General features: G+C 35.7%; 91 protein-coding genes and 3 tRNA genes (1 of these 94 cut by a window edge). 32 read left to right on the forward strand and 62 right to left on the reverse strand.

The window, feature by feature from the left end; genetic code table 11:
• The 5 genes from DLJ74_RS00595 to DLJ74_RS00615 all read right to left on the reverse strand — a co-directional run.
• Positions 1-326 carry the start of a C40 family peptidase gene (locus DLJ74_RS00595; protein WP_109982911.1) on the reverse strand. Its footprint begins 748 nt before the window's first position, so 326 of the gene's 1,074 nt are visible here — the first part of the coding sequence; its start codon is at positions 324-326; the stop codon falls past the left edge of the window.
• Positions 327-805: 479 nt separating this feature from the next.
• Positions 806-2,080: a group II intron reverse transcriptase/maturase gene (gene ltrA / locus DLJ74_RS00600; protein ID WP_109982985.1), complete on the reverse strand. Its 1,275-nt coding sequence runs from the start codon at positions 2,078-2,080 to the stop codon at positions 806-808.
• 558 nt (positions 2,081-2,638) lie between these two features.
• Positions 2,639-3,997, reverse strand: a complete 1,359-nt coding sequence (locus tag DLJ74_RS00605) for an MATE family efflux transporter (protein ID WP_109982912.1) — start codon at positions 3,995-3,997, stop codon at positions 2,639-2,641.
• A gap of 11 nt (positions 3,998-4,008) precedes the next feature.
• Positions 4,009-4,602: a TetR/AcrR family transcriptional regulator gene (locus DLJ74_RS00610; RefSeq protein WP_054860460.1), complete on the reverse strand. Its 594-nt coding sequence runs from the start codon at positions 4,600-4,602 to the stop codon at positions 4,009-4,011.
• A gap of 121 nt (positions 4,603-4,723) precedes the next feature.
• Entirely contained in the window at positions 4,724-4,909 is a 186-nt protein-coding gene (locus DLJ74_RS00615) for a PspC domain-containing protein (RefSeq protein WP_109982913.1), read from the reverse strand.
• A 322-nt stretch (positions 4,910-5,231) separates the two neighbouring features.
• Here DLJ74_RS00615 and DLJ74_RS00620 point away from each other — a divergent pair, with 322 nt between their 5' ends.
• Positions 5,232-6,497 (forward strand): MFS transporter, encoded by a 1,266-nt coding sequence (locus tag DLJ74_RS00620; protein WP_109982914.1) that lies wholly within the window; start codon positions 5,232-5,234, stop codon positions 6,495-6,497.
• A 38-nt stretch (positions 6,498-6,535) separates the two neighbouring features.
• Here the strand turns inward: DLJ74_RS00620 and DLJ74_RS00625 are convergent, their stop codons facing one another.
• Positions 6,536-7,405 carry a LysR family transcriptional regulator gene (locus DLJ74_RS00625; protein WP_109982915.1) on the reverse strand — a complete coding sequence of 290 codons (870 nt, stop codon included), beginning with the start codon at positions 7,403-7,405 and terminating at the stop codon, positions 6,536-6,538.
• A 172-nt stretch (positions 7,406-7,577) separates the two neighbouring features.
• On the opposite strand from DLJ74_RS00625, the gene DLJ74_RS00630 reads away from it, so the two are divergent.
• From DLJ74_RS00630 to DLJ74_RS00640, 3 genes are all read left to right on the forward strand, one after another.
• Positions 7,578-8,663, forward strand: a complete 1,086-nt coding sequence (locus DLJ74_RS00630; RefSeq protein WP_109982916.1) for an NAD(P)H-dependent flavin oxidoreductase — start codon at positions 7,578-7,580, stop codon at positions 8,661-8,663.
• Positions 8,664-8,956: 293 nt separating this feature from the next.
• Entirely contained in the window at positions 8,957-10,420 is a 1,464-nt protein-coding gene (locus DLJ74_RS00635) for a SulP family inorganic anion transporter (RefSeq protein WP_109982917.1), read from the forward strand.
• 21 nt (positions 10,421-10,441) lie between these two features.
• The gene (locus DLJ74_RS00640) at positions 10,442-10,858 is read left to right on the forward strand and encodes a universal stress protein (RefSeq protein WP_054860462.1); all 417 of its coding nucleotides are present in this window, start codon (positions 10,442-10,444) and stop codon (positions 10,856-10,858) included.
• A gap of 92 nt (positions 10,859-10,950) precedes the next feature.
• Here the strand turns inward: DLJ74_RS00640 and DLJ74_RS00645 are convergent, their stop codons facing one another.
• Complete coding sequence (locus DLJ74_RS00645; protein ID WP_109982918.1) at positions 10,951-11,517, reverse strand: LOG family protein; 567 nt, start codon at positions 11,515-11,517, stop codon at positions 10,951-10,953.
• Positions 11,518-11,607: 90 nt separating this feature from the next.
• Here DLJ74_RS00645 and DLJ74_RS00650 point away from each other — a divergent pair, with 90 nt between their 5' ends.
• Positions 11,608-11,925 (forward strand): MazG nucleotide pyrophosphohydrolase domain-containing protein, encoded by a 318-nt coding sequence (locus DLJ74_RS00650; RefSeq protein WP_054788723.1) that lies wholly within the window; start codon positions 11,608-11,610, stop codon positions 11,923-11,925.
• Positions 11,926-12,272: 347 nt separating this feature from the next.
• Here DLJ74_RS00650 and DLJ74_RS00655 read toward each other — a convergent pair whose 3' ends face one another.
• The 9 genes from DLJ74_RS00655 to DLJ74_RS00695 all read right to left on the reverse strand — a co-directional run bounded on the left by DLJ74_RS00655 (position 12,273) and on the right by DLJ74_RS00695 (position 22,955).
• A complete protein-coding gene (locus DLJ74_RS00655) occupies positions 12,273-12,704 on the reverse strand; it encodes an N-acetyltransferase (RefSeq protein WP_245902225.1) in 432 nt (143 codons plus the stop codon).
• Between the two features lie 346 nt (positions 12,705-13,050).
• Positions 13,051-13,125, reverse strand: a complete 75-nt coding sequence (locus DLJ74_RS20995; protein ID WP_109982987.1) for a MerR family DNA-binding transcriptional regulator — start codon at positions 13,123-13,125, stop codon at positions 13,051-13,053.
• Between the two features lie 110 nt (positions 13,126-13,235).
• On the reverse strand, positions 13,236-15,155 hold the full coding sequence (locus DLJ74_RS00665; RefSeq protein WP_109982988.1) for an FtsX-like permease family protein: 1,920 nt from the start codon (positions 15,153-15,155) through the stop codon (positions 13,236-13,238).
• Positions 15,152-15,928, reverse strand: coding sequence for an ABC transporter ATP-binding protein (locus DLJ74_RS00670; protein ID WP_109982919.1), 777 nt, complete (start codon positions 15,926-15,928; stop codon positions 15,152-15,154). Before DLJ74_RS00670 ends, DLJ74_RS00665 begins: the two co-directional genes overlap by 4 nt.
• A 168-nt stretch (positions 15,929-16,096) precedes the next feature.
• Positions 16,097-17,131 (reverse strand): sensor histidine kinase, encoded by a 1,035-nt coding sequence (locus tag DLJ74_RS00675; protein WP_109982920.1) that lies wholly within the window; start codon positions 17,129-17,131, stop codon positions 16,097-16,099.
• 37 nt (positions 17,132-17,168) lie between these two features.
• Complete coding sequence (locus DLJ74_RS00680) at positions 17,169-17,852, reverse strand: response regulator transcription factor (RefSeq protein ID WP_181397403.1); 684 nt, start codon at positions 17,850-17,852, stop codon at positions 17,169-17,171.
• 487 nt (positions 17,853-18,339) lie between these two features.
• Positions 18,340-20,421 (reverse strand): heavy metal translocating P-type ATPase, encoded by a 2,082-nt coding sequence (locus DLJ74_RS00685; RefSeq protein ID WP_219987211.1) that lies wholly within the window; start codon positions 20,419-20,421, stop codon positions 18,340-18,342.
• A gap of 429 nt (positions 20,422-20,850) precedes the next feature.
• Complete coding sequence (locus DLJ74_RS00690; RefSeq protein ID WP_054860466.1) at positions 20,851-21,153, reverse strand: metal-sensing transcriptional repressor; 303 nt, start codon at positions 21,151-21,153, stop codon at positions 20,851-20,853.
• 593 nt (positions 21,154-21,746) lie between these two features.
• The gene (locus DLJ74_RS00695) at positions 21,747-22,955 is read right to left on the reverse strand and encodes a helix-turn-helix domain-containing protein (protein WP_109982921.1); all 1,209 of its coding nucleotides are present in this window, start codon (positions 22,953-22,955) and stop codon (positions 21,747-21,749) included.
• A gap of 164 nt (positions 22,956-23,119) precedes the next feature.
• On the opposite strand from DLJ74_RS00695, the gene DLJ74_RS00700 reads away from it, so the two are divergent.
• The 4 genes from DLJ74_RS00700 to DLJ74_RS00715 all read left to right on the forward strand — a co-directional run bounded on the left by DLJ74_RS00700 (position 23,120) and on the right by DLJ74_RS00715 (position 28,311).
• Positions 23,120-24,442 carry an ABC transporter substrate-binding protein gene (locus DLJ74_RS00700; RefSeq protein ID WP_109982922.1) on the forward strand — a complete coding sequence of 441 codons (1,323 nt, stop codon included), beginning with the start codon at positions 23,120-23,122 and terminating at the stop codon, positions 24,440-24,442.
• A 76-nt stretch (positions 24,443-24,518) separates the two neighbouring features.
• Entirely contained in the window at positions 24,519-25,421 is a 903-nt protein-coding gene (locus tag DLJ74_RS00705) for a carbohydrate ABC transporter permease (RefSeq protein ID WP_181397404.1), read from the forward strand.
• A complete protein-coding gene (locus DLJ74_RS00710; protein ID WP_181397405.1) occupies positions 25,421-26,245 on the forward strand; it encodes a carbohydrate ABC transporter permease in 825 nt (274 codons plus the stop codon). The genes DLJ74_RS00705 and DLJ74_RS00710 overlap by 1 nt, the downstream gene beginning before the upstream one ends.
• A 23-nt stretch (positions 26,246-26,268) precedes the next feature.
• Complete coding sequence (locus DLJ74_RS00715) at positions 26,269-28,311, forward strand: beta-galactosidase (protein WP_109982923.1); 2,043 nt, start codon at positions 26,269-26,271, stop codon at positions 28,309-28,311.
• A 70-nt stretch (positions 28,312-28,381) separates the two neighbouring features.
• On the opposite strand, the gene DLJ74_RS00720 is transcribed toward DLJ74_RS00715, so the two are convergent.
• The 17 genes from DLJ74_RS00720 to DLJ74_RS00805 all read right to left on the reverse strand — a co-directional run bounded on the left by DLJ74_RS00720 (position 28,382) and on the right by DLJ74_RS00805 (position 43,328).
• Entirely contained in the window at positions 28,382-28,777 is a 396-nt protein-coding gene (locus DLJ74_RS00720; RefSeq protein ID WP_109982924.1) for a DUF2178 domain-containing protein, read from the reverse strand.
• The gene (locus DLJ74_RS00725) at positions 28,770-28,982 is read right to left on the reverse strand and encodes a helix-turn-helix transcriptional regulator (protein WP_109982925.1); all 213 of its coding nucleotides are present in this window, start codon (positions 28,980-28,982) and stop codon (positions 28,770-28,772) included. Before DLJ74_RS00725 ends, DLJ74_RS00720 begins: the two co-directional genes overlap by 8 nt.
• A 114-nt stretch (positions 28,983-29,096) precedes the next feature.
• Positions 29,097-29,705: a lysozyme inhibitor LprI family protein gene (locus tag DLJ74_RS00730; RefSeq protein WP_054860470.1), complete on the reverse strand. Its 609-nt coding sequence runs from the start codon at positions 29,703-29,705 to the stop codon at positions 29,097-29,099.
• Positions 29,706-29,733: 28 nt separating this feature from the next.
• Positions 29,734-30,435, reverse strand: coding sequence for an FAD-dependent oxidoreductase (locus DLJ74_RS00735; RefSeq protein WP_109982926.1), 702 nt, complete (start codon positions 30,433-30,435; stop codon positions 29,734-29,736).
• 19 nt (positions 30,436-30,454) lie between these two features.
• A complete protein-coding gene (locus DLJ74_RS00740; RefSeq protein ID WP_109982927.1) occupies positions 30,455-30,826 on the reverse strand; it encodes an iron chaperone in 372 nt (123 codons plus the stop codon).
• 20 nt (positions 30,827-30,846) lie between these two features.
• The gene (locus tag DLJ74_RS00745; RefSeq protein WP_109982928.1) at positions 30,847-31,236 is read right to left on the reverse strand and encodes an SRPBCC family protein; all 390 of its coding nucleotides are present in this window, start codon (positions 31,234-31,236) and stop codon (positions 30,847-30,849) included.
• 3 nt (positions 31,237-31,239) lie between these two features.
• Positions 31,240-31,560, reverse strand: a complete 321-nt coding sequence (locus DLJ74_RS00750) for an ArsR/SmtB family transcription factor (protein WP_109982929.1) — start codon at positions 31,558-31,560, stop codon at positions 31,240-31,242.
• Positions 31,561-31,709: 149 nt separating this feature from the next.
• Positions 31,710-32,354: a methyltransferase family protein gene (locus tag DLJ74_RS00755; RefSeq protein WP_109982930.1), complete on the reverse strand. Its 645-nt coding sequence runs from the start codon at positions 32,352-32,354 to the stop codon at positions 31,710-31,712.
• Between the two features lie 62 nt (positions 32,355-32,416).
• Positions 32,417-32,806 (reverse strand): hypothetical protein, encoded by a 390-nt coding sequence (locus DLJ74_RS00760; protein WP_054789226.1) that lies wholly within the window; start codon positions 32,804-32,806, stop codon positions 32,417-32,419.
• 289 nt (positions 32,807-33,095) lie between these two features.
• Positions 33,096-34,997: an endonuclease MutS2 gene (locus tag DLJ74_RS00765; RefSeq protein WP_109982931.1), complete on the reverse strand. Its 1,902-nt coding sequence runs from the start codon at positions 34,995-34,997 to the stop codon at positions 33,096-33,098.
• 866 nt (positions 34,998-35,863) lie between these two features.
• Positions 35,864-36,721 (reverse strand): PhzF family phenazine biosynthesis protein, encoded by an 858-nt coding sequence (locus DLJ74_RS00775; RefSeq protein WP_109982932.1) that lies wholly within the window; start codon positions 36,719-36,721, stop codon positions 35,864-35,866.
• Positions 36,722-36,810: 89 nt separating this feature from the next.
• Complete coding sequence (locus DLJ74_RS00780) at positions 36,811-37,404, reverse strand: YdeI/OmpD-associated family protein (protein ID WP_109982933.1); 594 nt, start codon at positions 37,402-37,404, stop codon at positions 36,811-36,813.
• A gap of 269 nt (positions 37,405-37,673) precedes the next feature.
• On the reverse strand, positions 37,674-38,444 hold the full coding sequence (locus DLJ74_RS00785) for an SDR family NAD(P)-dependent oxidoreductase (RefSeq protein WP_109982934.1): 771 nt from the start codon (positions 38,442-38,444) through the stop codon (positions 37,674-37,676).
• A 154-nt stretch (positions 38,445-38,598) separates the two neighbouring features.
• Positions 38,599-39,333, reverse strand: a complete 735-nt coding sequence (gene cobA, locus DLJ74_RS00790; protein ID WP_109982935.1) for a uroporphyrinogen-III C-methyltransferase — start codon at positions 39,331-39,333, stop codon at positions 38,599-38,601.
• A gap of 52 nt (positions 39,334-39,385) precedes the next feature.
• Positions 39,386-39,712: a nitrite reductase small subunit NirD gene (nirD, locus tag DLJ74_RS00795; protein WP_054860479.1), complete on the reverse strand. Its 327-nt coding sequence runs from the start codon at positions 39,710-39,712 to the stop codon at positions 39,386-39,388.
• 17 nt (positions 39,713-39,729) lie between these two features.
• Complete coding sequence (gene nirB / locus DLJ74_RS00800) at positions 39,730-42,123, reverse strand: nitrite reductase large subunit NirB (RefSeq protein ID WP_109982936.1); 2,394 nt, start codon at positions 42,121-42,123, stop codon at positions 39,730-39,732.
• Positions 42,124-42,473: 350 nt separating this feature from the next.
• A complete protein-coding gene (locus DLJ74_RS00805; RefSeq protein ID WP_109982937.1) occupies positions 42,474-43,328 on the reverse strand; it encodes a MurR/RpiR family transcriptional regulator in 855 nt (284 codons plus the stop codon).
• A 144-nt stretch (positions 43,329-43,472) separates the two neighbouring features.
• Between DLJ74_RS00805 and gnd the strand changes: the two genes are divergently transcribed.
• From gnd to gntK, 3 genes are all read left to right on the forward strand, one after another.
• Positions 43,473-44,369 carry a phosphogluconate dehydrogenase (NAD(+)-dependent, decarboxylating) gene (gnd, locus tag DLJ74_RS00810; protein ID WP_109982938.1) on the forward strand — a complete coding sequence of 299 codons (897 nt, stop codon included), beginning with the start codon at positions 43,473-43,475 and terminating at the stop codon, positions 44,367-44,369.
• Between the two features lie 62 nt (positions 44,370-44,431).
• Positions 44,432-45,775, forward strand: coding sequence for a GntP family permease (locus DLJ74_RS00815; protein ID WP_109982939.1), 1,344 nt, complete (start codon positions 44,432-44,434; stop codon positions 45,773-45,775).
• A 49-nt stretch (positions 45,776-45,824) separates the two neighbouring features.
• Complete coding sequence (gene gntK / locus DLJ74_RS00820) at positions 45,825-47,372, forward strand: gluconokinase (RefSeq protein WP_425454555.1); 1,548 nt, start codon at positions 45,825-45,827, stop codon at positions 47,370-47,372.
• 193 nt (positions 47,373-47,565) lie between these two features.
• Here the strand turns inward: gntK and DLJ74_RS00825 are convergent, their stop codons facing one another.
• Positions 47,566-47,907, reverse strand: coding sequence for a winged helix-turn-helix transcriptional regulator (locus DLJ74_RS00825; RefSeq protein ID WP_109982941.1), 342 nt, complete (start codon positions 47,905-47,907; stop codon positions 47,566-47,568).
• Between the two features lie 206 nt (positions 47,908-48,113).
• Here DLJ74_RS00825 and DLJ74_RS00830 point away from each other — a divergent pair, with 206 nt between their 5' ends.
• Positions 48,114-48,896, forward strand: a complete 783-nt coding sequence (locus DLJ74_RS00830) for an SDR family NAD(P)-dependent oxidoreductase (protein ID WP_109982942.1) — start codon at positions 48,114-48,116, stop codon at positions 48,894-48,896.
• Between the two features lie 369 nt (positions 48,897-49,265).
• Here DLJ74_RS00830 and DLJ74_RS00835 read toward each other — a convergent pair whose 3' ends face one another.
• From DLJ74_RS00835 to DLJ74_RS00850, 4 genes are all read right to left on the reverse strand, one after another.
• Positions 49,266-51,173, reverse strand: coding sequence for a PTS fructose transporter subunit IIABC (locus tag DLJ74_RS00835; protein ID WP_109982943.1), 1,908 nt, complete (start codon positions 51,171-51,173; stop codon positions 49,266-49,268).
• Positions 51,174-51,203: 30 nt separating this feature from the next.
• Positions 51,204-52,073, reverse strand: a complete 870-nt coding sequence (locus DLJ74_RS00840) for a ketose-bisphosphate aldolase (protein ID WP_109982944.1) — start codon at positions 52,071-52,073, stop codon at positions 51,204-51,206.
• A gap of 20 nt (positions 52,074-52,093) precedes the next feature.
• The gene (locus tag DLJ74_RS00845) at positions 52,094-53,950 is read right to left on the reverse strand and encodes a BglG family transcription antiterminator (protein WP_109982945.1); all 1,857 of its coding nucleotides are present in this window, start codon (positions 53,948-53,950) and stop codon (positions 52,094-52,096) included.
• A gap of 896 nt (positions 53,951-54,846) precedes the next feature.
• Positions 54,847-56,523 carry a glycoside hydrolase family 2 protein gene (locus DLJ74_RS00850; protein ID WP_109982946.1) on the reverse strand — a complete coding sequence of 559 codons (1,677 nt, stop codon included), beginning with the start codon at positions 56,521-56,523 and terminating at the stop codon, positions 54,847-54,849.
• 172 nt (positions 56,524-56,695) lie between these two features.
• Here DLJ74_RS00850 and DLJ74_RS00855 point away from each other — a divergent pair, with 172 nt between their 5' ends.
• From DLJ74_RS00855 to DLJ74_RS21000, 3 genes are all read left to right on the forward strand, one after another.
• Positions 56,696-57,532 carry an AraC family transcriptional regulator gene (locus DLJ74_RS00855; RefSeq protein ID WP_245902226.1) on the forward strand — a complete coding sequence of 279 codons (837 nt, stop codon included), beginning with the start codon at positions 56,696-56,698 and terminating at the stop codon, positions 57,530-57,532.
• 453 nt (positions 57,533-57,985) lie between these two features.
• Positions 57,986-58,834 carry a CvfB family protein gene (locus DLJ74_RS00860; RefSeq protein ID WP_109982947.1) on the forward strand — a complete coding sequence of 283 codons (849 nt, stop codon included), beginning with the start codon at positions 57,986-57,988 and terminating at the stop codon, positions 58,832-58,834.
• A gap of 337 nt (positions 58,835-59,171) precedes the next feature.
• A complete protein-coding gene (locus DLJ74_RS21000; RefSeq protein WP_425454556.1) occupies positions 59,172-59,255 on the forward strand; it encodes a putative holin-like toxin in 84 nt (27 codons plus the stop codon).
• A 477-nt stretch (positions 59,256-59,732) separates the two neighbouring features.
• Here DLJ74_RS21000 and DLJ74_RS00865 read toward each other — a convergent pair whose 3' ends face one another.
• Positions 59,733-60,746, reverse strand: a complete 1,014-nt coding sequence (locus DLJ74_RS00865) for a S66 family peptidase (RefSeq protein WP_109982948.1) — start codon at positions 60,744-60,746, stop codon at positions 59,733-59,735.
• Positions 60,747-60,949: 203 nt separating this feature from the next.
• On the reverse strand, positions 60,950-61,522 hold the full coding sequence (locus DLJ74_RS00870) for a TetR/AcrR family transcriptional regulator (protein ID WP_054860489.1): 573 nt from the start codon (positions 61,520-61,522) through the stop codon (positions 60,950-60,952).
• 188 nt (positions 61,523-61,710) lie between these two features.
• Here DLJ74_RS00870 and DLJ74_RS00875 point away from each other — a divergent pair, with 188 nt between their 5' ends.
• Positions 61,711-62,421, forward strand: coding sequence for an SDR family oxidoreductase (locus DLJ74_RS00875; RefSeq protein WP_109982949.1), 711 nt, complete (start codon positions 61,711-61,713; stop codon positions 62,419-62,421).
• A 748-nt stretch (positions 62,422-63,169) separates the two neighbouring features.
• The gene (locus tag DLJ74_RS00880; RefSeq protein WP_109982950.1) at positions 63,170-63,388 is read left to right on the forward strand and encodes a hypothetical protein; all 219 of its coding nucleotides are present in this window, start codon (positions 63,170-63,172) and stop codon (positions 63,386-63,388) included.
• Positions 63,389-63,852: 464 nt separating this feature from the next.
• On the opposite strand, the gene DLJ74_RS00890 is transcribed toward DLJ74_RS00880, so the two are convergent.
• Positions 63,853-64,245: a MerR family transcriptional regulator gene (locus tag DLJ74_RS00890; RefSeq protein WP_054860491.1), complete on the reverse strand. Its 393-nt coding sequence runs from the start codon at positions 64,243-64,245 to the stop codon at positions 63,853-63,855.
• Positions 64,246-64,541: 296 nt separating this feature from the next.
• Here DLJ74_RS00890 and DLJ74_RS00895 point away from each other — a divergent pair, with 296 nt between their 5' ends.
• On the forward strand, positions 64,542-64,859 hold the full coding sequence (locus DLJ74_RS00895) for a hypothetical protein (protein WP_054860492.1): 318 nt from the start codon (positions 64,542-64,544) through the stop codon (positions 64,857-64,859).
• Positions 64,860-65,057: 198 nt separating this feature from the next.
• Here DLJ74_RS00895 and DLJ74_RS00900 read toward each other — a convergent pair whose 3' ends face one another.
• Genes DLJ74_RS00900 through DLJ74_RS00910 form a run of 3 tightly spaced genes read right to left on the reverse strand, consistent with a single transcriptional unit; the run spans position 65,058 to position 67,959 of the window.
• Positions 65,058-65,615 (reverse strand): NADPH-dependent FMN reductase, encoded by a 558-nt coding sequence (locus DLJ74_RS00900; RefSeq protein ID WP_109982951.1) that lies wholly within the window; start codon positions 65,613-65,615, stop codon positions 65,058-65,060.
• Between the two features lie 25 nt (positions 65,616-65,640).
• Positions 65,641-66,564, reverse strand: coding sequence for an NADP-dependent oxidoreductase (locus DLJ74_RS00905; RefSeq protein WP_245902227.1), 924 nt, complete (start codon positions 66,562-66,564; stop codon positions 65,641-65,643).
• Positions 66,565-66,579: 15 nt separating this feature from the next.
• Positions 66,580-67,959, reverse strand: a complete 1,380-nt coding sequence (locus DLJ74_RS00910) for an MFS transporter (RefSeq protein WP_245902232.1) — start codon at positions 67,957-67,959, stop codon at positions 66,580-66,582.
• Positions 67,960-68,089: 130 nt separating this feature from the next.
• Between DLJ74_RS00910 and DLJ74_RS00915 the strand changes: the two genes are divergently transcribed.
• Positions 68,090-68,986 (forward strand): LysR family transcriptional regulator, encoded by an 897-nt coding sequence (locus DLJ74_RS00915; RefSeq protein ID WP_109982953.1) that lies wholly within the window; start codon positions 68,090-68,092, stop codon positions 68,984-68,986.
• A 199-nt stretch (positions 68,987-69,185) separates the two neighbouring features.
• Here the strand turns inward: DLJ74_RS00915 and sigJ are convergent, their stop codons facing one another.
• The 3 genes from sigJ to DLJ74_RS00930 all read right to left on the reverse strand — a co-directional run bounded on the left by sigJ (position 69,186) and on the right by DLJ74_RS00930 (position 71,877).
• Complete coding sequence (sigJ, locus tag DLJ74_RS00920) at positions 69,186-70,049, reverse strand: RNA polymerase sigma factor SigJ (RefSeq protein ID WP_109982954.1); 864 nt, start codon at positions 70,047-70,049, stop codon at positions 69,186-69,188.
• 46 nt (positions 70,050-70,095) lie between these two features.
• Positions 70,096-71,277, reverse strand: a complete 1,182-nt coding sequence (locus DLJ74_RS00925) for an NAD(P)/FAD-dependent oxidoreductase (protein ID WP_109982955.1) — start codon at positions 71,275-71,277, stop codon at positions 70,096-70,098.
• Between the two features lie 195 nt (positions 71,278-71,472).
• On the reverse strand, positions 71,473-71,877 hold the full coding sequence (locus DLJ74_RS00930) for a DoxX family protein (protein ID WP_219987210.1): 405 nt from the start codon (positions 71,875-71,877) through the stop codon (positions 71,473-71,475).
• Between the two features lie 405 nt (positions 71,878-72,282).
• On the opposite strand from DLJ74_RS00930, the gene DLJ74_RS00935 reads away from it, so the two are divergent.
• The 9 genes from DLJ74_RS00935 (at position 72,283) to DLJ74_RS00980 (ending at position 89,164) form a co-directional block, all read left to right on the forward strand.
• Positions 72,283-72,756 carry a MarR family winged helix-turn-helix transcriptional regulator gene (locus DLJ74_RS00935; protein WP_181397406.1) on the forward strand — a complete coding sequence of 158 codons (474 nt, stop codon included), beginning with the start codon at positions 72,283-72,285 and terminating at the stop codon, positions 72,754-72,756.
• 77 nt (positions 72,757-72,833) lie between these two features.
• Entirely contained in the window at positions 72,834-73,715 is an 882-nt protein-coding gene (locus DLJ74_RS00940; protein ID WP_109982957.1) for a permease, read from the forward strand.
• A gap of 31 nt (positions 73,716-73,746) precedes the next feature.
• Positions 73,747-73,875: a hypothetical protein gene (locus tag DLJ74_RS20860; protein WP_281269885.1), complete on the forward strand. Its 129-nt coding sequence runs from the start codon at positions 73,747-73,749 to the stop codon at positions 73,873-73,875.
• 77 nt (positions 73,876-73,952) lie between these two features.
• Complete coding sequence (locus DLJ74_RS00945) at positions 73,953-75,014, forward strand: flavin-containing monooxygenase (RefSeq protein ID WP_109982958.1); 1,062 nt, start codon at positions 73,953-73,955, stop codon at positions 75,012-75,014.
• 1,112 nt (positions 75,015-76,126) lie between these two features.
• Entirely contained in the window at positions 76,127-77,032 is a 906-nt protein-coding gene (locus tag DLJ74_RS00955) for a LysR family transcriptional regulator (RefSeq protein WP_054789146.1), read from the forward strand.
• Between the two features lie 123 nt (positions 77,033-77,155).
• Positions 77,156-78,172 (forward strand): NAD(P)H-dependent amine dehydrogenase family protein, encoded by a 1,017-nt coding sequence (locus tag DLJ74_RS00960; RefSeq protein WP_109982960.1) that lies wholly within the window; start codon positions 77,156-77,158, stop codon positions 78,170-78,172.
• A 1,092-nt stretch (positions 78,173-79,264) separates the two neighbouring features.
• Positions 79,265-81,139, forward strand: coding sequence for an ATP-dependent nuclease (locus DLJ74_RS00965; protein ID WP_109982961.1), 1,875 nt, complete (start codon positions 79,265-79,267; stop codon positions 81,137-81,139).
• A 10-nt stretch (positions 81,140-81,149) separates the two neighbouring features.
• Positions 81,150-82,877: a UvrD-helicase domain-containing protein gene (locus DLJ74_RS00970; RefSeq protein ID WP_109982962.1), complete on the forward strand. Its 1,728-nt coding sequence runs from the start codon at positions 81,150-81,152 to the stop codon at positions 82,875-82,877.
• Between the two features lie 1,376 nt (positions 82,878-84,253).
• Positions 84,254-89,164 carry an ATP-binding protein gene (locus tag DLJ74_RS00980; protein WP_109982964.1) on the forward strand — a complete coding sequence of 1,637 codons (4,911 nt, stop codon included), beginning with the start codon at positions 84,254-84,256 and terminating at the stop codon, positions 89,162-89,164.
• A 312-nt stretch (positions 89,165-89,476) separates the two neighbouring features.
• Here DLJ74_RS00980 and DLJ74_RS00985 read toward each other — a convergent pair whose 3' ends face one another.
• The 12 genes from DLJ74_RS00985 to sigW form a co-directional block, all read right to left on the reverse strand.
• A complete protein-coding gene (locus DLJ74_RS00985) occupies positions 89,477-90,868 on the reverse strand; it encodes a TnsD family Tn7-like transposition protein (RefSeq protein WP_109982965.1) in 1,392 nt (463 codons plus the stop codon).
• Between the two features lie 42 nt (positions 90,869-90,910).
• Complete coding sequence (locus DLJ74_RS00990; protein WP_109982966.1) at positions 90,911-91,318, reverse strand: TniQ family protein; 408 nt, start codon at positions 91,316-91,318, stop codon at positions 90,911-90,913.
• 71 nt (positions 91,319-91,389) lie between these two features.
• Complete coding sequence (locus DLJ74_RS00995; protein WP_181397407.1) at positions 91,390-92,850, reverse strand: TnsD family Tn7-like transposition protein; 1,461 nt, start codon at positions 92,848-92,850, stop codon at positions 91,390-91,392.
• A 10-nt stretch (positions 92,851-92,860) separates the two neighbouring features.
• Positions 92,861-94,570: an ATP-binding protein gene (locus DLJ74_RS01000; RefSeq protein ID WP_109982968.1), complete on the reverse strand. Its 1,710-nt coding sequence runs from the start codon at positions 94,568-94,570 to the stop codon at positions 92,861-92,863.
• Positions 94,554-96,728: a Mu transposase C-terminal domain-containing protein gene (locus DLJ74_RS01005; RefSeq protein ID WP_245902228.1), complete on the reverse strand. Its 2,175-nt coding sequence runs from the start codon at positions 96,726-96,728 to the stop codon at positions 94,554-94,556. Before DLJ74_RS01005 ends, DLJ74_RS01000 begins: the two co-directional genes overlap by 17 nt.
• A gap of 24 nt (positions 96,729-96,752) precedes the next feature.
• Positions 96,753-97,589 carry a TnsA endonuclease N-terminal domain-containing protein gene (locus tag DLJ74_RS01010; RefSeq protein WP_109982970.1) on the reverse strand — a complete coding sequence of 279 codons (837 nt, stop codon included), beginning with the start codon at positions 97,587-97,589 and terminating at the stop codon, positions 96,753-96,755.
• 317 nt (positions 97,590-97,906) lie between these two features.
• Entirely contained in the window at positions 97,907-99,709 is a 1,803-nt protein-coding gene (gene glmS / locus DLJ74_RS01015) for a glutamine--fructose-6-phosphate transaminase (isomerizing) (RefSeq protein WP_109982971.1), read from the reverse strand.
• Between the two features lie 442 nt (positions 99,710-100,151).
• On the reverse strand, positions 100,152-101,498 hold the full coding sequence (gene glmM, locus DLJ74_RS01020) for a phosphoglucosamine mutase (RefSeq protein WP_109982972.1): 1,347 nt from the start codon (positions 101,496-101,498) through the stop codon (positions 100,152-100,154).
• Positions 101,499-101,547: 49 nt separating this feature from the next.
• On the reverse strand, positions 101,548-102,801 hold the full coding sequence (locus tag DLJ74_RS01025) for a CdaR family protein (protein ID WP_109982973.1): 1,254 nt from the start codon (positions 102,799-102,801) through the stop codon (positions 101,548-101,550).
• Positions 102,794-103,615 (reverse strand): diadenylate cyclase CdaA, encoded by an 822-nt coding sequence (cdaA, locus tag DLJ74_RS01030; RefSeq protein ID WP_109982974.1) that lies wholly within the window; start codon positions 103,613-103,615, stop codon positions 102,794-102,796. Before cdaA ends, DLJ74_RS01025 begins: the two co-directional genes overlap by 8 nt.
• A 207-nt stretch (positions 103,616-103,822) precedes the next feature.
• Positions 103,823-104,434 (reverse strand): anti-sigma factor family protein, encoded by a 612-nt coding sequence (locus DLJ74_RS01035; protein ID WP_054860501.1) that lies wholly within the window; start codon positions 104,432-104,434, stop codon positions 103,823-103,825.
• A gap of 13 nt (positions 104,435-104,447) precedes the next feature.
• The gene (sigW, locus tag DLJ74_RS01040) at positions 104,448-105,011 is read right to left on the reverse strand and encodes an RNA polymerase sigma factor SigW (protein WP_054789150.1); all 564 of its coding nucleotides are present in this window, start codon (positions 105,009-105,011) and stop codon (positions 104,448-104,450) included.
• 297 nt (positions 105,012-105,308) lie between these two features.
• Here sigW and DLJ74_RS01045 point away from each other — a divergent pair, with 297 nt between their 5' ends.
• From DLJ74_RS01045 to DLJ74_RS01055, 3 genes are all read left to right on the forward strand, one after another.
• On the forward strand, positions 105,309-106,436 hold the full coding sequence (locus tag DLJ74_RS01045; RefSeq protein ID WP_109982975.1) for a conserved virulence factor C family protein: 1,128 nt from the start codon (positions 105,309-105,311) through the stop codon (positions 106,434-106,436).
• Between the two features lie 146 nt (positions 106,437-106,582).
• Positions 106,583-107,107, forward strand: coding sequence for a hypothetical protein (locus tag DLJ74_RS01050; RefSeq protein ID WP_109982976.1), 525 nt, complete (start codon positions 106,583-106,585; stop codon positions 107,105-107,107).
• A gap of 29 nt (positions 107,108-107,136) precedes the next feature.
• Positions 107,137-108,114: an alpha/beta fold hydrolase gene (locus tag DLJ74_RS01055; protein WP_109982977.1), complete on the forward strand. Its 978-nt coding sequence runs from the start codon at positions 107,137-107,139 to the stop codon at positions 108,112-108,114.
• Between the two features lie 77 nt (positions 108,115-108,191).
• On the opposite strand, the gene DLJ74_RS01060 is transcribed toward DLJ74_RS01055, so the two are convergent.
• The 3 genes from DLJ74_RS01060 to DLJ74_RS01070 all read right to left on the reverse strand — a co-directional run bounded on the left by DLJ74_RS01060 (position 108,192) and on the right by DLJ74_RS01070 (position 108,876).
• Positions 108,192-108,264: transfer RNA gene (locus DLJ74_RS01060), tRNA-Ala, on the reverse strand.
• A 6-nt stretch (positions 108,265-108,270) separates the two neighbouring features.
• A tRNA-Lys gene (locus tag DLJ74_RS01065) sits at positions 108,271-108,346 on the reverse strand.
• Positions 108,347-108,801: 455 nt separating this feature from the next.
• Positions 108,802-108,876 (reverse strand) — tRNA-Gln (locus DLJ74_RS01070).

Here is a 108,876-nt window from a genome sequence, read left to right on the forward strand (position 1 = left end):
ATACCACTTAGAGTATCTCCACTTTTCACTGTATATTTATTTGTCTTACTGGTGCTTTGATTCGCATTTTTATTTTGCGTTTGGTTATTTTTATTAGAAGAAGATGCATCTGTTTTGATAATTTGATTTGGATAAATAATATCAGAGCGAAGCTTATTAATATCGATCAGTGCTTGTACACTTGTATTATACTTCTGAGCTATCTTCCATAATGAATCACCACTTTGGACTTTATACGACGCCGCTTCTGCTTCATCTGCTCCTATCATTGTTGATGCGATAGCTGCACCTAAGGTAACAGACATAATCATTTTCTTTTTTACCATTTAAACTACATCCTCCTGTTTATTAATAATAAATAATTCTTCTCTTTAGGAAAAACAAAGCTCGTACTACTAGAATTGATGTATGTATGAAATGTGATAAACACGCAAGTTTTATGTAAGGAGCTTTTACGAAATCAAATATAGTCCTATTATACTCCCTTTTAGCGAAAAATGATAGATTTTATTGAAATATGTTTTTTAATTTTTTGTATCAAATTATAGGTTGTTTGACCTATAATTTATTCAATTACATAGAAATTCTTATAATTGTATTACCAATAGTAATTATATTACTTACCGACCAATACTAAATGACTATTAATAACATGGCATTTATGTAATTCTAATAGTTACCTTTAATCACATTTTCGTTCTAACTATACAACCAAAACTTGTTAATCGAGTAGAGGGGGAAAGTTAAATAACTATCCGCCCCTCTCACACCACCGTACGTACGGTTCCGTATACGGCGGTTCAATTTATATCACAGTGTGTACTTTTAAGTAGTAGTCTAAGACAAAGGGTATACCCCTTTGCTTGAGACGTTTGTTAGATAAAGCTCTTTGAACCACCTTCGATAGCCCAATGAAACGATACCCTCTTCGACAGTAAGTTAAGCCTTTTGCTTCCTCTTCGGGAATGCCAAGCTGGATAAGAGATTTTATTCTCTTCTTGTTGTTCTTCCATTGCTTCCAGATGATTACTCGAAGTCGGGAGCGAAGTTTTGCGTCTACCGCTCCAAGTGCTTTCTTCATGTTGGCTATCTTGAAGTAGTTGACCCAACCTAGAATGACCTGTTTTAACTTGACGATTCTGTCATCTAGTGAGATGCCCAGATTTCGTTTCGTTAGTTTTCGCAGTTTCCTTTGAAATTTCTGAATCGATTTTTCATGTGGTCTTGGTTGGAACTTTTCCTTATTAAAATCATAGTAGAAACCGAATCCTAGAAATTTTGTTTCACCAGGACGGGAGATTCTACTCTTTTCCACATTTACCTTTAATCCCAATTTCTTCTCGATAAATTTTGTAATGGAAGTGAGCACTCTATTCGCTGCTTTTTCGCTTCTTATGAAAATGAGACTATCATCTGCGTATCTGACGAAACGCAGTCCTCTTGCTTCTAGTTCCTTATCCAACTCGTTCAACATAATGTTGCTTAGGAGTGGGCTAAGATTGCCTCCCTGTGGTGTTCCAACTGGCGTATCTTCATATTTACCATGGACCATTACTCCACTTACGAGATATTTCCGGATAAGGGAAATCACATCTCCATCTTTTATCGTATGGGAGATGATTCTCATCAGCTTGTCGTGATGAACCGTATCAAAGAATCGCTCTAAGTCAATATCTACTAACCATTCATATCCATCATTTATATATTCTAGTGCTTGAATAATTGCCATTTCACAGCTTCTTCTAGGTCGGAAACCATAGCTGTATTCACTGAATTGTTTTTCAAATATGGGGTTAAGTTTTTGACTGATTGCTTGTTGTACCACTCTGTCGACAACCGTTGGGATACCTAGTTTGCGCATTTTTCCATTTTCTTTTGGAATCTCGACTCGCAATGCTGGCGAAGGTTGGTATTTTCTTTTCCGGATTTGAGCACGAAGTTCATCCTTTTGTTCTTTCAGATATTCCTTTAATTCTTCTACACTCACTCCGTCTACTCCACTTGCACCTTTATTGCGATACACGCGCTTATAAGCTTGATTCATATTTTGATTGCTTAAGATTTCTTCTAAAAGCTCCACACTCGTTTCTTCCTTTCCGTTAACGTGACGATCAGACACTTCTCTTTTGAGTATCCTCTGAGATACGCTCATACTTTCCTCATTAACACATTCTGAAATATATCTGCCGTGCATTCATGGCGTAGAAACACTATAAATTGTTCAGCCCTTCATGATTTCATCACTACTATGGCTTCGGCTGACTTCTCACGGTAAACCTTTTTCGACCAGCTTTCTTTATAGGGGAATCCTCAGCTGTCCGTGAGACCTCCCAGGGTAAGGCAACTATCTTTCCTCTTTTACTCGTCTGATTTACTCTATAGGATTACGCACATCTTTTGGACTTTGACTTGTTATGGAGCCTTATCCGCCTATAAAGCCTTGGTATCAGATTTCTGTTCGTCGAGCCAAGATTTTGATACACGCTTCCTTCAGCCCTTACCTCACGATAAGTACCTTGCGCTTCTCTAGTGGTTGGTTGATGTGTACCCCCACAGTGGACTTTCACCACCTAGATAGTCGCCATGCCTGGCGCACATAAAAAAACTCGCAGTCAACTGCGAGTTAAATTTCCTATCCCTAATCTAATTTAGCTTTTTCCTTTCGATAAATTACCCGTAAACGAAGAAAGAATCCAATTGCAGCCCCTGTTAATCCAAGTGTAATTCCAACCCAAAAACCAGAGGGTCCAAGATTCGTAAAGGCTGCTAATAAATATCCAGAAGGGATACCAATTAACCAATAAGAAACAAAGGCGATATAAAATGGTACTTTTACATCCTTGTAGCCCCGTAAAACACCCTGTAGACTAGCTTGTGAAGCATCAGATAATTGATAAATAATGGCAATGATGAATAACTGTCCCGCTATTTGTACAACAATCGGATCTGTAGTGTAAAGGTAGGCAATTGGCTCTCGGAAAAAGAACATAAAGACAGATCCTGAAGCAAGAAAACCGATGGCTCCAAGTACTCCAATAAAGGCATACTGTTTAGCTGCATCTAATTTTTTACCGCCAATTGAATAGCCTACCACAATCGTTATAGCCATTGATATACTAAGTGGTATCATAAATAGTAATGTCGTAAAGCTAATCACAATTTGATTTGCCGCAATAACCGTAGTGGAAAACATATTGCCAATTAGTAAGGTAACAACGGAAAAAATGCTTGCTTCAAAGAAAATGGAAAGTCCGATTGGTATTCCTATGGATAATTGCTCTTTCCATGCTTTAAACGATGGCTTCACCCAATGGACAAATAATTTGTACTTTTTCACTGCTTCAATTCTAAATGTCATAATAATGCTAATAATTAATATGATCCAGAAGGTGATACCTGTTGCGTATCCAGCACCAATCCCGCCTAACTTAGGCATTCCAAAATTACCAAAAATTAAACTATAATTTAAAAGTACATTAAAGGGAACAGCTAAAACCGTAATAATCATGGTGATTCGTGTGAATCCTTGTCCATCGAAGAAATTACGAATAACATTGGAAAGGAATAATGGGATAATCCCAATCGACAGACCAGCTAAATAATGAAAAGCGATATGTTGTACATTTTCTTCTAAATCCATTAGATTTAAAATCGGATGGAGGGCAAACGCCCCTACTAGAATAATCATCAAACCAAGCATAATAGCTAAAAATATAGCTTGTGTTACGGTATGATGAATTTTATGACGTTGGTTTGCTCCCATAAATTGCGCAATAATCGGTGTAATGGCGAGCATAACACCATTCATTCCTGTAAAAACTGGTGACCATAAACTAGATCCAATAGCGACTCCAGCAAGATCATCTGTTCCAACACGACCAGACATCATCGTGTCAACAAGGTTCATTGCTGATAAACTGATCTGTGTAATCATTATCGGCCACAAAATAACTAGGAATAAACGAATTTTTTCCTTCCATGTTTCGGCATGATACATGTGAACCCTCCTTACTTCTGAGATGTACGATCTGGATAGGTAATACCTAACCAGAATATTTTCCAAGCTGCATGTAATTTTCGGTTGGTACGAGCTTCTCCTCCGTAAATTAATTCGACACCAATGGAATCTAACAAAGCCGAAAATGACATGACTGCAATATTAGGATCTTGACTTATTTCTTCCTTTTCATACGCATATTGAAATCGATCAAAATATAATAAGTCTACTTGATCAATGTATTGATAGAGCTCCCTAGTGACTTCATCGTATAAATGACGTGGAGGAAGAAAGGTGTTACGAAGCCAGAACTTTAATTGATTATCATGATGAAATCGATGGATAAAATGTTGCAGATCTGCCCATAAAAATTCCTTTAGTGTTTTATCGAAATATCTTTTTATATAATCTTGTTCCTTTTTTAACTCATCTGCGAAGGTTTCCTTTAGTATTTGCATAAACAGGGCATCTTTTCCTTTAAAATGAGTATAGATGGATTGTTTCTTGATCCCTACTTGCTTCGCAATATCAGCAAGGGACGTCCCTTCATAACCATGTATGGCGAATAAATTCAATGCTTCCTGTTTAATTAATTGATAAGACATCCTACCACCCCTTACGAACGGTCGTCAGTATAGCTTAGCAAAGGATGATAGGAGTGTCAATAGACGGAATACAACAAAAAAAAAATCACAAGTGATTGCTTGTGATTTTGAGGAAGGAGCATTATTTCAGTGATGGTTTATTATCTAATGCTATCGATAGAAATATATATACCCAAACAGAAACAGAAGAAGTGAAGAAGAAAATTAATCTGACAATGAAAGAAGATATGCCAAAAAACTCCGCGATCCCTCCACACACACCATAGAATGCCTTATCCGTTGATGATCTTGTTAACTTCTGATTCATTCCATTTCCTCCTTCATATGTTAAGTCACTTGCCTTTTTACCAATTATAACACGCTTTTTGTAAAATAAAGGATATAGCTAATACTTTAAAGTGCTAGCGCGCTCCTCCAAGAAGCAAACACATGGATTCCGTTGATAAAAAAATAAACACTAGGAAGCACCCAATATTAGGGTGTTTCTTCTTTTACGAGTACTATGCACATTACTTGCAACTTTTCATGAAAGCGTTTATAGTAGTTAACTGTTCATACCTCTCCATCCTCATTCGTCCTCTTTACTCTTTCCGCTTATAAATTCACCGATCATCGAGAAGGAGGTAACTATGTTACATCGATTAAAAATATTTGATAATTTTTATTATGGATGGGTTATCTTAGTTATTGGTGGTTTAGGGGTGTTTTTCTCTGGACCTGGTCAAACATTTTCAAATTCTCAGTTTATAGATGAATATATACATGATTTCGGATGGTCGAGATCACAAGTCTCCGGTGTCTATTCTGTTGCTACACTATTAGCAGGTGTACTAATGATGATCGTAGGACGTTTCATCGATCGATTTGGACCAAGGATGATGATGGTAACAGTAGGAACTTTATTTTCCTTAGCATGTTTCTATAATAGTTTTATATCTAGTATTTGGATGCTTGCATTAGGATTTTTCATGGTACGTTTATTAGGGCAAGGGAGTATGACATTAATTCCAAATACACTCGTTGCCCAGTGGTTTGTGAAAAAAAGAGGTCGAGCCTTTAGTTTAAAAGCACTTTTTAGCTTTGCTGGTGCCATGTTATTTCCTATTATTAATACTTGGCTCATTCAAACATGGAGCTGGCAAGTAGCATGGCAATTTTGGGGAATAGTACTTCTATTTTTATTTGTACCTATTGCTTTCCTTGGAGTAAGAAATAGCCCAGAATCTATTGGATTAGAGCCAGATGGAAACGTAGAACCAGAGGCCGACCAACAAAATAAATTAGTGACACCCGTCATAGAGGCTGAAGAAGATTGGACATTAAATGAAGCAATGAGAACGAGAGCTTTTTGGGCTGTATTAATCTGTGTTGGTATACCTGCGTTAGTTAATACAGGTATTACGTTCCATATCACCTCTATCTTTAAAACGAATGGATTATCGCTTGAAATGGCCGCAATGGTTTTAAGCTTAATGGCATTTGTCGGAATTCCGATTTCCTTAGTCTCGGGTGTAATTTTAGACAAAGTAAAAACAAACTATGTCCTATTCGTTATCTTTATCATCGAATTTTTTGTTCTTTTATTGTTACTAATTACAGATAGTTTCCTTATGGCAATACTATTTGGTATATTATGGGGATTGGCAGGTGGATTAGAACGTATTGCTATCGGTGTTATTTGGCCTAATTACTTTGGTAGAAAATATATTGGGAGTATTAATGGTGTTGGAGCCACGATAATGGTTATCGGTTCATCCCTAGGCCCGTTACCATTTGGTATAGGCTTTGACCTATTTGGTGGCTATACTATCGTTATTCTATTAGCATTAATCTTTCCTATAATCGGCGTTATCTGTTCCCTGTTAGCAAAAAAACCAGTGAAGGTTACTATTTGACTACATGTAATTCTAAAGTATGTAGTCTTTTTTTATACTTAACCATCTAAATCACTTAACATATTTATAAATTTTAGTAAAGACGGAGGTATATACTTATCTTTCCGATAAATGAACACTGTTTTGACTTTACCGTATAAATTTGGAATGGAATGCTGTCTAAGCATTCCATCTTGTACATGCTTTGTAACGACAACTTGTGGAAGCATACTTATACCTAGACCAGCTACTACACAACCGATTATCGCATCTAAAGTACCAAATTCCATTATTTTATTCGGAACTATCCTCTCTTGACGTAACCATTGTTCAAGTTTTTCTCGATAAGAACATCCAGCATGAAATACAAGCAACGTTCTTGTTTGAATATCTTTAAATGAAGAAATAGGAGGATGAATTGTATCGGTAATGAGTACTAATTCCTCATTAATTACTTCCTTTTGAATGAGCTCGGGATGTTCAATAGGTCCAGCCACAAATGCTCCATCAAGTTCATACTTTAAAACTCCTTGGATATTTTGTTCAGAAGAGCCTGTTTTTAAAGTTACATCAACATCTGGAAAGTCTTTATGATACTTTGCGAGTAGGGTTGGTAAGCGAACTGCAGCGGTTGTTTCCATTGAACCAATAATTAACGGACCACTTGGTGTTTGATCATCATTCATCACACTTTTTGCTTCCTCTATAAGATGAAATATTTTTTCAGTGTATGATAGCAACATGCTTCCCTTGGCTGTTAAGTCAGTCCCACGATTATGTCTATAAAAAAGGGTTGTTTTAAGATCTGATTCCAATTGCTGTATTTTCATAGTGATATTAGATTGTGCATATTGAAGTTCTCTTGCTGCTTGTGAAATACTTCCCAGCCTTGCAACAGTCTGAAAAATTTTTAATGTATGCAAATCCATAAAAATCCTCACACCTTTTTGCCATCTAAATAACTGATGGCTAATATCAATATAATGTATTATTCAATATATCAAAAAAAAGATATGATTTAAATATAATTTTTATCTTTAGAAAAAATCGAAGGAAAGACTAACTTAATCAATAAGTAAAAATAAAAAAGAGGTGAGAAATATGTTAAAGAATAAGATGACAGAACTTTTGAAAATTAAGCATCCGATTATCCAGGCTCCTATGGCTGGTGGAGTAACAACCTCAACATTAATCGCTGAGGTTTCAAATGCTGGTGGGCTAGGGATGCTTGGAGCAGGATACTTGCCCCCTGCTCAAATAAGGGAAGAAATTAGGGAAATAAAGCAATTAACTTCAAATCCGTTTGGAATAAATCTCTTTGTTCCTAATGAGTTTGATATTACAGAGAATGAGATTAAATCGGCTAACCAGTTCTTAAACCCGATTCGTAAGCAATTAAATTTACCCCAAAGGGATGACCTTGATTTTCCAAACTTTAAAGATGTTTCTGATACATTTACTGAACAAATTAAGGTTATTATGGAAGAAAAAGTTCCTATTTGTTCATTTACATTTGGCATCCCTTCTAGAGAAGTGATTGCTGAATTAAAACAATCAAACATTATCCTGATTGGCACAGCTACCACTGTGACAGAAACAATGAAAAATCAAAAAGCTGGAATGGATATGGTTGTTGTTCAAGGAAGTGAAGCTGGTGGACATCGTGGGAGCTTTATTAATGGAGCACAAGAAAATTTGGTTGGGTTAATGTCTCTGATCCCACAAGTTGTAGACAATATAAGCATTCCTATTGTTGCTGCAGGAGGAATTATGGATGGGAGAGGATTAATGGCTTCGATTTGTTTAGGAGCAATGGGTGTACAAATGGGTACAGCTTTCCTTACTTGTATTGAAAGTGGAGCGAATAAGGTTCATAAAGAAGCAATTCTTAAAGCTAAAGAAGACCAAACTGTTTTAACTCGTTCATTTTCAGGTAAGTGGGCAAGAGGAATTAAAAATAATTTTATTTCAAAAATGCAGAACTATGAAACACTGTTACCCAATTTTCCTGTTCAAAATAGACTAACACAAGATATTAGAAAAACTGCTGCTACAGAATATAATCAAGATTTCATGTCCCTTTGGGCTGGTCAAAGCCCTAGATTAGCCACAATTCAAAAAGCCGAAATATTAATTAAAAATATTATTGCAGAAGCCAACAAACTAAGTTCTATGGATACAAAGTAAATTCTTGTACTAAAAACCTAGCAAAAAAAGCTAGGTTTTTCTATACCTTAAATAATTATATCAACACTTACAAGCACTATATCGGTACTAAAAAATACTATTCATTTAACAGTATTTGATAAATATAATAGAAAACTGTAGAAAATGGCTGTAATTCAAAGAAAAATACCATTGTTTACGTTTCTATAGCGGTTTGACGTTTTTGTAAATTGTGATATAGTTCACTTTGTTCACGCCGGAAATTTTCTCTGAAACGCTCAGAGAACTATAAAATAATACGAAAGAGGTGCTTCATGAACAGAGCAGAAAAAATTAAATATGAATGGTTTGGGAATATACGAGGAGATATATTAGCGGGAATAGTGGTAGCTTTAGCGTTAATTCCAGAAGCCATTGCGTTTTCGATTATTGCAGGGGTTGATCCAATGGTTGGGCTATATGCCTCCTTCTGTATTGCTGTTATCATTTCCTTTGTGGGTGGAAGACCCGGGATGATTTCAGCTGCAACAGGGGCTATGGCGCTATTGATGATCACGTTAGTAGCAGATCACGGGTTGCAATATTTATTTGCGGCTACTATTTTAACTGGAATAATACAAATTCTATTTGGGGTATTTAAATTAGCTAGGTTTATAAAATTTGTTCCTCGTTCCGTAATGGTCGGATTTGTTAACGCACTAGCTATTATGATCTTCACATCACAATTACAGCATTTCGAAGGTGAAAGCTGGATTATGTACAGTATGGTAGCTTTAACATTGGCAATTATTTATCTTTTTCCTAGGATCACAAAAGCGGTTCCCTCCACTTTAGTGGCCATTATCGTTGTAACTTTAATCACCGTATTTTCCGGATTTGGTATTCGTACAGTAGGAGACCTTGGTAATATCTCTTCCCAATTACCAATTTTTATGATTCCTGACATCCCAATATCTTTTGAAACATTGGCGATTATTTTCCCTTATTCACTAGCACTCGCCATTGTTGGGTTATTAGAGTCATTGTTAACCGCTAATATCGTGGATGACATGACAGATACAGAAAGCAATAAAAACAAAGAATGTCGCGGACAAGGGATAGCTAATATTGCGTCAGGTTTCTTTGGCGGAATGGCTGGTTGTGCAATGATAGGACAATCCGTTATTAATGTTAAATCTGGCGGAAAAGGTCGATTGTCTGCCTTTGTTGCAGGTCTTTTCCTTATGTTTTTAATTATTGTATTAGGTGATGTCGTCGTCCAAATTCCTATGGCAGCACTTGCTGGTGTAATGATTATGGTATCTATCAGTACCTTTGATTGGTCTTCCCTACGAAATATTCATAAGATTCCTAGAACCGATGCAATTGTTATGGTAGCAACCGTTATTACCGTAGTAGTAACACATGACTTATCAAAAGGTGTTTTACTTGGTGTATTACTAAGTGCCATCTTCTTTGCGGCAAAAATATCTAAGGTCAAGGTTACGAGTATTTCATCTGTAGATAATAGTAAGAAAATTTATAAAGTCGATGGACAAATTTTCTTTGCTTCAGTAAGTGATTTAGTAGAACAATTTGCTTTCAACGAACCGATTAAACAAGTGGATATTGATCTTACCAATGCTCACCTCTGGGATGATTCAGCAATTGGTGCATTAGACAAAATCGAAATGAAATTTGAACAAAATCATGTTAAGGTACAATATATAGGTCTAAATGCGGAGAGTAGATTATTAAAAAGAAAAATCGGTGGTCTATCAAAAGCATCGGGTCATTAATCGTAGAAGAGGTGAAGGGGCTTGTATAAAAAAATATTACTTGCAACAGATGGATCAGAGCACTCCGTTCGAGCAGCGGAACACGCAATCGAAATTGCTCAACTCAAGAATGGAACCATCGACATTGTCTATGTAGTAGATGGGAATACGTCCAAAACAGATGTCCTTCATGGTGTGGACAAATATGAAGTTAAAAAAGAAAGAGAAGAAAAGATAAAACCGGTAAAAGATAAAATTACATCTGTAGGTATTCCTTGTGAAACAAACATCTTACATGGTGAACCTGGTCCTTCGATTGTTGAATTTGCTAATGACAATAATTATGATCTTGTGGTGGTAGGTAGTAGAGGATTAAATAAACTACAAACCATGATCCTCGGAAGTGTAAGTCACAAAATACTCAAACGCGTACAATGTCCTGTTTTAGTCGTAAAATAATGTGACCGTTAGTGATGTTGGAAGGCCTGAACCTTTTTCTAAAGATAAGGTTCAGGCTTTTGTTTCGGTAAAAATATTTAATAATAGAGCCTTTAACTGTAAGTTTTTACAGAGATCGGTTCAAAAGTAGTAAATTTTTCTATTAGAGATGAAGGATTGGAGTCAACCATAGCTAAGGATCGGTACTTCTCCTGCAAAAATTGTTGCTCCACCATATGATCAAATAAACTAACTAAAGGATTAAAATATTGATGAATATTCAGCAGGCCAAATGGTTTTTGATGTAAGCCAATTTGTGCCCATGTAAATATTTCGAAAAATTCCTCCATGGTTCCAGGACCTCCTGGAAGGGCAATAAATGCATCTGCCAGTTCAGCCATCTTTGCTTTTCTTTCATGCATAGTATGAACCGTATACAGTTCGGATAGATGGGGATGGGCTATTTCCCTTTCTTCTAATAGTGTTGGTATCACTCCAATTACCTCTCCACCTTCGGCTAACACGGTATTAGCTAATTCCCCCATTATCCCGACACTTGCTCCACCGTAAACTAGTGTGATATCTCGCTTCACTAATTCTTTTCCTAATTGGATGGCACCTTCTTTATAAATATTTGAAGCACCATAACTAGAACCACAAAAAACCGCTATTCGTTTCAAAATAATTCCCCCTATCGATCTATATAGATATCGATTATCATTATATAGATTATTCTGTTAATCTAAAAGAAAAAAATATGGAGGATTTATATGAATTTAAATGATTTTCAACAATGGGTAAAGTCTTATTATGAGAAAAGAGGGTGGTCAGATTTAGATATTTTTATTCGAATTGGTTTTCTAGCAGAAGAAACAGGTGAGGTTGCAAGAGCCATCAGAGCACTGGAAATTGGTAGAGATAGACCAGATGAAGGTACCGGAACATTAGATCAACAAAAACAAGAATTAGTAGAGGAACTAGGTGACGTTTTGGGAAATCTTATTGTCATTGCGAATAAATATGATATTCCACTTGAAGATATCTTTCAATCCCACCGAGATAAATTAGATAAACGATATTCTTCCTAACTTGTACAGAAGGATTTGCTTTTCCACGGCGCCTATAAAGTCCTAGGGCGGTAACAAAGACGGTTTACGAAGCAATCGTTCTAATGATCAGTATTACTAGTTCTTATAGTGCTGATTATGAAAGAAAAAGAATAAGCCACCCTACTAAGCTTTATAGTTATAGCAAGGTGGCAAAACCAGATTATATGGTGACCGCCACTATAAAGGAAATCTATTGCATGACCGGTAGGTGTTACCGCACCTATCGGTCTTTTTACTGTATGAACTTATTATACCTAACGTTTTGAAAAAATAGACTATTTTTGTTAGGTTATAGAAAAAATTCTCATTCTTCTTTTAAAAGCATGCTAAGCTTTTTTCCATTCCATTAAATACTCCGCTTTACCTGTCTGCTCATCCCTAAGTTCATCCTTCAAAACAAAGCCATTTTTCAAATAAAAGTTTATAGCTAATGCATTTTCCTGATATACTCTCAGCTGCATGATATTCCGTCGCCTTTTTTCAAAGTTCAACAACTCTCTTCCAGCCCCATTATTTTGGTTGCGTACATCTATAAAAAGTGCTGCTAAATAGTTGCCTACCATAGAAATAAATCCGATAATCTCGGATTGGTCTGTAATGACATGAGTCTCTGACATTGGAATATACTTATCTTTCATTTCTTGCATTTTTGATTCCCAATAGCTAGCATCTATGAAATGATGAGCCTGTACTGAACCTTTATACCAAATATCTATTATTTTTTGAATATCTTCATTTTTATATGGTCTTATCATCATCTTTATTTCCCTTCTTTATAAAAACCCTTTGGATAAATCATATCCAAAGGATTAGATGATAGCAAGACAAAATGCGATAGCTAACAACAAATACCCTCATAAGGTATTCTAAAAACATTTCATATATAGTAAAAGGCCGATTTAACGGGAAAGTAAAAGAAAGCTTTTCAAAGAAGGCTATTTATCTAACGAAATGGATATTATTTTCACCTGCATGGATGACCAAATGAGACTGGAGCTATTCCAATCACCGTCCATGGGTTCGAGGGAACCATAGGCTATAACAGGCTGTATTTGTCTTGCTCTTCATAAACCCGATAACCATTTTCTTTACGAGAAGGTTGGATTAACCTTTTTTCTCGTAATAACGAATAGAACGGGGGCTAACTCCTGTTTGATTAGAAAGTTTACTGATCTTCATTTCCCTGTACGATAAGGAATCGATTTTTTTAGGTTGGAGATATGCTTAGCGTACAAAATATCCGAAATGTTGCCGGCACCCCATATAGCTTATCCCACTTTAAGTGATGGTTATGACATAGCGTTTTTTACAATGTTGCGGTAGTAGCCTATGGTAAACAGAGCGAATACAAAATAGATAACCGTGTAACTCGCCATGGCGATGGATGCTGGAAACATGGTGTCCGACCGGATCATAAATGAAGCCGCCTTGATAGCAAAGATCGAATGCAGCATACCAATCGATAGAGGGAGAAGGAACACGATGGCCTGCTTTCGTATAATGCCTTTCATGATCATATCCACGTCAAATCCGAGCTGACGCAATGTCTTAAAGCTTTGCTTTTCCTGCTCAGCTTCAGTCATTTGCTTAAAGTACAAGATGCTGCCGGTTGAGATCAAAAAGACAAGTCCAAGGAAAGCTGCGATGAAAATGAGCAAGCCTGTCAGCTCCAGCACTTTTTTGTACTGCGCATAGTAATCATACTTTAATGGTTCGTCATTGTCATATTTTTCGTATATTGAGGAAGCTATTGCGAGCTCTTTCTTGTCCGAAACTTGATACGTATCAAAGTGAATTTTTTTATAATCAGGCGTACCGGCCATTTGTTCTGCGATTTTGTTCATCGTCGCTTCTGACACTAGCAGCTGACTGCCGGGAGCATTTAAATTCATGATGTTTGTTTCCCTCAATGTCCTCAATGTATACATAACGGTCTGTCCATGCTGCTCCAGCTCTATTTCGGTTGGATATCGCTTCGACTGCTCATCTAATTCCCCGGCAAGTGAGGCCCCAGCATCGTACAATATGGCTTCACCATCTGGCGGCACGTTGAGGTCTGCGCCTGTTTGTTTAAGCTGTTCGGCCGGAAGCCATAACAAACTTTCTTCAACCTTGTAGGATTGGTCATTCGGATCAAGGATGATGCCCATCGTCAGAACCGCTTGAACGACGTGGTGATTAACATCGATGCCTTCCTTCTCCAGCTCCATTTTGAACGACAGCGCCTCCTTCGGATCGTTTTCAAACATAAAATCATAAGGGAGGTCGCGACGGGTCTCATGCTCTACGGAGTAGTAGAAGGAGTAAGCCATGGAAATCAGCGTGATGGTCATGGCCGACAACAACGTAATCAAGGCAAGTGAGTTGGCATTTGCTTTCGTATGGTGCATCAGCGGAGCTATCGACAGGCTGTTTGTTAAGCCTAGGTGTCCATCTTTACGTTTGCGCAGCCGGTAAAAGCACCATTTGATCGTAACGTGAAACAATAAGTAAGTCCCTGTAACGATAGATCCGAGCATCAATAGTGCGTTGGGGAATAACTCTTTATCGATATGACCCGATAATTTATAGCCGTATCCAATCAGCGCCAGACCGAGCAGGGCAAAAATAGCAGATGCCACCGCTTTAGGCGGCTTAGTGAGATCAGGCCGCTTGTCAGCTTGAAACAGATTCAGAAGGCTGCTGCGATAAACCGTCAACATCATCTGAATGGAAGTGATGACGATGATGAAAAGATAGACCATCGCCGTTTTAAAAGCCGCTGGTACGGAGAAGCTGATGCCGACAATCCCTTCTAAGCCGAGCAGATTCAGCAAAATCAGGACGAACAGCCTTGAAATCAACGCACCAAAAATGATCGCAGCAAGTAGTGCACCTAAGCCAAGCAGTATATTCTCGATTATTAGATATCGGGCTACCCAGCCTTTGGAAAGACCAATCAGCTGATATAGTCCGATTTCTCGACTGCGCCGACGCAGGAAAATGCCGTTGGCTGAGACGGTAAAGATCCCAACGATCACAATCAGCGTGACTCCCGCAATTTGAAAGAAGACAACGCTCGTATTTGTCATATTCTGAACAGACTGATCGTGCTGTAGTGAGGTGAAGACAAAATACAGGCTCAAACTAAAGATCAGCGCAAAGAAGTACAAATAATAATGCTTCACATTTTGCCGCATGCTGCGAAGCGCTAATTCAAAAACCGTCAACATGGTTGCCCCCCTAGCACAGCTTGCACGTCCATAATTTCATTAAAGAACGCATGTCTTGTTTTATCGCCGCGGTAGAGCTCGGAATAAATCTTCCCGTCTTTTAAAAACACAACACGGCTGCAATAGCTGGAGGCTACCGGATCATGCGTCACCATGACAATGGCGACCCCTCGCTGCTGATTCACTTTCTCCATCACGTCCAGTAACGAGGAAGCGGATTTGGAATCCAGTGCACCAGTCGGTTCGTCCGCAAACACGATCGAAGGCTGGTGGATCAGAGCGCGCCCGGCAGCTGTCCGTTGTTTCTGGCCTCCTGATATTTCATGCGGATATTTGTACGACAGTGCTTTAATGTCAAGCACATCAGCGATGGCTGTGAACTCGCTTTCCGCTTTCCGCTTGCTCATTTTGCTAAGGGAGATGGGCAGCAGTATATTTTCCTTCACTGTTAACGTGTCCAGTAGATTGTAATCCTGGAAGATGAATCCCAGCTTGTTGCGCCGAAAGGCAGAAAGTGCGGTATTACTCAGCTTCGAGATATCTTCGTCATCAATTAAAACCGTTCCGTCCGTAGTATGATCAATCGTGGCTAAGACGTTAAGCAATGTCGTCTTGCCTGATCCGGAAGGGCCCATAATGCCAACAAATTCACTGCGGGTGACGCGTAAATCTATTCCTTTTAATACATGCTGTGCATTCCCTTTATTACCATATGTTTTGTGGATATTTCGTGCTTGTAAAATGGTTTCTCCTACATTCAACTGATCCATAACGTACCTCCAAATCATAATTTGATAGCTTTATTATACGGTTGGATTTTCCGCTTGTCGTACGTTTTACATGACAATTTGGCAGGACAACGTGACAATATTGTCACGTTCACTATTCCACACCAAAAAAACAGCCAGGAGCAATCCTGACTGCTTCATAGTTGGATATTACTCGCCCGCCCCTCTCCGGACAGCTTCGAAGGAGTTAGGTTCGACAAAGATCATTCGCATTACCGTTCCTTTCTTTTGACCGGGTTGCGCTTTGAGGGTAATTCCTAATTTATCTGCAACGGTTTTTGCAAGATAGAGCCCGAGTCCGGTCGCTGCGTTTTGAATCCTGCCGTTTTCGCCCGTGAAGCCTTTGTCAAAGATACGCGGCAATTCATGTGGCTGTATTCCCGGTCCTTCATCGATGACATCCAAAAAGACTTGGCCTGTCTCCGTTACATCCGTCACGATCATAAGTGCCGTATTCGCAGGATTATATTTCACGGCATTCGTCAACAGTTGCCGAAGGATGAAACGGCACCATTTTTGGTCTGTAATGGCCTTTACATCCGTTCCTTCGATACTGACCGCCAGATTTTTTTCCATACACCACGGCGCCAGCTCCCGTACTTCTTCCACAGCAAGGCGCTGTATAGAGGCCAATTCAAGAACATAGTCTGATTCGATCGCGGGCAGACGTGTCATATGCAGCTGCCGGTCAACCAACAAATACACCCGCAACCATTCCGCTTCAATTTTACGTATTTCCGGATCACTTGGCTGGGCGTCCAAGATCAGCTTCATGGCGGTGAGAGGAGTCTTCACCTCATGGATCCATGAGGCCGTAAATTCATTCTCGATCAGTTGAGATTCTTTATAGTCAGAAAGCTTTCGTTTGAACTGAAGGGAGGCCTCCCGTAAGATGTCGTTGGTCATCTGATCTAGGCCGTTCCCAGGTTCAGGAAGTGTCTCCATCCAGTCTAAGGCCATGTCTTCCTGCAGAGCAGCCAACGCGGCGGCATATTTTGTCTCTTTTTTGAAGCGCCATATAAAAAACAGGAGAAAGGACAGAATAAATGAGGCGTTAAAATAAAAAAGAGAAGTAGATGTGACCTGGATGCCTTGATCAAGCAGGATCAGAGCATTGGCTAAGCCGAGCAAGCCGGCAAACAGTAAAATCCAGCTTTTCCTTGCATCAACGTAACGGATAAACATGGCTCGGTTCCCCCCTATTAATACATGTTCATAATCTCTATAAAGTGATGGCCATATAACCCAGCCCTTTTTTTGTCACAATAGCGTCTGCCAAATCGATTGTCTCTAGCTTATGCCGCAAACGAGTTACATTCGCCGTGAGGGTATTGTCGTTCACGAACTGCTCATCCTCCCACAGTTTTCGTATCAAGTCATGGCGCGAGATAATGACATTGTTGGTTCTCACAAGCGTGATCAGTATAAAAAATTCGTTTTTTGTTAAATCCACTTCTTTCCCAGCTTTTCGAATTATACCTCGATTCAAATCAATCAAGGCGCCATTCCATTCAAGAATATTCGATTGCTCTTCGCCATAAGCATATGTCCTCCGGAGAACGGCTTGAATTTTGGCATAAAGCACATCTGTATGAAACGGCTTCTGGATGAAGTCGTCCGCTCCCATGCTCAGTGCCATGACCATATCCATTGGGTGATCGCGAGAGGAAAGGAAAACAATGGGTACTTTGGATACAGCGCGAATCTCGCGACACCAATGAAAACCGTCAAATTTCGGGAGTATGACATCCATGATGACGAGCTGAGGCTGTTGTTCAAGAAATGAACGCATCACACCTTCAAAATCATCTGGTCTCGTGACCCGGAACGACCAAGCCTCTAGACCTTTCTTCAATGCAGCAAACAAAGCATCATCATCTTCAACAACAAATATGTTTATCTTCATCGAGCCAGCCTCCTAGTGTCGCAAATTTGACTCTTGTAAATAAAATAATATGAGGTAACAAAGAATTACTCCTCTTTATTGTATCACAATTAATGTTTCACCTATGGTGGGGGTACGGAAACGATTCGAGGATTGAGGGGCACTATGAAAACAAACCGTTTGGTTAGATCGATCTCTCTCGATCATCAATAGCACGCGCAACGTGTTTGTGTCTGGCGATATCTATGCAACAGTGATTGTGTTTTCCGTTATTTGCATTAATCGAGTAAAATTTATTTTGACTCCTCCTTCGGTATTTTCGAGGTCATTATTTCGTGACGTGACACTCTCTATACACCAAGGAAGGCTTTTTTGTGTAATTCCAAAAACCTTATTTCGGGTCAAATTTATTTCTACAGGAAGGCTTTTTTATAAAAAACCCTTTGGACAAATCATTTCCAAAGGGTAGATTTTAACAATTTAAATAAGAGGGACTTACAGACGTAATCTAAGCTTTCAACAATTTTGCATTAATAGCTACGATAATCGTACTCAAACTCATTAGAACTGCTCCAACTGCTGGGCTTAACACAATACCAATAGGTGCTAATATACCAGCTGCTAGCGGGATAGCCAATATATTGTACCCTGCAGCCCACCATAAATTCTGAGTCATTTTACGATAGGTTTTCTTCGACAAACTAATTAAGGAGACAACATCCTTTGGGTTACTTTTCACAAGCACTACATCAGCTGTTTCCATTGCTACATCTGTTCCAGCTCCTATGGCAATTCCTAAATCAGCTGTTGCAAGAGCAGGAGCATCATTAATTCCGTCTCCTGTCATTGCCACCCTCCAGCCTTTTTCCTTAATTTTCTTAACTTGATCCGCTTTTTTGTCTGGTAAAACTTCGGCATATACCTCATCAATATTCAATTGTTCGGCAACCCAATTAGCCACCTTTTTGTTATCACCAGTTAGCATAATCGAATGTATATCAATTTCCTTTAGCTTAGCAATGGCTTCTTTTGCGGTTTCTCTTACCATATCTGCTAAAGCAATCATACCAACTAGTGCATCATCTATTAAAACAAATACGACTGTTTTCCCTTTCTCCGACATCTGATTAAACTGTTGCTTATCATAGGTAAGATGATTGTCATCGACATAACCAGGACTGACCACATTAATTTTTTGACCATTAATGGTTCCTTGAATTCCCTTTCCAGTAATTGATTCGAAATTCGTTATTTTTTGTAGATGCATTCCTTTTTCTTTTGCTGAAGTAACGATACCTGTTGCAAGGGGATGCTCTGAATTCTGCTCCAAGCTTGCTGCTATATTTAGAACTTCCTCCTCTTGATATCCTTCATTTGGAATAATATTGGTTACACCAAATTCTCCTTTTGTCAGCGTACCTGTTTTATCAAAAACAACGGCATTTAAATTTCTCGCACCTTCAAAATTGGCACGATTACGGATAAGTAAGCCTTGTTTTGCAGAAATAGCTGTAGATACTGCTACAACAAGAGGTGCAGCTAAACCAAGTGCATGTGGACAAGTGATGACCATAACCGTCACCATTCGTTCCAGTGATGTATCAAATGGGTATCCAAGCCCAAGCCAAACGAATAAGGTAATAAATCCAGCAGCAAGCGCAATATAAAATAACCATTTTGCTGCCCGATTGGTAACATCCTGTGTTCGTGATCTTGAATCTTGTGCCTCTTTGACCAGTGTAATGACTTGTGAAAGATAAGAAGCTGCACCGGTTTTTTCAACCTGTATCGTAAGTGAACCTTCCTTATTCACCGAACCGCCGATAACTTCATCACCTTTATTCTTTTCCACAGGTACGGATTCTCCTGTAAGCATCGACTCATCTATTGCTGAATTTCCATCTAGGATTGTTCCATCCACTGGGACTTTTTCTCCAGGTTTGACCAAAACACGATCGGCATTCTTTAACTCAGAAACTGGTATGTCTTCCACTTCGTCTTGTTCGTCGAGTTTATGAGCCTCACTAGGCATGAGCTTGACAAGCTCCTCTAGCGCATTGGACGCTCCCATCACGGAACGCATTTCGATCCAATGTCCTAATAGCATAATGTCAATCAATGTGGCTAGCTCCCAGAAAAAATCCTTCCCTTCTAAGCCAAACACAGTGAGCGAACTATAGGCATAAGCAACAAAGATTGCTAAGCCAATGAGTGTCATCATTCCAGGGTTTTTATCTTTTAATTCACTAATTGCCCCGGTAATAAATGGCCAACCACCATAGAAAAAGATAAAGGTAGCAAGTAGGAATAAGATATAGGAATTGTATAGAGGTTGCCAATTTACCCCGAAAAAGCTTTGAATCATCGGAGATAAAATAAGAATTGGAATGGTAACCATTAAGGAAATGTAGAACCTTTTTTTAAAGTCTTTCACCATATGCTCATGATGATGGCTATGGTCATGTCCGTTATGATTTTCATACTCACTATGATGATGTTCTTCATGACTATGATGCTTTGAATGGTCATGATGAGCATGGCTTTCAGAATAGTTTTCTTCATGATTAGAACGTCCTTGAACATGATTCATATGTTTAGAATCATGCATTGCTTCTTTCTTTGTATCTCCCTCTCTTACCAAGCTAATCACTTCCTTTTTTTATCTAATATTCCTTTCTAATTAAACTTCTATCCATTTGAAGCTCTGTATTTTTACTGATAATACAATACCCTTGTAAGGTATTAGACAAACATTTCATATTAAGTAAAAGAGCCGACCCAATAAAAAAAAAACGGATCAGCTCTTATATATTTATGCTACGACATCGTAGCCTTGATCTTCTACTGCTTCGCTTAAATCAGTAATCGTAACCTTAGTCTCATCAAACGGCAACACTCACTTTTTCAGTAAAATTAACCTCTGCACGGACTCCATCCATTTTATTTAGAGCAAGCTGCACAAGTCATTCCTGTAATTCCAAACGTAACATGCCTTTCATCACTCATGTTCTAAGCCCACTTATTTGGAAAATTGTTTCATCACTTCGAGTAATTCATCAATAACTTCGTCTCCGTCTCCAGATTTAACCGCATGGCTAACACAATGCTTAGCATGCCTTTCCGCTACCGTGAATCCTACTTTTTTTAGTGCTGCATTAATCGCACTAATTTGCACGAGTATATCAGGACAATACCGGTCCTCCTCCACCATTTTCTGAATACCACGCACCTGACCTTCTATTCGTTTAAGGCGATTGATAACCTTCTCTTTCTCATCTTTTGTTCTAGGTGTAATGGGATGATCATGAAGAAATTCTCCCATTCGCTTCACTTCCTTTCTTTTCATAAAAATACTATACCATTAATCGTATTTATGTGAATAAAGAAAACTCGGCAACTGCCGAGCATTACATGAACATTATTTGATGCATTAAGTTTATCCATTTATAAAGTTTGTATTCTTTTAGATAATATGGATATAGACACAAATAACCACCCTTGAGCCTGACAAGCAACTAAGGTGTGGTTATAAAAAATACCTATAGTGTGTCGCTCCCTTGAAGGGCTATTGCACTACTGTTCGGTGAACCACCACCAAGACGAACTATATTATTATACGACTTTCTATTTATATTATACTGGATAAGAAATTTTAACAAATAACTTATTTTGTTGAAATACCCAATACAAAAAAGTCAGTAAATGAAAATATGTAATCTATTTTCGTTAGACAATCTTAACCATTTACAAAAAAATAACGCATGATCTCTAACTAGAATCATGCGTCCATGGACTTTTACCATGATCAACAGGGAAATAGCTTACATTGATATTATACAAAAAACAAAATCAACCTTTTATCAATAACATCACTATTTTTGATATAAACAAAGATAAAGTGAATTCCATTTTTTATTAGTATGGATCAAATCTGTTTTTTTTTATGTATTCTCCCGGTGTCATTTTAGTATGTCTTTTAAATACTTTAATGAAATAACTTTGGTCGGAAAAATGAAGGGTATTGCAAATTTCTGTAATAGAACGATTAAAATAAAGCATCATATTTTTTGCTTCTTTCACTTTCACCTTTTGGGTGTATTCGGAAATAGACATACCTGTCTCCTTCTTAAATAGATTAGAAAGATACTTCGGATTTAATCCAAGTTTTTCAGCAACCCAACTAACCGATAAATCAGATTCATAGATATGTTTGTAAATATATTCTTGGCATTGTGTAATTTTTCTAGAATATCTTTGTTGATGATGTCTCTTAACCAATTCCGCAAAATCATATAGGATCTTCTCACGAAACCAATCCACTTTGGAAATGGAATTTAACTCTTCTAAGTCCTGAATCATTACATCGCCAAGAGAATACGCATCTTCTGGGTGAAGCCCTCCTCTAATTGCAGCTCTTGTTGCTAGAGTTATAGTAGCAATGGCAATATTTTTTTGGCTTCTTAATTCACTTTTTCTAGATAAGATCCCATACTCAAAATCATCTCTTTTTCTAAACGCTTGGTGATAAGGAATGATCTCCTGCACTTTTCCTTCTTCAATGAATTGATAAATTCGACGTTCTAATAAAGGGTCATGGTGATAATAGCTATTTTCGCGAACATTTGCAATATAACTAGATTGTTTCCATTCTATCTCCGTGTCTTGTTGTTGATGTATGAACTTCAATTCCTCTCGGATATTCAATTCAGTACCTGATGTTAGGTAGTAAGCTATTTGTCCAATTTCTATTAGCTGATTACTAGTTTCTATACTCAAACTCATTAGATATGATTCAAATTCCTCCTTTAAATAGCCTCTATTAATACTGGTCAGTAATTGTACGACACCTTCTTTTGTTGGTAGATTATATACGGTTGGACCTATAATTAACCAATGTCTCTTATTTTGTTGAATAAAAGGAATACTTAGAAAACTTTCGTAATAATTAGTATTCGTTAATTGAATCTCCTTACCTAGTAAACCACAATTGATGACATGCTCCTGAAAAGTGTCGAACAAAGGATTAATGATTTTATCAGAAGAAAAGAAGGTCATATTTGCATCATAATAAATACTAATCGGAACTTTTGTTACCTCTATTAATGAACTAAGTATATTATCCATTCTAAATCCCCCTTATTTGTAAGCGTATACAATTAAAATGAATAAATTCTATATATCTAACCTTTTTTCTATATTTAACCTTATTTGTTCGCTAAAATTTTGACAAGTTAACGATGGCTATCTCGTTAACAGGGATCTAATAAAAAAACAAAGGGGTGAAGCAAATGAAAAAAATTTTAGAAAGGTTGCTCGTTGCATTTATTCTGTTAGTTTTATTAGTAGCATGTGGCGTTAATTCCTCCAGCGAACAGGATATTGAAGAATTAACTATACCTGAAAATCCCGAAGATATTAATGGAGATATTACCGTTTGGGCATGGGCATTAGAAGCAAACTATTTGGAAAAAGACGTTTTACCAGCTTTCAAGAAAATATATCCAAATATCGATGTCACTGTCGAGCACATTGGTGTGGATCAAGTATATCAAAAAGTTAGCGCTGGACTTTCAAGTGGTGGTAGTGGCTTACCTGATGTTGTACAGGTAGAGAATAACCGTATCCAATCATTTACAACTGAATTCCCGGATGCCTTTACTAACTTAAGTGCAATCGGTTACGACAAACACGAAGATAAATTTGCAAAGGCCAAGATTGAAGGTTTAAAAGATAAGAATGGAAATGTGATTGCTGCTCCACGTGATCTAGGGCCAGTTGGTGTCATTTACCGTGTTGATATTTTTGAAGAAGCAGGTGTTGATCCTTCTAAAATTGAAACATGGGATGATTACATCGAAGCAGGAAAAAAAGTTGTTGCACATACTGGAAACTATTTTCTTGGAACAGACGGTGATGGGCTATTACGGATTATGATGCAACAACAAGGGAGTTATTATTTCGATAATGAAGGTAAATTAGATATTACATCAGAGGAAGGCGAAAATGCTGCTCGAATTCTTCAAGAAATGAAAGACAATAATTTAATTACGTTTACAAATAATTGGGATGGGCAAGTTGCTGCTATGAAAAATGGAGAAGTCGCTACAAATCCGGGTGCTGTATGGTGGAGCGGTACGATGCTAGAACAAATGCCTGAACTATCTGGTAAATGGGATATGTTTATGTTACCAGCATTTGAAAAAGGTAGTACTAGGGCATCAAATGATGGTGGATCTGCATTAGCAATTCCTTCAGAGTCTGATAATAAAGTGGCAGCTTATGTCTTTACAGAGTTCGCGACAACTGACATAGATTCTCAGATTAAAGCACTCACTAATAGAGGTTTATTTCCTGCATTAACTGCAGCATATGAAGAACCTATTTTCTCTGAAAATCAAGAATATTTTAACAATGAACCATTTTTTCAAAAATTTGCCGACACAGTCGAAAACATACCAGCAGTAAATCATGATGGTGCAGAACTTGAAGTGCGTTCTGTAATGGGAAGCGAAATCGAAGCATTTCTATTAGAAGATAAAAAAGCAATGGATATGCTCCAAGACGGGGAGGAACAAGCTATACAACAAACAGGCAAAGAAACAACAGAATAAAGACCATATATCCTGAGGTTAGGCTGGTTGAAGTTTTAAACTTACCAGCCTACTTCACCACAAGGAGGGGACATTCATGGAAAATGTATCAAAAAAGGAGCAATCCACACTTTTCAAAAATGGCTTGATTACACCAAAAACTGCACCATACTTTTTTATACTACCAGCATTATTATTGTTTTTAGCTTTTACGGTATATCCAATTATTGCATCGTTCTTACTTAGTTTCCAAACACGAACAGGTGGTGTCTATACTTTTTCTGGTCTTGATAACTATATTCGGTTATTTAGTGATCCTATTTTTTACAAAGCATTAGGTAATACATTTATTCTATTAATTATCCAAGTACCTATTATGTTATTCCTCGCATTACTATTAGCAGTTTTTTTAAACTCGAAGTTATTAAATATACGTGGATTTTATAGAGTTTCCTATTTTACACCAGCTGTGACATCGTTAGTTGCTGCCTCCATTATTTTTATTCTGCTATTAAATTCAGACTATGGCCTAGTCAATTACATCTTGTCTTCTATTGGTATAGAAAAAATAAATTGGTTAACAAATGGCTTTTGGGCAAAGGTATCCTTAATTATCGTAACCACCTGGAGATGGACGGGATATAACATGGTTATTCTATTAGCAGGACTTCAGAACATTCCGAATGATCTTTATGAAGCAGCTAGTATGGATGGTGCATCACCAATTCGACAATTTTTTCATATTACCATCCCACAATTAAAACCTGTGTTATTATTTTGTTTTGTATTATCTACAATAGGAACATTTCAATTATTTGATGAACCTTATAACTTAACGAATGGTGGTCCTAATAATGCAACTTTAACCATTACGTATTATTTATATAATCAAGGTTTTAATTTCTTTGACTTCGGATATGCTTCTGCCATTGCATATGTAATCGTAGTATTTATCGCTATCCTTTCTTGGCTACAATTTAAGGTGGTGAAAGATGACTAATGAAAAACTTCTATATTAAAAAATCACTTCTACATTTTGTTTTAATTATCGGTGTTATTGTCTCATTAGGGCCATTTTATTGGATGATTGTTGGAGCAACAAACCCTTCAGGAGACGTGTTAAGTTTCCCACCCAAAATTATTCCAGGTAACTATTTCATGGAAAACTTAACTAATTTAAGTGAATCTATTCCCATCATGAAAGCACTAATCAATTCAGCCATAATAGCTATCGTTTTTGTATTAGCTAGTCTATTAGTTTGTTCAATGGCTGGTTATGCATTTGCAAAATTTAAGTTTAAAGGTAGTAATCTTATCTTTTCTAGCTTTTTGTTAGCGATGATGATACCTTATCAAGCAACCATTATTCCGTTATTCCAAATCTTTGGTGCACTTGAGTGGCTCAACACCTATCATGCTGTTATCCTGCCACAAATTTGTTATCCATTTGCTATATTCTTAATTCGTCAAAATATGAAAGGAATTCCAGATTCAATGATAGAAGCTGCCAGAATAGATGGTGCTGGTGAAATTAGCATCTTTTTCAAATTAGCATTACCAACAATGAAACCAGCTCTAGCAGCTGTAGGAATTTTCTTATTTACTCATCAATGGAACAATTTTATGTGGCCATTAATTATCATGACATCCAGTGATATGTATACATTACCAGTTGCATTATCCACATTAGCTGGATTAAATTCAGTAGATTATGGACAGCTAATGCTCGGAACTGCTATATCGGTTCTTCCGATCATGATAGTTTTCTTGATTTTACAAAAACATTTTATATCAGGAATTTTAGGAGGTTCTGTCAAAGAATAAAAGATTATGAAGGAGCATAAAGAATGAAAGATTTCCTAAACGAATCAACCATACAACTAGGTGTTTGTTATTATCCCGAACATTGGCCAGAAGAAATGTGGGAAGAAGATTTTCGTAGAATAAAAGATATGGGGTTCTTATATGTCAGAATGGCTGAATTTGCCTGGTCTATCTTTGAACCAATAGAAGGGACTTTTGAATTCGATTTATTTGACCGTGCTATTCAACTAGCAAAAAAGTATGATCTAAAAGTAATTATAGGAACACCTACCGCTACACCACCAGCATGGTTAACAGATAAATACCCTGAGGTTTTAAATGTCTCAAGAGAAGGGGTGCGCTATAACCACGGTTCTAGAAGGCACTATAATTATAATTCAGAAATTTATCGAACGTTTTCTAAAAGAATTGTTTTAGAAATGGTAGAACACTATAAGAGTAATTCAACAGTGGTTGGTTGGCAAATTGATAACGAAATCAATTGTGAAATGAATGTATTCTATTCAAACGCAGATCATGATAGCTTTCGTCAATGGGTCAAGAATAAATATCAAACATTAGAAGGACTGAATGATGCATGGGGTACTGTCTTTTGGAATCAAACCTATACGGATTGGAAACAAATTTATTTAACACGACCGACTGTTACTCATTCTTACAATCCTCACCAACTTTTAGATGAAAAGCGTTTTATCTCAGATAGCGCCATTAGCTTTGTACAAATGCAAGCAAACATTATTCGTTCTATCACAGATAAGCAGTGGGTGACCACGAATGGAATGTTCGGTCACTTGGATAATCACCGTATGACAAAAGAAGTATTAGATTTCTATGCCTATGATTCTTATCCAAACTTTAACAAGGTTATAGAGGATAAATCAATGATGCCTTTACATGACAGAAAATGGAGCATGAATTTAAGCACTGTTCGTAGTTTTGGGGGAAACTTTGCGATATTTGAACAACAAGCTGGTCCAGGGGGATGGGTAAACCGACTTGAACAACCTACACCTCGTCCAGGCCAACTGCGATTATGGACATATCAGTCGATTGCCCACGGTGCTGATTTAGTTCTTTATTTTCGATGGCGTACAGCTACCAAAGGTTCTGAAATCTACTGGCATGGCATTAATGACTATCATAATTTACCAAACCGAAGAATCACAGAACTGAAACAAACAAGTGAAGAAATTCATAAGATCGGCAATACTATCTTCCATTCAGAATACATTTCAGATGCCGCTATTTTGACCGATTACCCGAATGAATGGGATGGTGAAGAAGATAATTGGTATGGGCATTTTATTAAGGAGAGTAAAGAAGCATGGTTTAAAGCCTTTCAATATCATCATATCCCTGTCGACTTTGTCAATATCACACAAGAAATGTCCCTAGAGACGTTAGCTAAATATAGAATTCTAGTTTACCCCCACCCAGCCATTTTAACAGAGACTACAGCCCATCTATTAACACGTTATGTAGAACAAGGCGGGACCATTATTTTCGGTGCAAGAACGGGATACAAAGATTTAACAGGACAGACCTATATGAAAGCTTTCCCAGGATATATAAAGGATTTAGTAGGTGTTACAGTGGAGGAGTATACGTTATTAAATGGATGGCAGGAAAATCCAGATGTTAACCTATTAAACAAGCAATTTAAAACTACTGGTTTTAACGAAGTGCTACAGCCTGAAGTGGAGAATGTTGAAGTAATGGGAACATATCTGAATGCTCACTATGAAGGTAAACCTGCGTTGACAAAAAGAAGCGTCTCGACAGGAACTGCATACTACTACGGAAGTGTCTTTAACTACCAAACAGCATCGATCCTATTAGAAGATATGGAAGCAACCAACTATCAACATCTATTTATACTGACACCAGATATAGAGCTAGCTGTCCGGAAAAAGGATGGTGTGAGCATCTATCTTTTGCTTAATTATTCCTACCAATCACAGCATATTCAATTAAAAGCAGAAATGGAAAATCTATTAGATAACCAAACTTGTTCAGGGAGTATCACTTTGACGGGTTATGATGTATTAGTCTTAAAAGAAAAGTAATAGAAAAAAGATTTCTTGGAGGTGGACATCTATTTCTTAAAAAAGATGTCCACCAATAGCCTAATCCTTCTTATCCCTTATATCTCTTGGAATAAATAAATTCAGTGACCGGAACCGTAATAAATGTCAGACATACAACTAACAATAAAGGATAATTATCCACATTATTAAGATTACCTGTACCTTCTGAAACAAATAGTATGATGCCTGACAATACCATTAATACATAGTAACCAATTTTGGCGCTTTGTGTTTGAATATGTCTATCTAATTCATCCTTTTCACCGCCGCCTTCGTGTTGCCCCCAAGTAATCCAGTTAAAAAAGTAAGTTAATGCAAGAAAGCTAAAGAAGATAGAACCTCCATCAACCGTTCCAAATTTAAACCATTTGTATAAGGAATACCCTGCAACTAATATGAAGACCATAAACGCGATAATTGCGATAATTTTTTTAGTCTTATCCATTTCTCTTTCCCCCGTTCTTAGGTATAAATAATTGTTCCATGGGAACCGCTAAAGTTTTTGCAATATCAAAGGCTAACTGTAGACTAGGGTCATACTTATTGTTTTCAATCGCATTGATGGTTTGTCTACTTACATGGCATAATTCTGCTAATTGCCCTTGAGAAAACCCGCTTTTTTCTCGATATTCTTTTATTTTATTTTCCATTCTGAACCACCTTTTAATCTGATAAGGTGTAAAATACTTTTGACACCTTGATTATAAAATAAGACAGACATGGTGTCAAATATATTTGACATATTGTCTGTCCAGATTTAAAAGTTACTTCATGTAGTTTTCCACTAATTCGAAGCATCTCTCTTGTGTAAGATTGTTCTCAACCCTTACATATTCATATTGTTCCATTGTACCACCTTTATATTGTAGAGATGCCTCTTTTGCTGTATTATCCCGGTAATCTAACCATTCACGCTGTTCTATTCTTAGTTGTTCCATTTCTTCTGTCGGTAAAGTTTCTTCTAAAACTCCATAAATTTCATTTAACATGCCATCCAAAATATCGAAAGCATCACCTTCTATTTTTTTTAAAGCAAATGTTGTCTCATCCATAGGATTTTCTCGCATTTCTTCCACTTTCTTTTTCGTCTCATTTAATTTGTTGAGATATTCTTCCTTTAAGTCCACAGATTCTTCTTCGTTCGATGTATGTACATTCTCGCTTTGACCGTTATCCTCAACGATTTTTACGTTCGAATTATCCATATTGGAGTCATTCTCTTTAGAATCTGACTGGTCCGATTTTTCACTTGGATTTGTTGAGGTAGGTTGATCTTCTGTCTGTTTAACAGTTGACTCGTTCGTCGTGCTGCTACAAGCTGCTAGCAATAGTAATACTGCCGCTAATATTCCTAATAAAAAGTGACGTTTCATAAAATACTACCTTTCTTAAAAATTTTGTCTAATAGCCAATTAACACATCTTTTTTAATGTTTCGTTTGGAAATTTCATTATCTCGTAAATAAGTAGATGTATCCTCTACCATTGACTTCGGACCTGCAATATAGTATTTAGCATTATTCTTATAAGTACTGATGCTTTTGTCCAATGCTTGCTGTAAGTGATTCGATGAATCGAGATAAGTTAAGCCGATAGAGGTATTACTCGCTATTCTATCAAGCTCATCTTTAAAAATATAAGTTTTGTTACTGTCCAAATAGAGTAGATGCACAGGTATTTCTTTTTTCTCAGCCTCTAGTTGCTTTACGATGGAACGAAAAGGGGTAATTCCAATTCCACCCGCTATTAGTACTGTAGGGTGTTCCTCTCTTAAATAAAATGCCCCGACAGGTCCAGCCATCGTTATCTTCGTTCCTTTTGTTAATTCTAGCATTGCTTTCTTAAATTCACTAGGTTGATCACTGATTTTGGTCGTAATTTGAATCGTATTTTCCTGAGGTACAGATGCTACACTAAATGGTCGCGTATTGTTTTTTATTTTCTTGTGGGTAATTGTAAACAAGCCATATTGTCCTGCATTCCAGGTTATATCCTTTTCTTTTTCGAACAGAAAGGTATAGTAGTCTTCTGATTCTTTGTAGCTTTTTAGAAATGATAATTCTTTCTTATTGAACATGGAAAGCATATCTTTTACAAAACTCATTTCCATAGCTCCTTTCTAATTATTTTCTCCAAAAAGTAGGACAATTAGCCTTGTCCCAAATATTAAAGTCTATCATTTTCTCAAGTAATGAATAGTTAACAGGTTTATTCCACGGGAGACGAATTAATTCCTTTGTGTAATCATAGCCAGCCTTCTTAATATCCTCCTCTACATGAGAAATGGTAACACCTTCAGGGGCAACCGCTAGATGCTTTTTCGATACACTAAAACCAATAATAAAGGTACCATGATCTGTAAACATCGGTTGATTCCATTTCAATTCTGTTTCTAAACGTGGATATTTATTACTTACCCAATGCAACACTTCTTCTGTTCTTTCACGCAGGGATGGATCATCTATCCCTGCTACAAATGCCTCAAATATCGCCATGTCTTCCTACCTCCTTATCTTTACGCTTCACCTAACACTTTCTTAAGATTTTCCACCTTATACATCCAGCCATACTTCGCACCATTAAATGCTTGTCCCTCTTGATCAAATCCGGTATGTTCCAGATGCAAGTAAGTTGTCTCACCTTCTTGCTTTAAGGTCCACGTAACAATGGTGTCAATCGGTCCGCCAATCCATGTATAAGATAATTTATGAGGCTTATCTACCACCAACACTTCGCTATCTACAATTAAATCTATCTCTTCATTCCGAAACTGACATTTGTGCCCCACAATCGGTTGAAAATTATTTTCCATGACCCATTGTGCAAGAGTAGCTGAATCGGTTAAAGCCTCCCATACTTTATCGATGGAGCTCCTAAACTGAAAATCTAATGATAGATCTGCCATGATTTAATCCTCCAATATATTTTTTAATAAGGACACTCGCTCATTCCAAAACTGTTCATAATAAGAAAGCCAGTCTTTGACCTCCTGTAAAGGTGCTGGATTTAGTCTATATCTAGTTTCTCTACCTGATTTTCGATTGGTTACGAGGTCAGCCTCTTTCAGGATAGTCAAATGCTTCGAAACCGCCGTCCGCCCCATTTGGAACTGGTCTGTTAATTCATGTAAAGGTAGCTCATCTGCTTCTGCCAATAAACGGATCAATTGACGTCTTGTTGGATCTGCAATGGCAACAAAAACATCCCGTTTTTCGCAAACTTTCTTCATCATTCTATCCTCCAAATTCGATACCAATTAGTGTCCTTATTATACGACACCAATTAGTGCCGCGTCAACGAAAAAAATTGAAGCTCAGGAAGAGCTTCATTTATAAGCAAAATTATTTCAAGTGATGCTATATTATTTTCCATTTACATCTACCAAATAAAAGGGATTAACTTCTTTGTGCTCTTCTTATATTCTATGAATTGGTCTCCATATTTGTCTTGTAGATATTTATCATGATTTGGTATGTAGCTAGTAACAAATAATAAAAGTAAACCGAGGGGAATAAATAAACTAAAAAAATTATTCGTTAAGATAGCTAAGCCCAATACCCAAAGACAATCTCCGAAATAATTAATATGAATGGCGTAATGGAATAGTCCACCAGTATATAATTTCCCTTTGTTTTCTGGATTATCTTTAAAAGTCTTTCTCAACAACTCTGATCCAGTGTTGATAAAACTACCTAGTAAAAATATTATCCAGCCAACCATAAAAAGTGTCATACTAGCATCGTTATCATTAGCGATAGCTAGTAGAGGAAAACCCAGGTAGTATAAAGCAAAAGCTAAACTATTTCCGATAGCCTCCATCCACCCAATTCCTCTAGGTAACCAAAGGAACATCATGGCATTTAACCTCAGAGACGTTATAAATAGAGCCGTGAACAACCCTATCGAAAGGAAGTTTTCTTCATTCAAACTAAACAGTACATAATAGGCAATAATCAAATATACAATCTGTGCAATCAAAATAAAGCTCTTTTGTTTGGTTGATTGTTTTTGAATTCCGTACATAACGCTGGCTCCTTTTTAATGGATTGTAAGGTAGGTCTAGTTAAAGGATTTCACTTCACAAATCAAGAAGACTTCGGTTTTCTCTCCAAGATAGCTATAAAATTATCTTTATAATAGTACAACAAATAACCATGACATAGGACAAGTACTATCGCTAATGCTAGCAATGATGGATCAAGGAACAAATGGAGCAGAAAAATATTGGCAGTAATAGGTGATAATATGGTTAAGACTAAGGGGATAAATTGATGAATTAGAAGTAGAACACCACAAATAACTTCTAACGATTTTTCTATGATTAATAGATATTCAAATTCGAATAATGCCATTGCATCGGGGCTCGTTGCGATAAATGGGTCAAGCCCAAGAATAACAAAATAACCGTTAACACCAGCAACTAAAAACATCACTCCTAAAAATATTCTGCAAATTTGCATCCATAATTTTGTCAAAATAGTTACCCCCTTTCTTTTTTGGCTACTTGAGTGAAAAGCCACATTATTTTCACGCCTTAAGTGTTTTAAAGATATGCATAGGCTCTTTGCTGTAGAAACGATTTGTAGATGAAATAAAATCACATCTGATCTCTTATGTTTTATCATCCTAAACTATGGGAGATTCGTCAATGGATTTCACCCACAAAGGTTTTGGTTATGTTTTGAAAAATGAAGGGCATACCTTCCCTAAGATATGCCCTCCGTTTATTCGTTATTCTGAGATGTGATAATCGTGTTAAATTTCCTAACCTTTGTTCTTCCTTATTTCCTTCTGAATCTTGCGAAGTGCTTTTTTCGAACCCCTCTCTAAATCATGCTGCATTTTTCGTGTGTTATGATCTACAAATAATGTTTCTAAATCGTATCCTTCTGGATATAGTTCCTGCGCCTGTATATCTAAGGAGAGACGTTTCACATTTACCTCCATAAACGCTTCGTTATAGAACACAATAAGGTTACCATAATTGTTTATCCCTTTATAAACAATGGCAATGTCATCATGGTCTAATAGCTTCACACGATCGCCTTTCTTATATTCATACCTGTTTTGGGTTTCCTCTTTAACGATCTTTGGCTTTCTTTTTTTGGCTTCATTCATTATTTCTAAACGATACGCTTTATTGTTCATATATTCCTTTGCTCTTTTTAGTACGTTTTCCTTTATATTCATTTTTTCAGAGATCCATAGAGCATTACTTTCACCGGATTTCCCTATGATTAATTTATACTTTGGTTCTAATGTTTCGCTATTAAATTGCATTGCTGCATTCATAAAGTCGTTATGCATTTCAGAAAAGCGTTTAATTTCACCATAGTGTGTTGTTGCAACTGTCATACACCCCATATGATAAAATTCTTCTAAAATGGAAATCGCTAGAGCAGAGCCTTCATTCGGTTCCGTTCCACTACCTATCTCATCAAATAGTAAAAGTGTATGGTTGTTGGATACTCTCATTATTTCAGATAGGTTTTTCATGTGAGAGGAAAAGGTACTTAAGGCGTTTTCGATACTTTGATTATCTCCAATATCTACGAAGATGTTTTCAAAAACAGATATTACCGTAGCTCTATCCGCATTAATGTGAAAGCCTGACATTGTTGCTAAAGTTAATAATCCAATTGTTTTGAGAACAATCGTTTTTCCACCAGCATTTGGCCCTGTAATAATTAAGCTACGATAATTTCTTCCGATTTCAAAATCAAGTGGGACAACTTCTCCTGATAAAAGTGGATGTTTGCCCTTTACTAATTTTATATGTCCATAATCATTCAATTTGGGCTCTATCCCATCAATGTGCTTGCTGAATTTCGCTTTTGCAAACACCATATCATATTGGCTAATTAGATCAAGATTAATCTTAATGTCATCCATGTTCTCTAAGATCATGCCTGATAATGTAGCTAAAATTTGATATTCTTCAATGGCTTCTTCTGCCTTTAAACTTGCGAGTTCTTCGTTTAATTTTGTAACAGTATTCAGTTCGATAAACACCGTCGATCCTTTTGAAGATGCTTCAATAACGGTTCCTGCAACTTGGTTCTTATAGGAAGCCTTAATTGGGATCGTGTATCTATCGTTCTTCTTACTAATGAAGAATTCTTGAATATACTTCTTATTCGCATTGCTATTTATAAATTTATTTAGGCGCTCTTTCACTCTCTCTTCTACTGCTTCGATGTTTCTTCGGATCTGTCTTAATGTTTTGCTTGCAGCGGAATCGACACTATTTCCTTTGATCGAAAAATCAATCTCTTCTTCCATTTTTTCAAATTCAGACATAGAATTCGCATAAGATGCTAGTACTGGTGCAAAAAACTCTTTATCAAGCATAAACCTTTTTATTTTCCTACATCCTCTTAAAAAATCCGACACCCTGACCAATTCACTAGGATCTAGAATGATGCCTTTTTCTAAGTTTTGAAGTAGGCTTTCAATGTTAGAAACACCTAGAAATGGAACATGCCCTACGACATCTAATATGGATCGCGCCTCTGTCGTTTCATTCAAACGATTCTTCACTACCTTCATACTTGAGCTTGGTTTCAAATTATCTATCATTTTTTTCCCTAAACCACTTACACAATAAGATTTTACTATTTCTTTTAACTCGTTATATTGTAGTTTCTCAAATGTCATCTTATTCATTTTTCATACTCCTCACTATGATGATCATAATGAAGGTACCTACCGAATAGATCCCAATGAAGTGTTATTGGCCATTGAGTAAGCACAAAAAAAGCTGCGGGATACCGCAGCTTTCTTCACATTTACAAGGCTTGTGTAAATTGAAATAAGCTATCTAAAGAGTATAGCTATTTCCTCCACTTACACGCTTTATAATGTACTGTAGGTATCTTCATAGGTTTTGAAATAAATACATGGGAAAACAAGGTGACATCCTAAAAAAATCCCCTTTTTTCATCCATATTTATTTCGTTTAAAATTTATCCTATTTAGAACCTACCGCACTCACAAAAAGCACCCTTTTTTTAATTTATAGTTTCATTCATTGAAATCTAATTCTTATCGATAATTATACTATCCTGACATAACAAAGTAAAGTTGATTTATCCTATGCATTGTACAAAATTAGTATCGTTTGCCTCAACATGCTATTTTTCTTTTTCATTATCATCTAGACCGCTATTTCAAAAAATTATACGTTATTTCTTGTATATGTGTCGGAAGCTTTCCTCCACTCTTCGTCGTAACTGTTAAAGAGTACGCTGTGTCAACCACGTAGGTTGCACTCTTGACTGAATCCATCGGTTGATTTCTTGCTATATCAACAAACTGTACCAAGCTATTGTGTTGAATACTCGCTTCAAACGAAGAAAGAGGAAAAGATAACCCTCTACCATTCGCACTATACAAAGCTCTCTTTGACCGTCCAAATTTGATAAAATCTATCTAATCGAAACAACTATCGCACCCGATTGCGTAATACGAAAAATATTCAAAAAATGACTTATTAGTAATCTATTAAGAAGCCATTCAAGAAAAAACAATGTTTAGAGTAAAATACCCTTCGTTAATATTACTGCGTTTCCTCCAACCATAACCCTTAGATCATTTTTATTAATTAACTTAGTCATGATATGAGAAGGTCTGCCCATACTATACCCTTGAAGGAAAGAGTAATTTTGATTAAAATTACTTAATACTTTGTTCTTAAATAGATAATATGTTAAAGCCCCATTTGAAGTACCTGTTGCTGCTTCCTCCTCAATACCATAGAGTGGACAAAAGTTTCTGCATAATGCTATCCCCTCCTCAGTATCAAGCGTAAATGCATGAACTCCTGCTACGTCGTGAATTTTTGTGTATTCTACCAGTGATTTAAAATTGGGTTTAAGAGCATTCACAGCATCCTTTGAATTTAGTGGAAGCATTATATCCCAAAGTCCAGTGCTTGCAGCTTGAGGAACTAGTTTAAAACTTATATCGCCTATTTGATTTTTGTTAATTTTAAATATGTCAGACAAATCATCATAATCGTTAAAAACTTTTCCAAGTTTTGGTTCAGCTTGCTCCATCATTATAAAGGAATGATTTACATCAACCGGAAGTGTACCTGCAAGTGTTTGCATAAAATATGTATTGTTATCTTCAATAAAATTGCAGTCCAATAATGCTTTGAAGGATGCAATGGAAGCATGTCCACAAAGGTTCACCTGTGAAGTCGGTGTGAAAAATTTAATTTCAAAATTTTTATTGTCTATTTTTTTAATAAATGCTGTTTCTGAAAACCTAACTTCTGCAGCAAATTTTTGCATGAACTCTTCGTCTAAATTTTCATGGATTACTACGCCTGCTGGATTCCCGCCAAATCTTGTTTCTGTAAACGCATCAATTACATAATATAACAATTCTTTTTCTCCCTTATGTTAAGTTCGGTTTTTTCTATAACTTGTTCAGTTTTTACTCGAATTAGTTTCCTTAAGTAAATGCGTGTAATCTAATCATTTAATCCTTTTCCATCTAAAATTTTTTGCGTATATTTTTCCACTCTTGACTGTCTAGTTTTAGATTGTTTCGCATTAGAAAAATGAAGAAGATAAGCTCTTTGGCGCCCCGGGGTCAGTGACTTGAAGGCAGTCTTCAAGTCAGGCATTTCATCGAATTTCGTTTGCAATTCATCAGGAATCGTGTATTCGGAGGTCTTTTTTAACTCGACTTCCAAACCCGCCTTCTCTACTTCCATGGCGTTATGAATGTAGGCTTTTAAAATGTCTTCCATATCGATTATTTCTTGAACATTGGTAAATCGAATCTGACGTGCCGACTGCGAATTCTTGGTTTGCTGAATAAGTATATGATTAGGATCTTTTAGCAGGACACCCTTTTGAAACATTAAGGCACAGTATTCTTTAAAGCCATGAATAATAACCACATTTTTCCCATCATATGTGTAACACGGATGCATCCATTTAAAATCTTCGGTCAACCCACAATCGAGTACGATTTGTCTTAACTTCTCAAATTCACTCTTCCACTTTTTCTCTTTTCTTAAAAAACCATCCACTCTGCGACTTCCTACATTGTCTGCCATTTAAGAACCCCTCTCTATAAAGTTTTGAAATTAGTTAACTTTAATTTACAACATTTAGGCTTACAGGGCAATCCGCTCGATTTTATTGACAGTATGTAGACAATAATGTTAGAAAAACTCGCATTCGCTCGTCCTTTGGCGAATGCCTAGTTTTGCTTATACTTGGTACCTTAAAATTCCAGCTACGTCGAAAAGCTACTGTGTAGAAATTTTATACTTTCCTAACGTAAAAAAAAGGAGTGAACAGTTCACTCCTTCCACATCATCTATTATACAGAGGTTGCACCTTGTCCACCATCAATTCGATAGTATGCCCCAGAAATAAAAGAAGCTTTGTCAGAAGCTAAAAACACCATTAAATCGGCTATTTCTTCCGGTGTAGAATATCGTTTCATAGGAACACTATTTTCAAAACTATTACGGGCATCCTCTTCATTTCCTGGCATGGCATTTGATTCAATGGATCTCATCATTTGAGTATCTACACCTGATGGAGCCACTGCGTTTACCCGAATACCAAAATCCGCTAATTCCAAAGCTGCTGTTTTGTTTAGACCAATCACGGCATGCTTGGAAGCAACATAAATCCCCATCCCAGGTGCACCTAATAATCCACCATTGGATGCAGTGTTGACAATCGCACCACTTTTTTGTTCTTTCATAATCGGTGCTACGTGTTTCAATCCTAAAAATGCACCAAGTACATTCACACCAAATACAGCTTGATAATTATCGACTGTCTGTTCATCAAGTGTTGCAAATGCTCCATTAATACCTGCATTATTAATAAAAACATCTATTGTTCCAAAGGCCTTTTTCGTTTCATCGACATAATTTTTAACTTGTTCTTCGTCTGATACATCTGCAGCTACTAATAACTTGTCTTTGGTATTAATGTCTTTTGTTTTTTCTTCTAAAGCCTCCTTTGAAATATCTACGAGAGATAATTTTGCTCCTTCTTCCGCAAATACTTTCGCTACTGCAAGACCAATTCCACCAGCAGCACCTGTAATTAATACTACTTTGTCTTCAAAACTCATTTATATCACCTCTGGATCATAGTTTATACTAAATGATGACATCGTATTCTTCCGCTATTTTACCTCCTGAGATGTATGGAAAGCATTCTATATGGCAACATTTTCGAATAAGGAAACCGACTATCACAATTGGAAATGAGCCATTTCATAAAAGCTAAGTCTCTCTCCACTCTGCTAATTTCTCCCCTATTTTCACTACTTCCCCAACAATAATAATCGCTGGATTGTGGATCTTGTGTTTTTCAACTAATGCGACAATAGTAAGCAAATTACCTATCATAACTTTTTGGCTTTCCGTTGTACCTTCTTGAATGATAGCTACAGGTGTTTCTAACGCTTTACCCCCTTCTATTAAATTATCAACAATAAAAGGTAAATTGCTTACTCCCATATAAATGGCGAGCGTATCAACTGCTGTAGCTAATTGTTTCCATTTTATTTCCTCATTGTTTGAATGACCTGTAATCATAGCAAGTGACCTACCTATTTCTCGATGTGTGACGGGAATACCAGCATATGCCGGTGTAGCAATCCCTGAAGTAATGCCTGGCACCACTTCATAAGCAATCCCATTCTCAGCTAAAATCAATGCTTCTTCTGCTCCTCGCCCATATACAAACGGATCTCCACCTTTTAACCGAACCACCATTTTGTTCTCTTTTCCGTATTGAACTAACAATTGATTGATTGTCTCTTGTTTCATGAGGTGTAAGGAAGGAAACTTGCCACAAAAAATAAGTTCTGCCTCCGGTTTTGCTTCCTGGAGAAGCTGTTTGTTCACTAGTCGATCATATAAAATAACATCTGCTGCTTGAATTGCTTTTAAGCCTTTGACCGTGATTAAGTCTGGGTCTCCTGGACCTGCACCGATTAAGAATACTTTTCCCACGACCTCGCTCCTTCCTCTCCTTAAAGCGAAGAGGAGCTGAAGCTCCCCCTCTTTATGAAATAGGTACTTCAATATATACCTGTTGATCTTTTATAAGTGTTTGAAAAGTCTGAACGCATCCTTTATCAGGTGCTTGCACTTGACCATCAGAAACATTTATTTTCCAATCGTGTAATGGGCAGAAAACGAATTCGCTTGATACTATACCTTCCGACAGGACACCTCCGCGATGAGGACATTTATTTTCAATCGCTTTTATTTGCCCATTGGACAAGTGAAAAACAGCTAAATCTCTATTCTCAATCTTCACTGCTTTTCCAAGGCTGACAGGGAAATCTTCTATCTTTCCAATCCAAATTTTTTTAACTATTCGCTCCATCGTTCGACCACCCTTTCTTATTTCATTGTGATGTTCTGGTATAAATCTTTTAATGTTTTCTGATTCTCAATTGCTTCATCCCATGGCTCTTTGTATACAGATAATGCTTGGTCCATTCGTTGATTTAAATCATGGCGTAATGCTTCATTCATTACTACCTTCTGAACTTGTTCAATACCAACTCGCTCAACAAACTTGGATGTTCTTTCTAAATAACTTGCATTTTCACGGTAATATTGTAAAAATGCTGCTGTGTATGAAAGCACTTCTTCTTCTGTTTTTACCCTCACTAACAGATCTGCCTGTCTTAGATCGGTACCTCCATTACCACCTACATAGATTTCCCAAACGCCATCTAACCCAACAACACCAACATCCTTCACACTTCCCTCCGAACAATTACGTGGACAAGCCGATACACCCATCTTTACTTTATGTGGGGTGTTTAATCCTTCAAACTTTTTCTCTAATTGAATCCCCATACCAACAGAGTCCTGTGTACCGAAGCGGCAAAACTGTGCACCAACACATGTCTTTACCGTACGCACAGATTTACCATAGGCATATCCTGATGGCATCCCTAATTCCTTCCAAACATTAGGTAGATCCTCTTTTTTAATTCCTAATAAATCAATCCGCTGTCCACCTGTCATTTTAATCATACCAACATTATATTTCTCTGCGACATCGGCTATTTTCCGTAAATCCTTAGCGTTTGTCACACCACCATACATTCTTGGAACAACAGAATAGGTTCCATCCTTTTGAATATTGGCATGAAGACGTTCATTGACAAATCGCGACTCTCGTTCATCCTTATAATCTACTGGATGGATCATCCCTAAATAATAATTTAGTGCTGGTCTACATTTTGAACAGCCTTCCTCCGTTTTCCAATCTAGAACATTCATTACTTCTTTCGTAAGTGTTAAACCTTTTTGGCGGATTTCAGCAACAACTTCCTCGTGTGATAAATCGGTACAGCCACAAATCGTTTCTTTGCTATTGTCACTATAATCATCACCTAAGGTTAATTCTAATAAATCTGTTACCATTCCTTTGCATTGACCACAGGAACGTGCGGCATTGGTAGAATTCTTTACTTCTTCAAGTGATGTCAAACCATCTTCCTTAATTGCTTTAACTATGGCACCTTTAGACACCCCATTACAACCACAAATGATTTCATCATCACTCATGGTTGCCACAATGCTTTCTTCCTCATCAGTATTTTGCCAACTTGCTAAGTAGTCCTCCACACTTGCTTGTTTCTTGATGTAACTGAATAGTTTCGTTCCTTCTTTTGTATCTCCATATAAAACAGCACCAATTAGCCTCCCATTATGAATGACGATTTTTTTATACGTTTTCTGCCATTCATCAAATACCTTCATCACTTTTGTTTCCGGTGTTTCTTTAATGACACCAGCTGAAAACACATCCACTCCAGACACTTTTAACTGGGTAGAAACGATAGATCCTTTATAGCCTTGGTGATTCATTCCACAAATTTGCTTGGCCAAGACTTGACCTTGTTCATATAAAGGAGCAACAAGCCCATACGTCCTTTCATTATGCTCCACACACTCTCCTACAGCATAAATATTGGCTGAGCTTGTTTCCATATAATCATTAACCACTATTCCTCGATTAACTACTAGTCCTGCTTCTTGAGCAAGTGTTACATTTGGTCTAATACCCACTGCCATAACTACTAGATCTGTCGCTATTGTATTGCCATTCTTAAATTTTACACCTGTTACACGCTCGTTTCCTAACACTTCCACTGTTTGTGTATTTAAATGAAATTGCATCCCTTGTCTTTCTAGCTCTTCCTGCAATAATTCTCCCGCTGTTCGGTCTAATTGGGCCTCCATCAAATAATCGGACAATTCCACCACATCGACGTCCATCCCTAAATTCAATAAACCACGCGCCGCTTCTAATCCTAAAATGCCTCCACCAATAACCGTTGCATGTCGATATTTGTCTGATTCTTTGATCATTCTTTCACAATCTGATATATCACGAAATCCTGTGACCCCCTCTTTATCTGCACCAGGAATCGGTAAGATAAATGGGGTCGACCCAGTTGCGATAATTAAATGATCAAATGGGGCTTCTTTCCCTTTATCGGTATAGACAAGTTGCCTCTTCTTATCAATTTTCACCACCGTTTCTCCGGGATACAGTAAAATGTTGTGATCCTCATACCACTGCCATTCATTCAATGTAATGTCCTTTAGTTCTGTATTTCCTTGTAGAACCTTAGATAATTGAATTCGGTTATAGTTAGGATAAGGCTCTTTTCCAAATACCGTTATATCAAAATAATCAGGTAACAGCTTTAAAATTTCCTCTATTGTTCGAATTCCCGCCATTCCATTTCCTATCAACACAAGCTTTTTCATTTTTTAATCCTCCATTCTTCCTTTTTTTGAAGCTTGATAAAATGAGCCTTGCATCAACTGAAGAAGGCAATCTATCATGCTCAATTATTCACATAAACTTCTATAATCATCGAATGTTTACTTCCATTATATTCTAATTCAGATGATCTTTCTGTGACTTTGATCACTATTTCACATATTTTTTAATGTATTTCAACAGTAATTTTCTACAAAAAAATAGTGCCTGCCCACTTTCTAACTTTTCGAAAGTAACAGACACTTTAACTATAGGGTAAATTTTCGCGATATTCATATGTATTCTAAGTCTCTCTTTTACACCACCATTAGATTTTCTCAGCAATTGTTATAAGCTATATTCTTTTCACCGTAATCGCTTCTCGCATCTTATTTAACGCCTCTTGCCCTCTTTCTCCCCTATTCATCAAAACATTCACATATAATAAATCAAGTAATGTCAACTGAGCAATCCGGGAAGAAAATGCCTCCGTTCTAAAATCAGTTTCCCCAGAGCTTGTGTATAATGGAATATGTACCGCTTCACTTAACGTTGATTTAGCTAAGTTTGTAATAGCTATTGTTTTTACTTGATTTTTTTTCAACACATTTAAAATATGCAATATGTCCTTTGAGGACCCTGAGTGGGAAATTAGCACAGCACAGTCATTCTCATCCAGCTGTGAAGCAGCCATTAACTGAAAGTGCGTATCTACTACAGCTTGTACTTGCAATCCCGTTCGAATAAATTTATGATATGCATCTAACGCTACTGTGTTAGATCCTCCACTACCAAAAAAGTGAATTTGTCGAGCTGATAATAGGATATTAACTGCCTCTTGTAACTGTTCTTCATCCATAATTTTTAACGTTTCTTCCAAAGATTGAATATTTGTTCGAAAAACCTTCGCAGCTACTGTATTGATCGCATCATTACTATCGACTTCTTCATGAATATGTTGCATGGAAGATACTACCTCAGAAGCTAATGCAATCTTCATCGCTTGGTAACCTTTATAACCTATCCGCTTACAAAATCGAAAAACAGTGGAATCTGCAACATCTAAATCCTCAGCCAACTGATTAATTGAAGAATGAATAATTTGATTCGGATTTTCTAAAATATAATCAGCAATTTTTCTTTCCGTAACACTGAATTTTGGATAATTTCTTCGCACCTTCTCTAAGCACGTTTGCTCTCTTTTTCTCATTAGCATTCTCCTGTAAAACCTTTAGTTCTCATTATACAGGAATAGTGTACGAAAAAAAATATTTTCTGTAAACGGTTGAAAAAAGAATTTTTTTTCGTATAATGGTTGAAGAACGAAAATTTTTTCGAAAGAGGATTGGTCATCATGCAAATAGGAATGATAGGTTTAGGGAAGATGGGTTATTCATTATCACTAAATTTACTAGATAAAAACTATACGGTCATAGCTCACGATATGAATAAAGAAGCACTACAGCAGTTTATTTCAGATGGTGGCGAGTCCGTTTCCACGATAAAAGAACTTGTGCATCGTTTAGAACCACCACGCACTGTTTGGATGATGGTTCCAGCAGGAGATGCTACAGAATCCGTATTTCAAGCTTTATTAAATTGCCTTGAAAGCGGTGACCGATTGATTGATGGTGGCAATGCTCATTATAAAGATTCGATTAAGCGTGGGGATGCATGTAAAGAAAAGAGCATTTATTTCTTTGATTGCGGGACAAGCGGTGGAGTGGAAGGTGCACGGAACGGTGCCTGTATGATGATCGGTGGAGATCAGCAGGAGTTCGATAAGATAAAGTCACTTTTTCAAGACCTTACCGTTAAGGATGGTTACTTATATACTGGACCTATTGGAAGCGGTCACTTTTTGAAAATGGTTCATAATGGGATGGAATACGGTATGATGCAAGCCATTGCAGAAGGATTTGACATACTGGAGAAAAGTCCTTTTTCATACAATTATGAAAAGGTTGCCAAGGTTTGGAATAATGGCTCTGTCATCCGTTCTTGGTTAATGGAACTAACAGAAAAGGCTTTTGAAAAAGATCCAAACCTCGAACAAATAAAAGGAATCATGCATTCATCTGGAGAAGGCAAATGGACAGTGGAGACAGCACTCGATTATGAGATGGCGGCACCTGTCATTACACTTGCTCTGATGATGCGCTATCGCTCACAAGAAGAGGACACATTTACTGGAAAAGTTGTCGCTGCACTCCGAAATGAATTTGGCGGCCATGCTGTCATAGACGCATAAAGGAGTTTTCCTCGAAAAAAGATCTATGGTGATAAAAATATTAAATAAAGGGTGGTAACCATATGTCAGATCAGATGTTAATACTTATTGCATTAGCAGGAATTTTTCTATTATTATTTCTAGTTATTCGTACGAAATTACACGCTTTCGTTGCCTTATTAGTAGTCAGTTTAATTGTCGGCATCTTGGCAGGAATGCCTCTTGGTGATGTAGTGGACACGATGGAAAAAGGAATGGGAGGAACCTTAGGCTTTGTTGCTGTTGTTGTCGGTTTAGGTGCTATGTTCGGGCAAATGCTGGAGGTTTCAGGTGGTGCCGATCGTCTAGCGCGAACAATGATTAATAGGCTTGGAGAAGATAAAGCACAATGGTCTTTAGGAATTACAGGCTTTCTTGTCGCAATTCCTGTCTTTTTTGATGTTGGATTTATCATTCTTGTTCCCATTGTATACGGTTTAGCAAAGAAAACAGGGAAATCATTATTATACTATGGTATTCCTTTACTCGCTGGTTTAGCGGTTACACATAGTTTTATACCGCCAACCCCTGGACCAATTGCGGTTGCAGATTTAGTCGGAGCCGATTTAGGATGGGTTATTTTGTTCGGTGCACTTGCCGGTATCCCTTCCATGATTATTGCTGGTCCACTATTCGCACGATATATTTCAAAACGACTGCATGTTGTTGTTCCAGAGTATATGAATATGGAAGAAGTAGAGTATGATCGAGAGTTGCCTAGTTTTCCTTTAATAGCTTCGATCATCTTAACACCGTTATTATTAATTTTATGTAATACATTTTCCGATTTCTTTCTAGACGAAGGGAATATTGCGCGTGATATCTTTACATTCTTAGGACACCCTTTTGTCGCTTTAACCATTGCAACAATTCTTACCTTTATCTTCTTAGGAACAAAACGTGGTTTCACACGTCAAGAAGTGCAAGATATTGCGAACAAAGGATTAGAGCCTGCAGGGATTATTATATTAGTAACAGGGGCTGGTGGTGTATTTAAAGAAGTTTTAATTCAATCTGGTGTTGGTGATGTAATTGGAAATATGATGGCTGGTTCTAATCTGCCACCTATCCTACTAGCATTTTTAATCGCAGCTGCTGTTCGTGTGGCTCAAGGATCTGCAACCGTATCGATGGTAACTGCAGCAGGACTTGTCGCACCATTAATTGATATCCTAAATCTCGAAGGTCCAATTTTAGGCTTAATCGTTATTGCAATTGCATCAGGTGCAACAGTATTATCACATGTTAATGACTCTGGTTTTTGGCTAGTTGGACGATATTTTGGTTTAGATGTTAAGGATACACTAAAATCCTGGACCGTTATGGAAACATTAATCGGTCTTGTCGGTTTATCTGTTGCACTGTTACTAGGTATTTTTATTTCATAATTTTCAGATGGGCATAGCTTTTTATGCCCATTTTACATAGGAGGGATCTATCAGTATGAGCGATGTTATGATTGGTGTTGATATCGGCACGACAAGTACGAAAGCAGTAGTTTTTGATAAAAACGGAAAGGCATTAAGCAGAGCAGGAGTGGAGTACCCATTATATACTCCAAGACCAGAAGTTGCAGAGCAAGACCCTGAAGAAATCTTCCAGGCTGTCATAACTGTCATTAAAGATAGTATGAAGCAAGCAAATATTACTGGAGAAAAGGTCCAGTTTATTTCTTTTAGTTCGGCCATGCATAGTTTAATGGTCGTGAATCAAGATGGTAAGCCATTAACTAACTCTATTACATGGGCAGATAATCGGAGTTCTTCCTACATGGAGAAAGTAAAGCAAACACTTAATGGGCATCAAATATACTTACGTACTGGAACACCTATTCACCCAATGTCACCTTTTCTGAAATTAATATGGTTAAAAGCTGAACAGCCTGAATTATTCCAGCCTAGTCATAAATTTATCTCGATAAAAGAGTATATTTTTTATCGGTTATTTGGGCAATATCTTATTGATTATTCAATTGCTTCTGCAACAGGAATGTTTCATTTAGAGCAATTGGACTGGGATCAAGAAGTGCTGCAATTACTGCAAATAAAGAAGGAACAATTAAGTACTCCAGTTGCCACCACCCATTCGGTCACAGGACTATATCCACAATATGCAGAAGAACTCGGGATACCTGCTAATCTCCCTTTTATAATTGGTGCAAGTGATGGGGTATTGTCTAATTTAGGAGTAAATGCGATTGAACCCGGGGTCGTCGCTCTAACCATTGGAACAAGTGGTGCCATTCGTACGGTTACCAATAAGCCTGTTACCGATCCAAAAGGAAGAATTTTCTGTTATGCCTTAACAGATAAGCACTGGGTTATTGGTGGCCCTGTCAATAATGGTGGGATGATTTTTCGTTGGTTGAAGGATGAATTCGGCCATGTAGAAGTAGAAAAGGAAAAACAGACTGGTGAGAGCTCATACGATTTACTTACGTCACTAGCGGAATCCGTTCCACCTGGGTCAGAAGGGTTGCTTTTCCATCCCTATCTAACAGGAGAACGTGCTCCATTATGGGATGCCAATGCGAGAGGCTCCTTTTTTGGTCTTTCCATGCATCACAAAAAAGCACATATGGTACGAGCGGTGTTAGAAGGAATTACGATGAATTTATATAGTGTGTTATTAGCATTAGAAGAATTAATTGGGGAACCAAAACGCATTCAGGCTACTGGGGGGTTTGCACGCTCTCGGTTCTGGCGTCAAATGCTTGCTGACATATTCGGTCAACAAGTGACGGTACCTGAAAGCTTTGAAAGTTCTTGCTTAGGAGCTGTTGTGTTAGGCATGTACGCACAAAGTGAAATTAATTCATTGGAGGAAGTTGGGAGGATGGTGGGCTCGGTTCATAGCCATCAACCTAACCCAGATGCAGCAAAAGCTTATCAAGAATTAATGCCGATCTTTATTCGCATCCCTCGTTTATTGGAAAAGGAATATGAAGCAATTTCTCGTGTTCAAAAAAAGGCTCATGAAACTTAAGTCAGTCGAGAAGAGTGAAATTTATAAAAGACTGAAAGATTAGAAATGTTTCAGTCTTTTACCACAATTTTGATGTAACTTTGACTGTTTCATACTCTCTATTGAGCGCAAGCTTATCTGTCCATCATTTCATTCAAATAAGTCATGAACGACAGACCAAATACTGCGCGTAATGAGAGTATGCTAACTTCATTTATCTTGCAACTCCCTTGCAATTATCAATATACTCGCTCCCCCATTCCGTCAACTCATTCATTGTTGGATAGAGCTTCTTCCCTAAATCCGTTAAAGAATATTCTACTTTTGGAGGAACTTGATTATAAACCTCACGGTGAATAATTCGAAAGTTTTCCAGTTGCCTAAGTTGCTTAGTCAGTGAGGAGTGCGTTAAGCCATCAAATCTTCTTAATAGTTCGTTGAATCTTACAGGACCGTCTTTTAGATGAAAAATAATCATGAGAGTCCACTTACCTGACAATACCTTCTGTGCTGTAGTGATCGGGCAAGTTAAATCAGCACTTGTTAATTCAATCATCAAACTCCACCTCTTCCTTTGCTCTAAATTTCTCATATTATCTCTATTAATAATCTTTTTAAAAAAATGTCTGCGTTGGAACGGTTGTGCTCTCTTATTAATATACCATTTTATCGTAACGATACAAAAATATCGTACTATTCAGAATGCTTATTACCCTTTAATATGGGTTATGCATTAAACCTATTGAAAAAGGAGTAGATAATATGTCGACGAACGAAGGAAGATTCAATGGTAAAGTTGCTTTGGTCACAGGGGCAAGTCGTGGGATAGGAGCTGAAATAGCCAAAAAGTTAGCAGCTGGAGGAGCGGAGTTTATAGGCATTCATTACGCCAATAATACAGATACTGCATTGAAAGTTGTTGATGATATTAAGGCATTGGGTGCAAAGGCTGTGGCTCTACAAGCTGACTTAACCTCTGGTATTTCTGGTGCAAAAAAGCTTTGGGCTGGATTTGAAGATGCGGCCCGTATGGAATTAGGGACTGTGCACTTGGACATCTTAATTAATAACGCAGGTATTTCACCAGTCATGTCGTTTGAAGAAACGCCAACGGAAACGGTGGACGATACGATTAATGTTAACTTTAAGGCTCCTTACTTTATTACTCAAGCAGCTAGCCCGTTTTTGCGGAATGGTGGACGAATCATTAACATTTCTACTGGCTTTACACGTGTTGCTGCACCAATGAATACCATTTATGCGGCTTCCAAAGGAGCTATTGACACACTTACTTTGGCATTAGCTCCACATTTTGCTTCAAAGGGTGTTACGGTTAATGCAGTGGCACCGGGAATTACGGCTACTGATATGAACAAGGAGATGCGCTCCACACCAGAAGGACTTGCTCAAGCAGCGGCATTTTCTGCATTCTCTAGAGTAGGTACCACGGACGATGTTGCTGATATCGTTGCTTTTATAGCATCTGAGGAAGCACGATGGATCACTGGCCAAGTTATTGATGCCTCTGGAGGAAGCAGGCTTTAATAACAAAATGGCCTATCAAAAAAAGCATATGGCGAGATCATGCGTATTAGTTTAGACTAGCATGTGTGGTCTCTATTTTTTACATATTGCGATTCAAGATTCGAGTGGAAAGTGGTGAGACCTGCTTAGATTAAATTAAGCAATTCACTTGGTACTCCCGATGATGGTGCAGTAACTCTTATAGTCATAGAGCATTTTAAACAAGAATTTGAAAGATACATGGAATACAATAATAAAAACGGATGAAGTTGAAATTAAAAATGAGTCCGGTACAAGACCGAACTCATTTTGAGCAAGTTGCCTGACGAAATTACCTTGTCTAACATTTTAGGAGTTATTTCCATAAGGAAGCTTTTCTAGTTTAATAGGTTAAATAATAGAACCCATTTGCTTTGCGTTGTTCCTGTCTTTATCAGATAAAGGTTTTTTCATAAATCCTATTATGAAGCAGGTTATTAAAGAACCTAAAAGTATACAACCAATGTATAACAATGGTTTATTACATGCGATTGGGATAACAAAAATACCACCATGGGGTGCCTTTAATGAAATATCCAATGCCATACACGCTGCACCACCTACAGCACCACCGATTATATTCGCAGGAATTATCCTTAGTGGATCCGCTGCAGCAAAAGGAATCGCACCCTCGGTAATAAAACTTGCTCCTAATACATAACTAGCTTTTCCAGCTTCTACTTCTTGAATGGTAAATCTATTTTTAAAGATTGATGTCGCCAGTGCAATACCAATTGGAGGTACCATTCCTCCGACCATCAAGGCAGCAGATGGCTCAAAAATATTTGCAGCAAACATTGCTAGACCAAATGCCGAAGCCGTCTTATTAATTGGCCCACCCATATCAGAAGCCATCATACCAGCTAACAAAGCGCCTAAAATAGCCGCATTAATTCCAGTGAGACCTTTTAACCAGCCTTCCAAAAATTCATTTAGCATGGACATTGGCGTATTTAATATAAAGAACATAAAGACGCCAACAATTAATGTACTTAATAATGGAACAATTAATACTGAAACTAAACCTTGGAAAGACTTCGGTATCTTAGCCATAGACTTTTTAATAAACTTGGCCGCAAAACCACCTACGAATCCAGCAACCATTCCTCCAAGAAACCCTGACCCACCTATGCTGGCCATCATCCCACCAATCATCGCAGGGGCAAGACCTTGTTTGTCTGCAATACTGTACCCAATAAATCCGGCTAAAATGGGAACCATTAATGCAAATGCTGCATCCCCGCCAGCCTGACTAAAGAAAGCGGCGATTACATTATATTGATCACTCTCGGGATTTGAAGCATTAATACCGAACATGAAAGAAATAGCGATAAATATCCCACCAACAACCACGAAGGGAATCATGTATGAAACCCCACTCATAATATGCTTATAAAAATTCAACCCCGATTTTTCCTCTGGTTCTGATTGCATCTCTTCTTCCACTACGTTTTTCTCAACAGTATTTTCTTTTATATCATAGGACAAGGCTTGCTCAATTAATTGATCAGCTTGATTGATTGCTTTTTTTACAGGCACATCTACAAATTGCTTACCTTGTAAAACAGAAGTATCAACCCGCACATCGTGTGCTACCACGATGGCATCTGCGTTTTGAATATCAGCTGCAGTAAGTCGATTCTCTGGACCATTAGAACCATTTGTTTGAATTTTAACTTTCATACCACGACTTTTTGCAGCATCTTTCAATGACTCCGCAGCCATATACGTATGGGCAATCCCTGTCATACATGCCGTAATCCCAATTAAATATTTTCCAGATCCCGTTTCTTCCTTTTTATCTGCTACCTGTTGTTTTTCTTGTTCCTGAATAACTTTAATTACTTCATCTTGAGATGTAGCCAAAACTAGCTTCGCTCTAAATATTTCATTCATTAAGAAAGTCGACAGCTTGGACAAAAGTGACAAATGCTCATTTGATGCGTTTTCCGGTGCTGCAATCATAAAGATTAAATTTGTATGCTGCCCACCGTAATCAATTCCTTGTAGCTTCCTTCCCATTACAATAGTAGGCTTATTTACAGATTTACTTTTAGCATGTGGGATGGCTACACCATATCCAACAGCAGTTGAAATTTCATTCTCTCTTTTGTAAATTGCTTTTTTAAATTGCTCTGAGTCATTTATAAGCTGATTACTAGCTAGTTTATCTACTAACTCATCAATAACATCTGCTTGATTATCCCCTTCAAGATTTAAAATAATATTATCATGGGTTATAATATCCACGAGTTTCATTATATTCCCTCCTAGCTTCCTAGTAATCAATTAACTAAAATAAAGATGTGCTTTATTTGTTGAGTTAAATAGATCCATTTTTTGCTTTACCACTTTTTGGGCAGCTTTTCGGGCACTTGGCATAATGACATCAGGCTCATAAGCCTCCTGTTGCTCCGTAAGGAAACGACGCATCTCCCCGAAGAAAGCACTTTTCATATCCGTTGATAAATTAATCTTTGCTATACCGTGAAGATAGGTTTGGGAAATCTCCTCATCTTTATTATCACTTCCTCCATGAAGAACAAGAGGAATGCCTACCCTATGATTAATTTCCTCAAGCAAATCCAACCTTAGTTTCGGTTTTCCAGCATGTTTGTATTGACCATGTGATGTCCCAATGGCTACAGCCAATGTATCTATGCCTGTTTCTTCAACAAACCTCTTTGCATCCTCTGGATCGGTATATAATATTTCATCCGCACCGCCCTCAGAGCTTCCTTCATTGGATCCGATTGTTCCTAATTCAGCCTCTACTGATACGTTCACATCATGCGCAATTTTGACAACTTCTTTTGTAATGGATATATTATCCTCAAAAGAAGCGTGTGAGGCATCAATCATTACGGAGGTGTAACCATTCCTGATAGCTCTCATAACATCCTTTACAGATGAACCGTGATCTAGGTGAATAGCCATAGGTACTTTTGTGTTTCTGCATTTTTCTCTAACATATGCTATAAATTCATCACCAACTAACTCAATCTCGTTCGGATGAATTTGGATAATGGCTGGTGCATTTTTCTCTTCCGCAGCTTCGATTACAACTCTTACAAACTCACTGTTCGCAACATTAAAAGAACCTACCGCAAAATTATGTTTATACGCTACCTTTAATAGTTCCTTCATATTCATTAACATTCAAATCTCTCCTTTTTCTTTTAAAATTGATTCCATCTACTAATAAATTCTTTTTTTGTTGTTGTATGGACAAGCCCTTTTACGTTTTCGATGTTTTTGGTTTTTTCAAAAAACTCAGTGAAAACAAATTCATTTCTTTCAATATCTAAGGCTGGAATGTAAATAATGATTAACTGAACAAGTTCCTTTCCCCATTGGATCGCTTTCTTATTAATTCCAATAATCACGCTCTCTTTATATTCTTTCACCTCAAAATATGGGTGCGGGATTGCCACTAAATTACCTATAGAGGTATAAGACATCCTTTCCCTTTTCATGATTGGCTCATAAAAATGCTCTTGATTGGCCAAAGATAGAAGATGATGAATAGCATCATCAGGGCTACTTTCATTAATCCAGTGAATAGAGGACTGCTCAATAATTGAGTTTTGTGCTTCCAGAAAGAATCTGATTTTCTTTATATCACTGCTTGGAAAGCCGCTTTGGATCATAATAAATTTTGCATTGATTTGTTGTGGTTCAAACGCTAAATTAATTCCAATATATAGATAGGAATTATCAAAAACATAGTCCTTAGAAAACTTTTCTATTTTGCTAATTTCAAGTTCATCAAAGTAAGTTGCTACCCTGGAAGAGAGAATCTTCGTACGCTCATAGCTTCTACTATAGAGAATAATTGTTTTTATCTTCTTTTTATCTCGGGAATCGAGAATTACCTGGATATGATAAGCTAAATAAGCAATTTCACTGTCTTGAATCTCCACATGAAGCTCTTTTTCAATTTTTAAAGCGATATGAGATGCAATACTAAAAGAATAGAAGTACTCTGACTTTGTCTCTTTTACAAACGGGTTGTAGATTAGCAAGTTATGTGACGCAGGATAAATAATTCGATATATATGATTGGAAATGTTATTCCTGAAACGCTTCTGTGAATAAGTCGGTACTTGATAAACTTGCTCTACTTGAAGTAAAATGTCCTCTATTTTCGATATAATTTGATGATTCTTATTCCCTATCTGTGTATTATCTAGATCCAATTGTAACGATATTAAATAGTTCACAAAATAAATGATTTCGTCATCCGTCATATTTACATATTTGTTTATTCGTGACCGAAATGCTTCTGCAACTTCATACTCTCTAAAGGATGTCAGATTATCCAATTCTGTATCCTCAATAGAAACCGTATGACCAAGGTTTATTTGATGAATGATGATGATTAATTGAGTGGTCATTTTCTTGTACATCAAAAATTCTAGGTTCAGCTGATATTTAATATTTATTTCATCGACCAATTTGAAAATGCTCTCAATTATATTCACATCTACCCATGTTCGGAAACCATTTATTACATAATCCTTGTACACCTCCTTCTTTACTGTTATAGAAGAAAAGAAACTTTCTAATAGCACTCTTTTTTGCAATTCAGTCCCAATCAATTTAATGCCTTTAAACACTTTCGTATCTATCGCAACATCAATACCTAATGCCTGAATATTCATTGTAAGTTTTTGAAGGCGGCTACGAATTGTCTGTGGTGAATAAAAAAATCTGTCCGCAATTTCATCGTAGGTAATATATTCGCTTTCATTCATCAGGAACTGAATAATTTGAAACTCCAAAAATGCTTCTTCCAGTTCTTTTTCATCAGATACAAACCATTCTTGATCAATTCGGGTATTGTCATTTTTAATAGCATATCCTTGAGAAGATGAGGTAATAATAATGTCCGTACCGCTATCATTGATCTCCTTTATATAATTTCGAATGGTGCGATCTGTAACATTTAATATCTCAGCAAGTGTGGCCGTGGATACATATTCTTGATCCTGGTTCATTAGAAAATTAATTAATTGACTATGTTTTTTATGCAAACAAACCACAACCTTTCTATGTCTTTATTTTAAGACACAACTATAACAGTCGCTATATCAGTAAATTTTCCTATAGATAGGAAAATTAGCTTTCTAATTTTCCACGCTAGTTCCTTTGCTCCATTATATTTTCCGTAGCGTATCACACTATACATAAAGTTATTTTGATCCTTGATTTCTAGTTTCATAAGATTTGTTCATCCCCCATCCATTGTCAAACCTAACCATAAAACACTTTTGCAAATAATGAAACGTAGTGAGTATGTTTTCTTAAAACCGTCGATGTTGACTTGCAACTTTTGTTGCTTTGTTAAGTGAATTACATTTTTCTTCTGGTTTGTAAAAAGAGGCGTTAATGCAATTAAAAAAAGAGCAGAAGAAAAAACGATGCTTTTCTCTCCCACTCTTCTATCTTCAATATGATAAGGGTTTTGTTCATCCAAAAATCAGTTTAAATACTTTCTCTCTTAGACCAGACCATGGAAAGTTTGAAAACGAACAGTCACTATAAACAAAAGCTGTCTTTGCACTTCTTGCTTACTCACCAATTCTCATCTTCCTTTCCTCAGGTAACTATAATTTTCTTTAGTCTACAATAATGGATAGATGTTTTGTCAAAGACCATTCATTTTTATATTACATTATTATCTATCCAGTTGGAGTCGAGCTTTTACTAAAAGTTTTAAGTACCAATAATTAATGAAAAAATAGAACATACTCCCTTTTTTAGAATGTGAAACTAGAAGATTAATAAAGATAGATTTGCGCATTTTATTTAAGTCATTTTCTGAACGAAGCAAGCTCCTCGTCTACTCAAGCATACTATTTCCACAAACGATCTAATATTGATTTGTGAAAAAGTCCTGATAATAACGGGCTTTTTTTCTATACATCAATTAATATAGAGTAGAATGGAAGATTTCTTTTACAGTATTATAAGCAAGTTTTTGTCTTCGATAAATATCTACTAATCCCTTATTATTCTGAGTTTTAGGCCTTCCATGAAACCAGCCCGGATCTACCCTGCAATCTGCATACTGCCAGATAATCACACCACTTAAATCCTCATCGGCTAAAATGGAAGATACTTGTTCCGATAAAGCATACTGCTGGTATTCTTCCGTCCACTTATCCTGATTATTGCTCCTATGACCATAGATTGCGCCTGCTCCTATTTCACTAATCAGTAATGGTTTATCTGCTCCACCTGTACGATTAACAAAATCTTTAATATTTTTCAAAGAATCCTTTACTGGTGTATGATGATACCAGCCCGGATAGATATTAAAAGATACAATATCTACTAAATCCAGGCACAAATCTGAGCCTACATTTCCTTCAAGACTGGCAAAGGATACGGGACGACTAGAATCCAAGCGCTTAATATAGTTAAATTGCTTGGCATAGCAGGACCTTCCAAACTCTGTATTGCTCACACATTCATTAAGAATTCCCCATACATAGATACATGGATGATTGATATGGTTTTCAATCATTTCCCTAATACAATCCAAACTTTGCTTTTCAAAGTTTTTGTGTCTCATTTGCTCTTCATTCAGTCCTCTTGCATGAGACTCTTCCCATACTAGTATCCCATTTTCATCACATAGATCTAAGAAACGCTCATCATTAGGATAATGACTAGTACGAACGCAATTTGCCCCTAATGACTTGATCAATTCGATATCATGGTACATTGCTTCAATAGGTATTGCACATCCAAATTCCGCATAGTCTTCATGACGATTTACTCCTTTGATGATAACTTTTTCCCCATTAATCAGAATATCCTTTCCGCTGACTTTTATTTCTCGAAAGCCTACTCTGTCTATTAGATCATCTACTTCTTTCTCATTGTACAATAGCTTAGCTTCCATCCTATACAATTTAGGATTTTCCAAGGTATAAGGAATTGCCGAACGAAACTCATACGAATTCTCCATTCGTGTTTCCGTATGAGGAGGGAGTGCTTTATCATTAAAAGAAACCTCCTCATCGTTTATCTTAATTTTCAGGGTTACCATCTTTTCCTCACTGGATAGATTATTTACAAAAGCACTAATGGTCGCGTACCATTTTCCATTTTCTTTATATGGAATAAAATGAATATGTCTAATAAACATGTCATCTATCGCTTCCATCACTACCGGACGGGTAATCCCACCGTAAGAATAATAATCATTTCTTACATGTAGAGCAGACTCCTCATGAAAAGTATTGTCCACCTTAACCTCCAGTAAATGCTCACCATAAGGAATATCTTCTAATATAACGCTAAATTCGGTATACGCATTATAATGGTAGGAAACTTCCTTCTTGTCTAAATAAACATGTGCCGTATGGCTCACTCCTTTAAATACCAAACGGACATTACCGCCAAAAAATACTTTTTTAGAATACAGCGCTTTTCCTTTATAAGAGGAAAGCTTTGGATTACTTTCCCAACAACCTGGTACAATCATTTGGAATTTTTCCTGTTTTTCCTCCTCGGCATTCAGGGTATGAAAATCCCAGATAGGTTCAAGTGGGATTTCTTTACGTACAATGTGATTTTGAAATAATCTCGTATTCATCATTTTCCTCCATAAATTAAGCTATCTACAATTATAGAAACAAGAAGCTATAAATAAAATGCAAGAAAGTTAGCACTTCATGTCAAATAGTCATATTATATATCTGTTGAAAATTGCTATGATATAATGAACACACATAAATATGTCTAAAAGTATGGGAATGAACTAGTCGATGGATAGTTTAGATATTTTTAACGAACTTTCAGAACTCGTCACGCTTCGAATAAATTCTTGTAGTGAAGTGGAACATCCGAATAGTTGGATGGAGAGAAGACAATATAAGGATTATGACTTATGGTGCATTCAAAAAGGACAAATAGAAATTCGTATACAAGAAGAGGTATATGTTGCTTCCGAAGGGGATTTAATTCTTTTCAGTCCAAAGATAGCCTATACGGCCACTACTCTCCGTACCAGTTGCAAATTTATTTTTACACACTTTGACCTTAGCCTTGGTAATCACCTCCGAATCCTCGACAATTTTCAACTGTCAGGCATTCTGGATAGTGCGATTATTAAAGCGGAATATCATCTTTTTTTAGATACATATGACCAATATAAACAAAATGTCCCTATGTCACAGATTCGTTTAAAAGGGTGTTTAACGATTCTAATCGCAAAGATTATGGAACTTTATGGTTGTAACCAGTATCGAGGGGAATTTATACAAGATACCACCAAGCAGAAGCTGACCAAGTATTTAGATAAACTTCAGCCCGTATTTAATTTTGCCCATGAACACCTCCACCAATCACTATCAGTAGGCGAGCTCGCTATCGTATCAGGTATGTCGGAGAAGTATTTTATCTCTTATTTTAAGAATGCTCTTGGTATAACACCTGGGCGCTACATTTATCAATTGAAAATGAACAGGGCTCGAGAATTATTGTACAGCAAACAATATTCGATAAAGGAAATTGCAAGTATGCTTGGCTACCCAGATCCATACAGTTTTTCTAAAGCTTTTAAAAAATATTATAATGTTCCGCCTTCCAAGTTTGTCTGGTAAGTTTAAAAGGTGTATGGAGGGGAGGACGCTATCCTTTTTCATACATAAAAGAATTAATATCGATGCTGCTCTATTAAGTTATCTTTTGGAGAGTAGTTGTTGACATTCTCCTTCATTTATGAGATTATAGTAAGGTTAACAAACTAAAGTAACAAATAAGTGTAGCTGGCATTCTACTAATATTTTTGAAGATGCTTATTCACACTGGCGCGACTAAGGGGTCGCAAGGACGTAAGAGCAGGTAGGGCTTACGTTGCTTAAGTTAGAAAATCCCAGTGGAATATTTACCGCGGTAAAGTGAAATTCTATTAATGAAATTTCCCACCCGAATTTATCGGGATATAAAAATAATCATAAATCTTATGTGTTGCTTTATCAATCAAAGGGGTACTCTTATAGTAAGAGTGCCCCTTTTCCAATACATATAAATAAAAGAAGAAAGAAGGTCTTAATATGGATAAGCAAATAGGTACGATCCAAACACTCGAGGTACTACGAAAAATTGAAACTGGTTATGTTTTAGAAAACGACATACTCCTTCACCATAATGAAACGGACTCAGAATTTGAGGCTGAGCAATCTGTTGATGTTTTTCTTTACCAAGATAAAAAAGGACAAACGGTTGCAACGACACAATTACCAACTATTCAAATTGATACGTACGGCTGGGCTGAAGTCGTTGAAGTCTTACCACACTTAGGTGTATTTGTTAACATTGGTACTTCAAAAGAAATCCTTGTATCAAAAGATGATTTGCCATTGTTCGAAAACGTATGGCCCATGATCGGTGATGAACTATATGTTTCATTAGGTAAAGATCGGAAAGGACGCCTTCTTGCGCTCCCTGCAACAGAAGGAATTCTTGAAAGAGTATTCGAATCAGCACCCGATGATCTATTGAACACAGCCATCAGTGGTCGCATCTATCGTACAGACAGAGAAGGAGCTGCATGTATAACGGACGAAGGCTATCGTGGATTTATCCATCACACTGAACGAAAAGAAGAACCACGTTTAGGCGAACGCGTGGAAGGTCGCGTCATTGAAGTGAAACATGATGGCACATTAAATGTATCGCTCAGACCTTTGAAACAACACAGTATGGATGAAGATGCTGATATGATATTGGCACGATTAGAGGAAGGCAATGGCGTTATTCCGTTTTCCGACAAAAGTGACCCTGAAGATATTCGGGGCACCTTTCATATAAGTAAAGCAGCATTCAAACGCGCTCTTGGTAAATTAATGAAAGAAAGAAAAATAGAACAACGTGATGGGAAAACTTATTTAATCACTAAGTAATAGTTTCTTTTAGTGGATAGGAGCTTTTGCTTCCATTTAGAGATAATTCAGTACCATAATCGACCAATAGTAATTGGTCGATTTTTTCGGTTAAGTTGGGTAAATTAGAAGGTCGACTCTCTAAAAGTAAAAGGAGCTTTAGTGAAAGAAGAAGTCGATTTTTATAAATTTTTTATATAAAAAATAGGTTATGCAATTGTTATGAATGTGTTTAGCGTATAGTATAAAAACCTTGTCGAAAATATCTATTAAACTTTATTGAATGTTATAATAGAGATAAGTGCATATGGCTTTTATGGGTGGTGGCTCATTCCCTTTAAAGAAAGGGGGTGAGCGTATGACGGTATTCGAAACCATTTTCTTGATGATCTCTTTCGCAACACTAATTGTAGCTATACTGTCATTTCATCAAAAAAAATAACCATCCATAGCCTGACAAGCATTTAGGATGGTTATTTTTCTGTCTTTTGCGAGTCGCCCCCTTAAGGGCTATGCACTAACCGTTTGGTGTACCAGCACCAGACGGTTTTTATTATTGTATGACCTTCTATTTATATTATACCCGAATTTCGTTAATTGTTAAACAATCAATATTATTTCCTTTCTAATCTTTATAAAAAAACAGGTGCAAAGTCCTATTTAACTGCCTTAGACAACTTTCCTATGAAGCTTGATATTTACTGAGTTTTTTACTATTGTAAAAGAGAATATTTTAATTATAGTAAGTCCATATATCTTGCCTACTTTATATAGTAAAGTAAAAGAGAATGCTACATAGACGCCCCGACCAAAAATGATTGGTAGTCAGCAAAAAACATGCACATTATGTTCTTTATTTATCATGTATATCCCCTCATGCTTTTCCACCATGGATTCCTCTTTTCAGATGTATACTCTTTTAGTTAAACGTTTGTAATACTGTGCCTCTTCCATTATCGACTTCTATTTCAGCGGACGCTCCATTTATAAAAGTAATCTGTGGTGGTACATGACCACAATCTATATCGTATAGGATAGGAATTTGGAGTTCTTCAGAAAGCTCTTTATAAACATCTTCCACTGTATAATTTGTGACAGGTGTATTAGCTGAACTCCTTCCAAACATAATACTATTACAATTATTAAACCAACCAGCCAATTTCATTTGTATTAGAGTCCTACGTAAGTCAGTGGTCGATAACTCACAATTTTCGAGAAACCATATGACAGAGTCTCCTGCAATATAGTTATTTTTAAAATACTGTACATCCCCGTATGGTGTGCCAATTAAATGTCTTATCGTATCAATACATCCACCAAGTAATCTTCCCCGAACCTTAACTTTATGATTTGCAGTTGACTTCCAGTAAGTATTCTCTGTTAGATAGAAAATATGAGGAGTAGGTTTATCAAATTGCCATTCCTTTTGATATTTTTCTGATGAATGTTGGAGAATTGATTCGCCTTTTTTGGTGGATAAAACAGATTGCCACATTGCAGTCGTATCATCAGAATAATCCCCTCTTAGATCTACTAAATTTGTTCCATGAGCAGTAGCTATACCTGTATTTAATGTAATAGCTAACAATAGTAAACTAATATCAGAATAGCCCAAGACCCATTTGTTCTGTATATTTCTAAAATCGATATATTCAAGTGTCTCAATAAGTAGTTCTCCACCCCATGGAGGAATAATAAGGTTAATATCTTCGTTAATCATCATATCATTAAACTCTTCTGCACGTTTTTTTGCTGATGCAGACTTTGCCTTATCTTGAGTCCAAGGAGTTTCACCACACTTAATATGGAAACCCTTCTTTTCCATACTTTTAAACGCCGAATTAAGCAATTCATGCAATTCACTTGGTACTCCCGATGATGGTGCAGTTACTCCTATCGTCATCCCTTTTTCTAAGAATGGATAATGGATCATTTTACGCCTCCCGTTTAGTATGTAGTATAGAAAGAACCCATTTTGAAAAATGTTTGTTTAAAATAGATTCTCTTCCAACATATTTCAATTTAGTTTTTATAAAAAAGTGTGATTATTTTCTAACTTTGTTGTTCCATAATCGATTGTTGAACTGCCTTCCTCCTTCATGCTTAATCTTCTTCACCAAAACAATATTGTTTAAGTTATTTACAACCATTCCGTTCAAATAATGTCCATATTTGCTCTGCCATCCATTGAGGAGGCTGCGGCATGTGATTCAGTATCCAGTTCTCCACAGTTCCGACAAATGCTGTGGTCATAAATTGTACAATAAATTCCTTATCTACGTTCTGATTGATGCCCTGCATATGCATTTTCTTCTGCATACCAGACGAAAGCAATGCCATCATCCGTTCCCGAAATGTGGAAGTTTTTTTATTGGATAACATGGAAGAGAAGAATGCGAAATTTTCCTCAACATAAATAAACAAGGACTTGAGCGCCTCAATTGCCTCAGTCTGCTCCAGTTTTTCCTCTGTAAACTTGGTAAAGGTACAAGAGTGAATCATTCTGTTCAAATGATCATCGATACTATGATCTAACAAATCATACTTATCCATATAATGAAGATAAAAAGTCCCGCGATTGACATTAGCACGTTCGGAAATGTCATTAATGGTAATTCGATCAAAATCTTTTTCCGTAAGCAATTCCAAAAATGCTTCATTAATAGCTTTTTTCGTCCTAAGAATTCGTCTATCTGTTTTGGTTTCCATTTGTTATTGTCTCCTTTCGTTAATCAACAATATTCATCCGTTTGTTGTATATAGTACAAAAGCACGTATATTAGCGATTGAATTTATCCCTATTCTCTTTATAATAATACTCAACAACAGTCTGATAATCAACATTTGTTCAAATAACTGTTGAAAGGTACAAAAAATTTATATAAGGAGCGATAGATATGGAAAACATACAATCTAAGGTCGTTATTATTACAGGGGCATCCAGTGGAATTGGAGAAGCCACTGCCAAGTTCTTAGCTCATCATGGAGCAAGTCTGGTGTTGGCAGCAAGAAGAGAGGCTCGATTGAGAACCATAGTAGACAACATTCTCCAAGAGGGTGGTAACGCAGTTTATATGCAGACAGATGTAACTAATGCTGAAGACATGCAAAGATTGGCACAGTTTACACTAGAAAATTTTGGACATATTGATGTTCTTATCAATAATGCGGGTGTTCAGTTGAATTCTCATTTACATGAACTGAAAATGAACGAATGGATGCAAACTATTGATGTAAATATCAAGGGAGTTCTTAACGGCATTGCTGCAGTATTACCCACAATGAGGAATCAAAAATCAGGACATATTATCAACATATCTTCAGTGATGGGACATAGGATTATCCCGACAACTGCTGTATACAGCGCAAGCAAGTCTGCTGTCCGCGCAATCTCGGAAGGGCTGCGTCAGGAAGAATCAACGGATTCTGGGATTCGGTCCACCATCATCTCACCGGGATTGACGGCGACTGGTGTGTTAGAGGAGTATTCAGACTATCCAAGTCTTTCCCCATCCGCTGTCTCACAGGCTATTGCATATGCAATCAATCAGCCTGATGATGCCAACGTAAACGAGATTGTCATCAGACCTACGTTGCAATCAATATAAAACTTTCTGTCTACGTTATAGAAAGATTAATGCCTTTTTGGTGTGTAAAGTTAACAAAGGCCGATGCTAAGTAAAAACAAAGAAAGCAAAAGAAACAGGCAAGTAGAAATTGAGGAAAGAATGAAAGGATGGTTTGGAATAATACCAGCTCATTCTAACATTCAAATAAAGTTTGATTAAAAATACCTAACAAACCTATACTTTACGATAAGTGAAAAGAATCCATTTAGGAAAAATAATGATCAAAATGGATTCTTTTCCTGTAGTTTTGCACTAGCGGCATACCATAATCACTTGTTTTGTCAGTATCCCTCCTGAAATAAATATATAATTTTACCCAATGAAGAAGGCCACTTTTCTTTAAGGTTTTTTTTTCGAAAATTAGTGTAGAATAGATCACTGAGTATTCAACAGTCAGATATAGCTAATATTTCTCGTCGTGGTCTTATCAACCTCTTCCTCTTTTACCATCCCCAAACTAACACCTTTGCGCTCACAATATTCCCGTTCAATTTTACATTTCTCTAACACACATCCTTCTAATAAATATCTCTCGTTTTGATAGTATGAGCGATTTCAATAGCATTCTTGTTGTAATAAAGGAAATTGTTCTTGAATATATTACACTTGTTTATTGCGCTCAAAAAATGTTTTAATCATAACACACACAAAGAGCACGGGAATCTTGTACTTCCATCTCTAGAGAATTATAATAAGGTTAACTTGAAAAGAAAGGGAAGATCCAGGTATGAATATTACGCCACAAGAAAAACATCTAATAAAGGCTCTCCGCGAAGCTACACTGCCTCCTTTATTTGTGCTCATCCGAATAAGGAATCAAATCTTAGATGACATTGAAAATATCGAAGAAAGCAGAAGACATGAAATCGTAAAAGCATTAGAAGAGTACATCGGACCCCTCTGGGAAGATTATTACGAGCAGAATAAATTACACTCCAAAGATTAATGAACCGTCGCATTCGGTGGTATATCTACTTTAATCCTTAACACATTCGACTTATTCTCATGGCGTTTGGTAAACGATAAAGGGGGTCATGGGAAGGGGATATCTACATGTAATATATTAATAGGTATTGGAGCTATAATTTTCAAGAAAATATTTAACTCAACTCTTTTCTAAAGTCAATGATTGTAGGCCCGTCAAAAATATGGTACGATGCTTTAATGACGAGGTACTAATAACATCCAGAGACTCCTAAAAGACAAATACCAGCACCAATCCAATCATATTACCCCGGAGTTTTTTTATTCCCCATCCCCACAATACAGAAAGAATAATAAACACTCCTCCACCTAGTCCCAAGTAAAAAGGTTTACCCTGTCTCAACCATAACCATATTAAATACCCTCCCCAAATTCAATTAATCCTGCAAATAGAATAATACAATAGATGTAAACATAGTGATCTTCTTATACTTTTTTTGCTGGAATTTCGATATTTTTGAAACATTCTTCCCAAGACAAACAACTACATTTCAGACTATTATCTAGAACTGATTGCATAACCTTCAATTGATTGATTTTATCTTGCAATTCACTCTTTTTCTTAGTAGCCATTGCCTTCCATCGTTCAGATGGACTAATGTTTGAATCAAAACCTTCTAATAAAATCTTTATCTCGTCAATTTGAAACCCTGCGCTTTGCGCTAACTTAATTACCTGTATCCTACCGATAATTTCAGATGAATACTCTCTTTTTCCATTTACTCGATTTGCATTTGGTATTAACCCAATTTGTTCGTAATAACGCAAAGCTGAAGTATTTACTCCTACTTTTTCTGCAACTTGTCCAATTGAAAGCATAAATTCTCTCCCCTAACTTAAAGTTAACTTTAATTGATTAAACATATTCTAACACGAATTTTATGTCATCAAACCTTTTTCAGGGTGCGAACAATAATGACGCATGCTAGCCTAATAGGTCAAGAAATAATCAAAGACATAAGTATCTAATTGATGCTGACATTAAAAGTAATCAACATACTTGTACCCAGTTTTCAATATTATCTATTGACTTAAAGTTAACTTGAAGTGATATTTTGATTTTAACATGGAACTTATTTCATAAAATTTAACTACTTGTTTTGGAGGGAAAAAGAATGGCTCAGGCTAAAATTGCATGTCAAAAATTATGTTTTTCTAATGAGGAGAAAATGTTATATGAAGAATTAAGAGGAAAAATTTTCAAAGAGCTAGTGAAAATTGAAGAATTAGAGGATGGGTATACCTTCGTGTTGGAGGGAAAAGAACACCTTTTGTCAGATTTAGTTATTTGGATTCCCTTAGAAAAGAAATGTTGCCCTTTTTTAAAATTCACGATTAATATTTACCACGATGATTATTTATACCTCAAATTAACTGGCCCAGATGAAACCAAGCAGTTTTTATTATTAGAATTAAAGTTAGATCAGAAATGAAAAATATTAAATAAGATAGTTGGCTATCAGAAGATAACCCTAAATTAAACAGGGTTATCCTCTTTTTAGTTGATGGATGTGGAGCCCAATAACTCCATTTAAACCCAGTGTAAAATTCCAAATAAACCTGTTACAGTTGTTCCCCGTGACAATGGAATATATTTTTTACTAGAAAGATTTAATTTTAATCATAATCAGTTAAGCCCTAAGCGTTTTTAACGCATTACTCCATTTGATCACCTCATCGATTAATTCATGTAAAGCATCTATTTGGTAACTGGTTGGTTTAAGTTCGTTAAAATTTTCAAAATCATTAATTAGTGATAGTGCCACTTGGGTTCTAACATCTGCAACCATGAGTCCTCCCATAATTAATCTTAAGTTTTCTACAGCTCTGACACCACCATTCCCACCGTAACTGATGAAGCCTGCAGCCTTGTGATTCCACTCATTATACAAGTAATCAATCGCATTTTTTAATGCACCAGATGTTGCGTGATTGTATTCTGGAGTCACAAATATAAATCCATCACAATCTTCAATTGCTTTTGACCATCTTTTTGTATGTGATTTACTATATTGTCCAAATATAGCTGCCTTTGATTCATCTAGTAATGGCAGCTGATAATCTGCTACATCCACTAACTTGAACAGTGCATCACTCCGTTGCTGTGCAAGATTATATACCCATTCTGCCACTTGTTCACCTTTTCTCCCCGGTCTAGTTGATCCAATTATAATAGCGATTTTAATCATTTTAATGTCCTCCTTTAGAAGATAGTTATTGATTTATCGTAAAAACGACTTTGCCATGGCCATGCCCTGTTTCCACTTCCCGATGCGCTTCAACCGCATCCTCAAGGTCAAAAGCTTTTCGGACATAGACTTGAAGTAGTCCTTCTTCAACTAATTGTGTTAATTGATAAAGTCGCGCTTGTGTTCGTTCACCTACAACTGTTTTCACTCCTGTTTTTTCGATAAGATGGCGTGAAGCTGTAGTAATAATTCGATCATTCGATGACACTAATTTTATCGAAGCATATAACGCTTCAGGTCCCGCAGCGTCAAGTGCAGCATCTACTCCTTCTGGGACTAACTTTTTTACATTATCAACTAAATCATCTCCATATTTGATTGGAATAGCACCCAGCCTACGCAAATAGTCATGATTGGCTTCACTCGAAGTGCCAATTACTTTTATTCCTCTCGATCTAGCAAGTTGAACAGCCATTGTTCCAACACCACCTGCAGCTGCGTGAATGAGTAATGTATCTCCATTTGAAATATGAATGCCATCAAGTGCCATAAGTGCAGTTTGACCGGAAGCAGAAAGTGCTCCTGCTTCTTCCCAACTCATATGGCTTGGTTTTTTGACGACTTGGTTTGCATTAATTACGACGTACTCTGCATGAGCAGAAAGTGTTGTCCAACCAATCACATGATCCCCTTTTGATACAGAAATTACATCGGATCCAACCTCTACTACAATACCTGAAAACTCATTCCCGAGCAGCTGAGGTGAGTCGATAACCATATCCTTAAAAAATCCACTTCTAATTTTCACATCCACAGGTTGTAGCCCTGCTGCCATTACTTTTATACGAATTTGGTTCTTTTCTAGATTCGGTACTGGTACCCGTTTAATTTCCATTATCTCGGCACCCCCAAATTGGTTGAACACAGCTGCCTTCATTTGTTTGCTCATGTATAACTCCTCCTTTCAAATTTCTTTGTTTCGAAAACGGTACATCCACTGATAAAGCAAAACTAAGTTCATTAATGTCAATATAAACAAGAAGAAATACACATTACTATATACTCCTGAAATCCCATGTGCTCCGAAAGGATTTATAGGAACTTGACTTATATGATCTAGCATTGTAGAAGCTATTGCACCACTTATAGCTGTAGATAAGAAGTTATTTAAACTATACACTCCCATTCCAATCCCTGACTCATCACTTTCAAGTGTGCTGGAAACCCAGTTTACTAATGTTGGTTGCATAAAAATATAGCCCACACCTGTGAAAATGAGGAAAAATGATACACCTATAATTGAATATCCAGAAATAGTAGATAAAGCAATAAGGCCTACACTAATCAAGCTTATGGCAAAAGACATCACAAACCGATTTCCTTTGTAGTCAATTAGTTTTCCTCCAATATAACCTAAAAAAGCTGCACTAATAGCTCCAGGGAAAAGTAGCAATCCAACCCATGTTTCATTCAAATGATAAGCCTGGCTAAAAAGTAATGGTGTGATTAATAAAACACCAAAATTAACCGCTGCATTAATTCCACCCATGATCAGTCCACGTCGATAATCGCGATTTCGAAATAATGTTAAGGGAATCAATGGTATTAATGATTTATTTTGTTGGATTATAAACACAAGTAATGTAACTATACTTGTCAGTAAAAGTAGTAAGTTGAGTAAGGTAATGGAAAGCATGAAACTTACTATTGTAATAGTGAGAAGAACAACACCAGTGTAATTGAATTGTTCTGCCTTTCTCAGATTCTCTTTAGGCAACCACTTGTAACCAAAGGGTAAGGTAACAACAATCGCTAATGAGAATAAAAATAGTGCTTTCCAATGCCCAATACCCACAATAAATCCACCAATAATAGGTCCAACCGCACTTGAAAATGCTAACGTCGACGCCACTATTCCAAGTGCTCGCCCTCGACGTTCCTTTTGTACGAATCGCACTGGAATAAGCATCGATAAGGTTGGAATAGATGATGCTCCAATACCTTGTAACATCCGACTTATAATTAACACGTAAAAATCTTGCGAAACAAGCCCAATAACAGAACCGATTGAAAAAATTATGACTCCGAATAATGCAAGAGTTCTAATACCAAATAAATCTGCCAATTTACCGTAGACTAAAGCTCCGATGGCATAAACAATTCCGAAAATGGTCACGATCCAGCTTGTTGAGCTTAAACTAACGTTTAGCTCTTCAGATATATCAGATAATGCAACATTGAACATCATGATATTCATGGCTGAAAAAGGGATCATAATGCAAATTAGTTGAATTAAACGTCTCTCTTGAATATTTTTTGGTGTTTTTTGTTTATGTGAAATCATATGCCGCACTGTCTGTCACCTCCAATCCTCTTGCTTAATTCCAGTATAAAGTTGATATATCATAAATAAAAATGTATATTTAGTTATATATTGATAAGTATTTAGTTATTAATTAGAGGGGAGTTTAATAATGGATTTACTTCAATTAAAATACTTTCAAAAGGTAGCAGAGATTAGACATATGACAAAAGCATCACAAGAGCTTCATATAACGCAACCTGCATTAAGTCAGACAATTGCCAAATTGGAAAAAGATATTGGGGTGCCGCTTTTTAATCGTGAAGGAAGACAAATTCGATTAAATCAGTATGGTGAAGCATTTTTAAAAAAAGTAAATATTGCATTAAATGCTTTAGAGGAAGGAAGAAGAGAGGTTGATGATTTAGCAGGATTACAACAAGGAAGAGTATCACTGGATACGACATTTATCCCCCACTTTCCTAATGTGATTAATCAATTCACCGAAAAATATCCAGATATCAATTTTGACATTTCCCATGCTTCTTCCCAAGAGGAGAAAGAAAATTTACTAGTAAATGGTGAGATTGACTTTTGTATAACATGTCATCCAATTGATTATAAAGGGTATCATAATGTTCCTATTCAAAGAGAAGATATCGTTCTTGTTGTACCGAAAACTCATCGATTTGCTAGTATGACAACGCTCGAATTGAGTGAGGCTGCAAAAGAACCATTTATAAGCTTTAAAAAGAAACAGCCATTTCGAGAAACAGTAGAAAATTTGTGTCTTAAAGCTGGGTTCAAACCAAATATCATATGTGAAACCGATGATTATCAAATTATCAATAATTTAGTTGCATCCAAACTTGGTATCAGTATAGTACCTAAATCATTAGTGGAAAAAAGCAAATTAACAACTGTTGTGCATATTAAGAATCCAATTTCTGAAAGAATTTATTATTTGTCATGGAAAGATGATCGATATCTATCACTTGCAGCACAACAATTTCGTGAATTACTGATTGAACATTATACTCAATTGAATGTAAGTAATGTAGAAGATTAACTAAAAGAAACTGTCAAACTATTTAAAAACACGATTTCTCCATCTTCCAGTTTTCCTTCTTCCATGTTTAAGATGGTGCGGTTCTAAACTCTATGACACCGCAAAGTTAAGGGAACTTCCATTTTTAGAAGTTCCTTTTTATTTATTCTATTAAAGCTATAGAATAACTTTAAAATTTCCCATGGTCTATGTTCGTTATCTAAACTCGTTTAAGTTTATCGGGGTTTCGTACAATGTAGACTCTAGTAAGTTTTCCATCCCGAAGCTCTACAAATATAGTTGCAACGGTTTCGTCCTTTGAACGGAGTAATATACCCATCTCACCGTTCACAGGAGCAACTTCAAATTGAAGATTTTCCTGATAATAGGGCTTTATGCTTTCGAATGCGCTGGCTAGAATTCGAGCAACATAATTGCGCGATTGTATCGGGTGCTTGAAGGACGTTACTTTTCCGCCTCCGTCAGAGACAAGCATAACATCTTCACTTAGGAGAGACAGCACAATATCAACATCCCCTTGCTCAAGAGATTTGATGAACCGGTTAATCCATTCCAAATCTTCCATCTTGGTCGTTACTTGCTCATCATAGAAAATTCCCATTTTGCTTTTCGCTCGGCTCATCAGCTTCCGGCAATTAGCCTCTTGCTTATCAAGAATTTTAGCTATTTTAGGATAATCAAAACACAGCGCTTCACGCAGTATAAAAACAGTTCGCTCTATCGGGGTCAGCCTCTCCAATAACACGAGCATAGCGTATGACAGCAATTCTCGATTCATGACTGTTGTTTCGATTGTATCCTTCTCTGGTGTCCCAATTGGTTCGGGTAGCCATGGACCTACGTACACTTCCCGCCTCTTTCGTGCTGATTTTTGAAGATTGAGACAGTGGTTTGTTACCATTTTACACAAATAAGCCTTAGGTTTCTCTAAACCTTCAGGATGTATGTCATATGCCTTAACAAATACCTCTTGCACTGCATCTTCCGCATCTTCGGCAGAGCCTGTCAATTGATATGCTAACGTGAACAACAGTGTTCCATATTGATTATACAGTTCCTCCATTCCTGCCTCTCCTTCTCCGAGTTGTTTTTTAATGGCTTCTAATTCATCAAAGAAAACTAGCTGAATCCCATGACACCTTCTTGAGCTTCCACGCAAGCTTTCCAGTTATGATAATATCAAGTCCCCATTTTCGTGCCCACACCAACCCACGATCTTTACCTAAGCCAATCCCGTAAACATCCATCATGGATTTGTGAATCGGCGCAGGACGGCCCTCTAAGTCAGCCAGCACAATATCCCCCAATCTGCGTGCCTGCATTCCACCTTCTTTACATGTCATCTGATCAGACTTACTAGTACTCGGATCTACTATTTTTGCACAATCGCCAATGCTATATACGTCCGGTACCCCTTGGACGCGATAACTTTCATCTACCAGTACCTGACCATCAGGAGAAAGAGGCAAGCCCATACTGCGAAGGATCGGATTCGGCATAAGACCGATTGTCCATATACATTGGCCTACTTCCAAACTATCGCCATTACTCAACCTCACTACACCCGCTTCCTCCCTTATCGCCTTACAGTTGTGTAACACAGTCACACCACATTCGCTAAGCATAAGATTCAATTTTCTTCCAACCTTATATGGTCCCTCAGGGAACAAATATTCCTTTGCATTCAGCAAATAGACAGCGATATCAGACGGGTTTAATCTTAACGCCGATGCTTCCTTCCGCATGGCTAACGCCAGCTCAGCGGATGTCTCAATGCCACTGATTCCCGCTCCTGCAACCGCAATTGTCATCAGTCGTTTTCGTTTTTCAGGAACCGTCTCATCGACAGCTTTCCACAGATTTTGGCGCCAGTACTCTCGGATGTTTGCCGCAGCTTGTGGATCTGTCAAGGCGATACCGCCCTGACTGGAATTCGGTCGACGAACGATGCTACCGACTGCAACGATTAAAAGGTGATAAGGAACTAGGATACCGTTTCCTTGTACATCCGTATATCGAATTCGCTTTTTCTCATAATCCACAGACGTAACTGTACCTTGGACGAAATCGACCCCTTCTGAAAAATAATGTGTCCAAGGAACCATAATCTCCTCCTCACTAACAGCTGGACGGAACATCATCACTTTGCGCACATGGCCAGGCTGTCTGTCCAAGAGAATAAACCTAATCTTCCGTCCATTCATCATAGACTGGGTGGTAGACTTTATCGCTTTTAGCGCAGCAAGTCCTGTATGGCCACCTCCAATGATAATACAAGTCAGTTCATTCACCTATCCTCAGCTCCTTTATATTTTCCCAAATTAATGTTGTTTGGCAATATTGTGCAGTCAACCAATGAGTCCTTTATACAAAAGTTAGTATACCGTTTATCCAATGATCATGATGTATATTCCTGGCATTCAAGTTAATTTTCAATAGTTAGCAGAAAGTGCCACTTTGTTAAGAATAAATTTTTCCATATTATCTCAGAAGATAGTGCGCTGTAATATTATCCTGAAAAGGACATGGGACCGAAACGCCCCCATGCAATATACTGCCAGCAAAAGATAGATTATATTTGCTACCACTGGTTTGGCATCCCCGTGGCGAAGGTGGGTAATTATCGCTCCGATCATCAATAACACCCAACAAACGGCAGTCACCGGCACTAAGATTGGAAAGATGTCAACTACAGCGGGTAAGATTAAACCTAATGCTGCCAAGATTTCAAGAACTCCAAGAAACCTTAGAAAGACAACGTTAAAATCTAAAACCCATCCGCCGCCAGGAGACTGAGCTAGCTTCTCTTTGGACATGAATGTCTTGCTGATACCTCCGATTAAGGCTATTAAAGCGAGTAATCCAGTGGCAATCCACAGTACGAAGTTCATTTATTCCTCACCTCCGTTCTACTTACTTATATAACAATATAAGGCACTGATTTGTGACTTCAAAAATGAATTAACGATAATAACATACATAAAGCAGTTAAAAAGAGCCTTTGAGTATTTAATAAATGTCACTTTCGTTTCATTTTTATCCCCCCTACAAGCAATTATGTAAACCAAATGCTAAACTGTTCATACTTTGTTTTTGCCAATTTGGGGAGGTCGATATCACCTTTTCAAATTCAACAAATCCCAAATGTTCTTACAAAGTCTTAATAATGATATAACCTTTTTTATTTCTTTTAATTTCCCTGAGCCGATGACCTTCACTTGTTCAAACCAATACATTATTTTTACAATAGTTGCAATACGCAATTAAATGTTATATACTCAACTCAGGTGATGAATATGAAAAAACAAATTGAAAATAAACAAAGTATTGAAGAAATGCGTCATTTATTTGTCTTACTAGCTCGACAATTTGGTTTACTACAAAAGGAGAGCTCACAATGTTGTGGGGTAACAATGATTCAGAGTCATATTCTTTATGAAATTAATCATAACCATCAATTATCATTGAATGAGTTGGCAGAAAGACTTGGACTAGATAACAGCACTACTAGCAGACATATTCATGGTCTGGTTGAAAAAGGTTACGTAGAACGAAAACCTCACCCAACCGATCGACGGTATGTTACGTTAGGTTTATCAGAAAAAGGAATAGCGTTAGAAGGAAGTATCAGTACCATGATGAATGATTACGTCCTTGATTTGTTTAACCATCTACCAAAAGGAAAGATTCACTCTATGACTTCTGAGTTAAAACTTTTGACTGAGGCAATGTGCAAAAGTGATTATTGTTGTAAGCCTCCGCTTTCATAAGGAGGCTTTAACTAAATATAATACTTGCAAAATGCAATAGTTGCATTTTGTCACATAAGAGGGAAGGTGTGAAATTCATGATTTTTATGGAATTTATTAAATCCTTTTTTATATTATTTGCCGAATTAACGCTACTTTTTATGGGTATCAGTTTCTTAGTGAGTTGGTTACAACAACTCGTTCCTGAGGAGAAAATCAAGGATATCTTAGATCGACCAAAAGGGTGGAAAGGATATTTGTATGGAACAGGTTTGGGGGCTATGACACCATTTTGCTCTTGTTCAACTATCCCCATATTAGCTGGTTTACTTACATCAAAAGCGCCATTTGGACCATCTATGTCATTTTTAATAGCTTCACCACTACTTAATCCGGTAATCCTTATACTAATATGGACTCTAATAGGATGGGAAATGGCTCTCATTTATACTATCTCCATGGTCATCGCGTCCATGTTAATTGGTATGTTGTGGAACTTAATTAATTTGGAACATCAAATCAAAAACATCTCCGTTCGTAAAAACTTAACGGTTCATCGTAAAAGTTCTACTGCTATATGGAAGCTAGCAATTAAAGATGCGTGGGGGTTCTTCCTTTCCGTTCTTCCTTATTTATTTATTGGTGTATTAATTGGGACTTTGATTTATGGTTATGTGCCAAAAACAATTATTTCTACTTATGTGGGGAATCAGAACATATGGACCATCCCCATATCAGCTGTAATTGGTATTCCTCTGTACATTCGAGCAGAAACTTTACTTCCAATTAGTGGGGCGTTGGTTAATCAGGGGATGGGAGTAGGGGCAGTCGTTGCACTTATTATTGGAGGTGCTGGAGCAAGTATTCCTGAAGTTTTTTTGTTAGGGAAGCTTTTTAAATTAAAATTATTGTTTGCATTTGTTGTCTCCATTTTAACTTTAGCTATCACAACTGGAGTTCTAGTTCAAATCTCTTTTTAAAAAATTCCAATTTGAAAGGGGGTGTTGGAAAATGAAAACAAAAAAAGAGTCAACAATCAAAAAATTGTGGAGTGGATTAAAGCCATCTAAGAGTGGTTGTTGCGATGTAAAAATTGAAGAAATATCTAACAAAAATACTTCACATCAAAAAACAAAATAATAATCTGCATGCATTTGCCTGGTCCAATTATGGTGCCAGGCAGTGCAAGTTTCATAAACTTTTAAGGGGGATTTGTTATGTATGATGTCGTTATTATTGGAGCCGGGCAAGCTGGTTTAGCTGCCGGGTATCACCTTCAAAAATCAAACCTAGATTATGTCATATTAGAAGCTAGTGAACAAACTGCTGGCTCCTGGCCAAAATACTATAATCACTTAGTTTTGTTTTCTCCAGCTCAATATTCTTCATTACCAGGGTTAGACATAGATGGAGGGTGCGATTCCTATCCTAATAAAGATGCAGTCATTCAATATTTGAACGATTATCGTAATTATTTTAACCTAAACGTTCAAACGAGGAAAAAAGTAGAGAAAATTAAGAAAAGTAATCATTTTTTTTCATTGAAAACAGTTGATCAAAAATTATATAAGGCGAGAGCAGTAATTTGTGCAACTGGTTCATTTAATAATCCGCACATTCCTAATATTGACAATATGAGTACGTTTGAAGGGAAGTTAATGCATTCATTTCAGTACCGAGAGGCTAATACTTTCAAAGATGAAAGGGTTGTTGTCGTTGGAGGTAGAAATTCTGCAGTACAGATTGCAGTAGAACTAGCACAAGTGGCAAATGTTAGTATCGCTACTCGAACGCCAATTAAATATATACCACAGAGGCTTTTAGGGAAAGATGGTCATTTTTGGGGACGTTTGATTGGATATGACACATTTCCAATAGGTCTTTGGCGTAATGTGAATGATAAGGAACCCGTTATTGATTTAGGTGGTTTTAAAAAAGCTATTGAAGAAAACCATAACCCGGATCAAAGAAATATGTTCACACGTTTTACAAAAGACGGAGTGGTTTGGTCGGATGGGCTGAAGGAATATGTGGATACAGTGATATTTGCTACTGGATATAAACCTAGATTTGACTATTTGGAGTCTTTGAAAACTGTAAATAAAAAAGGAAGTCCGCTTCAAAAAGGTGGTATTAGTAGCAATATAGATGGCTTATATTTTGTTGGTTTGCATTGGCAAAGAAGTCATGCTTCAGCCACACTGAGAGGTGTCGGCCCTGATGCTAAATTTGTTATCAAACATTTAAAGAAGTTTTTAAATTCTGTTAAGAATGAGTGAGAAAGATGTAACAGCAAACAATAAAACGCCTGTCATAATTGTTCCTCTTATTACTGCCGTATGTGGGTTAGGAGATGCTATGCTTTTTATCGTCTTACCGATTTATTTTTATGACCTTTGGACTAGAAGCTTATTGGCAGATAGGGGTCCTATTATCTGTTTATACTATTTTAAAGGTTTAAAAAAATGTTCTATACTCTTTTCCTACTTATTTACCAATTATACAACTTTAAAACCATATGGACTATATTTACTTGTTAAATAAAGAAACCGTTTGTCTAAGTACAGAGTTGCAGAGGTCAAAGCTGTGACCGCTTAATAGGATGAAAAATCTTCTGTTGAATTAACTGGCACGCTTTACTGGAAAGCTAGCGTATCCTTATGTAAATTAAGGTGCAGCTTCTGACCAACTAGATATTCGCAAATCAAGCTCCTAGATTTTAAGGAATAACCAAGCCAAAATATGCATTAATAAAGCAAACAAGACATATTTTGGCTACTTTAAATTTTTGAGTTATTGAGCTAACGCAATCTTACTCTAAGTACAACATTTACCATAATTGAGAAAAATGGGTGTTGGATAATGCATAGTTTCCTTCTCTTCTTCAACAATTCGATTGTTGAAGAACAAATAGATTTTGTGCATCATATCAATTAAATCAATATCTATAAGTTGTATTCCTCTAAAGATCCTGTCGTATCTCTAATTGATATTCCTTAATGATATGATGTTGCTACTTCTTCAAGTGATCTAGCAAATGTCTTGCCCTTCTTATCCATACTTTTGCGGCTATAGTAGGACTTCCAGCGATATTGTAAAATTAGCGATATATTATTCTATTTTCAGATATGTGTGTTGCTGTTTATTTATTTGGATGTTAGAACATTATGGTCTTAAAGAATAAGGAAGAAGTTCAACCGTTGAGATGAACACGAAAAGAAAGTTTGTAAAACACCCCTTGTTCTAAACAAGCGTTCCTAACAAATATCCCAAAGTTGGTATTTTTTTAACCTTTTCGCCAGTACATTAACCCTGAACTTGAGCTGAAATTTCCCGGATCAGAACCTGTTATAAAAACATGTAATTAATCCTTAAAAAATGAGGTGTAACGATGAATTTACTATCTCTTCGTTATTTTGTTGAAGTTGCCAACACGTTAAATTTTACAGAGGCATCAAGGAACCTTCATGTCTCCCAACCCGGAATTAGCCAACAAATTCATATTCTTGAGAAACAGCTTGGAGTAAAGCTTCTTTATCGTACCACGAGAAGTGTAGAGCTAACTGAGGAAGGTAAATATTTGTTAGAAAAAGTGGCCCCTTCCTTTAACCAAATTGAAAACACAGTCTCGAATGTTATGAACACAACTCAAATGCCGTTTCTTGTAAAAATAGCGACCATCCCATCAGCGGCCAGCCTATATTTGCCTAAAATCATGAAAAATCTTCATGAACAATTTCCAGACATCGAATTCAACATTAAAGAGACGACTTCCGCGCATGCGACTGAACTTATCAAAAGTAGAGAATATCATATTGGTTTCATACGAACGCAGGACAACTTCCATTCGTTCAATCAAATGGAAGTGGAGCATTTGGAGCTTAATAGGTCTCCACTTGTGGCAGTTGTGTCTGCTAATCATAAGCTTGCTTCACAACAAAAGATTCATTTGAAAGAGCTGAAAGATGATTTCTTTTTACATTACGATTCGGATCAGTCACCAGCTCTTCATGATTTGCTTCAAACTGCCTGTGAAGAAGCGGGATTTACACCAAAAACAATTTGTAGCGGTTCCGAGTTGCTCACAATTTCGAATCTTGTTTCGAACAATTTCGTTGTTACATTAATGCCCATGGATATGTTTCAGCTAATCGATTCTAAAAGGATTATATGTTTGGGTTTAGAAGGTAATCAACTAGAAAGCTCTATCTCTGCTGTCTGGGAAGAAAGCCCTTATATCAGGAAAAATACGAAATATATGTTGGAGATTCTCTCCAAACTAAAAAGTAATTTATAAGAAAAGGAATTATTTTAGCTTGATTTATAACTCTTCCTTATTAATTTATAACAAACCAGTATTTCTAAATAGAATACTGGTTTGTTAAGATTTCATTATACTAAGAACGAGGGGGAAGAAAAAATGGGTAAAGCGTTAAAAGACTTTAAAATAGTAGTATATGGTCTTGGACCAATCGGAATGGAAATTTTAAAAAAGTGTGAAGAGCATTTGCGTGGAAAAGTAATTGGAGCCGTTGATATCGATCCTGCTAAGATTGGAAAAGATATCGGTGAACTAACCGGATTAGAACAGCGAGGCATACGGGTTGTTTCTTCTATTAAAGAAGTAGAAATACAAGGTGATTATCCACATATTGCGATTCATGCCACTGGTTCAAACTTGCAAACAGTTAGGCCACAAATCAAAGAATTAGTGGATAACGGTTATTCAGTTGTTTCCACTTGCGAACAACTTTCTTATCCATGGCACCGTTATCCGAAATTGTCAAAAGAAATTGATACCTATGCATCTGAAAAAGGGGTAACTGTAATCGGAACAGGCGTTAACCCGGGGTATGTCATGGATACACTCGTATTAAGCTTAACTTCTGTTCTGAGCGATATCTCATCTATACGCGTAACTCGTCGTGTTGACGTGAAAAAGCGCCGCCTTCCTTTACAGAAAAAAGTAGGCGTTGGAATGACAGAGGAAGAATTTAATAATCTTGCTACAGAAGGAAAAATCGGCCATGTTGGTCTTGAAGAATCACTCCGTCTCCTTGCAGCTGGCCTTGACTTCGATCTCGAAAGTGTAAAGAATTCTATCAATCCAAAAGTGACAGACCAGCCGCTTTCATTACCTCATTTTGACGTGAAAGCCGGAGAAGTAATTGGTCTTCACCAAGTGTCCAAGGCTTCTACAAAAGATGGAAGAAACATTGAGCTTGACCTAGTTATGGCAACTTCGGTCAACGAATCAGAAGATGCTATAGAAATCGATGGAGACATGAAGCAAAGACTTGTAATTCCAGGTGGTATTTTCGGCGATTCAGCAACAGCTTCCATCATTATTAACACTACCAAAATAGTTGCGCTGGAAGTAAAACCAGGACTACAAACAATGAAAGACATTAGATTGACAAGAAACATTCACCTTTAAAATAAAAAAGAAAAGATTTCAGTGATACATTTATCTCTGTTATTTTTTCCTCTTTTATTCTTTCATGTAATAACTTGCTGATATTGTTATCAACAACATTATTCTTACATCATTGCAAGACTAATATAATTCCAACTTCAAATCTTCTTCCACAAACCTCCCTTTACTTCATGTACATTCGTACATTCTGTTACGAAGTCACCTGAAATAAAAGTTAAATATTGTATGTCCTAATTTAAAATAGCTACCTAAACAGTAGCTATTTTTCATCTTATATCTCTTCATATTATAACACCCTGTACTCTTCGTTAAATACATAATTGGTTCTTGAAGCTTGATATACAAATATCTCTTCGAACTGGTTCTACTCCCATTTTTAAAGCATTTATTTACAATAGTCTTGTTGTGATTAGTGTTTGTTGTAGCAAATACATAAGTGTTTATATGTTCTACGATATATATTTGTCACCTTTCTTACCTCTTTTATAAATTCAGGATTAATAGACCGATTGCTATCAATTTGATTACCACTTCTATTGAACATGTCCAAATGTATCCTTCAATAGTTTCTTTTATTGGTAACTACAACATAAAAAAACCCTCTGCTTCTATGTTAAACGCAGAGGGTGAGATAAATAATTTGATATTTACAATTTTTTCTAAATCTTCAATCTAAACATTTGAATATTTTTACCAAAAAAAGACATTTCAGTATTGAACTTTTTTCATGCTACAATTTTATGTTCACGTACATTATTGTTGGTAACTAATGAATCCTTTTATATATGGTTTTTTCATTTTGACACAATTTTTTAAATTACATTAATGTTGGTAACCGGATCTTTTCATTTTTATAACACTGACATTTAAGTTGGTAACTGATATATACAAAGGATGGCATGAACTACATGCCACCCTTATCATTCATTTTATACATTTGAAACCTTGTTACAAATTACCAAAAATCACTAAAATCACTTCCAATATAAAGAATAAACCGCTAAAATAGTAATAAAATATCTAATCCAATTTTAAAAGAAGTCTATTTATGAAGGAAATTATTTTAAAAAATATAATTCAGTAGGTGATTGAATGTATTTATCAAATATGACTATAGAAAATTTCAGAGGCATATCATCAATGAATTTGTCTTTTAAAAAAGATATCAATATCATAATTGGAGAAAATGGTGCTCATAAATCAACCATAATAGATGCAATTCGATTATTATACAATTTTGGGGTGCCTTATAAGCAAATATATATTAAAAACGAGGACTTTTTTACAAATAGTGAAACAGGAGAGTCTGAAGACATTATTTCTATTACATATGAATTTAGAGGATTAACTGAAATACAAAAAGGAACCTTATATGAATATATAATTTTTGACTCCTCAGAGGATTATGCATCGATAACAATAAATTATGAAAGAAGACAGGATAAACATCCAAAATTCAATTATTTTACTGGGGGAAATCCAGGACAAAGAGCAAATTCCGGTACATTTGAAATTTTTCAACATTATTTTTTAGGAGCGTTAAGAGACAGTACAAGTGATTTACTTTCTCCCCAAAAGAATCTTCTTGCAAAAGTAATAAAAAGAAGTATCGATACCAATAACTCAGAACAAGAATTCAAAGACATTATGACTAATGCCAACAGTGAGTTATTAGGAAGGGACGAAGTAAGTTCTACTAAAGAAAATATAAACAGTAACCTGAATGATATGTATTCGTCTATCCCCAATATCGGTCTGCATATTGAACAATCAAAAATTGAACCCATTGTTAATGCAATTAAGCCATTTCTGCCTTTTTCCAATCCTATAGAGAACAATACAGGTTTAAGCTTATTTCAAAATAGCCTTGGTTACAATAACTTAATATATATTGCGACAGTATTAAGTGACATGAACGATAGGGTCAATAAGGATGAAACTATACATCATGCTCTTCTAATCGAAGAACCAGAAGCACACTTACATCCACAATTACAATTAAATTTATATAATTTTCTAAAAGACCAAATTTGCAATGATAATTGTCAACTGTTTATAACATCCCACTCTCCCACATTAACCTCTAAGACTGAATTAGAAAAATTATTTACTGTTGATACAAATTCCTTTAAATGTGTTGGAGAAATGTTTGAGGATAGAGTTAATGAAAATTTAACCCAAAATAATAGAACTATGAATGATAATGATTTTTTAAGTAAGAGGAAAATGTTAGAGAGGTATTTAGATGTAACAAAATCACAAATGTTGTACGCTAAATCATTAATCCTAGTTGAAGGAATTTCAGAAGAGTTATTACTATCAACTTTTGCAGAATTTGAAGGATTTAAATTTGAGGAAAAAGATATTGAATTAGTCCAAACCGGGACTTCTTTCTATCCGTTCCTTCTTTTATTTAATTCTACAGATGAAAATAAAAGGATAGCAAAAAAAGTATCCGTTGTAACTGATGATGATCGATTTACTGACTCTAAAAAAGCAGAATATTCTTTTGATTATTTGGTTTTAGATGACTACAACAAACTAAATGAATTGCGTGAAAATATATCTAATTCTGCTATAAGCTCACGAATAAATAATCTGAATTCATTTAAAAATGGACAAGAAAATATTGAAACCTTTACTGCATATAAAACATTTGAGTATGAGATAACAAAATCAAATGTTCCAGATAGAAAAGAAGACATCTTTTCCAACCTAATATTTCTATATTTAGTAGAAACCCAAAACTCAAAGTTAACTCAAATTCAGTCTTACATAGAGCAATGTCCCAGCACTTTAACTGATATTTATAAAACAAACATAGCAATGCTTATGTGGAAAGCGCTACCGAGTAAGGCAGAGTTTGCTCAGGATTTCGCTTATTTTTTATTACAATATAAAGATGATGAACGATATAACTTTAATATACCTAATTATATACGTGATTCGTTTAACCATTTAAGGTAGGTAATAAACTATGAATTTTGATATGAATGAAGAAAGGGAACAATATATATATGAACGAGGAAAGATCATTGTTAATGCATGTCCAGGTAGTGGTAAAACTACCTCTGTAGGTTATAAATTAATGAACCTCGTTAACAACTGGGACTATAAATGTTCAGGTATAGCTTGTTTATCCTTTACAAACGTTGCTAAAAATGAGATTAATGATAAATTTTTTGATTTTAATAAAGCATCACTTAATTATCCGCATCTAATATCTACTATTGATAGTTTTATTAACAGATATATTACCTTACCACATTTTAAAACCAAATATCGATGTCAAGGTAGACCTATGATATTAGAAAATGATTCTATACTTGACTCTTTATCGTTTCAACAGTTTAGAATTAACAATAGACCAATACAGTATATATATCCACCTTCAAAGATTGACATTAATGTAGATGGAACTTTTTTATTCAATGGCAATTCATTAGATTTAAGTGATGAAGATAAAATAATCTTTGATCGCTATTGCAGAACCCTTAAAAATCACCAATTTTTAAGGGGTTTATTAAAAAACTCAGATTCACTTTATGCAGCCTACCAGATATTATTAAATAATCCTAGAATTGCAAACTCGTTGGCTAAAAGGTTTAAATACATTATCGTAGATGAAGCTCAGGACACTTCAGAAATACAACACTTAATAATAGATCAATTAATTGATAATGGGCTTAAAAACATTGAGTTAATCGGCGACCCTTATCAGTCTCTTTATGAATGGAGAAACGCTAGACCAGATCTTTTTTTAGAGAAAGTTGCCTCTGTAGATTGGACTTCACTAGAATTCACAAGATGCAAAAGATCATTAGAACCTATAGTAAAAGCATATAGTTTATTTCGTGTTCAAGAACATAATAATTTAGTTGGTCAAGAACTAAGAGATGATAACGAAAAACCCATCCATATCATATACTTTAAAAACTATGATCAACTTGTTAGTAAATATGAAGAAATATCTTCTGAATACCGCAGAAAGAAAATTTTAGTAAGAGGTACATCGCTACTTAGGGAGCTAAATGCCCTTAATACTTACATTGATTTGTGGAAAGAAACGCCTTTTTCGCCTTTACAGTTTATATACGCAAAGGAAGAGTTACAAAATGGAGATATAAAGTCTGCAATAAATAGATTATTTAACTGTATCCCTTTATTAATTAATCCTGATTTTGCTAACAATGTAAAATCAAAACAGGATTTTATTGAAGTTAATAGAGATAACCACTCATTTACAGCGAAACTACTTTTATTATTAAAAAGTATTCCAGACTTTAACAAAACTTTAACTGAATGGAATGATGAAGTAAAAGAAACCTGCAGTAGTATTTTTGAATTAGAATCACCTCCAACCTTTGTTTTAAAAGCAGGGATACACAGACCAAAGCACTCAATGTTGGTTAGTCAACTTTTCGAAAGAACAGTTAATTCAACAAATGTAAGTACTATACACAAGGTAAAAGGGAAAACATACGATTCAATTATGATTGTACTTAGTCCTAATAGTTCCGGTCAGAGTTTATCTATTAACGACTTTATTAGGCCTGATGAGATGCCAGATGAAAAAAAGCGATTATTGTATGTAGCAATGTCACGACCAAAGTGGCAATTAGTGGTGGCAGTTCCAAACCAAAGTAGGTTGACAGTTGAACGTCATGCTGAACTTTTTGGTGACTGTATAGTACACGAAATATAAAATTATTTCATTTGTCATTCATTTAATTTATCAATTAGATAGCAGTATATTAATTTTCTATTAAAAAGACTACAAAACTTAAAAATTTTACATTTACCTTTACAAATTTTGTAGTCTTTTTGACTTACTGTTTGTTCCATTTAAACCCCCAATAACGGGAAATCATATTACTCTTAATTAACAAAAACTAATTGCTACAACACAACAAAATATAAAATATTTATTGGGTATAAAAGTGTGTTTCCTACAGAAACCTCATCCCTAGTTTCCCTTCTTATTATCCGATGTTCAAAAATTAAGGAACGATCTTGTGCACGAAAAAAAGCACCAATTTCGGTGCTGTTAACCACTTATTCATTTTATACATTTCGTTATAATTCTTAAGAAATTCATTGATCTCACTCAAATAATTGAAGTTTATAATTAGAGTATGATTCAAAGTAATATTCAAAAACACCTTCATGTAACTCATGATATTCATATTAGTTCTTGGCTGCATAAGGCAATCCATAAAAAATCCTGAAAAACCTATTCAGAGTCATTGTGTTTCTCAAGTAATTCTGAATAGTTACTCTGAACACTTTCTATGTACTCTTCCCATTCAATTGGTTTTGGACACCCCTTCGATCTGATATGACTTTTCAAAAATTTGATCCATTCTTTATCAAGGCACCTCACTCCAATACAAATACTTGAATTAATTTTTAAGCAAGTCCAATACTTTATGATTTTTCTTTTTTCTAGTTTACCATATATTAAACAACTATTAATATTTTTGAAATGCTTCTTCTTCAATTACTTCTTATGCTTTCGCTATACTTTTTTATGACTTGAAACATAGTTTAAATCGTCTTTTCGTGTATTTTTATGATTTAAATAATCACTCCTTAAATTCTTTTATATTCCATTGAGAAAGTAAGCATAGGATATATTGGTCTAACATGTCTTGTTGAGTTAATCGTTCTTATTTAAGAAGTTATTAAAAGAATTTTTATTAATTAGAAAACTTAGTGCTTCATTGTTCAGCTTATTAGTATCAAAACAAATTTGATTGTTATTTAACACATTAAAGTTGGTTAATACTCTAAACAAATAAAAGCATAAGATAATGTTTGTTATTAATAACATACTTCTAATGGTTTAACTTTCTTTTAATTCATTAGAACCTTCAAAAAGTCTATTATTAGTTGGGTAATGGGCATAATGATTTGAAGTAATTATAAAAATTCCAAAATATTTAATCCATAAATATATTTTAAAGGTAAAACTTACCTATTATTTATGATAAAATATTAGGTAAGTTTTACTAGGATCCAGGAATAATTAAATAGTTCTGGAACCATTTATTATAATTATATAAGTGAGGGGTGGCACGATTGGCTATATCTTTAGAAAATAATTTTGAAATTGATGACCTTACCTTTTTATCAGGAACCATACCATCTAAAAAAGACGATGAAATTGAACGTGATTTTATTATAAAAAATATTGAACAGACGTTTAATAATAGTAATAATATAATTATGATAGAGGGATTAGGTGCGACAGGTAAAACTACTTTACTTTCACAATTTGCAAGAAAGCATAAAAGTAACTGTATATCTTTCTTTATTGGAGAAGATTATTGGAAATCAAATATTTCTTACTTTCTAACTGAACTTTGCTTACAAATGGAGGCTGTTTGTAGCCCTGCTCTTAAGAAGCGTTTGGAAGGATATGATATAGAAGATTTAGCTGATCGCGATCTAAAACAGCTTTTCTCAAGGTTGTATTCAGACCTTGTAAGGCAGTCAAAAAATAGTGGCTCTATTTTTTATTTTGTCGTTGATGGCTTAGATAAAATTAGTACAGAAAATAAAGAAGAAAGCATATTAAAGTATATACCTCTTGGCGATGAAGGTGTCTACATCCTACTAAGTAGTGAAAAGGGGCATTCATATGAATTTACTTACTCCCCCTTACAAATTCCTTTTTTTTCTCGCCCTGAAGTAAATATGTTATTGTCTAAATATCTTTCAGAAGATGATATAAATACCGTCTACATTGCGTCCGATGGTATGCCTGGTTATATTAATGAGATTTTACGACAACTAAAAATAACTGATAATATAAAAGATGTAATAAATAACTTACCATCAAGTTTTAAAAGGTTGCTAGAGAAAAACTGGTCACAATATGATAGTACAGATATTGATTTTACGGACCTACTTTCCCTTTTGGCATTTTCACCAGAGAAATTATTAAAAGATGATGTAATTAAAATTATCAAGATTTCTAACAACCAACTTGAAGCGTATATAGAACAAACCAGTTTCCTTTTTGTAAATGAAGGCTACCTTGAATTACTAAGTCCTTATAAAAACTTTTTAAAAGAGAAATTAGAAGAAAATAAAATTTACATAACACAAAAAATGATAAAGTTTTATGAAATAAACTCAGAACAAACAAGTTCAGTAGTTTACTTACCTCGACTTTACCAAGAGAATCAAGATTATGATGCTTTAGTTAACCTTATTGACACAACATACCTTAGAAATACTTTAAAAACAACACAGCAAATATCTTTAGTAAGAGAAAATTTAAATATTCTTTCAAGTATGACTTATAAAAATAAAGATTGGCAACTATTGTCCTGGACTATACTTACAGATTCTGTATTTACAGAAATAGTTCATACAACTCCCAAAATTGAAAGTCAAATTAAAGCCTTATTATCACTAGACTCATACGAAGAGGCTTTAAAATTGGCATATTTATGTGAGTTACCAGAAGATAGACTTATTCTACTATCACATATTTGTAGATTTATGAAAAAAGCAGGTATAGATATTTCTAAAGATCTTATAAAAAGTATAGAAGAGTCTATTAATCTAATAGATAACACAGTAGGTTTGAGTGAACAACTAATTAATAAACTTTTAAATATTTGTTCGAACCTATTCTCAATTAATGCAGCTCTATCTCTAAAATTACTGGAAAGAGTTGTGGAGAAAACTGGAGACAATGTTAAAAAAGATAAATTAATGGATTACTTACTTGTTAGACTCTTGTTTAGAGTAGACGACGAGGATGAAGGTGTTAATCAGTTAAAAGATAGAATTGGTGATTATGAATTACAAGATCTTCTAAAGATCACAAATGATATAGAAGAGGAAAACTATGAGGAAGTAATAAATCAAGTTAAAAATATAAGTGATACTTCGGCGAAACTTTTTTACCTCTCTAACTGGTGCATGAAAAATAAATCAAATAAAAATATAATTACTGTAGTTGATTATGCATTACAAATTATGACAGAAAGTGATGAATATACACCAACTTTGAAGCTTTTGAAACAATTCTCGGAAGTTTTAACCAAATCTACCGAATACGATAAGATATCTAAACTTATTGAAAAAATCGAAAACTTGAAGTTCACTATACTAAAAAACCCATTTGTAGATTATGCAAATCTTGAACTGGTCCTATCTAAAATTGAAAATAACTGGTCAACAGATTTAGCTGAAGAAAGATTTTATAAAATTTATTTTGAATTAGATGAGATTCAAGATGAAGATACGAAGTGTTTAGTTCTAATATATCTAATTGAAGCACAATCGGAATTGTTTAGCGATGATCACCAATTGTTCTCAGATCTGAAAGATCAGTTAGTCGTGTCTTACAACAAATTACTAACTGCATCTGCTGACCATTATAAAATTACTAAAAAGATTCTATCTAAACTAACAGAATTTGACAAGTCTTTAGCATTTAGATTTGCACAAAAATTAAATACCAAACAAAGAAGGTTTAAAGCATATCAAGAGATTATAGATACCCACAGTAAAAACCAAAATATTGATTTTAATTTTGTATTAGATATTTTAGAAGAAATCGATGATAAGAGACACAAAGACTGGGTATTTGTACGATTCCTAAAGAATTGCGTAGTTTCAAATGCTCCTGCCCCAAACGATATAAAGGGTAAAATTTTTGGTATAGTAAAAAATATTAGAAGTAACATTGGTAAAACCTTAGCATTTGGGCACTACTTAAATATTATTAGTGGAGATGAGAATAAGTCACAGGCAGCATTTAATGAGCTTATTATTAGCTTGCAGAAAATTGACAAACAAAGTGATAAAAAAGATATAGGGTATAGGATTGTTCAGATATTAAGTGAATCTCACCGAGATTTAGCCATTGAACTCTATGAAAAAATAAATAAAGAATATGATCAAGAAGGGAATATTTTTGATACAAGGTTACATGACGTATTTACTAAAGTTACTGAAATGCTAATCCGAATGATTCCTGATATTTTGAAATCTGAGGATTATAGATTTAAAATCAATTATATCAAAAGTAGTATTGCTTCAATACCTTCTTCGCATGAGCAATGCAAATTATTGACAAGTTTAGCTCTTAGGTGTGAAGCCAATGGTAAAAATGAGTATATAGGAGAAATATCTGAAAAATGTTTCGATATATTAGAAACAGTTGATGACCCGGAAACCTATTCAAAGATTATTATTGACATCGCACCATTACTATATATATATGAAGAAAACATATTATTTGAAAAATTAGAAAATGTAAATAGCATTTTTTTACATGATGAGGCAATTGCTAATACAATTCAATATATTCTTACGAAAAGACCTAGTGAAGATCCAATTGATGGTAAGTCGTCCTTGCACAAAGTAAACTATCCTGAAGCATTAAATATTTGTAATCTTATAGGAAAAGTAACTAATGATGTAAATATTTATTATTTAATATCTTGTCTAGTTGATGCTATGATAGAACCCACTTCTAATAATAGTTATAAAAGTTTATTAAGAGAAAAACAGTTACTTACAATTACGCAAAAACTTGTACAAATAATTAACAATAAGTTGCCTGATAATTTAAATATAAAACACAATGGTTATAAAATCGCATGTTTTGGATACCTTACGAAACTTCGTGATACGTCTTCAAATAAAGCAACTGAAAGATGGGAAACACTCTTTCCTTCAAGAAATGAACTAAAAAGAAGTGCTACAAATATAAATAATATTTCTGATAGAATTTTTGTTTTAACTACTTTAGGAGGGGCTTGGCATAAAACCAATCCTGATCTAGGGATTACTTGTATTAGAGAAGCTGAAAAACATTTAAATGAAATTAATAATTTGACGGATCGAGTATCAAAATATGAAACTGTAGCAGAATCTTACCAAGATACTTCAAATAAAAAAGCAGCAAAATTCGTAATTGAAGAGGCAATGAGAATTGTGAAAAATTGTTCGTCTGAAGAAGGGCGAGATCAATTATTAGGGGGATTGATCGATTTAGCTCACACTATTAATCCGGAACTAGCACAGAGTTTCGCTTCAAGCATTGATTCCTCTGATAGCTTAATAAATCTGAACGAAAAATTAATTACACTTAACTTACACTCAGATCCGAAAAAAGTTGAAAATTACAAAAATAAAGAAACAAATAGGGTTTTAAATGAATTATATACTAAAATGATGAGAACAATTTGTTCTGGTAAAGGGAGTAGCCAACATGATGAAGTAATTGGTCAATATATTAATTTATCATTAGGAAACAGGTTTGAAACAATAATATTAGGTTTATCCTGGTATATTGAAAATAAGATTATTAGCTTTAAGAATCATACTCAATCCACTCTAAATGATTTATTTATGACTTCTCTACAATTACTTGATTTAATAAGAAGTGTTGAAGTTTCTCTATACGATAACAAATCAACAAATCAGGAAGTAGGAATGTATAAACTATTAAGTCAAACAAGTGTGTTTACATTTGGTTTGGAGGAACAAAAAGAAGCATATGATTTTATTAAGAATTGGATATCTGAAAATGCAAAAAATTATTTAAAGATATATGATCCTTACTTTAATGAGGAAATGTTGGGATTTATTAAAAGCATAGTATCAGATTGTAGAGTATTTATATACACTTCTATCAAAACGAATGAATTAGAAAATTTGCCTGAAAGATATAATTCTTACTGGTATGATATATGTGATCAAGTACCACCAGAAACTCATTTTCATATTTACTCAACAAAATCTGGTAACACTCCACTTCATGATAGATTTATAATTGGTGAAAAATCTGGTTTAAATTTAGGAACTTCTTTGAGTGGTTTAGGCAGTAAATTCTCAACAATAAAAGTTTTAGATATAGAAGAGAAAGAAAAAATAGAAACAGAAATAATAGGACCATTAACGACTATGCCCCCAACAGAGTATAAACAGGAAAAATTGTTGATGAAAGTGTTTTCGTTGTAAATAATGGGCAAAAACCTTCACCTAATTAACAGGTGAGGGTTTTATGTTTATAATATATGTATTTGCCTCCTGCCATCCTTGACTTCGTTTGTGGTAGTGGTTATTGCGGGATGGGAAAAAAGGATCCTGCACCCAATCACTGTTAACTAAGTAGAGGGACTGCAGTAAAGGACAAGCAGCTTTACTGTGGTAAACATTTTGTCATTCACTGTTCAACCAAGTGTCAGTAGAAGGTAAATAAAACGGCAGGGGTGGTACATTTTAATGGCTGTAATCAACTAGTTATAAAAAAATATAAAGAAGTATATATTCTCATTGATTAGTTTCATATTCAATCAAACTTTTATGTTTTTGTACAAATTTCTTTTTTAAACCTGCAACTCGAATCAACTCCCATTCTTTAAAAAACGGATTAGATTCCCGTAATGATCGTGCAATGCGCTTTATCCTTCTAATTTGATATTGTTCAATGGATTCTACATATTCAGATATTACTGTTTGTGTTTTGGGCATTTTATTTGCATTCTTATATAGTGATGCTAATGAGATATTTTCAATTCGCCTCCCTATCTCATTTTTTGTTACTCTTTGTAAATTTTCAGTATCACTTTTAATTTCATTTGCAATTATTTCAACCTGTTCAGCTATTTCTTTATCTCGTGTTACCCAATCTACTCTTTTCTTATATGTGATATTCTTATTAAACTTTGGGTAATGATCATGTAGCCATTCTAAATCATTTCTATATAACCAAGTGTAAAGTCCACTGTTTAAAGAACGAATTTTTGTAATGGTTTGCATTTTATTATCTTTTAATAAGGCAATCCATTCTTTCCGCTTTTTATTTAAAAGGGTATTTTGTTGATTGCTTTCTTTACATGATAGCTTACTACTTTTTTTATTCTTAATTGTCACAGGATCGACTCCTAGTATCTTTGCTGTTTCCCTTAACGACAGACTTTGATTTAACAGTTCTTTTAGTTTTCGTTCCCAAACATGACCAAAAACCTTTATTCTGCCTCTTTTAAGACGATCTTCTTTTTTTTGGTCAGGACCTTTTCTTGAGAAAACAAATCCACATTCACATGAAAACGTACCTATAGGTAAATCTGTTTTATAGTCTCTTGTAATCGTACAGGAGTTTATTACCTCCTTTTGATAGTGATCAGCTGCTTTGTTCAAACAGATCCACGGTCCATCTCCGAATGGTTTATAAGCTAACCCCGACTCTATTTTTTCATCTAAAGAAGAGATATTTTCTCCAAGAAAACCTAAGATCAAAATATGCCTTAAAGGATGACAACTTACCCTAGGTTCTCTTAACATCTTGTGTAGCCATGTATTTTGTTTATTTATATTAATCAGACAATTTAATTCACTTAGTAACTCTTCCCCATAATACCTATTGAAACAAGGAATTAATTTAAACCATTTAATTCTACCGGTCATTGTTGCGTATCCTTCCTGCTGTAACCTTATAACATAAAATTCATTTAATCTTTTTAAACCTAATGGCTCAGTCAAATGATTTAATAAATAATAAGTCTGTTCGGCAATAAATATTAAATGACTAAAATATGAAACATTCTTCTCCTTTTCTTCTATAAATTTACATTGCTCAATACAAATAAACTCATGTTTATTTGTTTTCTCCGTATAACGTACGTTTGTTTTTGTTAACCAAATTTTATGTATTGGGCACACCTTTACTCCCTCTAATTGATGTACTCGATGCCAGTAGGCATGTCAGTTATTAAATGTATCTTCGTTTACACAGCTTTTACAACAATATAAATACTTTTTGTTTTTTATAGTACTTGCAGTTCTACCAAGTTTCATATAAAAAGAAGTACCATTTCCCTCAACCATTAACTTTTTCAATTCTAGATTTCTTTCATTTGGAATAAAAGGTGTGTAATAAGGTAAACCGGTATTTTTAATAATTAATTCTTTTACTTGGAAACTGTTTGGAGTAGGAAATCCGTGTAATAATGTATTTAAATTTGTGGGAAATAATGTTGTTGCACAAGTAGTGTGGCTACCATATAACTCATTCATTGTTTCTTTAGGGTTTTCATTACCAGAATAATGGTGGTATCTAGCGAATACACTGTACAAAAGTTCATCCTCATATATATAAGGTAGGAATATCATCACTCTACCTCCTAATTTAGTAGTAGATTAATGATATTCTTCCTTATTCACTCATGATTATGTAAGTTGTTTTACTTTTCTTCTAATTTTTCTTTTTTGAAAGTTTCTAAATTCTTTTCATCTGAAGTGCAATCAACCTTTATATGTGTCGCTAATACTCTTTCTATCAAAATCTGATACTTCTGTGGTATCTCGCTGAAGTTATTAAGTTTCCTCCAATCTATTTGTACAGAACATATTTTCAAAATTTCCTCTTTCAAATAACTTCTGATCTTTTCTTTGTCTGATCCCATTGTTCTTTGAATATATGAAACAGACTTTCCATTTACAAACAATTTGAAAGCTTTATCAATCCACTGTTGACCATGATTTTCTACTTTTACATACGCCTTATTTTTATTATTCTTTGTATTTATATATTGTATATAAATTAATTCACAGTAGGGACATTTAAACGTCCCTTTAAACCTCGTAGATCTCTTTACTAGAGTTGTTTTACACCGATTTATTACATACTTATTATATCTTGAACAAATTTTGTTTATGCATTTCCAAGGGCCATATCCAAAAGGGAGATTATTTACAAATGGTTCATTATACTCTAAAAATTTATTAATAGATTCGCAAAGAAATCTTATTAGTAAAATATAAAAAATCGGATTATTCTCCACATGTATCACAGTTAATACTTGTTCTATTTTCTTTTTTTTCATTTGCTTTATAAAGTAACCAAATTTATTCATCTCTACTTCAGTAAAGAATGAAAATAAATCATTAACTACTATTTTTTTTTGAATCACACCTCCATAATTAATATAATTTTTGTTCCCCAAAACTATTATAAGTTTATTTATGATATATTGAGGGGTAATGGTTATGTTCATACTACTATTTTTGATGAAAGTAATATCATTATATACTTTGAGCTTTAAATCATTTTTTAATGATAATCTATTTTTGATTAAACTATGCCCCTTAGAACAAAAAGTTGTAGAGCGCATGTTCAGTTGTGAAAATATATCTCCACATACTGGACAACGATCTATTAACCTTATAAAATGATTAGGGCAAAAATCAAGAAAAGTCAACTGATGTTTTAGATGGACATAACATTCTCCATTAACTTCATAATCTTCGGTTAAACAATCTGGGCAATAACGGATTTTTTCAGATAGAATTGGATTTTTTCGAATTATAGCTATATTTCCTCCTCTTTTGGAACCTTTATGACAAGCAGTTAAAATATCATCAAAATAATCATCAACTTTCTCTGATGAAGTAAACGCTTTAAAAAAGGGAAAGAAAGTATGATTTTCCAAAAAATAAGAGGCAGTATAACCAAAGGTACTAGGTAATACACTAATAAAATAATTCATATTTCTAGGTATATGAGGAAACTCGTAATACAACATTCCAAACAAATCCTCTGATGTTTCAGTTAATGAATTGCCTGAACGAGTATGATATCTAAAAACGATACTTCTAAAGTCTTCTCCAGGATACAAAGTTGGAAAATAAATAATTTGATTCATCTTAACTCCTCTATAAGGTAAATTTGTGTAACTCATTGCAATCTCTTACTAAATCGAATTCCTCTAAAGCTTCCTCAGTTGATAATCCTCTTTTTAATCCATTTTTAACAATTAAGCGTACATCACCATTTTCGAGTATCGGTTTGATTCGTTTTTTATTTGAATATTGGAAACTTTCTTCTTTATTAATTGTTTCATCAGCATTTAAAGCCAATTGTGCAATTTGTGAAAACATTGCTTTTATATCTCCCATTCCATCACTAGCTTTAAAAACTTGATTTGCCAATGTTTCTGCCATTCCAGTATTAGAAACTAAATTGGAAGCAAAATTAACTAAGTCATTGAGAATAACATCTTCATTTCTTTGTTGTATGACTCGTGCGTGTTTCTTAGCAATTTCACCTCTAATCTTTACTTCATGACTAGCTTGTTTCAAATATTCATTAAAAGAGGCCCATTCAGGTTCTATATCATCAATCTCATTTAAAACATTTTGATCTCCATTTCGTAACTTCTCAAAGACATGTTGTAATAGCACAAGTGTTTTCGAAGCAACTTTGTTTATGATATCTTCATTAATTTGTTCGTCTCCACCGTTTAATATAACTCTCGCTTGCACGTGCATGAAAAGTTTAATTACAATATCCGGGATACCCATTGTATGGTAATACATTACTTTTTTTAGTTCGCTCGTTAAAGGAGTATATTTTGATGTGTATTGCAGTTCCCAAAGAGTTGAAATGAATTCATTCCATTCCCAACTATCTTCCTGCATGAAACTTACTATATTTTCTGAGAACTCATCAGGAACACCACGTCGAGAAGTAGCAAGTGAATTTTTAAACAAATACATAGCTTTGAATGTACCTATTACTATTACTGGTACTCCTAGAGTATTAACCAATTCAGTTATGAAATTTATCATACGTTCGTCTCCACCTGAATGAGCTTTATGTATGTTTTGGATTTCATCAATAATTAATACGCCAAGATTAATCTGTGCAACTATTTTAGCCATTCTTTTTGTTAAATTATCAATTGTACCTCTTTTCTCTCCATGTTTTTCATAAAAATTTGTTCCTAATATTTTGTCAACCTCATCATAAAAATTTTGGCACAAGGACCGAATGGATTTTCCACTTGGACACTCTATTTTCAACCAAACAACTTGAGTTAAGGTTAACTGTTTCCCCTTATATTCCTTGTGATGAATCACCTGTGGAAATAATTTTTTTAAAATCCTCTCATAATTTTTACTTTTTCCCATACCGCTCAAACCTACTTCAGATAAGCTTTGAGCTGTTTGGATATTACCTATAATGTTTGCTCCTGTATCGTCTAATCCTTCTTTTAAAATAGTATCCCACCCTACTGCAAATTGTTTATTATAAACTATATTTATCGGGTTTCTGGATTGATAACCGATTTTAATCATATTGTAAATTCCTCTATATTTTTCATATTGACTCGGTGTAGGTAACCAAAAACTAGGTTTAATTTGACGAACAAGTGCTAATCGATCTTCTATATCTATATTACGATGATCTGAATTATATTTTGGAATTGAATATAACATATCGTAGAATTCTTCAATAGATAATCTATTAGGAATTGCCTCTATAAAGGGATTTTCTTGATTTTCTGGTATAACTTGATTATTATATGTTGCTATACAATGAATTCCTCCTAAATTTTTCATTGTCTCATTCTCTAGGTCCATGTTTAGATCTCCTCTCTCGATTCTTTGCAGAAAATCTCTCATATATATTGCTTAGATCCTCATTGTTCGATTTAGTATCATTATTATTTGGGAAAGATACAATATCCTTATTCGACTCTCTATTGTTACTACTTTCAGATGCATTTGCTGACCATGCACTTCTGCTGTCATTGTTTCTACTTTCTACCTTTCTCTTTGCCCTTTTGTCTTTCTTTCGCTCATAAATACTTTTATTTTCAATTGCTTTTTTTGTTTCCTCTGTTGCTACCTTGACAAGCTTTTGAGAGAATGTATGTAACTCAGCTTGAAATTGTTTACTTTCTGCTGTTTTTTTATATATTTGTTCTTTTTTATACCTCATAATCGCCCGAACATCTTCTAAATGTAAATCTTCGTATTCCTTATACTTTTCCGTAAGCCTAAGTGGTTCTAATTTCCCGCTTCTTAATTTCAAAAAAACTCTACTGACATTTCGCGGATCATAATTGATGATTAACTTTCTATTTCCATCAATCTTTTCTTCCTCAAACCAACCTTCTTTTATACCAAAATCACATGTATAATACATGCCCTCAAATTCTATTCCCCTCCTTGTTACTTTGCCTTTTCCTTTTGGTAACAAATTATACCTTATCTCCATACGAGATTTTTCATGTAGAAGACGTTTATTAGCTCCCCAATTCCAAACATCAATAGGAGTCAAGTCAACGTTTTCTTGAAACATATCCTTTGTAACAAAAAAATCTTTTGGAAGGGCTTTTTTATTGAATGTTATTATCTGAACTATCATAAATTTAATAAACTCTTTAATTGTTAAAGAAGCTTCTCGAGCAGGATCGTGCTCACCTCTTTTCTTTAATTCGGGTGGTTTAGCACCTGTATTAGATAAAAGATCTCTAATCTCATGATTAGTTAATCGAAAATGTTGCTCCACATAAGGTTTTAAATCACCACGGTAAGAAGGGGCATTCATCACATCAACTTTTAAATTTACTAATTGTTCTGCTTTTTTACCTTTTAATTCCCCACGATCACCTACTAAATATTTAGGTAAATGTAAACATGGCCAATCGCTTTGCTCAATATCAATTCCATATTGCCTGCAGAATTCAACTTTATTAGTAGCAGCATTTTCTAGTGCAACCATTTGTTCTACCCAAGATGGAGGAGACAAACTAGCATGGAATCCCACTATCATTCGACTAAAAACATCTTTTACTATGTATAAAGTCGGAGTACCAATTATTGTTTTTCGATCCTCAGCTACCAATATAACATCAGCTGGGGTAGAATCTATTTCATATAAATAACCTACAGCTAAGGCTCTTGCCGATGCATCTCCTTGCAATATACGGACATCCATATTTCTTTTCCGTTCACCATACCTCTTCGCATATTTTTCTCCAAATGAATTTGATTTATGATACCAATATAAAAACTGACGAAGTGTAGGGCCGTTTTTAGGGCTCACAATAGGTACCATTTCATTATATTTTCTATAATAGCCTTCATTATAATACTCTTCGCACATGTGTTCATGTGTAGATTTTAGGCTCATTTTCCCTTTTATATGATATTTCTTTAATGCTTTATCAAATATTTTCTTATCCTTTTCCTCAACTATGAAATTATTTCCATTTTTAGATTTAGGACCAGTTTTGTTTTTATACTGCCTTTCTTTACCTGGAGCACCACAATTAGTATAGTTTTTTAATAGCCCATTCATTGACTTTCCATAAAACCAATATTTCTTCAATAAATCATAAATAATTTTTTTATTTTTCCCCGTCTTCTCGACTGTTTCTTTTATTAATCTCCCTCGTTCCCTTGAGTTATAAATACTAGGTTCCTTTTTAGCAATGTCTTTTATAATATCCCAATTAGCATCTCTACTTTTTTTGTGCGTTTCTAAGTACTCATCATCAGGCGAGAGTATCCTTAAATCTGGTTCTAGTTCTAATATCCTGGCTCTACCTTCATCTAGATCGTTTATGAGTTCACCATAGTTACGTTTATGTGGTAATTTCTTATTCTTATGATCAGTAATATCTACTAAAATTACATCTTGATTAATTTTTGAAATCCATAAGACTCGTTCAATTTTTTTCGTTGATAGATTATCTGAATGTAATTCTATGATTGAATTTTCTATTATCATAATAATTAATATACCTCCTTAGAATTATCCCGAATTCTTATCTTTATAAAGACTTTCTCCCCTAATGTTTCTAACTAAAAGAGGCTTAGACTCCTTTATTGGTATACTCATATCTGTTTCCCAATTTTTATTCACAAGCTCATACTGTAGAATAAACATACATGTTCCATTTTCTAAACCAAAGAATTTATCTCCACGCAAACAAATTTTACTTATCGCTGTATTACCTCGATCCTCGACAATAAAAGTTAATAGTTCTGGAGATATCAGTTTAATCATCTCATGATCAAGGCTGGGTCTTGTTTCAATATATTTCGCTTCACACATCCACTCCACATTTTTAATTAATACTTTTGGTAATTTAGAAGATAATATGACACACCAATCAATTCCTAATTCGGAGAAATACCGTCTTTCAATTTCAAACAATTCTAACGTACGCTTAGTTAATTTATGTGGTGGTTTCACAGTCCTTACTACGTTTATTTCCCCTTTGGGTGACTGGAGGGTTATATTAAAATCTGTAGTCATCACAACGGGTACCCCCTTATATTCAGCATGTTTAATATCTAATTGTTTTGCGATTTCTTTCGTTCTTTCCATTTCAAGAGGGTACTGTTCCCTGATATCTGTAACAAAATCCAACCATTCCAAATAATAAAGATAACTCCTTTCATGTTCAGATAAAGTATGGTGTATTCTGCCTGTTTTCCACCCTAAATGTCGAGTGAGCCACCCGTGTGATGCAACCTTATTATCATGAGCTTGTATAAAGGGTACGTACTCTTTACCTCTCCCCTGCCCCCTGCCATCTTGTATCATTTTTTTCTGTCGATTTTCAAACTTTTTGTCTATATTCATATACTTTTCACCCCCTTATAATGAAAATTACATTCACAATCAGTGTACTATCTGGTATATAAAAAAAAGAAGACTACCCCTATTTGGGATAATCTTCTAATTCTAAGATATTTAATTTGATTTCAGAAAGCATATTATACATTATAATTCATCCTCTTTATATTTTTAGGATTATTATTTCGAATGTAAAAACATTTATACTTACTTCTCTAATATTAAGCACTCTTAGTTACTGACATTAATGTTGAGTTACTAACTATATTGTTTAGTTACTTACTTTAATGTAGTTGAACATTTATCTTTTTCCGAATCCCCTATTACTCCACCGTAACAGACTTCGCAAGGTTACGTGGTTTATCCACATCACAATCACGATGCAATGCTGCATAGTAAGAAAGTAATTGCATTGGAACGACACTTACAAGTGGTGTTAGTAGATCATGTACCTGTGGTAACACGAAAGTATCGCTATCCTTTTCCAATCCTTTCATACTAACAACACATGTGTTAGCTCCACGTGCAGCTACTTCTTGTACGTTTCCACGGATAGAGAGATTGACATTTTCTTGTGTTGAAATGGCAATCACAGGTGTACCCTCCTCAATTAGAGCAATGGTACCATGCTTTAACTCCCCACCGGCAAAGCCTTCTGCTTGGATATAAGAGATTTCTTTTAACTTAAGGGCTGCTTCTTGGACAACAAAGTAGTCCATTCCACGACCAATGAAGAATGCGTTGCGAGTTGTTTCGAACATCTCTTTTGCAATTCGCTCAAATTCTTCCTTTTGATCAGTTAATGTTTCCATTGCACTTGCGACAATACCTAGTTCTTGTAATGGATCAAACTCTAAGCCATTACCTTTAGCTCTCGCTGTATCTACAGCCAAAATGGCTAATACAGCAATTTGTGCCGTGTATGCTTTGGTAGAAGCAACTGCAATTTCTGGCCCTGCATGTAAATGCAACGTATAATCTGCTTCACGAGAAAGGGTGGAACCAGGAACATTTGTAATCGTAAGAGCTGGATGTCCTAACGCTTTTGTTTGGACTAATACAGCACGACTGTCCGCTGTTTCTCCACTTTGAGAAATGAAAATAAATAATGGTTTTTCAGATAAAAGTGGCATATTATAAGAGAACTCACTTGCAATATGCACTTCTACAGGAATATCTGCTAATCTTTCAATAAACTGCTTTCCAACTAGACCTGCATGATAGCTCGTTCCTGCAGCAATAATATAGATACGATCCGCTTTTTTCATTGCTTCTCTAATATTATCATCCAAACGGAGTGTATCATCTTCCCCTTGGTATTCTTGAATGATTTTGCGAATAACGATCGGTTGTTCATCAATTTCTTTCAGCATAAAGTGAGGATATGTCCCTTTTTCTGTATCAGCAGCGTCAATTTCCGCTACATATGCCTCACGTTCAACAACTGTACCATCAAGCTTTTGGATTTCCACTCGATCTTTTTGTACAAGCACGATTTCTTTATCTTCAATTTCGACATAGCGATTGGTTTCCTTTAATGTAGCCATTGCATCACTAGCTACTACATTAAAATCATCCCCTAAGCCAACAAGTAATGGGCTTTTATTTTTCGCCACATAAATAAGGTTAGGGTTTTGGTTATCGATTAATCCAATCGCATAAGAACCCTTTAATAAAGTCAGTGCTTGACGAAAAGCTTCTAATACATCATTTGTATTCAAATAAAGCTGCTCAATTAATTGAACGACAATTTCCGTATCTGTTTCACTTTTTAGCTCTACATTTTGTAGATACTCATCACGAATTTCATAATAGTTCTCGATCACACCATTATGAACTAAAGTAAATTGCGCACTTGCACTTTGATGTGGATGGGCATTATTCTCACTTGGTTCCCCATGGGTAGCCCAACGAGTATGACCAATACCAATAGATCCTTGAACAGAGGTGTCCACTTTTTCACGTAAAGCTGCAATACGACCCTTTACTTTAAAGATGTTCATACCAGAATCATTTAGTACAGCAATTCCAGCTGAATCATAGCCTCTATATTCTAATTTCTCTAAACCATTTAATAAAATATCCTTTGAATCATTTCCACCAATATAACCTACAATACCACACATATCGTTGTTTCCTCCTCTAAGTCAGAAGGGGCATACAAACGACCATAAACCTATTTGCATCAGGGGCGCTTGTTGCCCCTTTCTCGTGTATAGTTAGTTGTTCATCTTGTTTTTATTTTTGTACAAAAAGTCGCCTTCTTGTTTTCGATAAAAACTTCTCGGTTGAGATGGACAACCGGGAGGCATCCGCCGATCTACTTCGATAAACCTCCACCTCGTCAGCTATAGCTACCTATAGCCCTGGCGCTTTATAAAAAATGTCTCTACTATGCTCCTTTCCATTCTTGACTAAAAACGATGACTTTTCCATTTTACTTGAAAACATATTTCTTAGCAACCATAAAACTAATCATTTATTAAATCATATGCAAATCTAGCATTTATTGTACCGTTAAGAAGGCCTTTTCGGTCATTTTTTCACGATCAGGCCTTCCTTCTCCACTTAATCTCTGCCCATTACCTGTTCGATTACTTTGACAACTTCATCTACATATCGATTACAATCCTCAAGAGTTGGCGCCTCTACCATAACACGCACTAATGGCTCTGTTCCAGAAGGACGAACGAGTACTCTTCCTTGTGTACCCATTTCCTTTTCGACCTTTTCAATTGCCTCTAAGATGACAGGGTTTGTCATTACTTCATTTTTATTCACGACGCGAACATTCTTCAATACTTGTGGAAACTTCTCCATTTCATTGGCTAATTCAGATAAAGTGAGACCTGTTTCCTTCATCACATTCACTAATTGAAGACCTGAAAGCATACCATCTCCTGTTGTGGTATGATCTAAGAAGATAATATGTCCTGATTGCTCTCCACCAAGGTTGAAGTCCCCTTGACGCATTTCTTCCATGACATAACGGTCCCCAACAGCTGTTTTATTGCTTTTCATATTATGGGATTCTAAGGCCTTATAGAAGCCGATATTACTCATTACGGTAGACACAACCGTCGATTGACGGAGTAGTCCTTTGCCATTTAAATATTTTCCGATGATAAACATAATTTGGTCACCATCAACAATATTACCTTTTTCGTCCACAGCAATTAAACGATCTCCATCCCCATCAAATGCGAGACCAATATCAGCACCTTTCTCTACTACTAGTGCCTGAAGTTTCTCCGGATGCGTTGATCCAATTCCATCATTAATATTCAAGCCATTCGGTGAGGATCCAATCGTAGAAACATCTGCTTCTAGGTCTGCAAATAGATGGGTTGCTAAGCTTGATGTGGCACCATGGGCACAATCAAGCGCAATATGTATACCATCAAATTCATTATCTACTGTTTCTTTTAAGAATTGGAGATACTTCTGGCCACCTTCGAAATAATCATTAATTTGACCAATCTCACTGCCTATCGGACGTGGTAGGTTGTCCTCCTCCTGGTCTAACAACGCTTCTATCTCCGCTTCCTGTTCATCTGATAGCTTAAATCCATCTGAACCAAAAAACTTAATGCCATTATCGGCTACAGGATTATGAGAGGCAGAAATCATTACACCTGCTTGTGCATCCATTGCCTTCGATAAATAGGCTACTCCCGGTGTAGAGATCACACCAAGCCTCATGACCTCTGCTCCTATGGATAAAAGCCCTGCAGCCAAAGCACCTTCTAGCATATGTCCGGAAATACGTGTGTCACGCCCAATTAACACCTTAGGATTAGAAGTTTCCTTTGTTAAGATATACCCACCGTAGCGCCCGAGTTTAAAGGCTAGCTCTGGCGTTAATTCTTTATTTGCCACTCCTCGGACACCATCTGTACCAAAATATTTTCCCATTTTATAATACGCTCCTTTATATTTTCTTCCGTTTGTGCATATATATAGACTAAGGTTCGGTTGTTAATGTTGCCTCATTTATCGCAAGTTCAATCTCTGCATCATCTGCTATATCGTCGGGTAATTCAGCACGGATCGGTAACGTGAATTCCCCCTCCTCTTGTCCCTCCATTGTCACAAATAATCGAAGGTCACTTGGGGTTATTTCAGATAGAACAGAAGGATAGCCACTTAGGGTAACATTCATTGTACCTGAAGCAGGATTCGTAAAGGCTACTTCTGTATCTTCTGGCTCTCCTTCTATCTCAATAGGTACATCTTCTATTACTTGCTCTTCCACCTTCTCTACCTCTATATTCGCATTTACTGTTGTTGTATTTACTTTTCTTACTTCAGAAGGGACGTTCAAATTCACTTCTACCGTTCCACTTTCCGTTATTTTACTTAGATCAATTGGTTGAGTGCTAATTTGCTCTAATGTTGCTAAGTAATCTTCTGCAGCAAATACTTGCACCTCTTCTGTTTCTAGTTCCATAGAAACAAGGTTTATCCCTTCTGGAAGCTCGTTTTCTGTTTCCATTGAAATTGGAACGGTTTTATTCGGACTAGCTAATTCTACCTCTACATCAACTGTCGGAGGATCTATTCGAACATTCAACTCATTACCTTGATTATCATAGACCTTTACTGGTACATCATCAACGCTAAAGGATTCACTTGCTCCTGCAACATCGACAAATCCTTTGATGATTGCAATATTATCTACAATACTTTTCGAGCTTGTCACAACGATTTGTCCAGGATCTGATGAAACATTCACTACCTCATAACCTGCTTCTATTTGATCCTTGTTCACAACATCTATATTCACAGAGAATTCCTCCGTTGCTCGCTCCTCAATCGAAACCTCCACTTCTTTAGGCTCGACATACACATTTAAATCCTCATCTATACCCGAATATTCAAGCGGTACCGTGTGTGTGCCCGTACCTAGACCTTCTAAGTCTACAAAAACATCGAAGTTCTTCCTTGTGGCAATCGATGTCACCTTACTAGCTGAGCCTTGAAGCGTTACTTTTACCGTTTCCGGTACACCGCCAACCACATATTCTTCTTCATCCAGAATAATTCTAACAGGGATATCCTCCAATGTCTGGGTTTCATTCGTTGTCCCAAAATAAGAATCAAATCCGTCATTATCATCATATACGTTCTCGTCAAAGGCAACAACGACAAATAATAAAACAGCTAACAACAAGGATACTATTCGTATCATCCACGGCTTATCTAACCATTTATTCATTTTTTTTACCCCTCCAATTCCAACCTTTCGTTGTAGAGGCTTTAAATTTCGTCACAAGCTCTAGTTTCAGCAATTCTGTAAGCTTCTCCACTGTAATATTTCGATGAAGCTCCCCGTTTTTTGTACAGGAAATGTTACCAGTTTCCTCTGAGACCGTAATCGTGATAGAATCCGTTACTTCACTGATTCCAAGTGCTGCGCGGTGTCTTGTCCCTAGCTCCTTTGAAATAAAGGGGCTTTCTGATAATGGCAAATAACATGCCGCTGCCACTATTTTATCCTGATTAATGATCACTGCTCCATCATGAAGAGGAGTGTTAGGTATGAAAATATTGGTCAATAGTTGATTCGTTAATTTACCGTTTATGGGGATACCAGTTGAGACAAAATCCCCTAACGAAATCTCTCTTTCAATGGTAATTAACGCACCTATTCGCCTTTTTGCCATATAGACACAGGAATCGGTGATTGCTTGGATGGATTGGTTCATTAACTCTTCCTGAGAAGTAGAGTTTCTTGAGAAAAAACTACCTCTACCTAATTGCTCAAGAGCTCTTCTTAATTCTGGTTGGAATAAGACAATAATGGCTACAGGCCCCCATACAATCACTTGACTCATCAATGCCCTCACTGTACTTAAGTCAAGCACCACACTTAATAAATAGATGGCAATTACCACAAATATACCATTTAACAGCTGTATGGCCTTTGTCCCTCTAATCAGCATAAGTAATTTATATAAAACATACCATATAATCGTTATATCTAAAGCAATTTTCACGATGCTAAGTACAGAAAAATCTCCATTAAGCATGCAAACACAACCTTATGTCCATCCGAATCCTCTTCCTATTCTAAAATTAGTTATGAACTAATTATAGCATAAATTAACGCCATGCTCCTCTCCTATGCCACAGATTTTGTTCAAACGAAAAAAAGAATGGCTTCATGCACCCAAAAAATTCTGTGGATGGTAAAAAAAGTGATCCTATCTTGATGAGATAAAGATCACTTCATAAGCTTAATCTGGAAGATTAAATACTAGTTCCGCCATTTCTTTTATTTCATACCATAACCAACCAAAGACACGATCAACCTCCTTGATTTCACCAGCTACATCACCAGCAGAAGCCTTTAGCTTGTCACCATTAATAATGATGACATCCCCTTTTACTTTACCCTCTATTTTAATATTACCATTCTTCACTTCGAGGTCATCCTCTATTACTACACCTTCAGGAACGATCACCGTATCATTTTCCACCACTAGGTTCATACCCTTTGGATAGCTTAACTGATGGTCCTGGTTCCACATAGTAAAAATACTACTAGACATTAAAATAAAGAAGATAGCTGCTGCTGTTAATAGTGGATGAACCCTAAACCATCTCTGAATGCTTGTTCTTTTCTTCTCCTTTGGTAATTGCGCCATTACTTTATTGGTGAAATCAAAGGATGGTTGAATATCCACATTTGCTGTGATCAATGCGACAGTTCTTTTTAATTCTTTGAAATGTTCCTGACAAGCTTCGCATGATCTCAAATGGGAGCGTAGTTCCTGTTCCTTCTCTTCTGAAATGTCACCATCCAAATATTGATGCATTAATTGAATGATTTCCTTATTACAACTCATTTTTTACACCCCTTTACACATGTCGAAGCTTCTTGCGCAGAGCTTCTCTCCCTCTATGAATTCTTGTTTTTACTGTTCCAACAGGGATTTCTAGAATTTCACTAATTTCTTTTAGAGAGAGTTCATCTATAAACCGTAAAGCAATTATACTACGATATTTCGCAGGTAATTGCATAATTTCCTTTTGGATATAGCTTTGTGTTTCTAGACTGGTCACTTCATCCTCAGGTAATACACCATTATCCGGAATTTGGGAATATAAATTCATTCCTTCTGTCCCCTTAATTTCTGCATCAAGGTAATAATCAGGCTTCTTCTTCCTCATCCGGTCTATCGCAAGGTTAGTCGCGATACGATAGAGCCATGTTGAAAACTTCCTATTCTCATCATATGACTGAATATTAATATAGGCTCTTATAAAGGCTTCCTGTGCCAAGTCTTCTGCCTCATGCTTATTGCCAATCATCCGAAAACAGATGGCAAAAACCTTATTTTGATAAAATGAGACTACATCCTCAAAGGCAGCTTGATCACCTTTTTTAACTAGTTTTATTTGTTTGACTATCTTTTCCTCGATCATCCTAATACCTCCGCCATATTTGCGGTTAATCTTTATACGTAAGACTACACCTAAAGGTTTCAATTTTATTAAAAACTTTTTAGCCTATATACTGAAAATGACAATAAAAGTATTATAACAAGAAAATAGTATTTTTTGTTGGTGAATGAATAAATTTTTGTAAACTATTAGGAAGAAAGATAGATTTTTGATTTTAGCTCATCCGTACGATTATTGAATTATTCTTCCATTATTTGATAGAATATAGTTTTAAGGCATATTTTTTAGTGTGATAACTGTGAAGGAGGTAAAAGTATGAAGATCACTTCCATGGAACCGACTCCTAGCCCCTATTCAATGAAAATAAACCTTGATGAGAAGCTTCCTGATGGAAAATCAGAGAACTATAAGGCTACGGATATGCTAGAGGATGTCCCGTCCTATGTACAAGCACTTTTTGAAGTCAAAGGGGTCAAGGGGATCTACCGAGTAGTTGATTTTATTGCTTTAGAAAGAGATCCAAAAGTCGCTTGGGAGGAAATTCTCCCAAAAGTTCAAAATAAATTAGGGTCAGTAGAAGACTTAGAGGAAAGCTTTACGAACCAAAAAAGCAGCCAATCCACGGATGCCTTCGGAGAAATTCAAGTGTTTATCCAAATGTTTCGTTTTATTCCAATGCAGGTTAAATTAGAAGAAGCAGACATAGAGAAACGTTTCGGATTGCCAGATCGATTTACAGAAGCCGCATTAAAGGCATCTGCTGATTCGGACATGCTCAAGGAACGAAAATGGGTCGAGCAATCACCACGTTATGGAGATATTGACAAAATTGGATTAGAGGTTGTCGAGGAATTAAGTGCAAGCTATGATCAAAACAGATTGAATGAGCTCCTTCATTTTGTCGATGATGCTAGTCAGGGCTCTTTTTATCATGAAGTTACCATCGATATGTTAGATAATCCAGATTGGAAGGCGAGATACGCAGCCCTTGACCGAATGTCTCCAAGCTTGAAGGATCTTCCTGTATTAAATAAGGCTCTAGATGATGAAAAAGCGTCAATCCGGCGTCTTGCAACAGCTTATTTAGGGATGATTGAAGAGGAAGAGGTACTCCCATATTTATATAAAGCTTTAAAGGATCCAGCGGTTAATGTACGAAGAACTGCAGGAGACTGTTTGTCTGATCTTGGCTTTAAACAAGCTATGCCGGAAATGATTGACTCTTTATCTGATAAAAACCGCCTTGTTCGTTGGCGTGCTGCTATGTTTTTATATGAACTCGGTGATGAAACGGCTATCCCAGCACTGAAAGAGACATTAGATGATCCAGAATTCGAGGTAAGAATGCAAGCAAAGATGGCACTTGCAAGAATTGAGGAAGGAGAAAGTGCGAAGGGCTCCATATGGCAACAAATGTCGGATGTTACAAAAAAGAAACCGTAGTCTAGTCTTGCTTTTTTACAAAGCAAGACTTTTTTTACGCCTTTATCTAAGCCTAGAGACCTAATCAAAATTACAACTTAAGCTTCTTATTTCTCTTACGGCTTTTTCATACAATAGTAAAAAAAGGCTTGCAGGAGATAAGAAAGATGAAACAAAATAAGATTTATTTATTATTCACCAATACTGGAACGCTATTTACAAGAACGATTCGTTTATATACGAAAGCAGATTATAACCATGCTTCGATCGCTCTTGATCCTAACTTTAACGAAACATATAGCTTTGGTAGAAAAAAGCCTCGCAACCCCTTCCATGGTGGATTTGTCAAAGAAAAAATAAACGAAAATTTATTCAGAACTGCTGATTGTATTATTTATTCTTACACAATAACCAAGCAACAGGAACGAAGAATTAAGCAAGCATTGGCAAATTTCGACCGTAATAAAGAGACATATCACTATAATTTAATTGGCTTATTCGGAGTGATGCTCAATAAACCGATCCAGAGAAAAAATGCTTATTTCTGTTCTCAGTTTGTCGCGTATATTTTAAAAGAGTCTGGGATTATTACATTTGACAAGCCTCTAGAGCTGGTTACTCCATATGATTTACAACAAATCCCTAAATTAGAATTCGTGTATGAAGGAAAATTACACCAAGCAGTTAGTTAAACTATTTATCATAATGGAGGAATCAAGGAATGGCACAAAAAAGAAAAAATCGATTTTGGCTATTTACAAGAAATATCCTTTTATTTTTAACAGCAATAAGTTTTGTTTGGTTTCTAACACATCAGCTAATGACTCTCAACGAAAAGAATAAGTATAGTCCAATAGGGGAATTAGTAGAGGTCGATGGAAAGAATATGCATGTCTATACAAAAGGGAAAGGTGAAAATACGATTGTATTACTTAGTGGCCTAGGAACTGCTGCACCTGTGTTAGATTTTGAACCATTGATTAACGAGCTGGCAAAGCAAAACAATGTAGTATCCATTGAGAGCTTTGGTTATGGCTGGAGCGATAGTACTAACAAAGAGCGTACAGTAAAGAACATTGTAGAAGAGATTCGATCTGCTCTAAAAAAAGCAGGTATAGAAGGTCCGTACATATTGATGCCACATTCTATTTCTGGGATTTACAGCTTGTATTATGCTAATAAATATCCAGATGAAATTCAATCAGTGGTAGGAATAGACTTTACTTTACCACAAGCTCTAGATTATTTTAATGAATCAGCACCGACGATGCCTAACTATATGAAATATTTAGCACCAACAGGGATTGGACGACTTGTTACAATGGTGAATCCAGATGATTTTTTACCAATAGCGGAAAAAGGAACATATACAGAGGAAAACTTAAAAATGACAAAAGCCATTTCAGCTTGGAAAGGCTATAATGAAAATATTGTTGAAGAAGCTAATCAAATAGGAAACAATGTACAGAAAACGAAGAATATGACTTTTCCACCTACAATTCCTGTCTTAGTTTTCACAACGAAAGAAGAGTCACAGGGAAGGAAATCACTAGAAACATTTTATAAGGAACAGTTACATGATCATCATTCCAGTAAGGTCATCACACTAGAGGGACATCATTATTTACACTGGACTCGTGCTAAGGATATGGCTAAGCAATTCGAAGAATGGAAGGAAAATATAGATAAAAACAACTGAAGCAATTCTCTATTATACAGCAAAAACCGAACTATTTTAAAATCATAGTTCGGTTTCCGTCTTTGACAAAATAAAAATGGAGCCTAGCGGGATCGAACCGCTGACCTCCTGCGTGCAAAGCAGGCGCTCTCCCAGCTGAGCTAAGGCCCCTAAAAATGGTGAGCCATGGAGGATTCGAACCTCCGACCCTCTGATTAAAAGTCAGATGCTCTACCAACTGAGCTAATGGCTCGTTAAAATAATTTTCTCCCTAATTCAAAGAGCGTTCATTATGTTAACCCCTGCATCTTCTAGTTTATTTGATGATGATTAATGCTTCGGGGTTACTCGTAGTTTATTCGGTAGAAGTATTGCTCGTTGCTCTACCAACTGAGCTAATGGCTCGTTAAAATAATTTTCTCCCTAATTCAAAGAGCGTTCATTATGTTAACCCCTGCATCTTCTAGTTTATTTAATGGCTCGTTAAAATAATTTTCTCCCTAATTCAAAGAGCGTTCATTATGTTAACCCCTGCATCTTCTAGTTTATTCGATGATGATTAATGCTTCGGGGTTACTCGTAGTTTATTCGGTAGAAGTATTGTTCGTTGCTCTACCAACTGAGCTAATGGCTTCTATCCCATAGTTTCATTCTAATTGTTATAGTTTATATGCATTTAACCCTAAATTTTATATGTAGAAAAAAGAATGGCTGGGCTAGCTGGATTCGAACCAGCGCATGACGGTACCAAAAACCGTTGCCTTACCGCTTGGCTATAGCCCA

This window comes from Gracilibacillus dipsosauri (assembly GCF_003176895.1).
Taxonomy (GTDB): Bacteria; Bacillota; Bacilli; order Bacillales; family Amphibacillaceae; genus Gracilibacillus; species Gracilibacillus dipsosauri.

Excerpts from the sequence above, each read along its gene's own strand:
- DLJ74_RS00880 (WP_109982950.1), top strand. The coding sequence starts at position 63,170 with ATGAATATTACGCCACAAGAAAAACATCTAATAAAGGCTCTCCGCGAA.
- DLJ74_RS00835 (WP_109982943.1), bottom strand. The coding sequence starts at position 51,173 with ATGAAACTCGTGGATATTATAACCCATGATAATATTATTTTAAATCTT.
- DLJ74_RS00850 (WP_109982946.1), bottom strand. The coding sequence starts at position 56,523 with ATGAATACGAGATTATTTCAAAATCACATTGTACGTAAAGAAATCCCA.
- DLJ74_RS00935 (WP_181397406.1), top strand. The coding sequence starts at position 72,283 with ATGAAAAAACAAATTGAAAATAAACAAAGTATTGAAGAAATGCGTCAT.
- DLJ74_RS00735 (WP_109982926.1), bottom strand. The coding sequence starts at position 30,435 with ATGAGTTTTGTAAAAGATATGCTTTCCATGTTCAATAAGAAAGAATTA.
- DLJ74_RS21000 (WP_425454556.1), top strand. The coding sequence starts at position 59,172 with ATGACGGTATTCGAAACCATTTTCTTGATGATCTCTTTCGCAACACTA.
- DLJ74_RS00625 (WP_109982915.1), bottom strand. The coding sequence starts at position 7,405 with ATGGATTTGCATACATTAAAAATTTTTCAGACTGTTGCAAGGCTGGGA.
- DLJ74_RS00970 (WP_109982962.1), top strand. The coding sequence starts at position 81,150 with ATGAATTTTGATATGAATGAAGAAAGGGAACAATATATATATGAACGA.
- nirB (WP_109982936.1), bottom strand. The coding sequence starts at position 42,123 with ATGAAAAAGCTTGTGTTGATAGGAAATGGAATGGCGGGAATTCGAACA.
- DLJ74_RS00960 (WP_109982960.1), top strand. The coding sequence starts at position 77,156 with ATGGGTAAAGCGTTAAAAGACTTTAAAATAGTAGTATATGGTCTTGGA.
- DLJ74_RS00905 (WP_245902227.1), bottom strand. The coding sequence starts at position 66,564 with ATGAGCAAACAAATGAAGGCAGCTGTGTTCAACCAATTTGGGGGTGCC.
- DLJ74_RS01045 (WP_109982975.1), top strand. The coding sequence starts at position 105,309 with ATGAAGATCACTTCCATGGAACCGACTCCTAGCCCCTATTCAATGAAA.
- DLJ74_RS00675 (WP_109982920.1), bottom strand. The coding sequence starts at position 17,131 with ATGTTTATCCGTTACGTTGATGCAAGGAAAAGCTGGATTTTACTGTTT.
- DLJ74_RS00900 (WP_109982951.1), bottom strand. The coding sequence starts at position 65,615 with ATGATTAAAATCGCTATTATAATTGGATCAACTAGACCGGGGAGAAAA.
- DLJ74_RS00730 (WP_054860470.1), bottom strand. The coding sequence starts at position 29,705 with ATGAAACGTCACTTTTTATTAGGAATATTAGCGGCAGTATTACTATTG.
- DLJ74_RS00650 (WP_054788723.1), top strand. The coding sequence starts at position 11,608 with ATGAATTTAAATGATTTTCAACAATGGGTAAAGTCTTATTATGAGAAA.
- DLJ74_RS00825 (WP_109982941.1), bottom strand. The coding sequence starts at position 47,907 with ATGATTGAATTAACAAGTGCTGATTTAACTTGCCCGATCACTACAGCA.
- DLJ74_RS00685 (WP_219987211.1), bottom strand. The coding sequence starts at position 20,421 with ATGAATCATGTTCAAGGACGTTCTAATCATGAAGAAAACTATTCTGAA.
- DLJ74_RS01025 (WP_109982973.1), bottom strand. The coding sequence starts at position 102,801 with ATGAATAAATGGTTAGATAAGCCGTGGATGATACGAATAGTATCCTTG.
- DLJ74_RS00940 (WP_109982957.1), top strand. The coding sequence starts at position 72,834 with ATGATTTTTATGGAATTTATTAAATCCTTTTTTATATTATTTGCCGAA.
- glmM (WP_109982972.1), bottom strand. The coding sequence starts at position 101,498 with ATGGGAAAATATTTTGGTACAGATGGTGTCCGAGGAGTGGCAAATAAA.
- DLJ74_RS01000 (WP_109982968.1), bottom strand. The coding sequence starts at position 94,570 with ATGGACCTAGAGAATGAGACAATGAAAAATTTAGGAGGAATTCATTGT.
- DLJ74_RS00830 (WP_109982942.1), top strand. The coding sequence starts at position 48,114 with ATGTCGACGAACGAAGGAAGATTCAATGGTAAAGTTGCTTTGGTCACA.
- DLJ74_RS00785 (WP_109982934.1), bottom strand. The coding sequence starts at position 38,444 with ATGAGTTTTGAAGACAAAGTAGTATTAATTACAGGTGCTGCTGGTGGA.
- DLJ74_RS00875 (WP_109982949.1), top strand. The coding sequence starts at position 61,711 with ATGGAAAACATACAATCTAAGGTCGTTATTATTACAGGGGCATCCAGT.
- gnd (WP_109982938.1), top strand. The coding sequence starts at position 43,473 with ATGCAAATAGGAATGATAGGTTTAGGGAAGATGGGTTATTCATTATCA.
- DLJ74_RS00745 (WP_109982928.1), bottom strand. The coding sequence starts at position 31,236 with ATGGCAGATCTATCATTAGATTTTCAGTTTAGGAGCTCCATCGATAAA.
- DLJ74_RS00805 (WP_109982937.1), bottom strand. The coding sequence starts at position 43,328 with ATGAGAAAAAGAGAGCAAACGTGCTTAGAGAAGGTGCGAAGAAATTAT.
- DLJ74_RS00870 (WP_054860489.1), bottom strand. The coding sequence starts at position 61,522 with ATGGAAACCAAAACAGATAGACGAATTCTTAGGACGAAAAAAGCTATT.
- DLJ74_RS00710 (WP_181397405.1), top strand. The coding sequence starts at position 25,421 with ATGAAAAACTTCTATATTAAAAAATCACTTCTACATTTTGTTTTAATT.
- DLJ74_RS01050 (WP_109982976.1), top strand. The coding sequence starts at position 106,583 with ATGAAACAAAATAAGATTTATTTATTATTCACCAATACTGGAACGCTA.
- DLJ74_RS00630 (WP_109982916.1), top strand. The coding sequence starts at position 7,578 with ATGTTAAAGAATAAGATGACAGAACTTTTGAAAATTAAGCATCCGATT.
- sigJ (WP_109982954.1), bottom strand. The coding sequence starts at position 70,049 with ATGGAGGAACTGTATAATCAATATGGAACACTGTTGTTCACGTTAGCA.
- DLJ74_RS00690 (WP_054860466.1), bottom strand. The coding sequence starts at position 21,153 with ATGGGAGAATTTCTTCATGATCATCCCATTACACCTAGAACAAAAGAT.
- DLJ74_RS00945 (WP_109982958.1), top strand. The coding sequence starts at position 73,953 with ATGTATGATGTCGTTATTATTGGAGCCGGGCAAGCTGGTTTAGCTGCC.
- DLJ74_RS01010 (WP_109982970.1), bottom strand. The coding sequence starts at position 97,589 with ATGAATATAGACAAAAAGTTTGAAAATCGACAGAAAAAAATGATACAA.
- DLJ74_RS00765 (WP_109982931.1), bottom strand. The coding sequence starts at position 34,997 with ATGAATAAGATGACATTTGAGAAACTACAATATAACGAGTTAAAAGAA.
- DLJ74_RS00620 (WP_109982914.1), top strand. The coding sequence starts at position 5,232 with ATGTTACATCGATTAAAAATATTTGATAATTTTTATTATGGATGGGTT.
- DLJ74_RS00610 (WP_054860460.1), bottom strand. The coding sequence starts at position 4,602 with ATGTCTTATCAATTAATTAAACAGGAAGCATTGAATTTATTCGCCATA.
- DLJ74_RS00635 (WP_109982917.1), top strand. The coding sequence starts at position 8,957 with ATGAACAGAGCAGAAAAAATTAAATATGAATGGTTTGGGAATATACGA.
- DLJ74_RS00910 (WP_245902232.1), bottom strand. The coding sequence starts at position 67,959 with ATGATTTCACATAAACAAAAAACACCAAAAAATATTCAAGAGAGACGT.
- DLJ74_RS00700 (WP_109982922.1), top strand. The coding sequence starts at position 23,120 with ATGAAAAAAATTTTAGAAAGGTTGCTCGTTGCATTTATTCTGTTAGTT.
- DLJ74_RS00915 (WP_109982953.1), top strand. The coding sequence starts at position 68,090 with ATGGATTTACTTCAATTAAAATACTTTCAAAAGGTAGCAGAGATTAGA.
- DLJ74_RS00615 (WP_109982913.1), bottom strand. The coding sequence starts at position 4,909 with ATGAATCAGAAGTTAACAAGATCATCAACGGATAAGGCATTCTATGGT.
- DLJ74_RS00705 (WP_181397404.1), top strand. The coding sequence starts at position 24,519 with ATGGAAAATGTATCAAAAAAGGAGCAATCCACACTTTTCAAAAATGGC.
- DLJ74_RS00990 (WP_109982966.1), bottom strand. The coding sequence starts at position 91,318 with ATGATATTCCTACCTTATATATATGAGGATGAACTTTTGTACAGTGTA.
- DLJ74_RS00670 (WP_109982919.1), bottom strand. The coding sequence starts at position 15,928 with ATGGATCAGTTGAATGTAGGAGAAACCATTTTACAAGCACGAAATATC.
- DLJ74_RS00655 (WP_245902225.1), bottom strand. The coding sequence starts at position 12,704 with ATGATGATAAGACCATATAAAAATGAAGATATTCAAAAAATAATAGAT.
- DLJ74_RS00890 (WP_054860491.1), bottom strand. The coding sequence starts at position 64,245 with ATGCTTTCAATTGGACAAGTTGCAGAAAAAGTAGGAGTAAATACTTCA.
- nirD (WP_054860479.1), bottom strand. The coding sequence starts at position 39,712 with ATGGAGCGAATAGTTAAAAAAATTTGGATTGGAAAGATAGAAGATTTC.
- DLJ74_RS00995 (WP_181397407.1), bottom strand. The coding sequence starts at position 92,850 with ATGAATCAAATTATTTATTTTCCAACTTTGTATCCTGGAGAAGACTTT.
- glmS (WP_109982971.1), bottom strand. The coding sequence starts at position 99,709 with ATGTGTGGTATTGTAGGTTATATTGGTGGAAATGATTCAAAGGATATT.
- DLJ74_RS00855 (WP_245902226.1), top strand. The coding sequence starts at position 56,696 with ATGGATAGTTTAGATATTTTTAACGAACTTTCAGAACTCGTCACGCTT.
- DLJ74_RS00695 (WP_109982921.1), bottom strand. The coding sequence starts at position 22,955 with ATGGATAATATACTTAGTTCATTAATAGAGGTAACAAAAGTTCCGATT.
- DLJ74_RS00680 (WP_181397403.1), bottom strand. The coding sequence starts at position 17,852 with ATGAAGATAAACATATTTGTTGTTGAAGATGATGATGCTTTGTTTGCT.
- DLJ74_RS00750 (WP_109982929.1), bottom strand. The coding sequence starts at position 31,560 with ATGAAGAAAGTTTGCGAAAAACGGGATGTTTTTGTTGCCATTGCAGAT.
- DLJ74_RS00895 (WP_054860492.1), top strand. The coding sequence starts at position 64,542 with ATGGCTCAGGCTAAAATTGCATGTCAAAAATTATGTTTTTCTAATGAG.
- DLJ74_RS00740 (WP_109982927.1), bottom strand. The coding sequence starts at position 30,826 with ATGGCGATATTTGAGGCATTTGTAGCAGGGATAGATGATCCATCCCTG.
- cdaA (WP_109982974.1), bottom strand. The coding sequence starts at position 103,615 with ATGCTTAATGGAGATTTTTCTGTACTTAGCATCGTGAAAATTGCTTTA.
- DLJ74_RS00755 (WP_109982930.1), bottom strand. The coding sequence starts at position 32,354 with ATGTACGGAATTCAAAAACAATCAACCAAACAAAAGAGCTTTATTTTG.
- DLJ74_RS00930 (WP_219987210.1), bottom strand. The coding sequence starts at position 71,877 with ATGAACTTCGTACTGTGGATTGCCACTGGATTACTCGCTTTAATAGCC.
- DLJ74_RS20860 (WP_281269885.1), top strand. The coding sequence starts at position 73,747 with ATGAAAACAAAAAAAGAGTCAACAATCAAAAAATTGTGGAGTGGATTA.
- DLJ74_RS00780 (WP_109982933.1), bottom strand. The coding sequence starts at position 37,404 with ATGGCAGACAATGTAGGAAGTCGCAGAGTGGATGGTTTTTTAAGAAAA.
- DLJ74_RS00865 (WP_109982948.1), bottom strand. The coding sequence starts at position 60,746 with ATGATCCATTATCCATTCTTAGAAAAAGGGATGACGATAGGAGTAACT.
- DLJ74_RS01005 (WP_245902228.1), bottom strand. The coding sequence starts at position 96,728 with ATGATAATAGAAAATTCAATCATAGAATTACATTCAGATAATCTATCA.
- DLJ74_RS00860 (WP_109982947.1), top strand. The coding sequence starts at position 57,986 with ATGGATAAGCAAATAGGTACGATCCAAACACTCGAGGTACTACGAAAA.
- DLJ74_RS00815 (WP_109982939.1), top strand. The coding sequence starts at position 44,432 with ATGTCAGATCAGATGTTAATACTTATTGCATTAGCAGGAATTTTTCTA.
- DLJ74_RS00720 (WP_109982924.1), bottom strand. The coding sequence starts at position 28,777 with ATGGATAAGACTAAAAAAATTATCGCAATTATCGCGTTTATGGTCTTC.
- DLJ74_RS00840 (WP_109982944.1), bottom strand. The coding sequence starts at position 52,073 with ATGTTAATGAATATGAAGGAACTATTAAAGGTAGCGTATAAACATAAT.
- DLJ74_RS00715 (WP_109982923.1), top strand. The coding sequence starts at position 26,269 with ATGAAAGATTTCCTAAACGAATCAACCATACAACTAGGTGTTTGTTAT.
- DLJ74_RS00605 (WP_109982912.1), bottom strand. The coding sequence starts at position 3,997 with ATGTATCATGCCGAAACATGGAAGGAAAAAATTCGTTTATTCCTAGTT.
- DLJ74_RS00965 (WP_109982961.1), top strand. The coding sequence starts at position 79,265 with ATGTATTTATCAAATATGACTATAGAAAATTTCAGAGGCATATCATCA.
- DLJ74_RS00725 (WP_109982925.1), bottom strand. The coding sequence starts at position 28,982 with ATGGAAAATAAAATAAAAGAATATCGAGAAAAAAGCGGGTTTTCTCAA.
- DLJ74_RS01055 (WP_109982977.1), top strand. The coding sequence starts at position 107,137 with ATGGCACAAAAAAGAAAAAATCGATTTTGGCTATTTACAAGAAATATC.
- DLJ74_RS00955 (WP_054789146.1), top strand. The coding sequence starts at position 76,127 with ATGAATTTACTATCTCTTCGTTATTTTGTTGAAGTTGCCAACACGTTA.
- DLJ74_RS01035 (WP_054860501.1), bottom strand. The coding sequence starts at position 104,434 with ATGAGTTGTAATAAGGAAATCATTCAATTAATGCATCAATATTTGGAT.